This window comes from Streptomyces sp. NPDC104367, from assembly GCF_055583825.1.
This window is the reverse complement of sequence record NZ_JBVJND010000019.1, coordinates 55,618-170,960: the sequence shown is the minus strand read 5'-3', so window position 1 is coordinate 170,960 and position 115,343 is coordinate 55,618. Positions and strand designations below refer to the sequence as shown.

Genomic DNA, 115,343 nt, shown 5'->3' with positions numbered 1-115,343 from the left:
CTGGACGAACTGTTCGCGCTGTACGAGACCGGCGGCGACGCCACCGCCCTGCCCGCGCCCGGCAGCTACCGCGACTACCTCACCTGGCTGGAGCGCCAGGACGACACGGCCGCCACCGCCGCCTGGCGCACCGCCCTGAGCGGCCTGGACGAGCCCACCCTGCTCGCCCCGACCGCCGCCGACGGCCTCGAACCGGTCATCCCCGACCAGCTCGACGCACGGCTGAGCGCCGAACTCGGCGACCGGCTGCGGGAGACGGGCCGCGTGCACGGCCTCACCCTGAACACCCTCCTCAACGCCGCCTGGGGCCTCACCCTCGCCTCCGCCACCGGCCGCCCGGACGTCGTGTTCGGCACCACGGTCGCCGGCCGGCCCAGCGAGGTCCCCGACGTCGAGCACATCATCGGCCTCTTCCTCAACACCGTCCCCACCCGGATCGCCTTCGACCCCGCCGAGCCCGTCCTCGCACTGCTCCGCCGCATCCAGGGCGAACGCCTCGACCTGATGCCGTACGAGCACCTCAGCCTCGGCGTGCTCCAGGCCGAGACCGGCCACCGCAAGCTCTTCGACACCCTGTTCGTGCTGCGCAACAACGACACCGAGGACCGCCTCGCCGAGCTGCACACCCGGCACGGCGCGCGGGCCGTCGCCAACGTCGACGCCACCCACTACCCGGCCAACCTCGTGGTCACCCCCGGCCACCGGATCGCGGTCACCCTCACCCACCGCCCCGACCTGGTCCCGGCGGACCGCGCACAGGCGCTCCTGGACCGCTTCACCCTGCTCCTGGACCGCCTCACCACCGACCTCACGGCCCCCGTCGGCGCCCTGGACCCGCTGCTGCCCGCCGAGCACACGGCCCTGCGCGCGGAGTGGGCGGCGAGCCGGGTCCCAGGACCCGAGGACACCGTCGCCGACCTGCTCGCCGCGCAGGCGGGCCGCACCCCGGACGCCCGCGCCCTGGTCTTCGGCGAGCGCACGCTGACCTACGCCGAACTCGACGCGGCCGTGAACCGCACGGCCCGGCTGCTCATCGAGCGCGGCGCCGGCCCCGAGCGGGTCGTCGCCCTCGGCCTGCCGCGCTCCCTGGACATGGTGGTCGCCCTCTTCGCGGTGCTGCGCACCGGCGCCGCCTACCTCCCGCTGGAGCTGGACCACCCGGCCGACCGGCTCTCCCTGATGCTCGCCGACGCCCGCCCGCTGCTGCTGCTCACCAACGCGGCCGTCTCCGCCACCCTGGACGCCGGCACGGCCCGCGTCCTGCTCGACGACCCGGCGGTCGCCGCGGAACTGGCCGCCCTGCCGGACACCCCCGTCCGCCGCCGCTTCAGCCTCGAACACCCCGCCTACGTCATCTACACCTCCGGCTCCACCGGCCGCCCCAAGGGCGTCGTCACCCCCTACCGGGGCCTGACCAACATGCAGCTCAACCACCAGAAGGAGATCTTCGAACCGGCCATCGCCGCCGCCGGCGGACGGCGGCTGCGCATCGCGCACACCGTCTCCTTCGCCTTCGACATGTCGTGGGAAGAGCTGCTCTGGCTCGTCGAGGGCCACGAAGTGCACGTCTGCGACGAGGAGTTGCGCCGCGACGCCGAGGCCCTGGTCGCCTACTGCGAACAGCACCGCGTCGACGTCGTCAACGTCACCCCCACCTACGCCCGGCTCCTCATCGAACAGGGCCTGCTGGAGGGCCACGTCCCGCCGCTCGTGCTGCTCGGCGGCGAGGCCGTCCCCGAGACCGTCTGGACCGCCCTGCGCGACACCGACGGCACCTACGGCTACAACCTGTACGGGCCGACCGAGTACACCATCAACACCCTCGGCGGCGGCACCCTCGACTCCGCCACCCCCACCGTCGGCCGGCCCATCCGCGGCACCCGCGCCCACATCCTCGACACCTGGCTGCGCCCGGTGCCCGACGGGGTCCCCGGCGAGCTGTACATCGCGGGCATCGGACTGGCCCGCGGCTACCTCGACCGGCCCGGGCTGACCGCCGAGCGGTTCGTCGCCGACCCGTTCGGCGAACCCGGCGAGCGCATGTACCGCACCGGCGACCTGGTCCGCCGGGGCCCCGACGGGAACCTCGACTTCCTCGGCCGCACCGACGACCAGGTCAAGATCCGCGGCTACCGCATCGAACCCGGCGAGATCGAGACCGCCCTCAGCCGCCACCCGCTGGTCTCCCAGGCCGCCGTCGTCGTCCGCGAGGAACGCCTCGTCGGCTACGTCGTGCCCGCCGGCGCCGAACCCGCCGACCGCACCGCCGCCGAGGCCGCCCAGGTGGGGGAGTGGCAGGAGATCTACTCCGACGAGTACGAGGAGATCGGCACCGCCGTCTTCACCGAGCAGTACGACGGCTGGGACAGCTCCTACGACGGCCTGCCCATCCCCTTCGAGCAGATGCACGACTGGCGCGAGGCCACCCTCGACCGCATCCGCTCCCTGGAGCCGCGCCGCGTCCTGGAGATCGGCGTCGGCTCCGGCCTGCTGCTGTCCCGGCTCGCCCCGGACACCCAGGAGTACTGGGCGACCGACTTCGCCGCCCCCGTCATCCGCAAGATCGGCGCCGAACTGCGCGCCCGGGACGCGGAGCTGGCGGCCAGGGTCGAACTGCGCTGCCGTCCCGCCGACGACCTGACCGGACTGCCCGCAGGCCACTTCGACACGATCGTCGTCAACTCCGTCATCCAGTACTTCCCGAGCATCGACTACCTCACCGCCGTCATCGACGGCGCCATGGAGCTGCTCGCGCCTGGCGGCGCCCTGTTCGTGGGAGACGTGCGCAACCTGCGGCTAGCCCGCACCTTCCACACCGAGATCCAGCGCGCCCGGGGCACGGCGGAGACCGAACTGGCGGGCGCGGTCGAGCGAGGCCTGCGCCTGGAGAAGGAACTCCTCGTCGACCCGGACTACTTCACCACCCTCGGCTACGGCGTCGACCTGCGCACCAAGCGCGGCCGCCACCACAACGAGCTGACCCGGCACCGCTACGACGTCGTCCTGTACGCGGGAGATCCCGAGGTCCGCCTGGACGACGCCCCGACGGTCGCGTGGGGCACGGCCCACACCGTGGGCGAACTCGCGCGCGGCGGCCTGACGTCCGGAGCCGTCGGACAGCTCCTGCGCGACGCCGGTGAGCTGATCGCCCGCGTCGGCGAACGCCCGCACAACGGCGGGCCCGCCGCCCTGCGCGTCACCGGGATCCCCGACGGCCGCGTCCGCGAGGACGGCATCGACCCGGAGACCCTGCACGCGCTCGGCGCCGACGCCGGACACCGGGTCCTGACCACCTGGTCGCCCAAGACCGGGACGTACGACGCCGTGTTCCTGGCCGGCGAACACCGCCTCACCGGCGGCCTGTTCCGCCCCGGCGGCGGCACCGCCCCGTACGCCAACGACCCCACCGCCGCCCGCGAGACCAGCGCCCTGGTCCGGCGGCTGCGGGCGGACCTCGGCCGCGAACTGCCCGAGTACATGGTCCCGGCCGCCTTCGTCACCGTCGACGGCCTGCCCATGAACGCCAACGGCAAGCTCGACGTCCGCGCCCTGCCCGAGGCCGAACCCGCCGTCGCCCTCGGCGGCGGACGCGGCCCGCGCACCCCGCGCGAAGAGGTGCTGTGCCGGCTGTTCGCTGAGGTCCTCGGGCTGCCCGAGGCCGGCGCCGAGGACAACTTCTTCGATCTCGGCGGACACTCCCTGCTCGCCACCCGGCTGGTCAGCCGCGCCCGCACCGAACTCGGTGCCGAACTCGCCATCCGCGACCTCTTCGAGGCCCCCACCCCCGCCCGGCTCGCCGCCCGGGTCGGCGAGGCCGGTCCGGCCCGGCCGCCCGTCACCCCGGTGACCGACCGGCCCGACCGCATCCCGCTCGCCCCGGCCCAGCGCCGCCTGCTGCTCGTCGAGCAGATCACCGGCAGCGGCGTCGCCTACAACTTCCCGCTGGTCCTCCGGCTGCGCGGCGACCTCGACACCGAGGCCCTGCGGGCCGCCCTGCGGGACGTGGCGGGCCGCCACGAGGCGCTGCGCACCGTGTTCCCGTCCCACGAGGGTGAGCCGTACCAGCGGATCGTCCCGGCCGGCCAGGCGGATCCGGTCCTCACCGTCACCGAGGCCACCGAGGACGCGCTGCCCGCGCTGATCGAGGCCGCCCAGCGCCGCCCCTTCGACCTCAGCACCGAACTCCCGCTGCGCTGCGAGGTGTTCCGGCTCGCCGCCGACGACCACGTGGTGGCCGTGGTACTGCACCACATCACCACCGACGAGTGGTCCGACCGGCCCTTCCTCGCCGACCTCGACACCGCCTACGCGGCCCGCCGCACGGGCGCGGCCCCCGCCTGGGCACCGCTGCCCGTGCAGTACGCCGACTACACCCTGTGGCAGCGGGACCTGCTCGCCGCCTCGGGCGAGGCCCAGCTCGCCCACTGGAGAGAGGCCCTGCGCGGGCTGCCGGACGAACTGGCGCTGCCCGCCGACCGGCCGCGCCCGGCCGAGCCGACCGGACGCGGCGGCAAGGTCCGCCTGGAACTGCCCGCCGACACCGGCCAGGCCCTGCGCGACCTCACCGCCTCCACCGGCACCAGCATGTTCATGCTGTTCCAGGCCGCCACCGCCGCCCTGCTGCACCGGCTCGGCGCGGGCGACGACATCCCGCTGGGCGCCCCCATCGCGGGCCGCACCGACGAGGCGCTCGGCGACCTGGTGGGCTTCTTCGTCAACACCCTGGTCCTGCGCACGGACCTGTCCGGCGCCGAGCTGACCTTCCGCGAACTCCTCGCCCGGGTACGGGAGTCGTCACTGTCCGCCTTCGCGTACCAGGACCTGCCCTTCGACCGGGTGGTGGAGGCCCTCAACCCGCCCCGGGCGGCCGGCCGCAACCCGCTCTTCCAGGTCATGCTCGGCTACCACCACCGGCCCGACGGCGACCCCGACGTGCTGGGCCTGGCCACCGAGTGGTTCGACATGGACACCGGCATGGCCAAGTTCGACCTGCACTTCACCTACGTCGACGAGTCCGACCGCGTGGTCCTGCTCCTGGAGTACGCCACCGACCTCTTCGACGCCTCCACCGCCGTACGGCTGGCGGCCCGCGCGGTCCGGCTCCTGGACCGCGTCGCCGCCGAACCGGGCCTGCCGATCCGCGACCTCGACGTCCTGGACGAGGACGAGCGGGACCGCGTCCTCACCCGCTGGAACGCCACCGAGCACCCCGTCCCGCCCACCACCCTGCCCGAGCTGTTCCGCGCCCAGGCCGCCCGCACCCCCGACGCCACCGCCCTCCTCTGCGAGGAACGGCGGCTCACCTACGCCGAGCTGGACGCCCGGGTCGAGCACACCGCCCGTGTCCTGGCGGGCCTGGGCGCCGGCCCGGAGCGCACCGTCGCCGTCGCCCTGCCCCGCTCGGTGGACCTCGTCGTCGCCCTGCTCGCCGCGCACCGCGCCGGAGCCGCCTATCTGCCGCTGGACCCCGACTACCCCGCCGACCGGCTCGCCCTCATGGTCGAGGACGCCCGCCCGGTCTGCGTGATCCGCGACGCCCTGCCCACCGGCCCGGAGGCCGCCCTCCCCGCGACCTACGACCCCCGCCACCCCGCCTACGTCATCTACACCTCGGGTTCCACGGGCCGCCCGAAGGGCGTCGTCGTCCCGCACGAGGGCATCGTCAACCGCCTGCTGTGGATGCAGGACGCGTACGGGCTCACGGCCGAGGACCGGGTGCTGCAGAAGACCCCGTCCAGCTTCGACGTGTCGGTGTGGGAGTTCTTCTGGCCGCTGATCACCGGCGCCGGCCTGGTCCTCGCCCGGCCCGAGGGCCACCGCGACCCCGCCTACCTGGCCGCGCTGATCCGCGAACAGAACGTCACCACCGTCCACTTCGTACCCTCCATGCTCCAGCTCTTCCTGGAGGAGCCGGCCGCCGCCCACTGCACCGGCCTGCGCCGCGTGCTGTGCAGCGGGGAGGCGCTGCCGGCCCCGCTCACCCGCCGCTTCCACGAGGTCCTCGGCGCCGGACTGCACAACCTGTACGGCCCCACCGAGGCCTCCGTCGACGTCACCGCCACCGAGATCGGCCCCGACGCGACGGACGTGCCCATCGGCCGCCCGGTCTGGAACACCCGCCTGTACGTCCTGGACGCCGGGCTGCGCCCGGTGCCGCCCGGCGTCCCCGGCGAGCTGTACCTGGCCGGCGGCCAGCTGGCCCGCGGCTACCTGGACCGGCCCGGACTGACCGCCGAGCGGTTCGTCGCCGACCCCCACGGCCCGGCGGGCAGCCGCATGTACCGCACCGGCGACCTGGCCCGCTGGACGGCGGACGGCGAACTGGAGTACCTGGGCCGCACCGACGACCAGGTCAAGGTGCGCGGCTTCCGCGTCGAGCCCGGCGAGATCGAGGCCGTGCTCGCCGCCCACCAGGCCGTCGCCCACGCCACCGTCGCCGTCCGCGACCAGACCCTCGTGGCCTACGTCGTCCCCGCCACGGGACCGGTGGTGGACGCGACCGCACTGCGCGCCCACGCCGCCGCCGCGCTCCCCGCCCACATGGTCCCGGCCGCCTACGTCACCCTCGACGCGCTGCCGCTCACCCCCAACGGCAAGCTCGACCGCAAGGCCCTGCCCGCCCCCGAGTACACCGCCGCCACCGACGACGGCACCCCGCCCCGCGGCCCCCGCGAGGAGATCCTCGCCGCCCTGTTCGCCGACGTCCTCGGGCTCGAACGGATCGGCGCGGACGACGACTTCTTCGCCCTTGGCGGACACTCGCTGCTCGCCATGCGCCTGGCCAGCCGCGTCCGCACCGCGCTCGGCACCGACCTGACCGTCCGCGCGGTCTTCGAGGCCCCGACGGTGGCCCTGCTCGCCCCCCGCACCGGCACCGCCGCCGCGACCCGGCCCGGGCCGGCCACCCCGCGCCCGCGCCCCGGCCTGCTCCCGCTGTCCTCCGCGCAGCGCCGGCTCTGGCTGCTCGCCCAGGTCGACGGCGCGAGCACCGCCTACAACCTCCCCTCCGCCTGGCGGCTCACCGGAGCCCTCGACCGGGCCGCCCTCCAGGCCGCCCTGAACGACGTGGCCGCCCGGCACACCCCCCTGCGGACCGTCTTCCCTGCCGTCGACGGAGTCCCGCACCAGCACGTCCTGGACCCGGCGCACAGCCACGTGCCGCTGGAGACCGCCGCCGTCGAGGACCTCACCCGGCAGGCCGGTCACGTCTTCGACCTGGAACGCGAACTCCCCATCCGGGCCACCCTGTTCGAGACCGGCGCCGACGAGCACGTCCTGCTGCTCCTGCTGCACCACATCGCCACCGACGAGTGGTCCGACCGGCCCTTCCTCGCCGACCTCTCCACCGCCTACGCGGCCCGCAGCACGGGCCGGTCCCCCGACTGGGCCCCGCTGCCCACGGGTTACACCGACTACACGCTCTGGCAGCGCGACCTGCTGGCCGCGACCGAACCCGCCCTTCTCGCCCACTGGACCGAGACCCTGCGCGGCCTACCCGCCGAGCTCGACCTGCCCACCGACCGGCCGCGCCCCGCCGAGCCCACCGGCCGCGGCTCCACCACCGGCTTCGCCGTCCCGCCCGCCCTGGCCGGCGCCCTGCGGGGTCTCGCCCGCGAGCACGGCGTCAGCATGTTCATGGTGGCCCAGGCCGCCGTCGCCGCCCTGCTGCACCGGCTCGGCGCCGGCGACGACATCCCGCTCGGCGCCCCGGTCTCCGGCCGCACCGACGAATCCCTCGAAGACCTGGTCGGCTTCTTCGTCAACTCCCTGGTCCTGCGCACCGACCTGACCGGCGACCCCACCTTCGCCGAACTCCTCGCCCGGGTCCGGGACACCGACCTCGCCGCCTACGAACACCAGGACCTGCCCTTCGAGCGGCTGGTGGAGGCCCTCAACCCCGAACGCTCCCTCGCCCGGCACCCGTTGTTCCAGGTGATGGTCGTCCACCTCGCGGGACAGGGCGACGCACCCGTGCTGCCCGGCCTCGCCGTCCGCCGCGAGACCGTCGGCCAGGACAGCGCCAAGTTCGACCTCAGCTTCGACTTCGTGGAGCGCGGCGAGCACATCGACGGCTGGATCGAGTACAGCGCCGACCTCTTCGACGAGCACACCGCCGAACTCCTCGCCCGACGCCTGGAGTCACTGCTCGCGCAGGTCGCCGCCGACCCCGGCCGGCGCGTCGGCACCCTCGACGTCCTGCGCGAGGAGGAACGCGCCCTCGTCCTCGGCGCCTGGAACGACACCGCAGGGCCCGTCCCCGACCTCACCCTCCCCGAGCTGTTCCGCGCCCAGGCGGCCCGCACGCCCGGGGCCACGGCCCTCGTCTTCGAGGGAGCCGCGCTCAGCTACGCCGAACTCGACCTGCGGGTGGAGCGGCTCGCCCACACCCTGGCCGCGCACGGCGCCCGGGCCGAGACGACGGTCGCCGTGGCCCTCCCGCGCTCCGTCGCCCTCGTCGTCACCCTGCTCGCCGTGCACCGCGCGGGCGCCGCCTACCTGCCCCTCGACACCGGCCACCCCGCCGAGCGGCTCGCCTACACGCTCACGGACGCCGGACCCGTCTGCCTGGTCACCACCGACGGCGTCACCCTCCCGGACACCGCCGTACCCCGCCTCACGGTGACCGCCGACGGCACCCCCGAGCACCCCGCCGACGCCCCGCTGCCCACCTCCTACGACCCCCGCCACCCCGCCTACGTCATCTACACCTCCGGATCCACCGGCCGCCCCAAGGGGGTCACCGTCCCCCACCAGGGCATCGCCAACCGGCTGCTGTGGATGCAGGACACCTACCGGCTCACCGCCGAGGACCGGGTGCTCCAGAAGACCCCGGCGGGCTTCGACGTGTCGGTGTGGGAGTTCTTCTGGCCGCTGACCACCGGCGCCACCCTGGTCGTGGCCCGCCCGGAAGGCCACCAGGACCCCGCCTACCTGGCCGCCCTGATCCGCCGCGAGCACATCACCACCGCCCACTTCGTGCCGTCGATGCTGCGCGCCTTCCTCGACGAGCCCACCGCCGCCGACTGCACCGGCCTGCGCCAGGTGATGTGCAGCGGCGAGGCGCTGCCCGCGCCGCTCGCCGCCCGCTGCCGCCAGGTCCTGCCGGGCAGCCGCCTGCACAACCTGTACGGACCCACCGAGGCCTCCGTCGACGTCACCGCCCACGAGGTTCCCGCCGACCCGGCCGTCGTGCCGATCGGCCGCCCGGTCCGCAACACCCGCACCCATGTCCTGGACGCCGCACTGCGCCCGGTGCCGCCCGGCGTGGCCGGCGAACTCTACCTGGCCGGTGTCCAGTTGGCCCGCGGCTACCTGGGCCGCCCCGGGCTCACCGCCGAGCGGTTCGTCGCCGACCCGTACGGCCCCGCGGGCAGCCGCATGTACCGCACCGGCGACCTGGCCCGCTGGACGGCGGACGGCGAACTGGAGTACCTGGGCCGCACCGACGACCAGGTCAAGCTGCGCGGCTTCCGCATCGAACCGGGCGAGGTCGAGGCCGTCCTCACCGCCCACCCGTCCGTCGCCCACGCCACCGTCCTCGTCCGTGACGAACGGCTCGTGGCCTACGCCGTCCCGGCCCCCGGCGCGAGCGTCGACACCGCGGCCCTGCGCGCCCACGCCGCCACCGCCCTGCCCGAGCACATGGTCCCGGCCGCCGTCCTCACCCTCGACACCCTCCCGCTCACCCCCAACGGCAAGCTGGACCGCCGGGCCCTGCCCGCCCCCGACTTCGCCGCCGAGGTCACCGACACCCGGCCGCGCACCCCGCTGGAGGAGACCCTCGGCGCCCTGGTGGCCGAGGTGCTCGGCCTGGAACGGGTCGGTGCGAGCGACGACTTCTTCGCCCTCGGCGGGGACAGCATCGTCGCCATGCAACTGGTCGCCAGGGCCCGCGCCGCCGGGCTGGCGTTCAGCCCGCGCGACGTCTTCCGCCACAAGTCGGTCGCCGCACTCGCCGCCGTGACCACGGCGGCCACCACCGAGGAGCGGGGCGAGGACACGGCCCTGCTCGACCTCACCGACGCCGAGCGCGCCGAACTCGCCGCCCTGCCCGCCGGCACCGACGTCCTGCCCGTCTCCCCGCTCCAGGCCGGACTCCTCTTCCACGCGGCCCTGGACTCCGGCGACGACGGCCCGGACGTCTACACCGTCCAGGTCTCCTACGACCTGGAGGGCGCCCTGGACGCCGACCGGATGCGGGCCGCCGCCCAGGACCTGCTCGACGCCCACGAGAACCTGCGCAGCGGCTTCCGCCACCTGTCCTCGGGGCGGCCCGTGGCCGTCGTACCGCGTACCGCCGTACTGCCCTGGAGGCAGCTCGACCTGACCGGGGAACCCGGGGAGTGGACCCGGCTGCTGGAGCAGGAGCGGCGCCGCTTCGACCCCGAACACCCCCCGCTGCTCAGGGTGTTGCTGGCCAGGGTCGCCGACGGCCGCCACCGGCTGGTCCTCTCCCACCAGCACCTGCTGCTCGACGGCTGGTCGCTGCCCCTGCTCACCGCCGAGCTGTGGGCCCGCTACGAGGGCCGCACCCCGGCCCCGCTCGCCCCCTACCGCGCCCATCTGCGGCTGCTGGCCGCCCAGGACCCGGCCATCGCCCGCGCCGCCTGGACCGAGGCGCTCGCGGGTCTCGCCGAGCCCACCCGGCTCGCGCCCGCCGACCCCGACCGGGCCGCCACCGTCCCGCACACCCACACCGTGGAACTGGACGCCGAGCGCACCGCGGAACTGGAGGCGTTCGCCCGCCGCCGGGGCGTCACCGTCAACACCCTCGTACAGGCGGCCTGGGGCGTCCTGCTCGGCCGCCTCACCGGCCGCGAGGACGTGGTGTTCGGCGCCACCGTCGCCGGCCGCTCACCCGAACTGCCCGGCTCCGAGGCGATGATCGGCCTGTTCATCAACACGCTCCCGGTCCGGGTGCGCGTCCGCCCCGGGGAGAGCACGGCCGCCCTGCTGGAGCGGCTCCAGGACGAGCAGTCCCGGCTCATCGCCCACCAGCACCTCGGCCTCGCCGACATCCAGCGCGCCGCCGGACTCGGTGAACTCTTCGACACCCTCGTGGTGTTCGAGTCCTACCCGGTGGCCGAGCCCGACGAGGAGACCGGCGATGCGCCGCGCGTCACCGTCCGCGACCACGCCGACTCCACGCACTACCCGCTCGCCTGGGCCGTCGAACCCGCCGAACGGCTCCGGGTGACCGCCGAGTTCCGCCCCGACCTGTTCGAACCGGCCGCCGTACGGCGGATCACGGACGCCCTGACCGGTCTGCTCACCGGCATGGCCGCCGACCCGGACCGGCCCGTCGGCCGCCTCGACCTGCTCGGCTCCGAGGACCGGTACACCGTCCTGGAGACCTGGAACGACACCGCCCTCCCGGCCGCCGAACGCCTCGGCACGGTACCGGCGCTGTTCGCGGCCCAGGCCGCCGCCACCCCGGACGCGATCGCCGTCACCGACGGCCGCACCACCTGGACCTTCGCCGAACTCGACGCCCGAAGCACCGAGTTGGCGCGCACCCTGGCCGGGTACGGCGCCGCCCCCGAACGGCTGGTGGCCCTCGCGCTGCCCCGCACCGCCGACCACATCGCCGCGATCCTCGCCGTGATGAAGGCGGGCGCCGCCTATCTGCCCCTCGACCCCGACCTGCCCGCCGGCCGCCTCACCGCCATGCTCGCCGACGCCCGCCCGGTGCTGGTCCTCGCCACGGGCGACACCGCCACCGGCCTGCCCGCCGGCGACACCCCCGTCCTCCTCCTCGACGCCCCCGCCCACGGCCTGCCGCAGGCCGACCCCGTCGCCCCCGGCCCCGACCACCCCGCCTACGTCATCTACACCTCCGGCTCCACCGGCCGCCCCAAGGGCGTCGTCGTCACCCAGCGCGGCGTCGCCAACCTCTTCCACAGCCACCGCCACGACCTGCACGACCTCGCCAAGGACCGCACCGGCCGCCGCCACCTGCGCGTCGCCCACGCCTGGTCGTTCTCCTTCGACGCCTCCTGGCAGCCGCAGCTGTGGCTGCTCGACGGCCACGCCCTGCACATCGCCGACGACGACACCCGCCGCGACCCCGAACTCCTCGCCGCCTTCGTCCGCGACCGTGACATCGACTTCATCGAGGTCACCCCGTCCCTGCTGGCCCGCATGGCGGACAGCGGACTCGTCGGCCCCGACGGCGACTGCCCGCTCACCCTGGTCGGCTTCGGCGGCGAGGCCGTCCCCGACTCGCTGTGGCAGCGGCTCGCCGCCCTCCCCGGCACCGAGGGGGTCAACCTGTACGGCCCCACCGAGGCCACCGTCGACGCCCTCGTCGGACGGGTCCGCGACAGCGCCCGCCCGGTCGTCGGACGCCCCGTCCACCACTCCCGCGCCTACGTCCTGGACACCGCCCTGCGCCCGGTCCCGCCCGGCGTCACCGGCGAGCTGTACCTGTCCGGCCCGGGCCTGGCCCGCGGCTACCTGGACCGGCCGGACCTCACCGCCGAACGGTTCGTCGCCGACCCCTTCGGGATGCCGGGGGAGCGGATGTACCGCACCGGGGACCTGGCCCGCTGGACCGAGGACGGCCTCCTGGAGTTCGCCGGACGCACCGACGACCAGGTCAAGATCCGCGGCTACCGGGTCGAACTCGCCGAGATCGAGGCGGCGCTCGACACCCATCCGGCGGTCGCCCAGAGCGTCGTCGTGGCCCGCGAACACCGCCCGGGAATCAGGCAGTTGATCGCGTACACCGTCGCCCAGGACACCGACGGCCAGAGCGCCGACGGCCAGGAACTGCGGGCGCATGCCGCGGCCGCCCTGCCCGACTACATGGTCCCGGCCGCCGTCGTCGTCCTGGAGAGGCTGCCGCTGCTGTCCAACGGCAAGCTGGACCGGGCCGCCCTGCCCGCCCCCGACTTCACCGCCTCCGGCGGCGGCCGGGCCCCCGAGAACGACACCGAGCGGACCCTGCGCGACCTGTTCGCCGACACCCTCGGCCTGCCCGCCGAGGCGATCGGCACGGACGACGACTTCTTCGCCTTCGGCGGCGACAGCATCGTCGCCATGCAGCTCGTCGCCCGTGCCCGCTCCGGCGGCCTGCGGATCACGCCCCGACAGGTCCTCCAGCACCGCACCGTCGCCGCCCTGGCAGCCGTCGCCGTGACCCTGGGCGCGGGGGAGCGGCACACCGCCCACGACGACGGCACCGGAACCGTCCCCCTCACCCCGATCATGCGCGCCCTGCTCGACCGCGGCGGCCCGCTCGACGCCTACCACCAGGCGGCCCTCCTGCGCACCCCGGCCGACCTGACCGAACCCGGCCTGCTGGACGTGCTCGGCGCCCTCGCCGGACGGCACGACATGCTCCGCGCCCGGCTCGTGCGCGAACCGGAGCCCACCCTGTGGGTTCCGGCCGCACAGGACACCGACGTACGCGCCTGGCTCACCCGGGTCGACGTACGGGACGCCGACGATTCCGCACTGCGAGCCGCCGTCACCCGGCACGGTGCGACCGCCCTGCGCCAACTCGCCCCGGAGGAAGGGGCGATGGTACGGGCGGTCTGGTTCGACGCCGGACCCGACCACCCCGGGCGGCTGCTGCTCCTCGTCCACCACTTGGTGGTCGACGGCGTCTCCTGGCGCGTGCTGCTCCCCGACCTGGCCGGCGCCTGGGCCGCCGCCCGAGGCGGCCGAGCCCCCGAACCGGCGCCGGTGGAGCTGTCGTTCGCCCGCTGGTCGCGGCTGCTCGGCACCCGCGCCGGCGACCCGGCCACCGAGGACGAGCTGCCCTGGTGGACCGACGTCCTCGCACCCGGCGCCGAACTGCCCCTGCCCCGGCCCCTCGACCCCGCGCGGGACACGGTCGCCACCACCCGCTACCTCTCCCTCACCCTGCCCGCCGACATCACCGGCCCCCTGCTGAGCCGCGCCCCGGCCGCCTTCGGAGCGAGCGTCAACGACGTCCTGCTCACCGCGTTCGCCATGGCCGTCGGCGACTGGCGGGCCGCCCGCAGCGAGCAGGGCGCGGCGGCCGGCGGGCCCGTCCTGGTCGACCTGGAGGGCCATGGCCGCGAGGAGGACCTCGCGGGCGCCGCCGACCTGTCCCGTACGGTCGGCTGGTTCACCAGCGTCGTCCCGGTCAGGCTCGACCCGGGCACGGCCGACGCCCTCGCCGGCGGCCCCGCCCTCGACGCGGCCGTGGCCCGGATCCGCGACCACCTCACCGCCCTGCCCGCGGCCGGCATCGGCCACGGCCTGCTGCGCCACCTGAACCCCGGGACCGGCCCCCGTCTCGCCGAACTCGCCCAGCCGCAGATCGAGTTCAACTACATGGGCCGCTTCGGCCGCCCGGAGGCCGCGGACTGGTCCTACGCCCCGGAGGAGGACGCCGCCGACCTCGACGCCGACCCGGGCATGCCGATGTCCCACGCGCTCACGCTCAACGCCCTCACCGAGGACCGGCCCGCGGGCCCGGAGCTCAGCGCCCACTGGGCGTACGCGGCCGGACTTCTCACCGAGGACGCGGTCCGGGAACTGGCCGACACCTGGTTCCGGGCGCTGACCGCGCTGGTGCGCCGCGCGGACGAACTGAACTGACCCCCGGACCACAGACCCGGACCACAGACCCAGACCCCGTTCCCAGACGCGAGACCCCAGACCTCAGACCCCAGACCCCACCGCACATCCGACCGATCAACCCCGCACCGCACCGCACCGACCGGAAGGCAAGGACCCACTGACATGAGCAACCCGTTCGAGAACCCCGACGGCGTCTACACCGTCCTCGTCAACGACGAGGGCCAGCACAGCCTGTGGCCCGACTTCGTGGACGTACCGGCCGGCTGGACCGTCGTCCACGGGCCGGCCGCCCGGCAGGAGTGCCTGGACCACATCGAGACCAACTGGACGGACCTGCGCCCGAGGAGCCTCGTCGAAGGAGCCTGACACACGAAGGTGAGGGGGCCGGTCCGGGACCGGCCCCCTCACCGCCGATCCCGCCGCGGCTGAGCGGGATCAGCCCGGCAGGTGCTCTGCGCGGCGTCCGGCGGTGCAAGCCGGTGCCGGGGAGGCGAGCGCCGAGAGCCGCTGCCACGTCTCCCTGAGCGAGACCTCCTTCGCGTCGAGGCGTCGCGCCAGGGCATCCAGCTCGGCCCGAAGGCCGGGGCACATGGCGAGAGGCACACCGTGCTCGCCGGAACGCGCGCAGTCGAGGTAACGCCGGATGACCGTGGTTCCGAGGCCCGCGGCGATCATCGTCCTGATCCGGGCCACGCGCGACGTCGGAATCGGCGTAGGCCCGGTAGCCGTTGAGGCCGCGCGCGGGCACCAGCAGCCCCTACGTACCGCCGGCCCACACCGACCGCCTCGCCGCTCTCCTGAGAGCACCGCCCCAAGTCATCGTCGGATCAGGCCACTTCCGCGCGTCCGACGGCGTGACGACGCTCCCCGCGGCCCTCGCGGCGACCACGTCAAGCGGAGCGCGGAGCGCGAGTTGGGGAGAGGATCAGGGGAGAGGAACATGAGTGCTGCAGGCGGCGCCTGCTCCGGTACGATCACGGGCTCATGAAGTCGCTGTCTCATTTGGCGCGGCGAACGGCGCCTCCCTCGGCCGTCGTCGCCGGCCTGATAGCCGTGCTGGTCGGCACCGCCAGTTCCGCAGCCGTCGTCTTCACCGCTGCCAGGGCCGCGGGCGCGTCCGCCGGCGAACTGGCCTCGTGGATGCTTGCGCTGGGCGTCGGGATGAGCGCGACGAGCATCGGCCTGTCCTTGCGTTTCCGTACGCCCGTGGTCACCGCCTGGTCCACGCCGGGCGCCGCCGTGCTGGCCACCGGGCTGCTGGGCGCGACCATGGCGCAGGCGGTCGGCGCGTTCGTGGTGTCCGCGGCGCTGATCACGGTCAGCGGGCTCACGGGCTGGTTCGCGCGCGTCATGGACCGCATCCCGGTGGCGCTCACGGCGGGCCTCCTCGCCGGGATCCTCGTCAGGTTCGGCACCGGGCTGTTCAGCGCGATGCGCGACAGCTTCGGCACGGTGTTCCCCATGTTCGCGGTGTATCTGGTGTGCCGCCGGTTGCTGCCGCGGTATGCGGTCGTCGCCGCCCTGGCCACGGGCGCCGTCGCGGCCTCGGTGTCCGGCTCGGTGCACCTGGGGAACGTCGATGTGTCGCTCGCCGCACCGGTCTTCACCGCGCCCGAGTTCTCCTGGCAGGTGATCGTCGGTGCCGGACTGCCGCTGTTCGTGGTGACCATGGCGTCGCAGAACCTGGCGGGCGTCGCGGTGCTGCGCAACGACGGCTACCAGGTACCCGTCTCCCCGCTGGTCGGCTGCACCGGCGCGGTCAACCTGCTGCTCGCCCCGTTCGGCTGCTTCGGGCTCAACCTCGCGGCGATCACCGCGGCGATCTGCACCGGCCCCCAGGCGCACGAGGACCGCGACCGGCGGTTCCTGGCGGGCGTGTGGGCCGGAGTGTTCTACCTGTGCATCGCCGTGTTCGGCGGCACCGTCGCCGCCCTGCTCATCGCCCTGCCCAAGGCCCTGATCGCCGGGATCGCCGGCCTCGGGCTGCTCAACACCATCATCAACTCCCTGTCGTCGGCGCTCGCCGACGAGGACTGGCGGGAGGCGGCCGCCGTCACCTTCCTGGCGACCGCGTCCGGGGTGACGCTGCTGGGCGTCGGCTCAGCCTTCTGGGGCCTGCTGGCCGGCGTCCTCACCGCGCTCGTCATCCGGAGCACACACAGGACGGGCGTCGCCGGACAGACCCCCGAGGCCGCCACGGCCGAGGGGTAGGCGCCCAAGAGCACGCGGGCCGGTCCGAGCCCGACAGCAGGTCACGCAAGCCCGCTCGATGCCGGTGCCCTCGGGCGGCACAGGCATCGAGCGGGCGGGCCTCGGTCTCCCGCCGGCAGGGGGGGCAGGTCAGGACGCCGGCTGCGTCACCTTCGTCGAGGCCTTGCCGTCCACCGCCGCCGCCAGCTGCGGCACCAGGCGGTCCAGCACGTAGGGGATGCTCAGCACGGTCGACAGGGACACCGCGTTGCCGTAGTCGCTGGTCTCCTTGATGAAGACCTCACGCCCCTGCTTCACCACGTTCAGGTCGGCGTAGACCTTGTCCTTGTGCAGCTTGGTGACCGCCGTGGTGGTGTCCGGCACGATCCAGACGTCCACGTCCTGGTCGAGCAGGTCGAAGCGCTCCTTGCTGATGTTCGCGCCGAACTGGTCCCCGATCACCTTGTCGAGGTCCTTCGGCAGCGAGAAGCCCAGGTCGGACAGGAGCCGGGAGCGCGGGTCCTGGCTGCCGAAGACGAACGTGCCCTCGTAGGGCGTCGCCATGACCGCGCCGGCGTCGGCGAACTCGGGGTGCGCCTTCTTGGCCGCCGCGAACTTGGCCTCGACACCCGACACCAGCGTCTTGGCCTGGTCCGCCTTGCCGAGCGCCTGCCCGATCTCCTCGGTCTGCTCCTGCCACGGCACGCCGTAGTCGTTGTACTGCTTGGGCTGGGCGACGACCGGCGCGAACTTCGACAGGTTCTCGTACTGGGCCTTCGTCAGCCCCGAGTAGACGGCGAGGATCAGATCCGGCTTGAGTGCGGCGATCTTCTCCACCTGCGGTCCGGTGCCGGTGTCCTTCAGCACGGTCGGCGCGGCCGCGCTGCCCAGCTTGTCCTCGGCCCACGGGCCGATCGCGCCCTTGTAGCCGCCCAGCCATTCGGTGGTGCCGACCGGCACCTTGCCGAGGGCGAGGACGGCGTCCTGGTCGGTGAGACCGACGGTCACGATCCGCTTGGGCTCGGACTTGATCGTCGTGTTGCCGTACTTGTGGGCGATCGTCACGGGGAAGGCGCCGGCGGACGCCGACGAACCGGACCCGCCGGTCGAGGACGAGCCGGAGTCGTCGTCGGAGCCGGCGGAGCCGCAGGCGACCGCCGTCGCCGTGAGCAGGAGTACGGAGGCGAGCAGGCCGGTGAGCCTGGAGACTCTGGTGGCGCGGGGCATCGGGTGATCCTTCTGTTCTGTGGAGACGGGTCCTGCGACGGGTCCTGCGGGGGTGTCAGCGGTGGTCCTGCGGAGCCGAACGGATCTGCGGGGTCTGTCGGGGCGCGTGGAATCCCGTGCGGGCCTGCGGGCCTGCGGGGCGTCAGCCGGGGGTGTCCGCGGTGGCCGGTTCGTCGTCGGGCGCGCGGTGGTCCGCCCAGGCCCGCCACAGGGCGGCGTACCGGCCGCGGGCTGCCAGCAGCTCGTCATGGGTGCCCTCCTCCACGACCCGTCCGCCGTCCAGCAGGACCACCCGGTCCGCGGCGGCGGCCTGGCTCAGCCGGTGGGCCACGACCAGCGCCGTACGGCCCCGCAGCGCCCGCTCGGCGGCCTCGTCGAGCAGCCGGGCGCCCGAACTGCCGGCCTCCGCGGTCGCCTCGTCCAGCACGACGACCGGGGGGTCCGCCAACAGCAGCCGCGCCAGCGCCAGTTGCTGGGCGCGGTCGGCGGTCAGCCGGTGGCCGCCGTCGCCGACGACCGTGTCCAGCCCCTCCGGCAGCGCCTCGGCCCAGCCGAGGGCGCCCACCGTGGCCAGCGCCTCCCGCAGCTCCTCGTCGCCCGCCTCGGGGCGGGCCAGCCGCAGGTCGTCGGCGAGCGGCCCGGCGAAGACGTGCACCTCCTGGGTGACGAGCCCCACCAGACGGCCGGACGCGTCCGGTTCGGCGCCGCCGACGTCGACCCGTCCGGCCTCCGGCCGGTGCAGCCCGGCCACCAGCTTGGCCAGCGTCGTCTTGCCCGCCCCGGTGGTGCCGACCAGCGCGACCCGCTCCTTGGGCCCCACCACCAGGTCGACACCGTGCAGGACCGGCCGGCCGGGCACATAGGCGTGGGTGACCCCGGTGACCGTGACCGCGTGCGGACCCGACGCGGCGTCCGCACGGCCGCCCGCGCCACCGGCGCCGCCCGCACCCTCCGTGCCCCCTGTGTTCTCCGGGACCGTCGGTACGGGTTCGTCGACCACCCCGACCAGCCGGGCCAGTCCGGCCGTCGCCGACTGGGCGTCGTCGAGCAGCACGAGCGCGGTGTTGACCGGCCCGAAGAGGCTGTGGAAGTACAGCGCGGCGGCCGTCGCCGTGCCGACCGAGGCGGCACCGGACCGCACCAGCAGGAACCCGGTCACGAGCACGGCGGCGAGACCCATGTACTCCGCGATGTGCAGCCTGCTGTAGAAGCGCAGCACCAGCCGGACCCCGCGCATGGTCAGCTCCACCGCCGCCCGCGAGCACTCGTCGACCCGGCGGGCGTGGCCGTCCTGCAGCCGGTACGCCCGGACCGTCCGCGCCCCGCCGATGGTGTCCAGCAACTGCTGCTGCTGTGCCCCGGTCGCGATCCGCTCCTGTGCGTACAGGGGCACGGCGTTGCGCACGTACCAGCGGGCGGTGTGTGCCTGTACGGGCACGGCGATCAGCGCGGCCAGCAGGAACCGCCAGTCCAGCAGGGCGAGGGCGCCCAGGGTCAGTACGATCGACAGCGCCGAGCGGGCCAGTTCGGGCAGGGCGGTGCGGACCGCGTCGGCGACCCGGGAGACGTCGCGGGTGACCCGGGCGTTGAGGTCGCCCGAGCCCGCGCGCTCCAGCCGCTCCAGCGGCAGTGACAGGGCGCGTTCCACGAACAGTTCACGCAGCCGCGCGAGTGCGGTCTCGCCGAGCCGGGAGACCAGGGACATGCCCAGCGCGGTCGTGACACCCTGCACGAGGGCGACCCCGGCCAGCGCGAGCACCGGCCAGGTGAGCGCGTCGGGGGAGCGGTGCTCGGTGACCGCGTCGACGATGTGCCCGAGCAGCGGCTGGGTGAGCAGTCCGACGGCTGTGGCGATGACCATCGTGCCGAACCCGGCCGCGGCCAACGCCCGGTTCGGACGCAGCAGTTCACGGACGGCCGCCCAGGTGCGGGCGGGGGTGGCGGTGGGCAGCAGGGTGCGCTCGGCGGCGTCCGGCCCGTCGGTCCCGGTCATGCCAGCACCGCCGTACGGTAGGCCTGGTGGGTGCGGGCGAGTTCGGCGTGGGTGCCCTCGGCCCCGACCCGGCCGCCGTCCAGCAGCACCACCCGGTCGGTCACGGCGAGCAGCGCCGGGCTGTTGGTCACCACGACCGTCGTGCGTCCCTCTCTCAACTCGCGGAGCCCTTCGGCGACACGGGCTTCGGTGACCGCGTCCACGGCGGTCGTCGGATCGTGCACGACCAGCACGGGAGGCCCGGCGCGCAGGGCGCGGGCGAGCAGGACGCGCTGGCGCTGTCCGCCGGACAGGGTGCGCCCGCCCTCGCCCACCCCGGTGGCCGCGCCGTGCGGCAGGGACCGGGCGACCTCGTCGGCGTCGGCGGCGGCCATGGCGGCATCGGTGAGCGGATCCGGCTTCCCCCGCCCGCTCTCGCCCTCCGGAACGACGTTCCCGGCCAGGGAACCCTCGAACAGGGCGGCGTCGTGCGCGGCGACCAGCACCGCGGCGCGCAGTCCCGCCGGGTCCAGCCGGGTCAGCGGTACCCCGTCCAGCTCGACCGATCCGGACTCGGGGTCGGCCTCCCGGCCCAGACAGCTCAACAGGTCCTCGGCGCAGGCCGGATCGGTGACGGCGATCCCGGTCAGCCGCCCGGCGGGCACATCGAGGTCGAGCCCCGCCAGCCCGCCGAACCTGACCCCGCGCAGCCGCAACTCCCCACGCACCACGCCCGCGACCGGCTCGTCCCCGCCGACGACGGCCGGCGGGACGGCGAGCACGTCCGCGATCCGGGCGGCGGAGGCCCGCCCCTGCGCCAGTTCGGCGTTGACCCAGGCGAACGTCTCCAACGGCCCCAGCAGGAAGAGGGCGAGCCCCACCGCCGACACCAACTGGCCCAGGGTCAGGGAGCCTTCGAGCGCCAGCCGTCCGCCCACCCAGGCGATCAGCGCGATGAACCCGCCGGTGAGGGCGAGCACCAGTCCGGTCTGCCACGACTCGGCGCGCGCGGCGCGCAGGGTGGCCGCGAGGGAGACCCTGCTGGTGCGGCGGTACCGCTCGACGGCCGCCTGCTGGGCGCCGAGTCCCTTGAGCACCCGCAGCCCGGCCACCAGGTCGGCCGCGACCCCCGCCGCGCCCGCGGCCCGGTCCTGCTCGGCCTCGCTGCGCCGCTCCAACGGCTTGCTGAGCAGATGCCCGAGCCACAGCAGCACGGGCGTGCCCAGCAGCACGATCAGGCCCAGCGTCAGGGAGGTCAGCAGCAGTGCCACGGCGGCGACGGTGATGCCCGCGACGGCCCATGTCCCGCTCATCAGCGCCATGTTGACGGCGCCGACGCGTTTGGCGTCCTCGGTGGCGACATTGGCGAGTTCGCCCGAGAGCCGGTCGTCCTCGGCCCCGCCGCGCGGATCGAGCACACGGCGCACGATCGCCAGCCGCAGTTCGTGCGCGGCCTCTTCGGCACCGCGCTCACCGGCCCGTGCGCCGAGCCGGAAACTCCACGACAGGCACACGTACATGACGGCCAGTACGGCCAGCCAGAGCGCGAGCCGGCCGGCGTCCTGCCCGGCCACCGCCTGGTCGATGACGACACCGATCAGTACGGGGACCAGAGCCTCCCCGAGCTGGTGCACGCAGCCGAGCAGCGCACCGAGCGCGACGCGCCGCCCCTGCCCCCTGACCGAGCGTGTCAGGACGTCCCGCCCCGACAGTTCCCCTGATCCCACCGGCCACCCTCCGGAGACAGTCAACTTAGGCAAGGCTACTCTAAGTAGGGGTGGCGTCAATCCCCGGCACAACCGCACCGGCGGCCCCGGCGACGGTCCGCACCGAACGCGGTCCGTCCCGCCGGTGCCACGGGTGGCATCAGGCGCGTCGGTTCTTCGGCATCCGGCCCAATTCCGAAGGCGTGTCGCCCGGTTGGCCTTGGCTCTGGGGGCGTTGCGGCGTGGGGGGAGAGGCGCGGCGCGGCCGACTCCCTCGCGTCTGCCGTACGGATGCGGGGCGGTGCGGGGCGTTCAAGGGATTGCGGAGCCCGGCGCGGTGCGCGCCCCGGCGGTGTCGCCGGCCGGGAGCCCGGTCGGCTCGGCCCCGCGAGTCCGCCGCCGTGCCGCGGAGGCCCCGTCAGGCGCTCTCCCGGATGACGAGGGTGGGGTGCAGCGGGGGAGTGGCCGGTGGCGTGTCGCCTTGGATGCCGCTGACGAGGACACGGGCGAGGTGGGCGACCAGCACGGCCTGGTTGTGGTCGATGGTCGTCAGCGGAGGGTCGGCGAACGGGCCGAGCGGGATGTTGTCGGCCCCGATCACGGCGAGGTCCCCCGGTGCCGAGACGCCGAGGCGGCGCATGGCGCTGAGGAGGGCGAAGGCGTAGTCGTCGCTGTAGACGCAGACCCCGGTCACGCGATCGTCGGCGGGGACGTCCCACCAGCGCTGGAGCGCCGCCGCGGCCCCTTCCGGCGTGAGGTCCGTGTTCTCGACGTGCGGTCGGTCGAGGCCGAGGTCGAGGCAGGCCGCCTCGGCCCCCTCGATCCGCAACCGGCGGAAGAGCTGGTCGTGTTCGGCCTTCGGTGCGAGGTATCCGATGCGTCGGTGCCCCCGTGCCGCCAGGTGCTCCACCTGGAGCGCGCCCACCAGGCTGCCGCGCGCGAGCAGCGGGTTCTCGGTGTGCTCCTCGTCCCACAGGAGCCCCTGCGCGACGAAGATGCCGGTGCTCTCCATCGACGCCCGCTCGCCCCTGCCCACGTCGTCCAGGAGCAGGACGGCCGCCGGTGAGATCGCCTGCCACAGCTCGCCGACGGGCATCCCCTTCTTCAGCCGGCGGATGACCGGCTGGAGGTTCAGCTGTTCGAGCTGCTCGGTGAGGCCGTCCACGAACCCCGACATCGCGTATCCCAGAGGCCAGTCCGGGAGCACGATCAGCACGATGTCCGACCGCCCGAGGCGCAGCGCGCGGGCGGCCGCGGAAGGGGTGTAGTTCAGCTCGCGGGCGGCTTCGAGGACGCGGCGCCGGGTCTCCTCCGGGATCCGCGTCAGCGATTTGTTGTTCAGCACGTAGCTGACGGTGGCCTGCGACACCTGGGCCGCCTCTGCCACCTGCCTCGCCGTGACTCGAGCGGTTCCCATGCGGCGCCTTGTCGTCGGATGCGGTTCTCGCGTCGATCCTACCGAGCGCAGTTCACGGCGCGGGGAGTGGCGTGTGCTTGCTTATACGTATCAGCGCTGATACGTATAAGCAGGATGCGAGCCGCATCCCCGACCTACTCCCGATGACGAGAGAGTCATGAACCACCCCAACGAAAGCCCGCCGCACCTCGTTGTCCCGCCCGCCAGGAGCCCGCACCCCGACGGCGGCCGGGGCACGACCGGCGACGCACCCCCGCCCGGAGAGCCGTCGCCGGTGAGCGCGGGGTTCGTCCTCGTCTACGCCCTGGCGTCGTTCGGTGCCCTGCTGGTCCTGCTCACCCCGTCCCTGGAGAGCCTCGCGCTGCGGATCAACGCCTCCGTGCCCGCCGACGAGGCCCCGGGCGTGCTGGGGACCGTGCTGACCACCGGCCTCGTCCTCCAGGTGCTGGCGCTCCCCGTCGTCGGGCGCCTCAGCGACCGCACCCGGTCGAGGTTCGGCCGGCGCCGACCCTGGATCGTCCTCGGACTGACCGGCCTCCTGGCCGGCGCCCTGGTCATGGCGCTGGTGCCGGGCATCCCCGGCCTGACGACCGGCTACGCCGTCGTGTCGGTGGCGGGCAGCTCCTGCGTCGCGGCCCTGCTGGCCGTGATGTCCGACCGGGTGCCGGTTCGGCAACGCGGCCTGGTGTCGGCGTTCCTGGGGCTCGGCACCGTCGGGGCCCTGGTCGGCGGCTCCGTGATCGTGGCTCTCCTCCCGAGCAACTCCGACGGCATGTTCGTGGTGCCGGCCGTCGTCGGCGCCGCCCTCCTCGCCCTCTTCGCGGCACTGATGAACGACCGGCCCTCGTCCGGCGACGCCCCGTACCCGAAGCTGACCCTCGCCACGGTGGTCTCCACCTTCTGGGTGAGCCCCCGCCGCTACCCCGATTTCGGCTGGGCCTACCTCAGCCGCTTCCTGCTCCAGCTGGCCTACGCGTTCCTGACGACGTACCAGGCGTTCTACCTGATCAGTCACCTGGGGACAGCGGCCGACGACGTACCGGGCAAGGTGCTCACGGGAACCCTTCTCCTCGGAGCCGCCACGATCGTCTCCAGCGTCGTGGCCGGGCGGCTCTCCGACCGGCTGGCGCGGCGGAAGGTCTTCGTGATCGGCGCGGCGTTCATCACCGCGGCCGCCCTCCTCCTCATCGCGGGCGCGAACGACCTGACCCTGTTCTACGCCGGCCTGGTCCTCGGCGGCATCGGCTACGGCGGCTACACCGCCGTGGACCTGGCGCTGGCCACCGACGTCCTGCCGAACCCCGACGACGCAGCCAACGACCTCGCCATCTTCAACACCGCGTCGACCCTGCCCCAGGCGCTCGCTCCGGCCATCGCGCCGGGCATCCTCGCGCTCGCCGCACAGTCGTACCCCGTGCTCTACGTCGTCGCCGCTGCGGTCGCCGTCGTCGGCGGCTTCGTCGTCTTCCGTGTGCGAGCGGTGCGATGAGCCCCGACCCGACGGCCCCGCAGCCGTCCACCGAACCCCTCTTCCACCCGCCGAGCGGCCCGGTCGTCGGCCGGCGCGACGGCGCCGTCGTCCGTGCCACGGGCATCCCATACGCCACCGCGGCACGCTTCGAAGCCCCCCGCCCCCTCGACGACCGCACCGAACCGTTCCACGCGCGGGACTGGTCGCCGATGTGCCCCCAGCCCGCGGATCCCATCGCGGACACGATGTTCGGAGCCGATCCGCGCGCCCTGCGCACCGACGAGCACTGCCAGCACCTGTCGATCACGATGCCGGCCCGGCGAGGTCCGGCCCCGCTTCCGGTCATGGTCTGGATCCACGGCGGCGGCTACGTCACCGGAGCCGGCGACCTCGCGGTCCTGGACCCGGCGGCCCTGGTCGCCGAGCAGAACGTCGTGGTCGTCACGGTCACCTACCGCCTGGGACTCCTCGGGTTCGTCCAGTCGGACAACGGCCCGAAGGCGAACCTCGGCCTCCTCGACCAGAGGGAGGCGTTCCGCTGGGTACGGCGGAACATCGCCGCGTTCGGAGGCGATCCGCACAACGTCACCGCGTTCGGCCAGTCGGCCGGAGCCGCCGCCCTGGTCGATCTCATGGCGACGGAGAACGCGGACTCCCTCTTCACCCGGGCCATCGTCCAGAGCGCCCCGCTCGGCATCATGCGCGGCCGCGAGAAGCTCGGCCGCGCCCTCTCCCGGCGCGCCGACACGGTCCGGGCCACGACCCCCCTCGCCGCGGTCGCGGACGTGCAGGCCGACGTCGTCCGCGCGGGCGCGCCGTTCGGCCTCAAGGGCGCGATGCCCATCGCCCCGCAGTACGGATACCCGCCCCTCCCCGCGGAGCGCGACGCCGACGCCGCGCGGAGCGGGACGGCTCCGCGCATCGACGTGCTCATCGGCAGCACCTCCGAGGAGGCGCGGCTGTTCCTCCCGGTGCTCCCCGGCATGGCCCGCTGGTTCCGGGTACCGCTCCTCGGCCGCGTCCTCGCGAGCGGCATCTCGGCCTTGTGCACCTGGGCGGTGTACACGCGGGGAGCCCGCAGGTTCGCCCGGCGGCACCGCCGGGCGGGCGGACGGGTGAGCAGGTACGTCCTGTCCTGGTCCGCGCCCGGCAACTCCCTCGGCGCGGCCCACACCATCGATCTTCCGCTGCTCCTCGGCGACGAGGCGGCGTGGCGCAAGGCGGCGCTGATCGAGGGTTCTTCATGGACCGACGTCCACGAGGACGGCCGCCTCCTCCGCGCGGTATGGGCGGGCTTCGCCCGGGGCGAGCCCCTCGATCCCCCGGCCGGCACCCGCCGCTTCCTCCGCGTCCGCCCGTGACCCCGTGCCCCCGGGAGCCGTACGGCTCAGGCCGTCGTGATGGGGGCGGTCCAGCGCGGGTCGCGGCCGGAGGAAGCCAGGGCGCGGTCGAGGGGCGACGCGCCGTCGGGCACCGGCACCGGAGCGGCGAAGCCCCCGTACCGGCGGTAGATCTCGGCATGTTCCTCGACCACGTCGAGAACCATCCGGGCCAGGTCGTCCCGGACGTCGAGCCGCTGACCGGTGGCCCGGGCGACGTCCCAGCCGTGCACCACCATCTCCTTGATCACCATCTGGGCGACCGTGACGGCGGGCACGGCCATCCCGCCCAGATCCACCTCCCCCTCCCACGCGGCCGGTTCGGCCCATGCCGCCACCGCCCGCTCCAGCTGGTCCGCGTAGGCGTCGGCCCAGGCGGGACCGGCGGTGAAGTCCCGGGCGAGCAGTTCCTCCGGCAGCGCCTCCCGGCGCGCCCGGCGCTCAAGACCGTGGGAGGTGTAGAGGACCCAGTGGTTGACCAGGGCCCGGGTGTCGAGATCCGCGCAGGGAGTGGGCCCGTCCAGGTGTTCCGCACGGACACCGCGAGCGATGCGTGCGGCTTCCGCGGCGGCGCGGGACATGAGGGGGTGAAGTGCGTGACCGTTCATGCCGTGATCCTGGCCCGGCTGCGGGGACGGGGTCTTGAATAAACGCGACAGCCGGAGCCCCGGCCGGCCCGCCGGCCCGCCCCGCGTGACGACGCGAGGGGACCCCGGCGCCCGGCCGGGGTCCCCTCGCCGCTCGTGCGCGGTGTCAGTGGCTGCCGGCGAGTTCGCCGCTGAGCCTGCCGTGGAGGTCGGCGCTGCGGTCGTTCAGGCCGACGATCTCCACCGTCTTGCCGCGCTGCGTGTACTTGGTCTCGATCGCGTCGAGGGCGGCGACGGAGGAGGCGTCCCAGACGTGGGCGGCGGAGAGGTCGATCACGACCTTGTCCGGGTCGGTGGCGTAGCCGAACCGGCCGACGAGGTCGTTGGAGGAGGCGAAGAACATCTCACCGGTGACCCGGTAGACGACGGTCGTCCCGTCGGGGTCGAGCACGGCGGTGACCTCGGCGAGGCGGGCGACGCGCCTGGCGAAGACCACCATGGCCGTGACCGAGCCGACGACGACACCGACGGCGAGGTTGTGGGTGGCCACCACGCAGGCCACGGTGATCACCATGACGGCGATCTCGCCCGCGGGCATCCGCCTGAGGGTCCTGGGCGCGACGGAGTGCCAGTCGAAGGTCGCGAACGACACCATGACCATCACCGCGACCAGCGCGGCCATGGGGATGTCGGAGACGACCGGGCCGAAGAGGATGCACAGCACCATCAGGAACGCGCCGGCCAGGAAGGTCGACAGGCGGGTGCGGGCGCCGGACACCTTCACGTTGATCATCGTCTGGCCGATCATGGCGCAGCCGCCCATGCCCCCGAAGAAGCCGGTGACGATGTTGGCGATGCCCTGGCCCACCGACTCGCGGGTCTTGTCGGAGCGGGTGTCGGTGATGTCGTCGACGAGCTTCGCCGTCATCAGCGACTCCATCAGGCCGACCAGGGCCATGGCGAAGGCGTACGGGGCGATCGTCGTCAGCGTGTCGAGGGTGAACGGCACGTCCGGCAGGCCCGGCACCGGCAGCGCGGAGGGCAGCTCGCCCTTGTCGCCGACGGTCGGCACCGCGACCCCCGCCGCCACGGTGACGACGGTCAGGACGACGATCGAGACGAGCGGCGCGGGGACGACGGTGGTGATCCTGGGGAGGAGCACCATCAGTGCGAGACCGCCGATGAGCAGCGGGTACACGGCCCACGGGACGTCGTGCAGCTCGGGGACCTGGGCCATGAAGATCAGGACGGCCAGCGCGTTGACGAAGCCGACCATCACCGAGCGCGGGACGAACCGCATCAGCCTCGCCACCCCGAGGGCACCGAGGACGATCTGGAAGACACCGGCCAGGATGACGGCGGCGACCAGGTAGCCGAAGCCGTGCTCACGGTTGAGCGGGCCGATCACCAGGGCCACCGCGCCGGTCGCGGCGGAGATCATCGCCCGTCGGCCGCCGACGACCGAGACGGTGACGGCCATCGTGAAGGAGGCGAACAGGCCGATCGCCGGGTCGACACCGGCGATGACCGAGAACGAGATCGCCTCGGGGATCAGCGCGAGGGCCACGACCAGGCCCGCGAGGACCTCGGTGCGCCAGACCTTGGGATCGGAGATCCAGTCCGGTCTGAGTCCGCGAAGGCGCGCGGCCGGGGACACGGTGACCGGAGAGGGCGAGGGAGACGAGGCGGACGAGGAGGACGAGGGAGACAAGGGCGACGGAACCTGTCGTGTTCGGGCGCACCCCTGGCGGCGGGCCGGGGCGTGCGGGAAGGACGTGCAGGGGCCGGGCCGGCACCCCGCGGCGGCTCCGTGAGGCCGCGGAGCCGGAGGTCTGGAGAGGAACGGAGCGGGCCCGCGCGGCGGCGCGGCCGGGCTCACGCCCCGGGGCGGGGCATCACGGCGGGCAGGCTGCGGCGCCGGGTGTCCTGGGCTCGCGCACGCTTGTCTCCTGCGAGAATCGGATCCTGGCCGGAGGCGCCATAGGCTCCGACACGACAACGGAGGGGCAGCGCTGACCGCCGCCCTCACCGGCGGCAACTCTACCCTAACGTTAGAGTAGGGATCGGCGGTGCCCGGTAGGGCCGGGACCGCCGACGACGAGAAGGACCAGGGGATCACGGGCGTGGACGGCAGGCACATGCAGATCGGCGAGGTCGCCGCGCGTACGGAGCTGTCCCTGCGCACCATCCGCCACTACGAGGAGACCGGTCTGGTCGTCCCCTCCGCCCGTTCCCAGGGCGGCTTCCGGCTCTACACCGAGACCGACGTCGCCCGGCTCATGGTGATCCGCCGGATGAAGCCGCTCGGTTTCACCCTGGAGCAGATGCGCGACCTGCTGGACGCCACCGACCGTCTGGACGGCGACGACGCGCTCGACGCCGACGACCGCGAAGCCCTCCTGGAGCGGGTGGGGGCGTATCAGCGGGCGGCCGTCGAGCAGGTGGAGAAGCTGCGGATCCAGCTGGCCCGCGCCGAGGACTTCGCCGCGACCCTGGGCGCCCGCCTGGAGCGGGACACGCCAGGCGCCCGCACGTAGTTCCCCGCCGTCACGGGCCGACCGGTGCCGCCTCGCTGCGCGGACGGCCGCACCCGGCGGCGCCGGTCACCGGGTGCCCTGGGGCCCGGGCTCCTTCATGAGCTCGCCGAGGGAGCGGAACGGGGTCAGCTCGTCGCGGCCGAGGGCCTCCGGCAGGGACAGCTCCCAGTCGAGGTAGGCGCGGAAGGCGGCGAACCGCTCCGCCTCGGGCAGTTCCCAGGCACCGGTGTGCACATCCTCCGGCTCGCTCGCCTGCCGGCCGGTGCCCGTCTCCAGAGGCAGGCCCGCGGCGGCCCAGGCGTCCGTGCCGCCGGTCAGATGGAGCGCCTCGAATCCGGCGCGCGCCAGATCGTCCGCGACGAACGCGGCCAGGACGCCGTCCGGCGACGTGAGGACGGGGACACGGCCTGCGGGCAGCGCGGCGATGTGGTCCCGGAGCCGCTCGCGGTGGGCGGAGACGGCTCCCGGGATGTGGCCGTCGCGGTAGCCGTGCCGCGGCGAGGTGATCCGGTGGCGGCGGGTCGGCTGCAGATCGATCACCTCGTACGCGCCGCCGGCCGCGTCGGCGAGCCGCCGCACACCGATGCCGTCGCGGGCCGGTGGCGTCGCCCGCGGCCCGGTGGCGGGCCCGGTCTCCAGCTCCGCTCCGTCGAAGGCGTCGGTGTGCAGGAAGACCTCGGCCCAGCCGTGCTGCTGCAGCCATCCGGCCGTCACGGAACCGAGCACCCGGTCGGCGCCGTCCACCACCACGATCCGGGAGTTGCGCACGCCCACGTGGCGCTGGACCCAGGCATGGGTCTCCCAGTGCGGCGCGTTGCGGGCCCCCGGCAGGTGGCCCGCCTCGAACCGCTCCGGTGCCCGGACGTCGAGGACGAAGGTGGTACGGCCGTCGTCCGCGAGGAACCCGGCGAGCCGGCGGCGGTCGATCTCCCGCACACCGACCCGCTCGGCGTGCCGGCGCGCCCCCTCCGCGGCCCGCCTCAGGGTGTCCGGGTCCGGTTCCGGCAGCGGGGCCGAGCGGCCGTGCTCCAGCTCGTGCCCGGCCAGCCGCCAGGCCATGGTGCCGCCCGCCAGTGAGACGACCGGGTTCGGCAGGCCCGCGTTGCGCAGCGCCTGCGCGCCGAGGATGCTGCGGGTGCGCCCGGCGCAGTTGACGACGACGAGGGTCTCCTCGGAGCGCACCGCCGCCGCCACCCGGCGCACCGCCTCCGCGCCCGCCGCGTTGACCGCGCCCGGGAGGCTGTGCGCCGCGAACTCGGGCGCCGGCCGGCTGTCGACGATCAGGATGTCGTCACCGGCCGCGACGCGTCTGTGCAGTTCCTCCGCGCTGATGGCCGGGGTCTGGTCGGCGTGCTCGACGAACTCGCCGAAGGCCTGGCCGATCACCTCGGTACTGGTGTGCACGAGCCGCCCGGACGCGACCCAGGCCCGGGTGCCGCCCGCCAGCAGCCGCACCCCGGTGTAGCCGAGCTCCGCCAGCCGCCGCGCGGCCAGATCGCCGGCCTCCCCGGGGGCGCCCGCGCCGTCGATCACCAGCAGCGGGGTGCCGAGGCGCGGGACCAGCGCGAGGACACGGTCCTCCAGCACGCTCCAGGGCACCGACACGGAGGTCAGCACCACGCCGTCGGCGTGCGCCCGGGTCACCTCGCGCACGTCGATCGCCGCGTGTTCGGTCCCGCCGGTCAGCAGGTCCGCCGCCTCGTCAGGGGACAGCAGCACAACGCTCATGGGGTCTTCCTCTCTCGGCGGCCGGCCCGGGCGAACAGTGGCAGTACGCCCTCGCCGACCTCGTAGGCGGTCTCGAGCCGGGGGAAGCCCGAGAGGATGAAGTGGTCGATGCCGGCACGGTGGTACTCGTCGATCCGCTCCGCCACCTCCGCGTGGCTGCCGACCAGGGCCGTCGAGGACCCGCCGCCCGCCACCAGTCCGGTGCCGGCCCAGATCGTCGGATAGACCGACAGGGCCTCCCGGTCGACGGCACCGGTCTGGAGCGCCTGTACGCGCTGCTGCCCGACGGAGTTGCGGTCCTGGAGCTGTCGATGCCGCTGCGTCACGATCTCGCTGCCGAACTCCTCCAGCAGCAGGTCTGCGTCGCGCCACGCGTCACGGTGGTGCGGCCGGGTGATCACCTGGATCCGGATGCCGAACGACAGCTCCCTGCCCCGCTCGGCGGCCCGCTCGCGCAGCGCGCGGACGTGCTCGCGCGCCGCGTCGGGCAGTTCGCCGTAGATCAGATGGACGTCGGCGCGGCGCGCCGCGACCTCCAGACCGGCCGGTGAGGAGCCGCCGAAGAAGATCCGCGGAGCGGGGGCGAGCGGCCGCTTCTCCGGTACGCCGGTCAGCGTGAAGAACTCGCCCCGGTGCTCGAAGGCGTCCCCCGACCAGGACCTGCGCAGCACGTCGATGAACTCGCCGGTACGGCGGTAGCGGGCGTCCTTGTCCAACTGGTCGCCGTGGGCGCGCATCGCGGCCTCGTAGCCGCCGGTGACGATGTTGAGGTCGAGGCGTCCGCCGGACAGCTCCGCGAAGGTCGCCGCCATCTGGGCGAGCTGGGCCGGCGCCACGTACCCCGAGCGCACCGCGACCAGGAAGCGCAGCCGGCGGGTGTGGGAGAGCAGCGCGGAGGCGATCGTCCAGGCGTCCTCGCGCCCTGCCTCGCCGGTGGGGAGCAGGATCGACTCGAAGCCGTTGCGTTCCACGGCGCGACAGACGTCCGCCATGTAGTCGAGATCGACCCGGCGGTCGGGCCACTTCGACGGCACCAGATTGCGGTTGTCCGTCGCCGTGGGGAGATACCAGTGGAAGTGGGGGGCGCTCACGAGAGGTCTCCTTGGGCGGTCACGCCGAGTTCGGTCAGCAGACGGTGGCGCAGCTCCGCGAAACCGGCACCGGCGCGGTCGCGTGGCTGCTCCAGGGGGACCGGCAGGTCCAGCAGGACACGGCCCTCGCCGATCATCACGATGCGGTCGGCGAGCTCCAGCGCCTCGTCGACGTCATGGGTCACCAGCACCACCGCGGGGAGGTGGCGCCGGTAGATCTGCCGCAGCAGCCGCTGCATCCGGATCCGGGTCAGGGCGTCGAGCGCGCCGAACGGCTCGTCGAGCAGCAGCAGTTCGGGGCGCCGTACCAGCGCGCGGGCCAGGGCCGCGCGCTGTGCCTCACCCCCGGAGAGGGTGACCGGCCAGTCCCGCTCGTGACCGGCGAGGCCCACCTCGGCCAGGGCGCCCGCGGCGACCGTGCGCCCCTCGTGGCGGGGCAGGCCGAGACGGACGTTGTCGATCACCCGCTTCCAGGGCAGCAGCCGCGGGTTCTGGAACACCACGGCGCGCCGGCGCGGCACCTCGACGCTTCCGGCGACGTCCTCGTCGAGACCCGCCAGGGCGCGCAGCAGGGTGCTCTTGCCACTGCCGCTGCGCCCCAGCAGGACGACGAACTCGCCCGCCCGCAACGTCAGATCGACTCCGTCCAGCACGACGCGGTCGCCGAAGGAACGGCGGACGCCGGTGGCACGCACTGCGTAGGACGTCATGTCAGTTCCCCTCGAATCCGCGTCGCCAGGGCAGCAGCAGACGGCCCAGCAGACGGACCAGCGCATAGCTGAGCAGGCCGATCAGCGCGTAGATGACGACGATCAGCACCACGACGTCGGAGCGGAAGTTCGCGGCCGCCGACGACATGAGCGTGCCGAGGCCCTCGGGCGCGTTGATCGTCTCGGCGAAGATGAGACCCAGCCAGGCGTTGGCCATTGACAGCCGCAGCCCGGTGAGGAAGCCGGGCAGGCTGCCCGGCAGGATCACGTGGAACACCAGGCCGAGGCGTCCCACGCCGACCGTCCTGGCCGCCTCCACCAGCTCGGCGTCGACGTCGCGGATACCGCCGTAGACGTTGACGTACATCTGGACCGTCACCCCGAGCGTGATCAGGATGATCTTGGGGGCCTCGCCGATGCCCGCCCAGATCATCAGGAGCGGCACCCAGGCATAGGTCGGCACGGCCTTGAAGACCTGCATCGACGAGTCGACCAGGTCGCCCGCGCGCCGGGTCAGTCCGGCGAGCACCGCGATGGCCGTGCCGGCCACGACACCGATGGACAGCCCGGACGCGACCCGGCGCAGCGATGCGAGCAGATTGCCCTGCAGCGTGCCGTCGGCGACGAGTTCCCGGGCGGCCCCGGCCACCTGCCACGGTGAGGCGAACACGTCGGGACCGAGCACGCCCGTGACCGAGAGCACCGTCCACACGAGGAGCAGGAACAGCGGGCCGTACCACGGGCGCAGCGCCCGTGGCAGGGACACGCGGCGCCGGCGGCCGTGCCCGGCGCTCCCGACCGGGACGAGCACGATGTCCTCGTGCCCGTCCCCGGCCGCGTCGAGGTGATCGCTCGACAGAGAGTTGACCGTCATCGGCTCAGATCCTGAACGTCGGGTCGTCACCCTGGAGGTGATACGAGCCGAGCCCGGCGCCGACCCAGGTCAGCGGCCTCTGCAGCGAATGGGTCCGGGCGTTGCGCCAGTGCCGGTCCAGTCCGCTCTCGGTGAGCGCCGCGTGGGCTCCGCCCAGTTCGAAGACGGCCTGTCCCGCCTCCCGCGCCACCTCGGCGCCGAAGACCCGTGCCTCCAGGGCGGCGACGTGCGCCCGGTCGAAGTCGGCGCGCGGCGCGCGGTGCCCGCCGAGGCGGTCGGCGTGGTCGATGACCGGCCCGGCCGCCGCGAGGAGCGCCTCGGCGGCGGCGACCTTGGCGCCGAGCGTGCCGAACCCGCCGGCGACGAACGGGTCGGCGAAGCGGCTGCCGCCGCGCGAGCGGACGAAGCGGACCCCGTCGTCGAACGCGGCCCGCGCGAGGCCGACCTGCACCGCCGAGTGCACGGCCTGGGTGAAGGCGAAGTACCACGACGGACTCACGTCCGGGACGGCGACGTGGAAGCCGGGTTCGACCACCACGTCGTCGAAGGTCACGGTGCCCGAGCCGGTGCCGCGCTGGCCGATCGCGTCCCAGTCGTCGAGGACCTCGACGCCCGGGTGCGCGGTCGGCACCAGCAGCCGGTGCCGGCCGCCGCCGGAGGAGTCCTCCGCGGTGACGAACAGCCAGTCGGCGCCGAAGCCGCCGGTGACGAAGAACTTCGCGCCGGACAGCACCCGGCTGCCGTCGGGCCGCAGCACGGTCGACGCGTCGGGGAACCGGACGGCGCCCGCGGTCTTCGGTGCGCTCGCGGTGGCGAACTGGGCGCCCCGCAGCACCTGTTCGAAGAGCAGGGCGCGGGTGCTCTCCGGGTAGTCCCAGTGGGTCAGGACCTCGATCGGCACGTAGTGGTTCTGCACGATCTGCGCCACGCTGGAGTCGGCGACGGCGATCCGGCGGGCGGCCTCGATGATCACCGACGGCGGCACGAGCCGGCCTCCGAAGCGCTCCGGCACCCGCAGTGCCAGCAGGCCGCTCGCGGCCAGGGCCGCCACCTGCTCCTCGGCCCGGCTGCCGTCCCGGTCGCGCTCGGCCGCGGTGGCGGCGTAGACGGTCGCCAGGTCGGAGGCGCGGCCGAGGATCTCTGCCTCGTCGGGAACGACGGTGTGTGCGAGGGGAGTCGTCGACGTCGTCACCGTGGTCACTTCTCCGCCGACCGGCCGGGCAGCGCCGGCGCGGTCGCGCCGGCCTTGCTGGTCGCCTTCTCGACGACGGAGTTGAACTCGTCGTCGTACTGGATCGAGACGTCGATCCTCGACTTCAGCGAACCGACCGCGTAGAGGGCGTCCGCCCCCTCCTGCTGGAGCGCGAGCACGTCCGGGGTGATCGGCACGAACTGCGTGCCGCCGGTGTCCTTGAGCTGCTTGAGGACGTCGGCGTACTTGGCCTGGGTCCGCTCGGAGGTGATCTTCGCGGCCTGCGGCAGGTGCTTGCTCGTCCACACGTCGGCCTGCACGGCGCGGGCGAGCCAGTCGCGCAGCGCCGCCTTCTTGGCCGCGTCCTTCAGCAGCGCCGGGCGCACCGCGATGGACAGGCCGTTGGACTGCCCGACCTTCCCGGAGGAGGTCAGGATGCGCAGCTTGCCGGAGGCGACCTGCGGTGCCGCGGTGGCCGCACCGCCCACCCAGGCGTCGACGTCACCGTTGACGAGCGCGGTGAAGCCCTGGGCCTGCGGCAGCTGGACGGGGGTGATCTGCGACTTGGTGAGGCCGGCCTTCTTCAGGGTGAGGGCGAACAGCCCCTCGACCGTGCCGCCGCTGTTGTAGGCGAACTTGTGGCCCTTGAGGTCGGCGAGCGTCTTGACGCCGGAGTCGGCCCGGACCACGGTGACCAGTCCCTGCGCCTGCGCGTTGACGCTGGTGCGGTAGGCGACGTTGACCAGGGGGCGGCTGGACGTCGTCCACGCGCTGGTCGCGTTGCCCTGGGCGAAGGTCAGCGAGGTGTCGCCGAGGGTGGCGACGTCGACGGCCGCCGCGTTGAGTGCCTGGACCTGGTCGGCGGGCGTGGTGAAGTTGGCCCACTTGATCTTGTAGGGGGTGTCGGAGAAGGCACCGGAGGCGGCGAAGATGGCGTCGGTGGTCGGGGTGGTCTGGCCGACCGTCAGCGTCACCTTGCTGAGGTCGACGGCCGAGGTGCCGGCGCCGGCACCGGTGCCTGCGGAGGAGGTCGAGGAGCCGTTCCCGCAGGCGGCCAGGAGGACCGCCGCCGCGGCCACGGACAAGGACATGAGGGGGCGTCGGAAACGCATTGCTTGGTTACCTCGCAAGGTGCGTGCCGGCATGACGGAGCCGGACACAAGGGGATGGAGAACGACGGGCCGGGACATGCCCGGCCGGTCGGCGGACGAGCGCATGCGGGCGCGGCGGATCACCGGCGGGGCATGCGGGCAGGAGTGATCACGGTGGTTCCGCGTCGGCGCAAGGGGCCGACGGAACACCACCGGGGCACAGGGGGTACAGGGGCGCGGGCAGACCGCCGCCCGCGTCGGCGGGCGCCTCGGGGCGCCGGACGCCGCACGGGGGACGGAGCCGGTCCGAGGCAGGTCCCGTGGACCGGTCAGAGCTGGGTCAGGGGCGACACAGGCCGCTGCAACAGCGGCACAGGTCCACCTCGCGGCGCAGCACCGCGACGAGGACCGAGGCCCTCAGGGGCACCGGGGCGCGCTCCGGGAGCGGGCCGGACGGCGAGGGGCGGGCGGTCATCGGGACACCGCCGCCCGGCGGAAGTGCGGCAGCACGCCCTCGCCGACCGCGAGGGCCTCCTCCAGCAGAGGCGCGCCGGAGATGAGGAAGTGCGAGATGCCCGCCTCGCGGAACTCGTGGATCCGCTCGGCTACCTCGGCGTGGCTTCCCACCAGGGCGGTGCTCTGACCGCCCACGCCCATCAGGCCGAGGCCGGACCACATGGTCGGGTAGGGACGCAGCCCGGCCCGGTCGAGCGTGCCGGGGTTGAGGCTCTGCACGCGGACCTGTCCGGTCGACCGCCGCCGGCCGACCCGTTCCTGGTGACGGCGGATCTCCTCGGGCCGGTAGCTCTCCAGGATCCGCTCGGTGGCCCGCCAGGCCTCCCGGGAGGTGTCCCGCGCGATCACCTGGATCCGGATCCCGAACTCGATCGTGCGGCCCTCGCGCGCGGCCGCCTCGGAGATCCGCTCGACGTGCTCCCGGGCCATCGGCGGCGTCTCGCCGTACATCAGCTGGACGTCCGCGTGCCGTGCGGCGACCGGGGCCGCCTCGTCCGACAGGCCGCCGAAGAAGACCGCCGGCATCGGTGTGCGCGGGCCGGGACGTCCGCCGCCGCGGATCTCGTAGAACTCGCCGTCGAAGTCGAACGGCTCACCGTCGAGCTCGGCGTGCAGGATCTGCAGGAACTCGTCGGTGCGCCGGTAGCGTTCGGCCTTCGCGATCACGTCGCCGTAGGCGCGCTGCTCGTCGTCGTCGCTGCCCGTCACCACGTTGAGCATCAGCCGGCCGGGGTGGAGCGTCTGGAACGTCTGCACCTGCTGCGCGACCAGGGTCGGAAGCGAGTATCCGGCGCGGAAGGCGACGATGAACCCGACCCGCTCGCTGGCGGACGCCGCGTTCGCGGCGACCAGCCAGCTGTCGGCCGAGTGGTGGCTCGTGACCAGCAGCAGCGACTCGAATCCGCTCGCCTCGGCGGCCGCGGCCACTTTCGCCGCGTATTCGGCGGTGGGCCGGCGCTCCGGCAGATCGAATCGGTATCCGGGCCTGTCCGCGGTCGTCGGGAGAAGCCAGTGGAAATGCGGATCGAGCATCGTTGAATTCTCCTCCTCCGCATTGGAAATGGCCTCTGGCACCGGCATGGAGAAACAGTAACAACGCGTCGGTCCCGGTTACCAGCCGCCATTGATGAGAAACAGCGATCGGCGCCGCCGATCAGTGCGTCCGGGTGGCCCGCAGCGCACGGGTGGCCGCGGCGACGGCCTCCTCGGCCCACGCCGCCAGCTGTTCGGGCAGGTCGCCCACGACGGCGTCGACGACGAGCGGGCCGGCCGTCGGCAGGCCCGGCACCGGAGTCAGGTCGTGCCCCGCGTCGGAGTCGGGCAGCAGCACCACACCCAGCCCGGCGGCCGCGGCCAGGCGGGCGCCGGGCGGGTCGCTGGCCTCCACCGCGACATGGGCCGCCACCCCCGCCCCGGCCAGCGCGGTCAGCGCGTGCTGGCGCAGATGGCTGGGGTCGGACAGCGCCACCACGGGCAGCGAGTCACCCCGGTGGGCGGCCAGGAAGCCGTCCGCGCCGTACCAGTCCAGTGAGGTCTCCCCGACGGTGCCGCGACTGCTGATGCCGGGGGTCCGCAGCACGAACCCGAGATGCGCCTGCCGCTCGGCGACCAGCTCGGCGATGTGCGAGGAGCGGCCCGTCCGCACGGTCAGCGTGAAGCCGTCCAGCAGGTCCGGGAGGGTGGCCAGCACGGCCGGGAGCAGGATCGCGGCCAGGTAGTCGACACAGGCCACGACCACGCGGTTCGAACGCCGCACGATCAGCCGCTCGAACGACTCGTCGTGCACGGCGATGATGCGGTGGGCCTCAGCCAGCAGCGCCTGGCCCGCGACGGTGAAGCGGGTGGTGCGCCCCACCTTCTCGACGACCGGCTGCCCGAGGAGTTTCTCGATCGCGCGGACGTGCTGGCTCACCGTCGACTGGCTCAGGTGGAGTTCGGACGCGGCACGGTGGAATCCGCCGTATCCCTCGATCGCCAGTACGGTGCGCAGATGCATGAGATCGAACGTCCGTGCCGCCGCCATGATCCACCCCTTGCTCGCACACCGACGGCTGCGCACGTCTCACATTATGAGAGAAGTCTTCTGTGTGCTGCCCATCTTCCTTGCCACAGAATATGCGGCCGAATAGGAGGAACCAAACCGTGAATTCTTTATTACGTCGTGCGGCGGACGGGAATGGATCGCCACGGCCCTGTGAGGAGGGGCCGTGGCGTCGCGGGGTCACTTCCAGGCGGCCAGGTATTCGTCGATCTTCTTCCGCATGAACAGGGACGACTCCCTGGCCCGCTCCTCCCAGGCGAAGACACAGGCGGTGAGCGTGCCGTCGAAGCCGCTCGCCCGCAGCTCCCGGAAGAGCTCGTCGAAGTCGACCTCGCCCTCGCCCAGGTCCAGGTGCTGGTGGACGCGGGCCGCGGTGCCGGGCGGGTTGAGGATGTAGCGGTTGCCGGAGGACGCGGTGTGGTCCAGGGCGTCGGCCAGGTGGACGTGGGTCAGCAGGCCACCGGCGTGCTCGATGATGCCGGGGGCGTCGTTGCCGATGTGGAAGGTGTGCGGGGCGCAGTAGAGGAAGCTGACGTTGGGGTGGTTGATGCCGCGGATGAAGTCGACCGCTTCGTGGCCGTTCTCGATGAAGTCGTCGGGGTGCGGCTCCAGGGCGAGGCTGATGCCCTCGCGCTCGAACAACGGCAGGAGCTCGTCCATGGACCGCCAGAACTGGGCCTCGCTGCGGTCGGCCTCCTCCGGGCGGCCGTTGAACTCGGAGATCATGCTCGTGACCCCGAGGTCCGAGGCTATTCGGATGGCACGCTTCCAGTACCGTACGGCGGCCTGACGGGCGTCCTCGTCCGGGCCGGACCAGCGGAACAGCGGCAGGACGGAGGAGATGCCGACACCGGCGGCCGCCAAAGACTTGCGGAACTTCGCGACCGTCGCGTCGTCGACGCGGGGATGGCGGAAGAACGGGATGAAGTCCTCGCGCGGCGACAGCTCGATCCACTCGTAGCCCAGCTCGGCCACCACGGCGGGCAGTTCGAGCAGCGGGACATGGCGGATCATGTAGGGGTCGAGGGCGATCTTCATGGGGGTGGGTGCTCCTTCGGTGTTACAGGGGACGCGGTGTGCCGCTGGAGGCGCTGGTGCCGCCGTCGACCGGGATCACGGTTCCCGTGATGTACCCGGCGTCGGGGCTCGCGAGGAACAGCACGGCACGTGCGATGTCCTCGGGCCGGGCCACCCGGTCGAGCGCGACCCGGTCCAGGAGCCGGCTGGTGAACCCGGGGTCGTCGAGACGTTCCCGGGTGAGGCGGGAGACGGTGAAGGCCGGTGCGACGGCGTTCACCCGTACTCCGTCGGCGCCGAGGTCGAGGGCGAGGCTCTGCACGAACGCGTTGACCGCCGCCTTGGTGGCGTTGTAGGCGAACTGGGCCCAGTCGCCGCGCAGTCCGGCGATCGAGGAGACGGCCACGAAGTTGCCGCGGGTGGCGCGCAGCGACGGCACGGTCAGCCGGGCCAGCGCGAGGACGGAGTCGAGGTTCACCGATCGCAGACGCTCCCAGGCCGTGTCGTCGAAGGTGTCGATGCGGCTCGGTTCGCTGGTGCCGGCGTTGGCGACGACGACGTCGAGGCGTCCGAAGCGCTCGGTGACCGCGGCCACCGCACGCTCCAGGGCTGCGGGGTCCGTCACGTCGGCGGTCAGCACCAGCGCCTGCTCGGCGTCGAAGCAGGCCACGGCCTCGCGCAGCGGCTCCGTGCGTCGGCCGAGGACCGCGACGCTCGCGCCCTGTTCCAGGAACGCGCGCGCGGTCGCCCGGCCGATACCGCTGCCGGCCCCCGTGACCAGGACGGCCTGTCCCTGGTACGGGTATGTCGCCCAGGCGATCACGGCTGAAGGGACTTGCGCAGGGCCGCGTCGGCGGCCTTGAGCACCTCGGCGGCGACGGCGATGCCTTCGATGCGGCCGAGTTCGGTGTCCTCGTGCTCGATGTTGACGAGCATGTCGGGGTCGACCTCGTGCAGGGCGCGCAGGAACTCGGTCCAGTAGGCGACGTCGTGTCCCTTGCCGAGGGCGACGAAGGCCCAGGCGGAGTTCCGGGGCCACTCGTTGGCCCATTCGTCGCCGCCGAGGTTGGTGCGCGGCTCGTCGGGGGACAGGCGCCGGAAGCTGTTGTCGAGGACACCGTTGAGGGCGGCGTGCTCGGGGTTGACGCGGACGTCCTTGGCGGCGGCGTGGAAGACCAGCTCGCCGAGGTGGCGGACGACGGCGACCGGGTCCATCTGCTGCCAGAACAGGTGCGAGGCGTCCAGTTCGACGCCCACGTGGGTGGCGCCGGTGAGGTCGATCAGCTTGTGGACGTCGGCGGAGTTGAACACGAGGTTCTGCGGGTGCAGCTCCAGGGCGACCTTGACGTCGTGGTCACGGGCGAGGCGGTCGGTCTCGCGCCAGAAGTCGGCGGCAATCCTCCACTGGTGGTCCAGGACGTCCAGGGCGGCGGAGTTCCAGGCGTTGACGACCCAGTTGGGGCGGGTGGCGCCGGGCTCGCCGCCGGGCAGACCGGACATCGTGACCAGACGGTGCTGGCCGAGGCGTTCGGCCAGGCGGATGGAGCGGCGGACGTCCTCCGCGTGCTTCTCGCCGATGACGGGGTTCGGGTGCAGCGGGTTGCCGTTGGCGTTGAGGCCGGCGATGGCGACCCCGCTGCCCTCGAAGAGGCCGAGGAAGTCGTCCCGGGCGGTGTCGCTGACGAGGATGTCGTCGAAGGTCGGCACGTGTACGGGCGGGAGGAAGCCGCCGGTGTTGATCTCGATGCCGGTCAGGCCGAGATCGGCGACGACCTTGATCGCCTCGGGCAGCGGCCGGTCGTGCAGGATCGCGTTGTAGAGGCCCAGTCTCATGGTGTGTGTCCTCGGTCCTTCTCGGGGGTGGCGGTGCGGGTGGGTCCGGTGGTTCGGGTCATGGGACGGTGACGGCCGTGCCGTTCGCCCGCGCGGAGGCGACGACCGCGTCGATGACGCGCAGGTTGTGCAGTCCGTCGGCGAGCGTGGGGCAGGCCGGCAGCCGGTCGAGGCCCGCGATCTGCTCCAGGAACGCGCGGGACTGCCAGACGAAGAACTCGTGCTGGCCGTGGCCGACGCTCGGGAAGTCCATCGGCAGGCCGCCGGCGACGTAGGGGTGACCGGGACCGACCACCACGCGCCGGTAGCCGTCCACCGGGTCGGGGGCCGCCGGGTCGGCGATGGTGAACTCCGCGGCCCGCGACAGCTCGAAGGCGGCCGCGCCGTCCTTCGTGAAGATCTCGAAGCCCAGTGCGTTGGCGAGGCCCCGGGCGATGCGCGAGACCGAGAAGGTGCCGACGGCGCCGGAGGCGAACGTCGCGGTGAAGGTGGCGATGTCGTCGTTCTCGACCCGCTCGCGCTCCTGCCCCACCGCCACGTCGGCCGAGTGCCCGACGGCCGTGCCGAGCGGCACGGGCCGCTCGCCCACCTGGGTGGACAGCACCGCGCCCTGCACGCTCCGCACCGGACCGCAGAAGTACTCGCCCAGGTCGATGAGGTGGCTGCCGATGTCGGACAGCGCGCCGGAGCCGAGCGGCCCGCGGTAGCGCCAGCTCATGGGGGCGTCCGGGTTGTGCCCGTAGTCGCACCAGTAGTGCCCGTTGAAGTGCTGGACCGGCCCGAGCGAGCCCTCCAGCACCTGCTGCCGTACGGCGTTGACGGCGGGGGAGCGGCGGAAGGTGAAGCCGGTCGCGGCCACCAGGCCGGTGCCTTCGGCGGCCTTCACCATGGCCTCGGCGTCGGCCGTGGTCGGCGCCAGCGGCTTCTCGCACAGTACGTGCTTGCCGGCCGCCAGCAGGGCTTCGACGATCTCCCGGTGCAGATGGTTGGCGACGACGACGCTGACGGCGTGGATGTCGTCGGCCTCGACGACCGCCCGCCAGTCGGTCTCGGCGCGCTCGTAGCCGTAACGGCGGGCGGCGTCCAGGGCGAAGGGCTCGTGCGCGTCGGCGACGGCGACCAGCCGGACCTCGGGCAGTCCCGCTCCGTAGAGGGTCGCGGCCTGCCGGTAGCCGTTGAGATGGGCCCGGCCCGCCATACCGGCTCCGATGACCGCCACCCCGATCGGGCTTGTGCTCATGAGGTTCCTCTCCGGCGCGACTCTGCACCGTGACGTTCTTTAAAGCGCTTTAAGTGCTGGTACTATCTGCGGCGTCACTGGTAGATGTCAAGAGTGTTTCCGCAAGTCGACGGGAGATGGTGTGGACGAGCTCGGTTCCGCCGCCCCCACGGGCACGGGCGGCGCCTACCGCCCCCGCCTGGAGGACGTGGCCGCGCGCGTCGGTCTCTCGACGGCGTCGGTGTCACTGGTGCTGAGGGGCGTGCCGGGTCCCAGCGAGCGCACCCGGCAGCGGGTCCTGAAGGCCGCCGCCGACCTCGGTTACCGCCCGGACCGCACCGCCAGCGCCCTGGCCAGCAAGCGCAGCCGACTGCTCGGCGTCATGATCGACGTCCACAGCGCCTTCCAGGCCGAGCTGGTCGAGCACCTGCACACGGCGGCCGAGGAGGTCGGCTACGACCTCGTGCTGAGTACCCACACCCGCACCCGCGACGAGAGCACGGCCGTCGAGACGCTCCGGGCCTTCCGCTGCGAGGCGCTCATCCTCATCGGCCCGGTGGCCCCCGCCGCCACCCTCGCCGAACTCGCCCGCCAGGTGCCGGTCATCTCCCTGGGGCGCCGGGTCTCCGGGGCCGGCCTCGACGTCGTGCGCAGCGCCGACGACGACGGGGTCGGCCAGGTCGTCGACCACCTGGTGGGCCTCGGTCACCGCTCGATCGCCTACGTCGACGGCGGCAAGGGCGTCATCGCCACCGACCGGCGCCGCGGCTACCGCAGTGCCATGCGCGCCCACGGTCTCGACGCGCGGATCAGGGTCCTGCACGGGGACCTCACCGAGCAGGCCGGCGACAAGGTCGGCCGGCACCTGCTCGACAGCGGTGAGCTGCCGACCGCGGTGGTGACGTTCAACGACCGCAGCGCCATCGGCATGCTCACGGTCCTGCGGAGCGCGGGCGTGGACGTACCCGGTGACGTCTCCGTCGTCGGCTACGACGACGACACCCTGTCCCGGCTGGCCTGCTTCGACCTGACGACGGTCAGCCAGGAGGCCGAGGAGCAGGCGCGGCAGGCCGTGGTGGCCGCGGTCGAGCGCCTCGACCAGGGCCGCACCGCCTCCCGCGAGATCGTCCTCGCCCCCTCCCTCGTCGTCCGCGGGACCACCGCCCCGCCGCGCTGACCCGGCGCTCCCACGAGATCCGGTCCCACGAGATCCGGAACTGCGGGATCCGGTCCGACGAGGTCCGGTCCGGCGGGATCCGGAATCGCGTCGTGCGGCAATACCGCACGGGCCGAATGTGTGTGGTCAATGCAGCTTTCTCCGCGTGAATAACGAGCCTGTCCGCATGTGCGGGCGGAGTCTTGACACGTATCGGAAACACAAGCATGCTCTGGCCACCGCTTAAAGCGATTTAAAAGGTCACGGAATCCTCACCCACCCTTCAGTCCGGCATGGCCGCGACCGGTGCCGGGACACCCCTGCGACGAGCCGTCTCCGCTGATCAAAGCCCTCTTCGCGACCGATCCCGTGCATCACCCGGTACCGCGAACGCGTCACCCCGCCCCGGACTTCCGTGCAACCCGGGCTCACCCCTCCCGATACGCACACGCCGCCCCACTCCGAAATCTGCCCGGCTCCGCTCAAGCACCGCCCGGCACCACACGAAGGAGCACCCCAGCACATGGAACGCACGCAGATCCGGCGGCCGTCCGCCCGCCGTCTCTCCAGAAGCGGCCTGACCGCGGTGAGCCTGCTCGCCCTGGCGTCGACCGCGCTGACCGGGTGCGCCAGCGGCAAGGCCACCGGCGACGACGGGGGCAGGGCGACCGCCACGTCCGGCGGCACGACCTCCACCGCGAAGACCGGCAAGGTCTCCATCGTCGTCATCGGAGGAAAGTCCGACGACCCGTTCTTCTCCACCGTCAAGCGCGGTGTCGAGGACGCGACGAAGCTGGTCAAGGCGGGTGGCGGCACCGTCACGTACCTCGGCCCGGCCACCTACGACAACCTCGGACCGGACGTCGCCAAGCTCACCCGGACCGCCATCTCGCAGAACCCGACGGCGATCCTGGTGCCGGACTGGGTGCCCGAGAACCAGGACTCCGCGATCAAGCAGGCCATCGCGAAGGGCATCACGGTCTTCATCTACAACTCGGGCGGCATCGCCGCGGCCGACAAGGTCGGCGCCGTGAAGTACATCGGTTCCGACGACTACGAGGCCGGCAGGGCGGGCGGCGTCGAGTTCGCCGAGGAGGGTGCCAAGAACATCCTCTGCATCAACACCGTGCCCGGCGCCGCCAACCAGGAGGCCCGCTGCAAGGGCATCGAGGACGGCGCCACCGGCAAGGGCTCCTCCGCGAAGCAGCTCCCGCTGCCCTCCTCCAACTTCGGCAACCCCTCCGCCGTCACCCAGGCCATCAAGGGCGCGCTGCTGAAGGACAGCAGCATCGACGCCGTGGTCGCGGTCGACACCGGCGACGCGGACAGTGCGGCCGCCGCGATCGAGCAGGCGGGCGTCGGCGGCAGGGTGAAGCTGGGCACCTTCGACCTCTCGCAGAGCCAGCTCACCCGGATCAAGTCGGGCAAGCAGCTCTTCGCGATCGACCAGCAGCCCTACCTCCAGGGCTTCTACGTCGTGTCCATGGCCAACCAGTACCTCTCCTACGGCGTGCTCCCGCCACAGAACCCGATCCTGACCGGCCCGCTGCTGGTCACCAAGGACAACGTCGACCAGGCGATCGCGGGCACCAAGGCCGGCGTCCGCTGACCCGCACACCGGCGCCGGGTCTCTCCCCGGGCCCGGCGCCCCTCCCCCCCCGACCGGTCCCACGCACCACCCGATGCACACGAAGGTGACTCCCCGATGACAGCCTCAGTCCCTGACACGACGGCCGAGAAGGCCACGGCCGTCGCCCCGCCCAAGCAGTCCGAGAGCGTGCTGGGCCAGTTGCGGCACCGGCCCGAGGCGGGCGCGCTCATCGGGACGATCACCGTCTTCCTCTTCTTCGCCGTCTTCGGCGGTGCCAAGTTCCTGGCCCCGGCGGGTGCCGCTAGCTGGCTCAACATCGCCGCCGAGCTGGGCATCATCGCCATCCCGGTCGGCCTGCTGATGATCGCCGGTGAACTCGACGTCTCGGTCGGTTCGGTCCTGGCGGGCAGCTCGATGACCCTGGCCATCGTCTCGGGCCACTGGGGCGCGCCGATGATCGTCGGTATCCTGCTCGCCCTCGGACTCGGTCTGCTGACCGGTCTGCTCAACGGCGTCCTGGTCACCCGTACCAACGTGCCCTCCCTGGTCATCACGCTGGCGACCCTGTCGGGGATGGCGGGTCTGACGCTGGGCCTGTCCCGTGTCACGACCGGTACGACCAGCGTCCCGGTCAGCCCGGACCCGCTGTCCAAGGCGCTGTTCGGCACGCTGGTCGCCGGCCAGTTCGAGGTCGCGGTCTTCTGGTGGCTGGGCATCGCCGCCGTCGTGACGGTGGTGCTGCAGCTGATGAAGTACGGCAACTGGATCTTCGCCATCGGCGGCGACAAGGAGAGCGCCCGCGCCACCGGCATCCCGGTCGACAAGGTGAAGATCGCCCTCTACATGGCCAGCGGCTTCGGCGCCGCCCTCGTCGGCGTGATCCAGACCGTCCTCTACAACGGCGCCCAGGTCGCCAACGGCCAGTCCTTCGTCTTCAACTCGATCATCGCGGTCGTCGTCGGCGGTGTGCTGCTGACCGGCGGCTACGGCTCGGTGTTCGGCGTCGTCCTGGGCACGCTGACCTTCGCCATCGTCAACCAGGGCATCTACTACACCGGCTGGAACTCCGACTGGGCCAGCCTGATCCTCGGCATCCTCATCCTCGCCGCGGTCCTGATGAACAACACCTTCCGCCGCCTCGCCCTGTCCTACAAGCCCCGCACCGCGAAGAAGGCCTGACCATGACGACCCCGCTTCTGCGCCTCACCGACGTCAACAAGTCGTTCCTCGGCACCCACGCGCTCACGGACATCTCCCTGGAGGTCGAGGCGGGGAAGGTACTGTGCCTGCTCGGTGACAACGGCGCCGGCAAGTCCACCCTCATCAAGATCCTCTCCGGGTTCCACAAGCCGACCTCCGGCACGATCGAGGTCGACGGCAAGCCGGTGGAGTTCGACAGCCCCCGCGACGCCGGCGGCCAGGGCATCGCGACCGTCCACCAGTTCGGCGGCACGTTCCCGCTGATGGGCGTCGGCCGCTGCTTCTTCGTCGGCGCCGAACCCACCAGGGGCTTCGGGCCGTTCAGACTGTTCGACAGGAAACTCGCGGGCGAGATCGCGGTCCGGGAGATGCAGTCCCTGGGCATCACCCGGGTCACCGACGGCAACCGCCTCGTCGGCGCCCTCTCCGGCGGTGAACGCCAGGCCCTCGCCATCGCCCGCGCCGTCTACTTCGGCGCCAACGTCCTCATCCTCGACGAACCCACCGCCGCCCTCGGGGTCAAGGAGGCCGCACACGTCCTGCGGATCGTCATGCAGGCCCGCGCCAAGGGCGTCGCCGTCATCCTCGTCACCCACAACGTCCGCCACGCCATGATGGTCGGCGACCACTTCGCCGTCCTGATCCGCGGCCAGAAGGCCGACGACTTCCGCAAGGGCGAACGCACCCGCGAGGAGATCACCGACCTCATGGCCGGCGGCGAGGCCATGGCCCACCTCGAAGCCGAACTCGCCCAACTCCAGTCCGACGCCGACACGGGGGCCTGACCAGGCCTCCTCCGGACCGACGAGCGAGCTGCCCGGGGACCCCGCCCCGGGCAGCTCGCTCGTGCGCCGAAAGCCGTGCCCGGCGGACGGCGCACACCCTGTACCGCACCCCGCGCCCGGGATCCCCAGCGCCCGACGCAACGGCATCCGTCTCCTTCACAACACCCGCCCGTGCCCGCCCCTGGCACTCGGCACCGCCCAGGCATGGCGCCAGGATCAACCGTGCCCGGAGACGCCCCCGGCACCCACCCCATGCATCGAGCGGGTGCGCGAGGCGCTTCTCCAGGGCGGTTGTTCCGCGACGTGGTCGACACGGTCGACGCGGTCCGCGGCCCCAGGTGACTCTCCGGGGGCGGGAGACGGTCAGGCAAACAGGTCGGCCGTCCGCTCCCGGGAGCGGACGGCCGAAGGCGTGTTGCAGGTGTCAGATGTCAGATGTGCAGGGTGCCCGAGCAGGCGGTGGCAGTCACTCGGTGCCGCCGTAGAAGGCGGGGCGGGGCTTCATGTCCGTCGTGACGATCGCGCCCGTCTTCCGCGCCTCGACGGTCGCGTTGGAGATGATGGTGGCTGCGTAGCCGTCCCAGGCGGAGGGGCCGGTCGGTTCGTCGCCGGCGGCGATGTTCGCGATCCACTCGCGGAACTCGGTGTCGAAGGCGTCGCGGAAGCGGCCGACCCAGTCGGTGAGGACCTCGGTGCTGTGCCGGCCGGCGGTGCGGACGCCGACGGCGGCCGGGTCGGGGAGGCGGACCAGGCCCAGCTCGCCGACGGCCTCGCACTGGATGTCGTAGCCGTACTGGCAGTTGACGAAGACCTCCAGGTCGATGCGGACGCCCTTGGCGGTCTCGAAGAGCATGATCTGCGGGTCCTTGAGGTGCTCGGACCGCCTGCTCGTGGACCGCGGCAGGACCACCTGGGCCGAGACGATCTCGTCGTCGAGGAGCCAGCGCAGTACGTCGATCTCGTGGACCGCGGAGTCCAGCGCGGCCATCTGGGAGGTGTAGGACTCCGGGACGGTGGGGTTGCGGTGGGCGCAGTGCACGATGAGGGGTTCGCCGATGGTGCCCGCGTCGATGACCTGCTTGAGCTGCCGGTAGCCGGTGTCGTAGCGGCGCATGAAGCCGACCTGGACCAGGCGGCGGCCGTGGGCCTGCTCGGCCTCGACGATGCGCAGGCAGTCCTCGGCGGTGGTGGCCAGCGGCTTCTCGCAGAAGACCGGCTTGCCGGCGGCGACGGCGTTCAGGACGTGCTCGGCGTGGGTGGGGCCCCAGGAGGTGACGAGGACGGCGTCCACGTCCTGCGCGGCGACCACGGCCGCGCCGTCGGGCAGCACCCGGGCGCCGGCCGGTTCCGCGGCCTCGGCGGCGCGGGCCGGGTCGATGTCGGTGACCGCGGTGACCCGGGCGCCGGTGACGGTGTGGGTGAGGCGCTGGATGTGCTCTTTGCCGATCCAGCCGGCGCCGATCACGCCTACACGTACGGTCATGGGGGTGTTCCTCTTCCTCGGAAGTGGACGCCCCCGGCCCCGACGGGACCGAGGGCGTGCGCGGGACGGTTCAGGAGAAGCGGGCCTTGAGTTCGTGTTCGAGGTGTTCCAGCGTGCGTCCACGCGTCTCCGGCACGTACCGCCTGACGAAGGCGAGGGCGACGAAGCCCACGGCGACGAACAGGAAGAACGTGCTGGACACCCCCACCGCGTCGACCAGGACGGGGAAGACGAGGCCGATGCAGAAGTTGGTGATCCACAGCGCGAAGGCCGCGACACCGAGACCGAAGCCCCGCATCTTCAGCGGGAAGATCTCGGACAGCATCAGCCAGGTCACGGGGGAGATCGCGCCCTGCTGGAAGGCGAGGAAGGTGACCGTCATGGCGAGCACCGCGTAGGCCCGGCCGTCACCGGCGGGCAGCACCAGCGAGAACACACCGATCAGCAACTGCGCCCCGATCGTGCCCAGCTGGCCGACCATCAGCATCGGCCGCCGGTCGACACGGCCGAGCAGCCAGATGCCGACGAAGGTGGCCAGCACCGAGATCACACCGTTGGCGACGTTCGCGGTCAGCGCGCTGTCGGAGGCGAAGCCGGCGTCGGTCAGGATCTGGGTGCCGTAGTACATGATCGTGTTGACGCCGGTGATCTGCATGACGATCGCGATGCCGATGCCGACCAGGAACAGCTTCCGCACCCACGGCTCGCGCAGGTCGCTCCAGCCGCCGAGCCTGGCCTTGTCGTCCTCGACGGCCATCGCGGTGACCTCGCCGAGCTCGGCCTGCGCCCGCTGCCCGGAACGGACCTGCTTCAGTACGGCCAGCGCGTCCGCGTACCTGGCCTTGGAGGCGAGCCAGCGCGGGCTCTCCGGCATGACCAGCATGCCGAACCACAGGACGACCGCGGGCAGTGTCGCGACCACCAGCATCCAGCGCCAGATTCCGCCCGTCTCGCCGCCCACCCGGGCGATGACCGCGTTGAACGTGAACGCGGCCAGCTGACCGCTGACGATCATCAACTCGTTGCGCGTGACCAGGCGTCCGCGCCGCTCGGCCGGGGAGATCTCCGCCAGGTACACCGGCACGGTCACCGACGCACCGCCGACCGCGAGGCCGAGGACGAACCGGGCCACGACCATCAGACCGGTGCTCGGGGCCAGGGTGCAGCCGAGGGTTCCGACGAAGAACACCACCGCGAGCAGCAGGATGGTGCGGCGCCTGCCGCGCGCGTCCGAGAGCCGCCCGCCGAGCAGCGAGCCCACCGCGGCACCCAGCAACAGGGAACTGGTCACCAGCCCCTCGGTGAAGGCGGTGAGGCCGAGGTCGTCGCTCATGTAGGGCAGGGCGCCGTTGATGACGCCGGTGTCGTAACCGAAGAGCAGGCCGCCGAAGGTGGCGATGACGGTGACGAGGCGCAGCCGTTTGCGGACGGCCGCCGGTGCGTCGTCGATGAGAGCTGATGGCGCTGGGGCCTGGGTCATGTCGTCGTCCTTGACGTCCATGGCCGTCTCCTGTCGCTGGGGGAGGGCGGGATTGCGTGTGACGGTGAGGCCGGTCGTCAGCCGGAGGTGCCCCGCGGGGCGGCCTGCATCCACCGGACGGTGACGGCCGGCGTCACCTTCGTCTGGCTGCACCACGCTCTGGAGCGGATACAACCCATGGTCAGCACATCGAACGACACCGGACCGGCTTCCCTCGGCATGGATTTAGAGCGCTTTAAAAGCGGCCTCGGTCGAAAACCATGCCGTCAGGCAAATGTCATGTCAATAGGTTGTTGCTCCGAGGTTTCGCCTGCCTGGTTCGGAGCGCGGGTCGGTCCGTGGGCGGAAGGCGCCCCGGCCGGTCCGGGGCGGCGCAGGCGTCGGCCGCCCGCGGGTGAGGCGGGACCGTCAGGGGTGCCGTGCCGGGTGTACTGATCGCGAGCGTTGTCGACGCCGACCGGGCTCGATCGTGTCGGTTTCGTGTGCTGGTCGGGGCGGCATGTCGTCGGTCGTCGCACAGAGTGTGGTCGCGAGGGTGTCCACGTAGTTCGCCATGAGACGGTCCAGGGCACCCTCGTCCTCGTCTCCGCAGGCATCCTTTGGGGCACACCACCAGGAGGAACCAGTGTCATACCCGCAGCCGCCCACCCCCGAGGAGGGACTCGCCGACGCGAAGGAGCGGTTGAGCCTCCCGCGTATCGTCGTGATCTGCGGCTCCACCCGTTTCGTGACGGAGATGGCCGAGGCCGATCTGCGGGAGACCAGAGCCGGAAGGATTGTCGTCAAGCCGGGGTGGGACATGAAGGCGCCGCACGAACTCTGGTCCGATCCTGTCGGGGCCGAGGCGCTGAAGGCTCGACTCGGCGATCTGCACCGGGCGAAGATCCGGCTCGCTGACGAGGTGCTCGTAGTCGGCGACTACATCGGAGACAGCACCCGGGCCGAGATCGCCTACGCCCGGTCGCTGGGCAAGCCCGTGCGGTTCACGCACCCCGAAGTCGACCCCGACGCCTGACGACCGCCCACCCCCACACCCTCCGCAGGCACACCTTGGGATTGATCATCTAGGCGTACGATGTCCAGGCCCGGACGGTCGAGGGTGGCGCCGTCGGCCCCGGTCGCCGGGGCAGTCCCTGTGTCAGCACTCGATGATGTTCACGGCCAGGCCTCCGCGGGCGGTCTCCTTGTACTTGGTGCTCATGTCTCGTCCGGTGTCACGCATCGTCTTGATGGCCTTGTCCAGGCTCACGGTGTGACGGCCGTCCCCGCTGATGGCGAGCCGCGCGGCGTTGATCGCCTTCACCGAGGCGATGGCGTTGCGTTCGATGCACGGAATCTGCACCAGACCGCCCACGGGGTCACAGGTGAGTCCCAGGTTGTGTTCGATCCCCACTTCGGCGGCGTTCTCGACCTGCGTGGGGGTGCCGCCCAGGACTTCGGCCAGGCCTGCGGAGGCCATGGAACACGCTGAGCCGACCTCCCCCTGGCAGCCGACTTCTGCTCCCGAGATGGAAGCGTTGGTCTTGAACAGGATGCCGATCGCGGCGGCGGTGAGCAGGAAGCGGACGATGCCGTCGTCGTCGGCGCCCGGCACGAAACGAACGTAGTAGTGGAGAACGGCCGGGACGATGCCGGCGGCACCGTTGGTGGGGGCCGTCACGACGCGGCCGCCGGAGGCGTTCTCCTCGTTGATTGCGAGTGCGTAGAGGTTCACCCAGTCGACCACGTGCAGTGGATCGGCGCTGCCGCGTGCGGCGAGTCTCCGGTGCAGCCGCGGAGCCCTGCGGGGCACCTGCAACCCGCCCGGCAGCACGCCTTCGCGGTGGATGCCGCGCTCGACGCATGCCGCCATCACCGACCACAGGTGCAGCAGTCCGTCTCTGATCTCGTGCTCGGTGCGCCAGGCCGCTTCGTTGGCCAGCATCACGTCGCTGATGGACAGGCCCTCCCGGGCGCAGATGCCGAGCAGTTCCGCGCCGGTGGTGAAGGGGAACCTCAGCGGTGTGCTGTCCGGCAGTACCCGGTCGGCTTCGACGGCTGTCCCGTCCACGACGAAGCCGCCGCCGACGGAGTAGTACGTCCGGTGACGGATCTGGGCGCCCGCCGTGTCGTAGGCGGCGAAGGTCATGCCGTTCGGATGGGCCGGGAGCCGTCTGCGCCGGTGCAGCACCAGGTCCGTGTCCATGGCGAAGGCGATCGGACTCGTCCCGGCCAGCAGGAGCGAGCCCGTCTGGCGAATCTCGTCCGCCCGCTTCTCGGCTCGGTCCGTGTCGGTGGTCGCGGGGTCTTCCCCTTCGAGGCCGAGGACGACCGCTTTCGGTGATCCGTGGCCGTGGCCGGTGGTGCCGAGCGAGCCGAACAGCTCCACACGGACCTGCTGCACGCCGGCCAGCCGTCCGTCCCTGGCCAGCCCCTCGACGAACCGCTTGGCAGCACGCATCGGGCCGACCGTGTGCGACGAGGACGGCCCGATGCCGACGGAGTAGAGGTCGAAGGCCGACAGCGACATCACGCCACCTCGGTCCGGGGCCGGCAGGCGCAACGCCCGGGCAGGCGAGCCGCGTTCAGGGTGGCGCTGATGCTGCGGCCGCGGACGTCCGTGCGGTGGATCTGGGATGGGCGGACAGGGACGCGCGGGCCGCCGCAGCGGGGCGGCGGGGTGCTGCCGGGCGGCTGCCGTGGGGGAGTTCCGTGCTGGTTCCCTGCGCGGCCGGGACCGTTCCAGGCTGTGTCCATCGTTCTTCCGATCCGTAGAATTTTCTTCCTGCACAACATGAGGAAAGATACACGCGCGTAACGCTGGGTGCATGTGCCCGCAGCATTCGAGCGATCAAATCTGCATATTGGGGCGCCAACGGCCGTGATCGCCGAGGTGGCTCATCCGGAAAAGTTCACTCCGAGGTCTTGCTTCTTCTTGCTGCACAGATACAAGGTATCTGCACAGATGGAGCTGCGGCCCACGGAACGGCACAGCTGTACTGTCTGTCCACCACTCGCGGGAGCACCCATGGCTGAACGATCCTCCTTGGTTGAGGACCTCACCATCCAACCCGTGCCGGAGTCTCGTCGCACCGGCAAGGCGAAGCACCTTTTCAGTGTCTGGTTCGGCGTTCAGATCATGCCGCTGACGCTCGTGACGGGGGTTCTCGGGCCCGGCGTCTTCCACCTGGGGCTGGCCGAATCCATCCTGGCCATCGTGATCGGCAACGCCGTCGGCGCCGTGTTCATGGCCCTGCACTCGGTCCAGGGCTCAAGGGTCGGCGTCCCGCAGATGATCCAGACGCGCGGCCAGTTCGGCATGTACGGCTCGCTGCTGGTCCTTGCGGTGGTCGTGCTGATGTACGTCGGCTTCCTGGCCTCCATCCTGATCCTGGCCCGAGACACCCTGCTGCAAGTGGCCACCGGACTGAACGGCTCGGTGGCACTGGTGGGGTGCGCGGCGCTCACCCTGCTGATCGTCGTCTTCGGATACGAAGCGATCCACCGGTTCAACCGTGTGCTCGTCTACCTGTTCGGGATCGCCGTGCTCCTGATGCTCGGCTACGTTCTCGCCGGCACCGGGGACGGTGTCCCGCACGACCTCGGGTTCTCGGGCACCGGATTCGCCGGGATGGTCTCGGCCGGAGCCGTATGGCAACTCGCCTACGCCCCCTATGTCTCCGACTACTCCCGCTATCTGCCCGTCGCGACCAGCTCCCGGAGCGCCTTCTGGTACACCTTCGGCGGCTCCGTCCTCGGCGCTGTCCCGGTGATGATGGTCGGCGCGATGCTCGTCAGCGTGGCAGGAGCGGACGGCTCGATCGCCGGCCTGAGCACACTGCTCCCCGGACCCGTCGAGGTCTTCGTCCTGCTCATGCTCTTCGCCGGCGCCATCGACGCGGCGGTCATCAACCTCTACGGCCCGTCGCTGTGCACGCTCACGCTCATCCAGACCTTTCTCCCCGCCTGGGAGCCCCGCGCAGCCGCCCGCAACGTCGTCGCCGTCCTCACCGTGATCGTCACCAGCGTGGTCGCCCTGCAGTTCGCCGACAACTTCCTGGTGAACTACTCCAACTTCATCTACCTGCTGATGGGGCTCCTCATCCCCTGGAGCGTCATCAACCTGGCTGACTACTACCTCGTCAAGAAGGGCGAGTACGACCCGCAGTCCTTCGTCGACGCCACCAAGGGCTACGGCCCGTTCAACATCCCCGCCGTCGTCACCTACGTACTCGGCTTCCTCGTCCAGCTGCCCTTCATGAACGGCGCCCTGGTCCAGGGCCCCATGGCCGAGACGCTCAACGGAGTCGACCTGTCCTGGGCGGTCGGATCCGTCGTGAGCTGCGCGCTCTACCTCGCTCTGATCAAGGCGCTGCCTGCACGTACCCCCGCCGGCGTGCCCGCTCCGCTGACCACCGAAGCCTCCTGACCCGCACCGCCGCACCGCACGCACTCTGCCGAGAGAGAGATCCCCACATGGCCAGTATGGAATGGTTCGACCCCAGCGGCGACGGCACCGATCGCCAGCGCCTGATGAACAGCACCTGGACGCATCACATGCCGACTCCCTTCTCCCAGGGCTGGCGGGTGGGAAACCTCGTCTTCACCGGCGGCCAGCTCTCGGCCGACGAGCACGGCAACGTCCTCGGTGAGGGCGACATCGAGACCCAGACCCGCAACGTGTTCACGTCGCTCACCGCCGTCCTGGAGGAGGCCGGGGCGACCTGGGACGACGTGGTCAAACTGAACACCTACTACTGCTTCGACGGCGAAGGCCCGGACGTCCAGGCCAACTGGGAAGCCATGACGCGAGTCCGCATGGAGTTCCTCCCCGAGCAGGGCCCGGCCGGTACCGGAGTCCGTGTGGCCGGCCTGATGTACGAGGGCTTCCTCATCGAGGCCGAGGCGGTCGCCGTCCTGCGCGACCGCCCCTGACCTTCCCGTCCCGCACAGCACTTCGGCGGCCCGGCACGGACACCCTCGCGCGTCCTGCCCGGCCCGTGCCCAGCCAGTGCCGCCGGCGACCAGCGCCGGCACCGATCCTGCCGCATCGCGGCAACGCCCCAGCACAGGTGTCGAACCCGCGGCACTCCAGCAAGGAGATGAGCAATGACCACCACGCCCGACACGGCGACCGACTTCCAGCGACTGCGTATCGACAAGGTCACCGACCAGATACACGCCTCCGGCGGGCACCTGCTGACCGGCGAGCAGTACAAGACCTCGCTGCGCGACGGCCGGCGCATCATCGACTCGCAGGGCCAGGACATCGAGGACGTCACCGCCCACCCCGACCTGCGCGCCGTGAACAAGATCGCCGAGATCCAGGACGCCCAGTTCGACCCCGCCCTGCGAGACGCGCTGACCTACGTGGGCGAGGACGGCGGGCGCCGCGCGATCGGCTGGCAGGTGCCGCGGACCAGGGACGACCTGCTGGCCAAGCGTGAGGCCACCCGTCTCATCACCCAGCGCACCATGGGCATGTTCGGCCGGCCCAACGACTACGGCGCGATGATGGCGCTCGGCTTCCTCTCCACCATCGACCGCATCGAGGCGGAAGACCCCGAGTTCGCCCAGAACATCCGCGACTTCGTCAAGCTGTCCGGCGACTACAACCTGCTCAGCACCGACCTCATCGCCGACCCCCAGTCGGACAAGAACATCCCCCGCAACGAACGCCCCTCCCAGCTGCGGATCGTCGAGGACCGCCCCGACGGCATCGTCCTCACCGGTGCCAAGGTCGCCGGCAGCATCGGCTCGCTCGCCCACTTCTTCACCCTCTCCACCACCCTCGGCGGCGGCGTCGGTCCCGAGGCGGCGATCTGGGCGGCCATCCCGGTCAACTCTCCCGGCCTGTCGCTGATCCTGCGCGAGTCGACCGCGAGGATGAACACCCCGCGCGCCGACCACCCGCTCGACCACGCCGGCGAGGAACTCGACCAGACGATCATCTTCGACAACGTCTTCGTCCCCCGCGAATACGTCTTCAGCAAGTACAACCTGGGTCTGCTGGACCTGTACTACGAGAGCTGCGCCTACTCGCTGTGGTCGGTGATGACCCGGCTGGCCTTCCGCGCCGAGATCTTCGCCGGCGTCGCCCAGGTCATCACCGAGATGCTGGGCACCGACAAGATCCCCGGCGTCCAGGCCGCCGTCGCCGACGTGACGATGTACGCCCAGACGCTGAAGGCGTACTCCCTCGCGACGATCCACGAGTCGGTCGAGTGGTGCGGCCTCCAGGTCCCCAACCCGGATCTGACCACGGCCGGCCGCCTGTACTCCATCGAGAACTACCCGCGCATCATGCACATCCTGCGCGACCTGTGCGGACAGGCCCTCATCGCCCGCTGGCCCGAGAAGGTCTGGGACCACCCCGAGTTCGGGCCGCGCATGGAGTCCTTCTTCCCCGGCACCGGCAACACCGCCCGGGAGAAGAACACCTTCTTCAACTTCGTCTGGGACCTCACCAGCGGCGCCCACGCCGGTCGGGTGGCCCTCTTCGAGAACGTCAACGCCACGCCGCCGGCCTTCGTGCGCCACCTGGTCTACTCCAAGACCGACCGGTCCGCCGCGGCCCGCCTGGTCCGCGACTACGTCGGCGTCGAGTGATGACCGCACAGCCCACCGAGGCCCGCTCCCCGGTCCTGCGCCACGCGGGACCGGGCGACCGGCCCTGCATCGAGGTGGACGTCTTCGCCTCCTGCATGCGCCGGCTCGGAGCCGGCGTGGTCATCGTGACCTCGTTCGTGGACGGCCGGCCCTGGGGACTGACCCTCAGCTCCTGCTCCTCCTTCTCCGCCCGGCCCGCCCGGCTGTCGCTGTCCATCACCAAGACCAACGTGACGGCCCAGTACATCCGCGAGCACGAGTCGTTCGGCGTCGCGATCCCGGGATCGGACCAGGAAGCCCTGGCCTCCAGCCTGGCCCGGCCCGGGCAGTCCAAGTTCATCCACGACTCCTGGCTCGGCCGGCCCGGCGCCGCACTCGGCCTCCCCGGCATCCGCAACGCCCTGATCAACATGGAGTGCCGGGTCGTCTTCCACGTGGAAGCCGTCGACCACCTCCTGGTCGTCGCGGACATCGTCTCCGCCGACGTCACCAGCGAGGCGGAGCCCGCACCCCTCATGTACTTCGACCGCAACTTCGGGTCCTTCGCGGCCCCCATCCACGAGGAAGGCGCAGCATGAACTCCGTCAACGGCTCCACGGACCAGAAGGACAAGGTCCAGGTTCCGGTTCTGGGCGGCCACCTGCTGGAACAGCGCAAGAAGCTGGTCGACCTGACCCGCCCGCTGTACGAGGGCATGCCCATGTGGTTCGGCCACCAGAGGACCTTCACCCCGGTCAACCAGACCCACGAACAGTTCAAAGAGCAGTACGGCACCTCCGAGGGCTTCTACGCCCGGAACCTGATCATCAGCGAGCATGCCGGCACGCACGCCGACGCCACCATCGAGTACGACCCCGACGGCAGCACCATCGACAACACGCCGCTCGCCTACTACTACGGGTCGGCCGTCTGCCTGGACCTCTCCCACGTCACCTTCCGCGACCCCGACCCGGAGCGGGTCGGATACGCCGGCCCCGACGACGTGAAGGCGGCCGAGGAGAAGCTGGCCGCCGCGGGCGAGGAGATCCGGCCGGGCGACATCGTCCTGGCGTGGTTCGACTACGGCGACCGCTACTTCCCGAGCAAGCGCTACATCGAGCAGAACCCGGGATTCTCCTGGGACGGCGCCGAGTACCTGGCGCGCAAGGGCGTCGTGAACATCGGCACCGACTGCGCGGCGATCGACAACAGCCTCGACACCGGGTTCAGCGGTCACATGGTCTGCCGGAAGTACGGGCTGGTGAACACCGAGCACCTCGCGAACCTGGGCGGACTGGTCAACCAGAGGTTCGACTACTACGGGCTGCCGCTCAACATCACCGGCGGAACAGGGTCACCGATCAGGGCGGTCGCCATCCTGGACTGACGGCGGACGGCGCGGTCGTGCGGGTCAGAACGACGGAGGCGTATTGACCCACACGACCCGCGCCGTCACCGTGCCGCGGTTCTCGTAGGTGTGCGGGCGGGTGCTGGCGAACGTCATGGAATCGCCGGCGCCCAACCGGCAGGACTCGATGCCGTCGAGCGTGATGTCGATCTGGCCCTCCACGACGGTCAGGAAGTCCTCACCCTCGTGACTCATCGGCTCGCCGCTTCCGCACCCCGGTTCCACCGTGACCATCTGCGACTGCAGCACCGTCGAGGACTTGTACAGGTTCTCCACCGTCACACCCGGGGTGCCGAACGGCAGGGCGATGCGTTCGTCGCTGCGGACAACCATCTGATTGTCCGCGCTCGACACTCCCAGCAGGTCAGGGGTCGTCGTGCCCAGGGCATGCGCGATCTGCGTCAGCTTGCCGATGCTGGGCTGGCTCACACCCCGCTCGAAGGCGCTCAGCGTGGAGGCACTGATCCCGATCTTCTCGGACAAGGCACGCAGACTCATCTTCTGCCGCCTGCGCAGCGCGTTGACCCGCTGCCCCAGCGAAGGCCCCAGGACCTCGGGCACATCGTCCGCGGTCCCGTCCTCCTGCTGGAGCAGCCGCCGCAGCCCCACCATGGTCATGTTCTTGCTGTCGAGGTGGCGCCGGATCCGCTCCAGGCGCTTGACGTCCTGCATCGAGTACTGCCGCTGCCCCGATGCCGTACGCCGGGGAGTGATCAACTCCTGTTGTTCCCACAACCGCAACCGTGAGGTGGTGACGCCCACGAGCGAGGCAACATGCCCGATCTTCAAGATGGGCGCCGACGCCGCGTCGGTCCCGGGCCTGGTCTCCACATCCGGCAACACCGTGTTGATCCCTTCTGGTAAGGAAAGCGAAATCCGGAAATGCGCGAATGGCATGTCTCTGTCGATCATATAGTGATGGCGACGCCCGACTTGAAGAAAGCCGCACACTCTGTACGCTCCCGGCTCGGCCTGGAAGTCCGTCCGGGCGGCGTGCACCAGGGCGTCGGCACCGAGAACCTCATCGTGCCGCTGGGACACGGCTACCTCGAACTGGTCACTGTCGTGGACGCCGCCCTGGCCAGTGCCACACCGTTCGGCCGCCTGGTCTCCGCACGCCTCACGGAACCCACCATGCCTGCGCTCTGGTCCGCTCCGCAGGCGCCCTCGTTCGCCGTGCCCGACGGCATGTCCACTCAGCATCTGCGGCGCGGCACGGTCGCGGTAGACCTGTTCGGCGTCGACGAGGTCGTCCGGGCCGGACACCTTCCCTTCCTGCTCCACCGCGGTGCCGACCAGCCCTCGCCAGGAGCCCTGGCCGCCACGCCCGGGGACGGAGGGAGGACCCCGGTGGGCATCCAGGCGCTCACTGTGCGCACGGCGTCCTCTCCGCCACGCCCGGGCCTGGACCGCCTGCGGGAAGGAGCACTGCCCGGGGACACAGCCGTCACCTTCGAGCCGGCTGCAGCCGCGAACGACGGCGGCGGAGTGACGGGATTCCGTCTCGCCTGGTCCGACGGAACATCGACCTACGTCGAACTCGGTGAGGTGGTCTCGTGGTGACACCGCAGCTCCCGTCGATCGTCGGACACCGGCGCTGGTTCCACCGGCACCCCGAGGTGGGCCTGGACCTGCCTCGGACCCAGGCCTACCTCCTCGACGCGCTGACGGCCGCCGGCATCGAGATCCACACCGGCCGCCGCCAGACCTCCGTCGCCGCCGTCGTCCGCGGCGGGCGCGTGAACCGGGCCGCGGGGCGCGATGTGCCGACCCTGCTGGTCCGGTCCGACATGGACGCGCTGCCCCTGGCCGAGGAGACGGGCCTGGAGTGGGCCGCCACAGGCTCCGCCATGCACGCCTGCGGGCACGACTGCCACATGGCGGTCGTGCTGGAGGCGGCCCTGGAGACCCACCGCAACGCCGCCGGCCTCGGGGTGGACTGCGTCTTCTTCTTCCAGCCCGGTGAAGAAGGCCACGGAGGTGCCGAACTGGCCCTTGCCGAAGGTCTCCTTGAGGTCTCGGGAACGACCCCGGCAGCGGCCCTCGGATTCCACGTCCTCGCGCACCTGCTCGCACCCGGCCAGGTCGCCTCCCGCGCCGGCAGCGTGATGGCCGGCTCCACCCTCGTGGACGTGACCTTCCGGGGACAGGGCGGCCACGGGTCGGCACCTCATCTGGCACGCAGCGCGCTGACCGCGGCGGCCGCCTTCATCGGCGAGATGAGCGCCGCGATGCACCAGCAGACCGACATGTTCGATCCGTCCGTGCTGAGCTTCGGGTCGCTCCACGCAGGCGAGGCCCGCAACGTCCTGCCGGACAAGGCGGTGGCCGGCGGCGTCCTGAGGACCTTCTCCTCCGAGGTCGAACAGGCGGTGCGGATCCTGGTCCAGCGCGTGGCGAACGGCATCGCGTCCGCCCACGGTGCCGAAGCCCACGTCGCCTTCCGCAGGGACACCATTCCGGTGGTGAGCGATCCCCGGGAACTGGAAGTTGTCGAGGAGGTCCTGCGCCACAGCGGACGGGACCTCGTCCGGCTGGAGCGGCCGATCAGCATCTCCGAGGACTTCTCATGGGTCCTCGACCGGGTGCCGGGAGCGTTTCTCCTGATCGGCGCGGCCGTCCGGGAGGGCGGGGACCTTCCCGCCAACCACTCGCCCAGGGCGCTCTTCAGCGACGACGTCCTCGCCGGCACCACTGAACTGATCGTGTCGTGGATACGTCACCGAGGAGCAGCCCTGGAATCGGTCTGAGAACCCACCCCGCCCGCACGCCCCTGCGACGGTTCCTCGTCGACGGCGGCGACGAGGGCCGCTCGGAAGCCGGCCCGGTGCGGCGCCGCGGAGCGGTCCGGCGCCCCGGGCCTGCCCAACAGCACCTCCGGGGCCGGGAAGCGGCCCTCGGGAGGTGCGGCGGGAGCCGGCGTCAGTCTCGGTGCGCGTGGTCGGCGGCGCGGACGAGCCGGGTCTCGATCTCGGTCGTGTCGGCCGCCCAGCCCAGGAGGCGGAAGGTGGCCAGGGTCGCCTGGTGGGCCTGCTGATCGGCGGCGGCGCAGGCGTCGGAGGCGATGATCGTGCGGTAGCCCAGGTTCACGGCGTCTCGGGCGCTTCCCTCGACGGTGACGTTGGTCGCCACTCCCGTCACGATCACGTTCCGGACGCCGCGGGTGCGCAGCACCAGTTCGAGCTCGGTGCCCAGGAAGGCGGAGATCCTGGCGTGGCTGAAGACCGGTTCCCCCGGCCGTGGGGCGAACTCGGGGATGATCTCCGTGCCGGGGTTCCCCTCCTGAAGGGCCTGTGTCTTCGCGACTTCCTCGAAGAGGGCGCAGTTGTCGATCAGGTCGGGGTAGCCGGGCCGGTACGCCGCGCGGGCGTGGACGACCAGCACTCCGTGTGAGCGTGCGAGCGCGAGCAGCTCCGCGCCGTGCCGGACGACGTCCCCGCCCTCGATCTCGTCCGCGAAGGAGGCGCCGAAGGGGCCGGACCGATCGACGATGTCGTGCTGCCAGTGAACGTTGAGCAGCGCCGTCGATCGCGGATCGAGCGGGGGAAGCGTGTTGATGGCATCGGTCACCGAGGGGCTCCGTTGTGACGAATGGCTGCTGATGTCGCCCGCGATGCGGTCGCGCCGTCTCGTATGGCGGCGGAATATGAACGTAACTTTCCAGCGGCCGGGACACAAGGGGCGTGGGGGAACCGCGTACCTCCGTCTGTATGGTGTGATCACGACAACGAGTGCAGGGGTTCGCCCGGACGGCGGAACGGCCGGTATGGTGCGGCTCATGGCAGGTCTGGAGTCCACCAACGGTGTGCAGGTGATCGCGCGTGCGGCTCAGCTGCTGCGGGTCCTCGAGGTCGAACCGTTCGGGCTGAGTCTGACAGAGCTGGCCGAGCGGGTCGGCCTCCCCCGCTCGACGGTGCATCGTATCGTCAACGCCCTGATCACCGAGGAGTTCCTGGCCGCGGGCACCCTGCCCGGCCAGGTGGTGATCGGGCCGGTCTTCGCGCGGATGGCCGCGGCCGGGACGACCGAGCTGTGGCGCCCCGTCGAGCCGTACATGAGGCTCCTGTCCGAGCAGCTCGGGGAGACCGTCGACTGCGCGATCAAGGACGGCAGCCGGGTGCGCGTGCTGCACGTGATCCCGACGACCTCGCACACCCTGCGCGCGATCGCCGAGACGGGGCAGAGCTTCCCCCTGCACTGCAGCGCGAAGGGCAAGGCCATCCTGGCCGCCCACAGCGAGGAGGCCGCGCTCGCCATGCTGCCCTCGACGCTGGAACGGCTCACGCCGAGCACGCTCACGGAGCGCGCGGAGCTGGCGGCGGATCTCGCCGCCATCCGGGCGGCGGGCATCGCGTACAGCCGCGAGGAGTCGGCGATCGGGGTCAGCTGCGCCTCGATCGCGCTGTGGTCCGCCGCCGGCGTCCCGCTCGCCGTCTCCGTCGTCGTGCCGTCGCAGCGCTTCGGCCTCGTCGAGGCGAAGATCACCGAGGCCCTGCTGGCCGTGCGGCGCGATGCCGAGGGTCTCCGCCACGGCTGACGTCTCCGACTGATTTCCGACTGATTTCCGACTGACCAGCGCCCTGCGCGGACGGGTTTGTGACCCGTTCGCTCAGGGCGCCTTCGGTATGCCTGACGGGTGGTCAACCACCCTCTCCATAAGCGCCATTCAGCGCTTCAGACCCAGGAAACCGCCTCGAATGCCGTGAGCCGGTCGTAGGCGGATGACACACGCAGGTCTTGACGCTGCCCGCAATGCAGTCTAGAAATTCCGCCATGCGGGCAGCAACGTGCTCGTAACACCGCGACAACGTGAGACCGCAGCGCGTCTGCCGGTCTCGCCCGGGGAAGAGGGCCATGACTGACGTCGAGAGGAATGACGAACACGCCGTGCGTGCGGATCTGATGGGGTCCGTCGCCAAGGTGCGCGACGTCCTCATCCGTACGGCGAGCGAGTCCGAGGAGGTGAGACATCTCGTCCCCGAGGCCGTCGAAGCACTGGCCGACGTGGGGCTGCTCAGGATGAAGCCGGTCCGGGAGCTCGGTGGCACCGAGGCTTCGCCCGCGACACAGATGCTGGTCCTCGCGGCGATCGCCGAGATCGACGTGTCGACCGCCTGGAACGTCATGGTCAACAACAACAGCGCCGGCTTCATGAGCTCGTTCCTGACCGACGAGGGTGTCGAAGAGGTCTTCGCGGACGGCGTCCCCATCGCCGCCGGAGTGACACCGGCCACCGGCCGCGCCCGGAAGGTCACGGGCGGCTACGTCTTCGACGGGCGGTGGAAGACCTGCAGCGGCGTCCGCCAGTCCTCGTGGGTCCGGCTGTGCGGCACGCTCGACGAGGGGCCCGGCACGACGGTGCACGGGGTCGTCCCGCAGTCCGATGTGGAGATCCACGACACCTGGCACGTCCTCGGACTGCGCGGCACCGGCAGCTACGACGTCTCGCTCAGCGAGTACTTCGTGCCCGACCACCGGATCGTGCCGACCGAGACGCGGCTGCGGGGCGGCCCGCAGTACCGGCTGGGCGGCGTCGCGAAGGCCGCCTACGAGCACACCGGGATCGCGCTGGGCATCGGCCGGCGGTCGCTGCGCGAACTGGCGACGCTCGCGGACCGGCGCGGCCGGCCCGACCACGTCGTCTCCGACCTCGGGCGGCTGAGCATGGCCTTCGACGCCGCCGAGGCGCTCGCGGTCTCCGTGCAGGAGCACGCCTACGAGGTCCTGGCCGACGACACCGCCGACGTCACCCGGCCCGGCAGCGAAGGCCTGGCCGTCGCGACCCACGTCACCGAGGTCGCCCTGGAATGCGCGCACACGGCCTTCCGGCACGCGGGTACGTCGGGTCTGTACCTGCCGAACTCGTTCGAGCGCTTCCTGCGCGACGTCCACGCGGCCGGACAGCACATCGCCGTCTCGCCCGGCAACTACCGCCTGCTCGGCTCGTGCCTCGTCGCCCCGGAGCCGCAGCCCGCGAGCGTGGGACAGGCGTCGGCGTGACGATCGAACTCGACGACGCGGCGGCACTGGCCGCCGACCCGAGGTCGCTGCGCGGCGTCTACGGACAGTTCCCGACCGGGGTCATGGCCATGTGCGCCATGCACGACGGCGACCCCGTCGGCTTCGCCGTGAGCTCGTTCAACACGGTCTCGGTCGAGCCACCGCTGGTCTCGGTCTGCGTACAGCAGGGCTCGTCCACCTGGTCCCTCCTGGCGGCCAGCCCGCGGATCGGGCTGTCGGTCCTCGCCGCGGACCAGGAGGTGCTGTGCCGCAACCTGGCCCGGCGCGGCCGGTTCGACCGGCTCAGCGGGGCCGGCTGGTCGGCCACCCGCAACGGCGCCGTCCTCATCGCCGGCGCCGCCGCCTGGCTCGAGTGCAACATCCACGACGTCGCGACCTACGGCGACCACGAACTCGTGGTCCTGCGGGTGCGACGGCACCGCGCGAACGAGGACGTCGCGCCCCTGGTCTTCCACGCCAGCGGCTTCCGCGGCCTCGGCGCCCTGCCCCTGACTCCCGAGAAAGGCTCCGCTCGACGATGACGAACATGACTGGGAAGGTCGTCCTGATCTCCGGGGCGGGCAGCGGCATCGGGCGCGCCACGGCGGTGCGCTTCGCCGAGGCCGGCGCCCGGGTCGGCATCACCGATCTGGACAAGGACGCCCTGGACGAGACGGCGCGGCTGCTCGCCCCCGACCTGTCGGCGGCGGTGTCCGGAGACATCTCCGACGCGGCCACGATCGACGAGCTCGCGACCACCGCGGTCGAACGGTTCGGCCGCATCGACGGGCTCGTGAACAACGTCGGCATCCTGATCCCGCAGTCGCTGATGGAGACCACCGTCGCCGACTTCGACAAGATCATGCACGTCAACTGCCTCTCGCAGCTGCTCGCGATCCAGCGCGTCGTGCCCGAGATGCGGAAGTCCGGGGGAGGGGCGATCGTCAACGTCTCCTCCATCGGCGGCCTCGTCGCCCTCCCGGGCGTGGGCGTGTACGGCGCCTCGAAGTCCGCGGTGATCGGGCTGACCCGGTCGGCCGCGGCCGAGCTCGCTCCCGACATCCGGGTCAACGCGATCTGTCCGGGCGGCGTCGACACCGCCATGGCCGCCGGGCACATCGCCAGCTTCGAGGACCGCGACGAGGCGATCCGGCTGCTGACCGGCCGTCAGATGATGCCGCGCCTCGCCCGCCCGGAGGAGATCGCCCACGTGGCGCTGTTCCTGACGAGCGACCAGGCCTCCTTCATGACCGGTGCCGTGGTACCGGTCGAGGCAGGACACTCCGCATGGTGACGGCGGCGGACGCGACGACGGTCCCGAGGCTGTCGATCACGAACGCGTCGAAGACCTTCGGACGTGTCCGCGTGCTGCACGACGTCGCCCTGGACGTCCTGCCGGGCGAGATCCACGGACTCGTCGGCCAGAACGGCTCCGGCAAGTCCACCCTCATCAAAGTGCTTTCCGGCGTGCACGCGCCGGACGAGGGAGCCGACATCCGCGTCGACGGTGCCGCCGTCGCCATGCCGGTGTCGGCCCGCGAACTGCAGAAGCACGGCGTCGCCTTCGTGCACCAGGAACTCGGCCTCGACCTGGACGCCAGCGTCGTCGAGAACATCCGGGTCGGCCGCTACGCGGCCGGCCGGGTCACCCGCCGCATCAGCTGGCGCGACGAGGCGACGCACGCGGTACGGGCACTGGCCGCGCTCGGCGCGACCTCGATCAACCCGTACACGACGGTCCGCACGCTCCGCCACGCCGAGCGGGCCAGCGTCGCGATCGCCCGCGCACTGCAGGGCATCGAACCGGGCACCGGTCTCATCGTCCTCGACGAGTCCACGCAGTCCCTTCCGCGCGACATCCTGCACGAGCTGTACGCCCAGGTGCGGGCCATCGCGGCATCGGGAACCTCCGTGCTCATGGTCAGCCACCGACTGGACGAGGTCCTCGCGCTCTGCTCCAGGGTCACCGTGCTGGAGGACGGGCGGGCCACCGTCGTCGGCCAGCTGACCGAGGGCCTGGACGAGGCCGACCTCACCCGGCTCATCCTGGGCAGGTCCGCCGCGGCGTACCAGGGCACGGAGAAGCTCAAGGAAGGCGGCGCGGGACGCGGCGAGGAAGTGCTCACCGCCGTCGACCTGACCGGCTCCGGCCTCAAGGGCGCCTCGTTCCGGATGTTCGCCGGCGAGGTCGTCGGCGTCATAGGAACGAGCGACTCCGCCTACGACGCCCTGCCCTACGTGCTCACCGGCTCCAAGAGCGGATCGCAGGGGACCCTCCGGATCGACGGAGCCGAACTGGTGGTGCGCTCGCTGAGCCCCGCCACGGCGATGAGGTCCGGCCTGTGCCTGGTGCCCGGCAGCCGGCTCGGCCAGGGACTGGCCGCGGACATGACCGCGCTGGAGAACCTCACCCTCCCGCGGCTGCACACGAAGGGCGGCCGGACCCGGCTGCGACGCCAGTGGCAGCTCGCCGAGTTCGCCGACGCCGTCCGGTCACTGGGCCTCTCGCCCCCCGACCCCGACCTGCGCCTGGGCAGCTTCAGCGGCGGCAACCAGCAGAAGCTCCTGCTGGCCAAGTGGCTGGGGAACAAGCCCCGCGTCCTGGTGGTGCACGAACCGACGCAGGCCGTCGACGTCGGCGCCCGGCAGCAGATCCTGCGCGAGCTGCGCCGCCAGGCCTCGCAGGGAGTCGCGGTCCTGGTGTCCTCGCTCGAGACCACCGACCTCGCCGCCGTCTGCGACCGCGTGCTCGTCATGCGGGACGGCCGGATCGTGCGCGAGCTGACCGATGCGGAACTCGAGCCGCACACCATCATCGACGCGGTTTACACCGGTATCAGCTTGGAGATCGCCCATGCCGCAGATTGACACCGAGAGCGCCGCGGACGGCGTCGACACGTCGCAGCCGCCGGACTTCCCCCGGCCCCGGCTGATCACCCTGGGCTCGATCAGCGGCCGGTTCGCCGTCGTCGGCCTCTGGGCCCTGCTCGCCGCCTTCTACGCGGTGCTGCGGCCGGATTCCTTCCTCCAGCCGGGAATGTTCCGGGCGATCTTCGGATCGCAGCAGGGACAGGCGCTGATCTTCCTCGGACTCGCGCTGATCGCCGTCTTCGTCGTCGGCGAGTTCGACCTGTCCATCGCCTCCAACCTCGGTCTGGCGGCGACGATCGTCCCCGTCCTCGCCGTCCTCCACGGATGGCCGGTGCCCGCCGCGGTCGCGGTCGCGGTGGCGGCCTCCGTCCTCGTCGGCGTCATCAACGGGCTCGTCGTCGTCAAACTCGGGATCAACGCCATCGTCGTCACCCTCGGCATGGCCACCCTGCTCCTCGGGCTCGCGCTGCTCATCTCGCATTCGAACACCATCAGCGGAATGAGCGCCGCCACGGCGGCGGTCACGAACACGACGCTGCTCGGCCTGCCGCTCGTGTTCTACTACGCGCTCGCGACCTCGATCGCGGGGTTCTACATCCTCACGTTCACCCCGCTCGGCCGGCACATGCGGTTCGTCGGCTCCAACCCCGAGGTCGCACGCCTCGCGGGCATCCCGGTCGCCGGCGTCCGCATCGGCGCCTACGCGGTGTCGGGGCTGCTGTCCGGCGTCGGCGGCGCACTCCTCGTCGTGGGCCTCGGCAGCTACGACCCCTCCAGCTCGGGCTCGTTCCTCCTGCCGACGTTCTCGGCCGTGTTCCTCGGGACGGCCATCGTGCAGCCCGGCCGGTTCAACCCGCTGGGCATGGTCATCGCCGTCTACTTCCTGCAGACGGGCATCCTCGGGCTCCAGATCCTCGGCTTCACCGGCTGGGTCAGCGACGTCTTCTACGGCGCCGCGCTGATACTCGCCGTCACCGTTTCGACGCTCGTGCTCCGCCGGTCCCAGCAGGGCTGAAGGAGATGTCGGGCCGGCCCCGCCCGGTGCGCCGGCCAGCTACGAAAGGATCAGAAAGATGTACAGAAGGAGCGGTAGACGCGCGGCGTTCTCCGCGACGGCCGTCGCCATCGCCCTCACCGTCGCCGGCTGCGGGTCCTCGCAGGACACCACCGCCAAGAGTTCCGGTCACGACCCGGCGGGCGTCACCCACGCCGAGCAGCAGATCGCGAAGTACACCAAAGCCACCGAGGGGTACATCCCGACCGAGAAGCTCAGCGACCCCGCGGCGCTGAAGACCAAGAAGGTCATGTACATCCCCGCCGTGGCCTCGGTGCCCTTCTTCGTCACCAGCTGGAAGGCGCTCAAGTCCGCGTTCCGGGCCGCCGGTGTCCAGGTCGACATCTGTGACGCCCAGGCCAACCCGGCGACGATGTCCGCGTGTCTGGACCAGGCCGTCAACGGGGGCTACACGGGGATCATCATCGACTCGATCTCCCCGACGATCGCGCAGCAGTCCTACCAGAAGGCGCTGAACGCGAAGATACCCGTCGTCCTGGGCACCCTTCCGCTGCCGGCGAACTCCCCGTCCACCGTGGTCACGGTCGGACCCGAGCCCAACCTCCCCGTGGAGCTGGCGGCCGACGCCATCATCGCCGAGTCCAAGGGCAAGGCCAAGGTCGTCGCCACGGAGATCACGGACAGCGACTCGACCAAGTCCCGTTACGAGGCCGGCATGAAGGAGTTCTCCACCTACTGCCCGGGCTGCCAGGTCACGACCGTCGAGACGAAGTCCGCCGAGACGCAGCAGCTGCCGTCGAAGGTCAGCGCCGCGATCCTCGCCCACCCCGGCGTCGACTACCTGATGCCCGAGTTCTCGAACATCGCCGACGCCACCTCCCAGGGCGCGACGGATGCCGGCAACGGCACCGTTCCCGCGTCCACCGCCGCCACGACCCTCAGCGACCTCCAGAACCTGGCGGCGAAGAAGAGCCTGTTCACGACGGTCGGCTGGGACGTCGTGCGCACCTCCTGGAACGAGGCCGACGTACTGATGCGCCTCATGACCGGCCAGAAGGTCGACGCCACGAAGTACCTCTCGCCGGTGCGTGTCTTCAACGCCGATAACGTGAAGTCGCTCGACATCAGCCAGGCCGGCTGGGACGACAGCAACTGGTTCGGCGGAGACGGCTACCAGGCCAAGTACCGGGCCCTGTGGAAGTAGTCCGGACGGTGTGGCGCTCGCGGCGAGCGCCACACCGCGGAACCGCCCGACCAGGCGGTGCGGGAGACGGCGCGCGAAGGCGCCGGTCACCGGTCAGTACGAAGGAGACACGATGGAACGGTTCAGCGAAGAGCGCTCGGAGCACGTGGTGGCCGAGAGCTTCGCCGACACCCCGGACCCGCGCCTGCAGAAGGTGCTGACCTCGCTGGTGCGGCACCTGCACGCCTTCGTGAAGGAGGTGGACCTCACCACGGAGGAGTGGGAGGCGGGCATCGACTTCCTCACCCGCACCGGGCAGAAGTGCGACGACGTGCGGCAGGAGTTCGTCCTGCTCTCCGACGTCCTGGGCGTCTCCATGCTGGTGGAGACGGTCAACCACCGGACGGGGGGCGCCTCGACCGAGTCGACGGTCCTCGGCCCGTTCCACATGGTGGAGTCCCCGCCCCGCGAACTCGGCGCGGACATCGCCCTGGACGGCAAGGGAGAACCCTGCCTGGTCACCGGCCGGGTGACGGGACCCGGCGGCCGGCCGCTGGCCGGCGCCCTGGTCGACGTCTGGCAGGCCAACGCCGACGGCTTCTACGACGTGCAGCAGCCCGGCCTCCAGCCCGAGCTGAACCTGCGCGGCCTGTTCACCACCGACGAGGACGGACGCTTCTGGTTCCGGTCGGTCCTGCCCCGCTACTACCCGATCCCCGTCGACGGCCCGGTCGGTGAACTGCTCACGGCGACCGCACGGCACCCCAACCGGCCGGCACACGTGCACTTCATCGTCGCCGCCGACGGCCATCTCCCGGTCACCACGCACCTCTTCGTCGACGAGAGCCCCTACCTGGACTCCGACGCGGTCTTCGGCGTCAAGGACAGCCTCGTCCGCGGCTTCCCCCTCGTCGACGACCCGGAGCGCGCCGGCGAGGCCGGTGTCGCCAACCCGTTCCGCACGGTCCACTTCGATGTCGCCCTGCTGCGCGACGACCGGGCCCCGCACTCCACCGGGCCGGCGGTCCGGACCGGGGCCGGCACACCATGACGGCGCGGCGAGACGCCCCGCCGAGCACGCACGCACAGATTGGGATCCCGCCGACATGATCGGTTCCTTCACCTACCAGGCGCTCCCGATGCGCGTGACCTTCGGCGCCGGCGTCCTCGGCCGTCTCCCCGAGGAGGTCTCCGCCCTCGGACTCACCCGTGTCGTCGTGCTCTGCTCCCCGGAGCAGGAAGCCACGGGAAAGCTCGTGGCGGACGTCCTCGGCGAGAGCGCCGCCGACGTGCTCCCGGAGGCCCGGATGCACGTGCCCGTCGAGGTCGCGCACCGCGCCCGGGCCAGGGCCGCCGAACTGGGCGCGGACGGCTGCGTCGTGGTGGGCGGGGGATCGGCCGTCGGCCTGGGCAAGGCCGTGGCCCTGGAGCACGGCCTGCCGGTCATCGCCGTCCCCACCACCTACGCGGGATCGGAGATGACCCCCGTCTGGGGCCTGACCGAGAAGGGCGCCAAGCGGACCGGCCGCGACCCGCGCGTACTGCCCGCGAGCGTCCTGTACGACCCCGAGCTCACCCTCTCCCTGCCCACCGGCATGACGGTGACCAGCGGCATGAACGCCCTCGCGCACGCCGTGGAAGGGCTCTACGCCCCGGACGCCACGCCGGTCGTCTCGCTCATGGCCGAGGAGGGCGTCAGAGCGCTGGGCGCGGCGCTGCCCCGGCTGGCCGTCCGCGGCAGCGATCTCGACGCCCGCACCGAGGCCCTGTACGGCTCCTGGCTGTGCGGCGCGGTGCTCGGCGCCACCACCATGTCGCTGCACCACAAGCTCTGCCACGTGCTGGGAGGCACCCTGGACCTTCCCCACTCCCCGGTGCACACCGTGGTCCTCCCGCACGCCCTCGCCTACAACGCTCCGGCCGCCCCCGGCGCGGTCGCGGCTCTCTCGCGCGCCCTGGGCGGAACCCCGGACCCGGCACGCGGCCTCTGGGACCTGGCCGGCCGGCTCGGCGCGCCCCGCTCGCTCGCCGACCTCGGGATGGCCGAGTCGGACGTCCCGCGCATCGCCGAGCTGGCCCTCGCGAGCCCGTACGCGAACCCGCGCCCGCTGACCCGGGAGGGCATCGAGGCGCTGCTGCACGCGGCCTGGGCGGGCGAGCCGCCCGCCGGCGCCGCCGCCGGCGGGTGACGACGGCGCCGCGCGGTGCCCCCGGCCGCGTCCGGGGGTGTCAGGCCACCCGGTCCAGCCCGAGCCGGGCGGACAGGTCCTCGGGCGTGGTGCCGTAGGTCTCCAGGATCTTCACCTCGCCCGAGGTGAGGTCGAAGACCGCGTGATCGGTGTAGACCCGGCTCACACAGGCCCGCCCGGTGAGCGGGTAGGTGCAGGACGGCACCAGTTTGGGGGAGCCGTCCTTGGCGAACAGCGTCATCATCACGTAGACGTCCTTGGCGCCGATGGCCAGGTCCATGGCGCCGCCGACCGCCGGGATGGCGTCGGGACGCCCGGTGTGCCAGTTGGCCAGGTCTCCGTTGAAGCCGACCTGGTAGGCACCGAGCACACAGACGTCGAGGTGGCCGCCGCGCATCATCGCGAAGGAGTCGGCGTGGTGGAAGTACGACGCGCCCGGCAGCTCGGTCACCGGCACCTTGCCCGCGTTGGTCAGGTCCGGGTCGATCTCGTCGCCCACGGCCGCCCGGCCCATGTGGAGCATGCCGTTCTCGGTGTGCAGGACGATGCCGGAGTCGGCCGGCAGGTGGTCGGCGACCTTGGTCGGGTGACCGATGCCCAGGTTGACGAAGGCACCGGCGGGGATGTCGCGGGCGACCGCCGCGGCGAGCTCGTCGGGGGTGAGTGCCATCAGCGGGCTCCTTGGGACAGGTACTGGCGCGGCTGGACCGTGACGACCCGGTCCACGTAGATGCCCGGCGTCACGACGGCTTCGGGGTCGAGCGCGCCGACCGGCACGACCTCCGCGACCTGGACGACCGTCAGGGTGGCGGCGGTGGCCATGACCGGACCGAAGTTGCGGGCGGTCTTGCGGTAGACCAGGTTGCCCATCCGGTCGGCGCGGTGGGCGCCGACGAGGGCGACGTCTCCCTTGATCGGGTACTCCAGCACGTGGTCGCGCCCGTCGATGGTGCGCAGCTCCTTGCCCTCGGCCAGGGGCGTGCCCACCGCCGTCGGGCAGTAGAACGCGCCGATGCCGGCACCGGCCGCGCGCAGCCGCTCCGCGAGGTTGCCCTGCGGGACGACCTCCAGCTCGATCCTGCCGGCGCGGTAGAGCTCGTCGAAGACGTAGGAGTCGGCCTGCCGGGGGAAGGAGCAGATCACCTTCCGCACCCGCCCCGCCTTGAGCAGCGCCGCCAGGCCGACCTCGCCGTTGCCGGCGTTGTTGCTGACGATCGTGAGGTCCTTCGCGCCCTGCCGGATCAGCCCGTCGACGAGGTCGAAGGGCATACCGGCCAGCCCGAAGCCACCCACCAGGACGGTGCTGCCGTCCTCGACGCCGGCCACCGCCTCGTCGACGCTCTCGAGTATCTCGGCCCGGCTCATCGGCCCACCGCCGAGGTCCCGACGTTCTCCAGCACCACGGCCAGCGCCTGCCCGACACCGATGCAGATCGCCGCCACGCCGTACCGCTCCCCGCGCTCGGACAGCACCTTCGCGAGCGTGCCGAGGATACGGCCGCCGGAGGCGCCCAGCGGGTGCCCGATCGCGATGGCGCCGCCCTTGACGTTGACGATCCCGGGGTCGGTCCCCCAGGCGTCCACGCAGGCCAGGGACTGCACCGCGAACGCCTCGTTCAGCTCCACGGCGCCGACCTGGTCCCACTTGACGCCGGCCCGTGCGAGCGCGCGCTCGGCGGCCTCGACCGGGGCGAACCCGAACGCCTGGGGCTCCAGCGCGGAGGCACCGCGGCCGGCGATCCTCGCCAGCGGGGCCAGCCCGATGACGTCCGCCGCCGCCTCGGAGCCGAGGAGCACGGCGGACGCGCCGTCGTTGAGCGGTGACGCGTTGCCCGCGGTGATCGTGCCGTCCTTGCGGAACGACGGCTTCAGCGCGGCCAGCTTCTCCGTCGTGGAGCCCGGCCGGATGCCCTCGTCGCGGACGAGGTCGGCGCCCTCGACGGGGACGACCAGATCGTCGTAGAACCCCTCGTCCCAGGCCTCGGCGGCCAGCCGGTGCGAACGGGCGGCGAACTCGTCCTGGCGCTCGCGCGAGATGCCGAACCGGTCCCGCAGCTGCTCGTTGCACTCGCCCAGCGAGACCGTCCACTCCGCAGGCATCCGGGGATTCACCAGCCGCCAGCCCAGCGTGGTCGAGACGGCGGTGACGTTGCCGGCGGGGAACGCGCGGTCGGGCTTGGGCAGCACCCAGGGCGCCCGGGTCATCGACTCCACACCGCCGACCAGGACGACGTCGGCGTCGCCCACGTCGATGGTCCGCGAGCCGATGATAGCGGCGTCGAGCGACGAGCCGCACAGCCGGTTGACGGTGGTGGCGGGCACGGAGACCGGGAGCCCGGCCAGCAGACCGGCCATCCGGCCGACGTTGCGGTTGTCCTCTCCCGCCTGGTTGGCGTTGCCCCACACGATCTCGTCGACCGAGGCGGGGTCGAGACCGGGGGTCTTGGCGAGCAGGCCGGTGATCGCGGCCGCCGCGAGGTCGTCGGGACGGACGTCCGAGAGGGCGCCGTTGAAACGCCCGAAGGGCGTGCGGGCGGCGGCATAGACGAAAGCTGTCATGCAGTCCACGCTAAGCGCGCGACTTGATACGGTGAAGGACGAATATCCGACCCAATTGAGCTGCTGCGAGTCTCAGTGGTGAATCTCCGCCACCTCACGTACTTCATCGCCGTCGCCGAGGAACGCCACTTCGGCCGCGCGGCCGACCGGCTGCACATGGCCCAGTCGCCGCTCTCCCAGGCGATCCGCCAGCTGGAGGCGGAGCTGGGCGTCGAGCTGCTGCACCGCACCACGCGCCGCGTCGACCTGACCGAGGCGGGCCGCTCCTACCTGGCCCGGGCACGCGCGATCCTCTCCGACCTCGACGACGCCGCCCACGAGGCCCGCCGGGTCGAGGCCGGCGCGGTCGGACACCTCGCGATCGGCTGCGTCGGCTCGGCGACCTACAGCCTGCTGCCGACGCTCTCCCGCCGTCTGGCGACCGAACTGCCCGGTGTGGACTTCGCCTTCCGCGGCGAGATGCTCGCCCCCGACCAGGTCGAGGCACTGAGGACCAGCGAGATCGACCTCGCGCTGCTCCGGCCGCCCGTCGCCGACCTCTCGCTGACGGTCACGCCGCTGCGGCACGACAGGCTGGTGGTCGCGCTGCCCGCCGACCACCCGCTGGCCCGCCGCGAACAGGTCCGGGTGGCGGAGCTGGGCTCCACCGACCTCATCGTCCACTCCGCCGACCGGCGCTCCGTGATGTACGACGTGGTGCTCGGACTGCTGCGGGACGCCGGCGTCGATCCGCGCATCCGGCACGAGGTGGGCGAGACCTCCACCCTCATCACCCTCGTCGCGGGCGGGCTCGGTGCCGCGGTCGTCCCCGAGCCGGTGACCGCGCTCGCCCTCGCGGGCGTCACCTACCGGCCGCTGGTCCGCCCGGCGGCCACGGTCGCCCTCGCCGTCGCCCACCGCTCCGACCGCGTCGAGCCGCACCTGAGCCGGACGATCGACGTCATCCGGCGGATGTTCTGACGCAGCCGCGAGCCTTCGGCCGTACCGCCGGTTCGAGCAGCGACAGCGTCCGCTCCGTCGCGTCGAGGGCGGCACGGACACCGACCGGCATCGGCAGATTCGGGCCCGCGTGCCCGATCTCGACGTTGCCCAGGACCGGGATGTCACGGTCACCGAGGACGTCGAGGACGATCTCGGCCAGGGACGGCGAGCCGAGCCCGTCGACCGCCTGCGGAACACCCACGACCATGCCGGAGATCCGGTCGAGGATCCCGCTGTGCCGCAGGATGTGCAGATAGCTCCACACGTACGACGCCTGCCCGCCGAGTTCCTCCCAGAACAGCACCGCGCCGTCGAACCGTTCGGGCGGCAGCGCGAACGGCGTCGCCTGCACCAGCACGATGCGGTTGACGACCCCGCCGATCAGCGGACCCTCGGCCCGCCCGGCCCGCCAGCACTCCCACGACGGACCGGTGGGCAGCGCGCCGATCGGCTCCGTGCCGGTCAGCAGCGCCGAGTACAGCGAGCGCAGCTCCTCCCGGCGCGCCGCTGACGCCCTCTGCCAGTGCCCGCCGAGACCGGGTGTGGCCAGGTCGGCGTGGAACCCGACCAGGCCCGTGCGGGCGTGGAGCACCAGGTGCAGCAGCGAGATGTCGCTGTAGCCGAGGAGCGGCTTGGGATCGGCCCTGACCGCGTCGAAGTCGATCAGGTCGAGGTATCCGAACACCGTCTGGCCGCCGTCGTGCGCGACGATCGCACGCACCTCGGGATCGCGCAGCAGACCGTTGAACTCCTCGGCGATCTCGTCCGGCCGCGCCGCGCTCCACCAGCGGTGCCGCCCGGCCTCGAGGAGCGGCGCGAGACGCACCCGGAACCCCAGCCGCCGGATCTCGGCCACCGCCCGTTCGAGATCGGGCGCGTATCGGGCATCGAGCGGCCCGGACAGCGCCGCGACGACGACGAGGTCCCCGGGCTCCAGAGCACGAGGGCGCAGCAGGGGAGAGAGCGCGGCAGAAGTCACCGGGGCAGTCTCGCGACGCCCGTCAGGCCACGCCACCTATTTACCGACCGGCCCCGTGCGGCGCCGCTCACGGCGGCGAAGCCCGCTGCAGACGGCGGAAGTCGCCGGGCGTGGTGCCGGTGTGGCGGGTGAAGAACTTGCCGAAGTTGGTGGGTTGCGAGAAGCCGAGGCGGCGTGCGACGAGGGCGACGGGCCGGTCCGTGTGGGCGAGCAGCCGCTGGGCCTCCAGGGCGACGCGGGCGTCGATGACCTGCTTGACGCTCTGTCCCGTGGCGGCCAGGCAGGCGCGGGTGAGGGTCTTGACGGTGTACCCGAGGCGGCTCGCGTAGTCCTCGGCGCGTCGGCTGGTGGCGTAGGAGCGTTCCAGTTCGGTGCGGAAACGGGCGTAGATCCCGCCGCCGGCCCGCGGCTCGGCCCGCGCGTCGTGCCCCGGGAGCCGGTCGATGTGCAGCAGGAGCGTGCTGAGTTCGAGTCGGAGGATGTCGGGGGAGACGGGGCCGGGGCGCCGGGTGGACTCGGTGCGCAGCAGGCTCAGCAGCGTGGCGACGGTGGCGTGGTCGGGGGTGGTGCCGAGCTGCCGGCAGACAGGGCCGTACCACTCGTCGAGAAGGTGCGTGCCGCTGCCGAGGTGAGCGGGGAAGGCGGGGGTGAACAGCAGGTGTGTGCCGTTGATCGCGCCGGGGCGGCCGAAGCGCTGGACCTGGCCGGGGCGGATCCACAGCAGGGTGCCGGGGCGGCAGGGATGGGTGACGAAGTCGACGGTGTGCTCCCCGCTGCCTTCGGTGATCAGGGTGATGGTGTGGAAGCCGACACGGTGGACGCGCTCCAGGCCGCCGTCGGTCATGCGGGTGTGCAGGGTGACGATGTCGGTGATCTCGAACCCGGGGACGGGGGCGCTGGGGAGAGGGGTGCCGGGGACAGGTGAGGTCGGCGGGTTGAAGCCGAACCCGGGGATCGCAGTGTCGCCCGCCCGCGTGCTGCCGGAGACATGTCGCATGGGCACGATGACCCCCGTACTGTCCGTTTCTGACCATCGACGGTCTTCAGCGTATCTCGCCCTTCTCCTGCGCCCGGGGCGAGAGTGGAAGGGCACGGGCGGCCTGACCGAGGCCGCCCCGTCCACGGCCGCACGGCCCCGGACGGCTGCGCCGACGAGGTCGTGGCACACGCCAGGCGCAAGGCGCCTGAACCCGTACCCAAGGAGCGAGAACATGAGCAGGATCGTCGTCTTCGGAGCCGCCGGGAAGGCCGGCTCCCGCGTCGTCGCCGAGGCGGCCGCCCGCGGTCACCAGGTCACCGCCGTCGCCCGCGACACGGCACGGCTCGGTCCGCTCCCGGAAGGCGTGCGCCCGGTGGCGGGGGACGTGACCGACGCCGGGACGGTCGCCACGCTGGCCGGGGACGCCGACGCGCTGGTGCTGACCGTCGGCGGTCCCGAGGCACGCCTGTACACCGAGGCGGTGACCACCGTCGCCGAGGCCGTCCGCGCGCTCGGGCCGAAGGGCCCCCGCATCCTCCACATGGGCGGCGGTGCCAGCCTGCTGAACGACGACGGCGTGCGCTTCTTCGACGCCCCCGACTTCCCCGCGCAGTTCAGGCCCTACGCCGTCGGCCAGATCCGGGCCCTCGACGCCTACCGCGCGCTCGGCGACGACGTGACCTGGACGTACCTCTCCCCGCCCCCGGTCCACTTCGCCCCCGGCGAGCGCACCGGCCACTACCGCACAGGCCTCGACCACCCGGTCGTCGGCGAGGACGGACAGGCCCGCCTCTCCTACGAGGACTACGCCCTCGCCCTCGTCGACGAGATCGAGAACCCGCAACACCTCGGCCACCGCTTCACGGTCGGCTACTGACCCGGGCGGCGTCAGCTGCTGTGCCGTGCGACCGTCCTTGAGCCGAGGGCCGTGAGCCCGCGGAAATCCGGATAGCCTGCGCGGGTGAGGCGGGCTGAGCGGGTTGCCGGTGTGGTCGTGGGGTCGGCCGTGGGCGACGCTCTGGGCGGGCCTTTCGAGTTCGGGTCCGGGGGGGTGTTCTCCGCGAGGTTTCCCTCGCCTGGTGGCGGTGGTGAGATGTGCGGGGGCGGCGGCTGGGACCCAGGTGAGGCCACCGACGACACGCAGATGGCCGTCCTGGTCGCGGAGTCGCTGCTGGAGCGGGACGGGCTGGATCTGCCGGACATGTTCGGCCGCTTCCAGCGGTGGGCGGCCTCGGAGCCGAAGGACATCGGCCTCCAGACCGAGGACGTCCTGACCAACGGCATGCCCTGGAACCTGGCCGCCGGGGCCCATTTCCGGGTCAACCGGCGAGCAGCGGGAAACGGCTCCCTGATGCGGGCGTCGACCTCGGCGGTCTTCTTCGCCTCCGCGGGCCGGGAAGCCACCATGGACGCGGCTCGCCGTATCGCCGCACTCACCCATGGCGACCGGGCCGCCTGGGAAGGCACCGCGATCTTCCACGAACTCGTCCGCGTCACCCTTGGGAACACCGACCCCCTCGCCGCGCTCCCGGAGATCCTGGCCCGGGTCCACCCCGAACAGCGAGACCGCTTCGCCACCGTTCTCGCGCCCGGCTGGCATCCCGACCGGGCGACCGAGTTCAACGGCGCCGTCTGGCCCTGCCTGGGCTCGGCCGTCTGGGCCTTGCGCACCACCGCGAGCTTCGAGGACGCGATACGCGCGGCGATCGACCTCGGCGGTGACACGGACACCGTCGCCGCGGTGACCGGAGGGCTCGCGGGGGCCTACTACGGACTCGACGCCATTCCCGTCCGCTGGACCCAGCCGCTCCACGTTCCCCTTCCGGGCTTCGGCGGACGGGTGCTGCATCTGGTGGATCTGCTCCGCCTCGCGTACAGCCTTGCCGTATGAGTCCGGGGCCGTCAGCGGCAGGACCGGACGCTCCGGGAGAGCTGGACACCGTACGGCGTGGTGCACCCGAGCGGCTCTCTGAATGCTGTCGGGCGACACCGTTGTTCCGTCGTGGACCCCTGCTGACGGCGGCTCAATCTGCGGCAGCAGCAGGCGCCGGGACTTCCCAGCCGTTGCGCGGGTGACTGCTGTCTCTCCTCAAGGAGATGCCATGGCGACGGGTTCCCGTACGGTCGGGGTGCCGGCTCTGGTTGTCCTGGCGTCGGGCGCGTTCGTCCTGGGCACGAGCGAACTCGCGGTCGCCGGTCTGCTGCCCGCCATCAGCGCCGACTTCGAGGTCTCCACGGGCGCCGCAGGCACCCTCGTCTCGGTGTACGCCGTGGCCGTCGCGCTGCTCGGCCCCGTGCTCACCACGGTGACGAGTCGGCTGTCCCGTCGGCGGGTCCTGGTGGGGTCCTTGGTCGCGCTTGCTGTCGGGAACGGCCTCACCGCCCTGGTCACCCGCTTCCCGGTGTCCTGGCGGCCAGGGCGCTCACCGGCACCGCCGCGGCGATGTACGCGGTGACGGCCCTGTCCCTGGCCCATCACGCTGACCGGCCCTGAGCGACGAGGACGAGCCGTCGCCGTCGTCTTCGGAGGGATCACCGTTTCCGCCGTCGTCGGGGTTCCCGCCAGTACCCTGCTGGGCGGCGTGTTCGGCTGGCGGACCGTCTACGGCGCGCTGGCCGCCCTGACCGTGGGGGTCCTGTCGGCAGCGGTCCGCATGGTGCCGGAACCCGTGCCGGACCCCTCGCCCGGCCTGCGGACCCAGCTCAAGGCGTTGGCCAGGGCGCGTGTGCTGGTCACGTTCGCCGTGAACGCCACTGTCACGGCGGGCCACTGCACGGCATCCACCTACCTCGTCGCGCTCCTGACCCAGCAGACCGGCCTCGGCGCCACCGCGGTCGGCGCGGTTCTCCTGACCACGGGTGTTTTCGGCACCGTCGGCACCGTCCTCGGTGGCGCAGTCGCCGACCGGCATGCCCGGCAGACCCTGTCGGCGACCGCGGCTCTGCTGGCCACCAGCCTGGGCCTCGTCCCGCTGGTCATGAACAGCGCGATCCTGACCTGGCTCGTCGCCTCGATCTGGACGGCAGCCTTCAGTGCCTTCAGCACCGCCGCCCAGGTCAGCGTGTCCCTCCAGGCCCGCCCCGCCACCGACATCGCCGCGGCGGCCGACATCTCCGTGTTCAACACGGGGATCGCGGGCGGGTCGGCCGCGGGCGGACTCGTCCTTCACCTCGCCGGATTCACCGGCGTCGCCCTCACCGGCGCCGCTCTGGTCGTCGCAGGACTCACCGCCGCGCTCTGTCTCCACTGGTGGCGGAGAACACCGAGCGCCCGGCGCGGTGTCCGCCGGATCAGCCGGACACACTGCCCGAGTTCGCCGGGACCGGTGGTTGCGTCGGTGTCACGGGCGCAATGGCGTCGGGGACGGGGAAGAGGCCGGGGCCGGGAGGCAGGAGGTCGGTGGTCGGGGGGAGGGAGAGGCGCCGGCGGAGAGTGGCGGGGGCGGCGGCGGTACCGTCGGTGAGCCGGGTCGCGAGACGGATCGCGTTCGTGGGGTCGGCCGCCGTGGGGCGGAGGATCACGCCGTCCGCACCCGCGGCCGAGAGGGCGGCGATCGCGGTGCGCGCCGTGTCCTCGGTGCTGTCGGACCGCAGGTCGAGGAGGCCGAAGACCAGGGGGCGCCGCGCGGGGTCCGTGAAGTGGCCGCGGGGAGCGGCGTCGGCCGCGCCGCGGGCGTCGGCCGTGGACGAAGCGCCGGGCAGCGCCACGATGATGTCGGCGACCTCGGCGGCCGTGGTGAGTTCCTCCTCGGCGTTGGTCCACCAGGCCAGGACGGATGAGCCCTCGGGGGTGCCCGGCAGTGTCAACGGCCCGGCCGTCGGCAGGAGACCGTCGTGGTGGGCGGGCCGGATGAGGTCACCGCGGGCGAAGATCCGCTGCTCCCGGTCGGCGACGATCGCCTCGTAGGGCCAGGTCTGTTCGAGCTTCTGCACGGCGAGCGCGAGATCGCGTACGGCGGCTGTGGTGAACGGCGCCGTCAGCACGGGGGCGTCACCGCGGGCCCGCCCGGCACCGTCGGCCACGTAGGTGTCCCGGCCGCCGACGGCGATCCCCGTGCGCTGCCGGGACAGGTGGCCGGTGGAGGCGATGCGGCGGGCCAGGTTGTAGGGGTGTTCGCGGGTGGGGGAGGCGGCCGTCAGGAAGGCCGCGTGTGCGGTGCGTCCCGTCAGGACGGCGACCGCGGTGGCCGTGTCCACGGTGGGCCCGTCGGCGCCCGCGTCGGCGGAGACGCGTTCCGCGCCGACGACGGTGAACACGAGCCCTGAGGCGTCGAGTTCCGCCAGCAGGGCCGTGTCGGAGAGAAGGGCGAGGGTCTGCTCGCCCGAGAGGGCGAGTGCGAGAGGGACGCGCACGGCGTCATTGAATGTCATGAAATCTCCATAAAGTAGCATGGTTTACGAGGTTTTGAGATGGTTTAGTGGCCGGTGTCGAAAGGAATCCCCATGTCTTCTCAGCGAACCGGCCATGTTCTGCTCGGTGTCAACGTGCTGGTCCTCGGCTACCTCCCGGCCGCGTGGCAGTCGCCGCGCCTGGCCGACGACGCCTTCGTGAGCCCCGACTACTGGAGCCGGATAGGCCGGCTGGCCGAGCGCGGGACGCTCGACGCGCTGTTCCTCGCCGACGGACCGGCCCTGGGAGATCCCTCCCACGACGCGAACGCGGGCCGCCTCGAACCCACCGTGGCCTGGGCGCACGTCGCGGCGGCCACCGAGCGCGTCGGCCTGGTCGCCACCGCGTCCACGACGTTCAACGACCCGTTCGAACTGGCCGAGCGGCTGCTCTCCCTCGACCTGCTGTCCGAGGGCCGCGCGGGGTGGAACTTCGTGACGACCCGGGGAGCCGCCGCGGCCCGCAACTTCGGCCTGCCCGACGTACCGGGCCGCGACGACCGCTACGACCGCGCCGAGGAGTTCGTCGGCCTGGTCCTGGATCTGTGGCGGTCGGCGGGCGACGGACCCGCGGTCGCCCATCACGGCCCGTTCTTCGACCTCGTGGGGCGGCTGCGGGTGCCGCCGTCGCCGCAGGGGCACCCGGTGGTGCTCCAGGCCGGCGGTTCGCCCAAGGGCAGGCAGCTGGCCGGGCGGTTCGCCGAGGGCGTCTTCTCGGCCGAGCTGACCAAGCAGGGCGCGATCGACCACTACCGGCAGGTCAAGCAGCACGCGGTGGACGCGGGCCGCCGCCCCGACGACGTGAAGATCCTGCCGGGACTGCTGCTGAGCCTCGGCAGCACGGAGGAGGAGGCCCGGCGGCGCAGCGACGAACTGCACGACGCCGGCCCGGCCGCCTACTCCACGCAGTGGCTGTCCCAGGCCATCGGATTCGACGCCTCGACCCTGCCGCTGGACGAGCCGTTCCCCGACGAGGTCCTGTCGGCGCCGGTGGACAGCCGGACGTTCACCGGCAGCATCGGCTTCCGTGAGTCGATCGTGCGGCAGATCAGGCGCACGAACCCGACGGTCCGCGAGTACCTGCGGCAGACCCGCTACACCGGGTCCGGGCACTCCGGATTCGTCGGCACGCCCGAGCAGCTGGCCGACCGGATCGAGGACTGGTTCCGCGCCGGAGCGATCGACGGCTTCAACCTCCAGCCGGACCGGCTGGAGGACGGCCTCGAAGTGATCGTCGACGAGGTGGTCCCGATCCTGCGCCGCCGGGGCCTGTACCGGCACGAGTACGAGACCCGCACCCTGCGCGAGCACTTCGCGGCGTCCTCCGCCACCCCCGCCGCGGCCCGGATCGCCTGACCGGGGCGCCGTCGGCCGGAGCGGCCCCGCACTCACCGGGGTGCTCCGGCCGGCCGCCAGCCGAGCGCCGGGCCGATCTCGGTGGCGAGGGTGTCGAGACGCGCCTTGGCGTGCTCGGCGTCGAACTCGTCGCGGTACGAGAAGTTCGCCACGAAGTCGGTGGCCCCGGCGGCGATCGCCGGATCGGCGGCGGCGCTCTCGGCGATGTCGGCGGCGGAGCCGTAGAACGGCACCGCGTCCAGGTACTCCCGTACGCCCAGCCCGCGCAGTGCGGTGTTGCCGCTGAGCGCGGCGCGTTCGGCGAGGGCGCCCAGCCGGGGACCGAGCACCGGCTCCACCTCCCGCAGGACGCTCTCCTTGTCACGTCCCGGGTAGACGAACCGGAACACCGCCACCCGCGGGGGCACTCCGGGGCGGGCGGCCTCGTACGCCTCCAGATGGGCCCGTACCTTGGGCGCCTGCCCGGTCCCGGCCGGATCGAAGAAGGCACCCTGCTGCAGGCCGTCGCCCGCGTCGCCCGCGGCGACGGCCGAGCCGATGTCGGTGGCCGCCTGCCACAGCCGCCTGCGTACCCGGCCGCCCGGCGGGTACAGCCGCGGCGGATCCTCGCCGTCCGTCAGCGGACGGCCGTCGAGGGCCGCGTGCAGCCGGGAGATCTTCTCGGCGTAGAGCGCGTGCCGGTCCGCGGCCGCCAGCCCGAACGCCGCGAACCCGTCCAGGTTGGCGCCGCCGGTACCGAGCCCGAGGTGCAGCCGTCCGCCGGTGAGGGCGTCCACCACGGCCGCGTCCTCGGCGAGCCGCAGCGGATCCTCGAAGGGCAGCGTGGTGATGCCGGTGCCCAGGACGATCCGCGAGGTCCGGCCGGCGGCGGCCACCAGGAACGGCAGGGGAGAGGCGAAGGGACCGTCGGTGTTGTCGAAGTGATGCTGTCCCACCCACACACTGTCCAGACCGAGCCGTTCGGCGTGCACGATGGTGTCGATCACGCCCTCGTAGACGCGCGCGACCTCCTCGATGTCCCGGGACGAGGTACGGAAGTTGAGGGCGAAGCCGATGCGGAGCGGTTGCGCTGACACGGTGGTTCTCCTTGAGCCGTCGGGTCGAGCCGTCGGATGCGTCAGTCGCCCTGGCCGCCGCGGCCGATGGCGGAGAGGTCCGGGACCGGGTCCGTGCCGTTGACGAGCCAGTCGCCCAGGATGCGCGCCTTGTACACACGGGGGTTGTGGGAGGCGAGGGTGCGCGCGTTGCGCCAGTGCCGGTCCAGCAGACGGGACCGCGAGACCCCGGAGGCACCCAGGGCGTCGAAGACCGTCGTGGTGGCCCGCAGCGCCGCGTCGATGATGGTCAGCTGCGCCTGCGTCACGGCGACCTCTCCCTCCAGCACCCGCTGCTCGCGCAGCTCCCGCGCACCGGACGCCTGCGCCTCGGCGATGGCGTCCAGGGTGCGGGTCGCCGCGTGCAGTGCCGCGTCGGCCGCGAAGGCGTCCGCCGACACCTGCCCGACGACCTGGAGGAGCTGCGCGTCGGAGGCGGGAACCGGGTTCAGCGCCTGCGGGTAGTTGCGGCCGCGGGCCTTGAGCGCCTCGACGCCGTCGCGCAGCACGGCGCGGGTGATGCCGGCCAGCACCGCCAGCATCGCGGTCTGGTAGAAGTGCCCCTGGTACACGAAGCGTTCGGCCGCGGGGAAGACATCGCCGGGCTCGGCCGGCACATCGGTGTAGAGGGCGCTGCCGCTGGCCGTGGTGCGCTGCCCGAAGCCGTCCCAGTCGTCCTCCAGCCGCACCCCGGGGTGCTCACGCCGGACGAGCGCGGTCAGGACGGAGTCGCCGTCCCCCTTGCCGAGGACGTCGAGCCAGTCGGCGTAGAGGCTTCCGGTGGCGTAGAACTTGGCGCCGCTGACGAGGTATCCGTCGCCGCTCCGGCGGACGGTGGTCTTCAGGTCGGCGAAGGTGCCGTTGTTCGCCTCGGTCCAGCCGCCGCCGACGAAGTCCCCGTCGAGGAAGCGCTGTATCCAGCGGTCGTTGCCGGGGGAGGGCGCGGCGTTCAGCCGGTCCTCCACGAAGGCGAGGTGGTTGCGCCAGATGTGGGCGACATTGGCGTCGGCGGTGGCGAGAGCGGCGAGCAGGGCGAACGTCTGCTGCAAGGACGCGCCCGAACCGCCGAGTTCGACGGGAACGCGTACGGTGCCCAGACCGGCGTCCTTGAGCCACCGTACCTGCTCGTGGGGGAAGACACGGTCGCGCTCCCGGTCCGTGCCGCCGACGGCGATCCGGTCGAAGACGGGCTGGAAACGTGCCGTCAGGTCGGCGTCGGACGCCGTGGGACGGCGCAGGTACGTGAGCGCGGTGCGCTTGGTGTCGGGTGCGGTGGTGCTCATGGCGGGACCTTTCGTGCGGGGCGGTGCGGGGTGTTCGGGGACGGGGTTGGGCTGATATCGGAGTCGGGGACGAGGGCCGGGGTGCGGCGGTGGTGCGCGGGGCGGGCCGTGCCGCCTCGGGGGCGGTGGGGTCATGTGGCGGCCGGCAGGGCATGGTCGTCGCCGTGCGGTGCGCGGTGCGGGCCGATCGGGAGGATCGACCCGATGAGCGCGCGGGTCGCCGGGTGGCGGTCGCCGGCGGACAGGTCGGCGGCGGGGAACGTCTCCAGCAGGGCGCCTTGCCGCATGACCCCGATGCGGTCGCACACGAACTCGATGACGGCGAGGTCGTGCCCGATGAACAGGTAGGTGAGGTCGAGCTCGTCGCGCAGGTCCAGCAGGAGGTCGAGCGTGGTCGCCTGGGTGGAGACGTCGAGGGCGGAGGTGGGTTCGTCGAGGATCAGCAGCTCGGGTTCGAGGGCGAGCGCGCGGGCGATCTGCAGGCGCTGGCGCTGACCGCCTGAGAACTCCCGGGGGTAGCGGTCCGCGTGCTCGGGGCGGAGACCAACCAGACCCAGGGCGCGGGCGGTGCGGGCGCGGGCGTCGGCACGGTCCGCGGCGCGGCCCAGGCGGAGCAGGGGGCGCGCGATCTGGTCGCCGGCCCTGACCCGGGGGTTGAGGGCGGTGACGGCGTCCTGGAACACGTACTGGAAGCGGCGGCGCAGGCTCCGCAGGGCGTGACGGTCCGCCTCGGCCAGGTCCAGACCGTCGAAGGTGACGGTTCCGGAGGAGGGGGAGAGCAGACCGCCGGCGAGGCGGGCGAGGGTGGACTTGCCGGAGCCGGACTCCCCGATGAGGCCGAAGACCTCACCGCGCCGCAGGGTGAGCGACACGTCGTGGACGGCGCGGACCGCCGTGCGGTGCCGGCCCGTTCCCGCGCCGCCGACGGCGAACTCCTTGGAAATGCGATCGAGTTGGAGCAAGGGGATGCCCGGATCGGCGTGTTCCGCCGCCGACGGGGAGTCGCCGGAGGAGGGGCGCGGCCGCGCGGTGTCCCGCGCGACCGGAGCCGGAGCCGCAGCCGCAGCGGGAGCGGGCCGTAGGCGGCGGGGGCCGCCGTCGAGCGCTCGGCGGCGGCCCGGACGCGGCACGGAGTCGATCAGGGCCCGGGTGTACGGGTGCTGAGGCGCGCTCAGCACCTCGGCGGTCGCCCCGGTCTCGACGACGGTGCCGTCGCGCATCACCGCGACACGTGAGCTCGTGTGGGAGACCACGCCGAAGTCGTGCGTGATCAGGAGCACGGCGGTCCGGCTCCGCTCCGACAGCTCCAGCAGCAGATCCAGGATCTGCTTCCGGACGGTGGCGTCCAAGGCGGTGGTCGGCTCGTCCGCGATCAGCACGGCCGGACCGGACAGACCGGCGAGCGCGATCATCACCCGCTGCCGCATGCCACCGCTCAGCTCGTGCGGGTAGGCGCCGAGGACCCGTTCGGGATCGCGGATGTGGACCCGTTCGAGCCAGTCACGCGCGACGCCGCGGGCCTCGTCCCGGCCGACACGCAGATGCAGCCGTGCCGTGTCGCGCAGCTGGCTGCCGACGGTGAACGACGGGTCGAGGGAGGTGACCGGGTTCTGGAAGATCATCCCGATGCCGGAACCCCGGTGGACGTTGAGCCGGTGCTCGGGCAGACCGGTGAGCTCGGTGCCGGCGAAGCGGACGCCGCCGCGGGTGACGCGGGCACCCCGGGGCAGCAGACCGAGCACGGCGGAGGCCGTCACGCTCTTGCCGGAGCCCGACTCCCCGACCAGCGCGAGCACTTCGCCCGGCGCCAGTTCCAGGTCCACACCGCGCACGGCGTGGACGGGCCCGCCGGGCAGGTCGAAGTCGACGTGCAGATCCTGCACGCTCAGTACGGCTGTCATCGGATCACCTCGGGGGGCGGGGACGGCGGGGTCACGGGTCGAGTACGTCGCGCAGGCCGTCGCCGAGCCAGTTGAACGCGAGGGAGACGAGCAGGACGGCCATCGCGGGGAACGTCGCCACGCCCGGGCTGCCGTTCACCAGCACCTTGGCGCCCTCGGAGATCATGCGGCCCCAGTCGGCGTCGGGCGGCTGCACGCCCAGGCCCAGGGCGCTCAGACTGGCGGTGAACACGATGTTCACGCCGACCAGGCTGGTGCCGTAGACGATCACGGGGGAGAGCAGGTTGGGCAGCACCTCGCGCCACAGGATCCCGGCGCGCGTGGCGCCCAGCGAGCGGGCGGCCTCCACGTAGTCCTTCCGTCGTTCCACCTTCGCCTCGGCGAAGACGATCCGGGTCACGTAGGGGACGGCCGCGAAGACGACGGTGCCGATCAGGACACCGGCTCCCGGCTGGAGCACGGCGGCGAGGGACAGCGCGACCAGGATGACCGGGAAGGCGAACACCAGGTCGACGGCCCGCATCAGCAGGGCCGACGTGCGCCGCCCGGCGAACGCGCCGAGCAGACCGAGGGCGGTGCCGACGACCAGGGCCACGGCCACCGACGAGACCGAGACGGCCAGCGCGTGCCGCCGCCGGAGAGCAGGCGGCTGAGGACGTCCCGGCCCTGTTCGTCGGTGCCGAGCAGGTGCCCCGGCGAGCCGACGGCGGCGAGCACGTCGTTCGCGTCGCCCGTGTCGGGATCGTACGGGGTGATCCACGGGGCGAGCACGGAGAGCGCCACCACCACGGCGAGGACGGCCAGGCCGGTCACCGCCTCCGCGTTGCGTACCAGCCGGGCCGCCACCCCGCGCCGGCGCGGCGGTCCGCCGGTCGTCGCGTGGGCGGCCGGAACGGCGGTCGTGTCCGTCGTCATGCGCCACCTCCGTGCCGCAGCCGGGGGTTGAGAAGGTCGAGGAGGATGTCGGTGATCAGGTTGACGGCCACGAAGGCGACGGCGACCAGCAGTACGCCGGTCTGGATCACCGGGTAGTCCGCGCCGGCGACGGCGTTCAGGAGCACGCTGCCCAGGCCGGGCCAGGAGAAGATGGTCTCCACGAAGACGACCCCGGTGATCACCGAACCGACCGTGAGACCGGCCGTGTTGACGATCGGCGGGAGGACGTTGCGGCCGATGTGCTTGCCCAGGACCGCGCCCCGGCCGAACCCCTGGGAGCGGTAGGTGCGGATGTAGTCCGACTGGTCGGCCTCGATGACCGCCGCGCGGACGAACCGCGCCACGATCAGGGTCGAGACCAGGGAGGCGGCGAACGCGGGCGCGACCAGGTGCAGCAGCAGATCGCCGGGGCCGCCGTCGCCGCGCAGGTCGTGCATGCCGCCGGCGGGCAGCCACTGCCGGCGTACGGCGGTGACCCAGATGACCAGGAGCCCGAACCAGTAGACCGGCAGGTTGCTGCCGACCTGGACCAGCAGCATCGTCACGCGGTCCGTCAGCCGGCCGTGCCGGATCCCGGAGACGAACCCGATCGCGACGCCCACCACGACGGTCAGCACGCTGGCCGCAGCGCCCAGCAGCAGCGTGTTGCGCAGCGCGGGGAACACGATCCCGGAGACCGGGGTGCGCAGGCTCAGGGAGATGCCGCCGCCGTCGGTGAACAGGCTCTTCAGCCAGCTGAGGTACTGCTGCCAGGCGGGCCGGTCCAGCCCGTAGGCGCTGCGGATCTGCTCGATCTGCGCCGGAGTCATCTTCTGGCTGAGGGCGTCGCGCACGGGGTCGGCGGGGCCCGCCTGGGAGATGAAGAACACCAGCAGGCTGATCACGAGGAGCAGCGGGACGGCGGCGGCCAGCCGCCTGAGGACCAGGCGTGTCGTCGTCATCCGGCGACCCAGACCCGGGACAGGTCGTAGTGGTTCTGCCGGGGCCAGACGAAGCCGCCGACGGTGGGCGCGACGGCGTAGTACCGGTTGAAGGACAGCAGCGGGAAGATCGTCGCGTCCTGCGCCCAGTGCTGCGCGGCCGCCTGCCACAGCTCGGTCGAACGCTCGGGGTCGGCGTTGCGGGCGGCGGTCTCGATGGCCTTGAGGGTGGCCTTGGAGGTGTCGGAGTACCGGTCGCCGTTCTGCGCGCCCACGTACTGGTTGTGCGCGATCTGGACCCAGTTCGCGGCGACGTAGCCCCATTCCCCGAGGACCAGGCCGTCGGTGGCCTTGAGGTTGGCCGCCCGGGTTCCGTAGGTGATCCACTCGAAGGACTCCACCGACGCGTCGATCCCCACGGCCTTCAGCTGCTGCTGGATGAACTCGGCGGTGGGCTGCCCGGTGGTGTCGCTGATGATGGTGAACTTCAGGCTGCCGTCGCCGTAACCGGCCTCCTCCAGCAGCTTCTTGGCCGCCTGGGGGTCGTGGGTGTAGTCGACGGCGGACGCCTCGAACGCCTCGTTGCCCTGGTTGACGATGGAGGTGGCGGGGTCGGCGTACCCCTTGTAGATCTTCTCCGCCAGCAGGTCGCGGTCGACGGCCCTGATGATCGCCTGGCGGACCCGCTTGTCCTGGAGTGCCTTGTTGGCCAGGTTGAACTTGTAGAAGATGATCTGCGGGACGTTCCTGTTCTCGGGGACCGAGTGGCCGGCCTTGGACAGCGAGACCACCGAGTCCGCGGGGACGCGGCTGATGAGGTCGACGGCGCCGCTGCGCAGCGCGGCCACGCGGCTCTGGTCGTCGGTGATCGGCTTGAAGACCACCTTGTCCAGATGCGGCCGCCTGCCCCAGTAGCGGGTGTTGCGCACGAGCGTCGTGTGGTCGCCGCGGACCCGCTCCCGGAACGTGAACGGGCCGGTGCCCACCGGATGGTCGGCGAGCCCGTCCGGCCCGTACCGCTTGAGGGCGGCGGGGCTGAAGAAGCCCGACGCTGCGTTGCCGCTGTTGGGTATCTGGCGCAGGAAGTCCAGGAAGGGGTGGTGGAAGGTGTACCGCACGGTGTGGTCGTCGAGCACCTCGAAGGACTTCAGGTCCGCGTAGACCAGCGACATGGTGGCGGCCGCGGTCCTGTCGTAGTACTCGAAGTCCTCGTCGGTGAAGCGGCGGACGTTGAAGCGCACCGCCTCGGCGTCGAAGGCCGTGCCGTCGGTGAACCTCACACCGCGCCGCAGGGTGAAGGTGTAGGTGGTGGCGTCGTCGCTGACCTGCCACGAGGTCGCCAGCTTCGGGACGATCCGGGGGATGCCCGTGGAGGTCGAGAGGTCCTCGTCGACCAACGTCTCGTAGATGTTCCGGTCGATGCGCCAGGTCTCCCACGAGTACTGCCGGTTGGGGTCGAACTGGGTGACCTCCTGGTACTGGCCGACGATCAGTGTGCCGCCGTCGCGGGCCTTGGAGCCGGCCGCGGTCCTGCCGGTCGCGGTGGAGCCGCAGGCGGCGAGGAGGCCGGTGGCGGCGGTGGCGAGAGCGCCCTTGAGCACGGCACGTCTGGTACGGGTCATGGCGGTGTCCCTTTGGCTGGAGAGAGGTCTGGCCGCGGTGGCCCGGCTCGTGGCGGGGCCGGGCCCGTCCGGGGTCAGAAGAGGGTTCCGGAGTACGGCTGGACGCCGGTGGCGAACAGCGCGTCGGCGCGGTGGACGGCGTCGGGGCGGTGGGCGCGGACCCGGCCGGTCGCGGCGAGCTGCCGCCAGCGGGTGCCGCCGAGGTAGACCGCCGCCAGCGCGGACACGTCGAGGTCGAGGTCCGGGTCGGCCGCCGTGCGGCCCACCGCGCCGGGGCCGATCGCGTAGGTGCCGCTGTTCTTGGGCAGCAGCGGGTCCTCGACGCGGATCACGACCGGTTCCCCCGCGGTGTAGGCGCGCTGTCGCAGGGCCTCCTCGACGTCGACCAGGCGCAGCCACGTCTCGTCGTGGGCGCCGCCGTCCGCCACCGCCCGCCTGTCCCGCGGGGCCAGGGGCAACGGGTCGTCGAGGGCCAGGGAGCCGAACGCGACGACGTCCACGAGGTCGAGGGAGAACAGGTGACGCCACAGGCCCGCCCGGGCCGTGTCGTCGTGTGCGACGAAGTCCGTGACGGTCACGGTGCGTCCGGTGCCGCCGAACCAGGATTCGGTGTCCTCGGGCCGGTAGATCGCGTAGCCGGTGTCCGTGCCGTCCTCGTCGCGGTGGACGACCACGTAGCGCGGCACGGTGCTCCTGGCCTGGCGCAGCTCGTTCAGCCGCCACCAGCCGTCGGGGCGGTGGACGGCACCCGTCCACGCGGCCCGCCGGTAGATCCGGTCGAGGAGTTCGGGGCCGGCGGCGTCGTCCACCAGGCGCACGGTGCCGCCGGCCGGGACCGAGTCCCGCAGGGCGGAGCGGCGCAGGTCGACGCGGGCGGAGGTCTGCGAGGTCGCGACGCCGTAGCCGAACCGTTCGTAGATGACGGCCTCGGAGGCGCGCAGCGAGGCGACGGTCTCGCCGCGTTCGGCGGCGTCGCGCAGCTGCCGGGTGAGGAGGTCGCTGACGATGCCGCGACGCCGGTGGGTGGGCAGCACGCCGACGTGGGTGACGGCGGCGTGCGCGAGACGGGCACCGCCCGGGGCCACCAGCCAGCCGGCGTAGGAGTCCACGCCGGCCACCACGTCGTCGCCGTCGAAGGCGCCGAGGTACCGGCCGGGCTCGGTGATGGCGGCGGCGTCGATGTCGCCGAACGGCAGTCCCACCATGGCCCGCAGGAAGACGCGGAAGGCGGCATTGACCTCGTCGGGCGCGGTGAGCGTCCTGATCTCGATACTCATACGGGTGCTTTCGTCGGTGTGCGGAGCGGACGGGCGACGCGGTGTCAGCGGCGTTCGGTGTCAGCGGCGAGCGGTGCCGGCGTCGTCCGGCGCGGTGACCAGGCCGAGGCCGCGCAGTTCGGCGGCCGCGCCCTCGGCGAAGTGGTAGGCCTCTTCGAGGTGCGGCTGGCCGGAGAGGATGAAGTGGTCGATGCCGAGCGCGTGGTACTCCGCGATGCGGTCGGCGACCTCGCGGTGGCTGCCCACCAGCGCGGTCCCGGCGCCGCCGCGCACGAGTCCGTAACCGGCCCAGATGTTCGGGTAGACCTCCAGGTTGCCGCGGTCACCGCCGTGCAGCGCGTTCATCCGCCGCTGCCCGACCGACTCGCCCGCGGCGAGCACCCGCTGTGTCTCACGGACGCGGGTGTCGTCGATGCGGTCGAGGAGCCGGCCGGCCTCCGCCCACGCGGCGGCCGAGGTGTCCCGGCTCAGTACGTGGAACCTGATGCCGAACGACAGGGTGCGGCCCGCCTCGGCGGCCAGCACCCGCATCCGCCCGATCCGTTCGGCGATCTGCGGTGGTGTCTCGCCCCAGGCGAGGTAGGTGTCGACGGTGCGGGCGGCCACCCGCTCGGCAGCCGGGCTGGCCCCGCCGAAGAACACCGCCGGCGGCTCGTACGGGGCGAACGGGATCGCGGCCCGGCGGATGTCGTAGTGCTCGCCCCGGAAGTCGAACGGCTCGCGGGCCGCGCCGACTCCGCGCAGTACGGTCAGGAACTCCTCGGTGCGGGCGTAGCGCTGGTCGTGGTCCAGATGGTCCCCGAACCGGCGCTGCTCCACGGAGTCCCCGCCGGTGACGACGTTGAGCAGCAGCCTTCCGCCGGACATCCGCTGGAAGGTGGCGGCCTGGTGGGCGGCGAGCGTCGGCGAGACCAGACCCGGCCGGAACGCCACCAGGAACTTCAGCCGGTTGGTGACGGCCGCGAGCGCGGCCGTGGTGATCCAGGCGTCCTCGCACCAGGTGCCGGTGGGCGTCAGCACGGCCTCGAAGCCCAGCTGTTCGGCGGCCCGGGCCACCGTGCCGAGGTACTCGGCGGTGGGCGGCCTGAAGCCCGCGCGGACCGCGGCCAGGCCCTTCTGCGAGCCGTCGCCGGAGCCGACGATGTCGCGGTTGTCGCCGTTGGTGGGCAGGTACCAGTGCAGGTGGACGTTCATCGGGTCAGGTCCCTTGTGCCGGAGATCAGTGCCAGGTGGCCTGGTGGTCGCGGTGGGTGGCCAGGTAGGCGCCCGCGCCGAAGTGGTGGTCGTAGAAGTCGGTGTCGAGATGCTGGGCCTGGAGGTAGTTGAGGATGTGCACGCTCGGCACGGTGCCGGGGATCTTGCCGAAGGTCTCGTCGACGTAGCGGACGGCGTCGGTGAGCAGCCCGCGCAGCCGCGCGTCGAACGGCGCCGCCGAGCCCCGGACCCCTGGGGTGTCGCGCCAGGGTCCCGGCGTGGCCGGGTTCAGCGGGCCGCCGGCACCGGACTTGCGCTGCGTGAAGCGTTCGACGGCGTCGGCGGCGTCGCGCACATGCGGCCGGGTGAGCGTCTCGAAGACGCCGGGCAGCCCGGTGGGGTTCGGCAGCGACCAGCGCTCGTCGGTCTCGACGTGGAAGCCGAGACCGGGCACGTCGGGGTCGCCCGAGGCGCCCAGGAGGGAGAGCCGGTCGATGCCGTCGAACGTCCAGCCGCCCAGACCGAGACCGCCGAGCAGCAGGTGCCCGGCGTAGACACCGGTGATCAGCTCGGCGCTGGCCTCGGCGAGCGTGTACTGCTCGACGAACGACAGCGGGAACGGCTCACCGGCATGGCGCAGCGAGGCATCGTCGGCGCCGGGCACGGGACGGCCGTTGATGTCGTCGTACAGCCCGTAGCCGTTCTGGAGGAAGAACGCGACGTTGGCGATGAAGTGCTGGGCCAGGTCGGCGACCGGGATCACCAGCAGGGAGCCGGGGTGGTTGGCGATCCAGGTGTTGTGGCCCTCCAGGTACGGCTCCTCGCGCGGCAGGTGGATGCGGCGGTCGGACAGCTTGCGGTACCGGGAGACGGTGGCCGTCAGCCAGCGGTCGGCGTCGGTGACCCCGTCGGTGACCTCGCCGTCGGGTGCGGCGTCCCGGCTGGAGAGGAAGTAGGTGCCGGAGTCGTCCGTGAAGAAGAAGTCGGTCGTGTGGAAGCCCGCGGCGGACGGGAAGGTCCGGCCGCCCGCGGATCCGGGGTAGTTGGGCAGCGCGGGCGCGTAACCGGGATGGTGGGTGATCCCGAAGTTCCAGCCGGTCACACCGGTGACGGTGGCCAGGACCAGGGCGCGCTCCACCTCGCTCAGCGGCTGCGGTTCCCTGCCGCTGCGGAAGGCGAGTTCACCGGCCGGTATCTCGCCGCCGACCGGGAAGCGGCGCGAGCGGCGGCCGTTGATGGCGGAGACGAGCGGGAAGCGCAGCAGCGCTTCGACGGCGTCCCGTTCCCGGTCGGTGAGCGTGAGCGTCATGCCGTCACCCCGGCAGTGGCGTCGGCGTGCTCCAGCACGAACGCGGCGACGGCGGCGGCGACCTGACGGTGCGCCGACTCGTTGAGGACGTCGTGTCCGGCGTCGTCGACGATCTCGGTGCGCAGTCCGGGCAGCCGGTCCTGCCAGGAAGTCACCCCCGCGAGCGGTGCGATCGGGTCGCGGGACCCGTGGACGGCCAGCAACGGCAATGCGAGCGAGGGCAGTTCGCGCTCCAGACGCGCCCACACCGGAGGGAACGCCTCGGCGAGCAGGCCGCCGATGTCGGCGGAGGTGAACGCCAGCGGGTCGTTCTCCAGCTGGTCGAGGTAGAAGGGGTCCGAGGACAGGTCGGACGGGTCGAGCTCGAACGCGTCGTCCGTGCCGTCCGCGGGCCCGGTGAGCCACGGCAGCGGCGACAGCGGGGAACCGCTGATGACGGCGGCGGAGTAGAGGGACGGGGTGTCGAGCGCGGTGAGCAGGGCGACGAGGCTGCCGAGCGAGTGTCCGCCGATCACCACCGGAACGCCGGGGGAGGCCTTGTGGGCGAGCGCGGTGAGGGTGGTGGCATTGGCCACGAGGTCGTCGAACCGGCCGAACCGGCCCCGCTCGCCGTCCGTCAGACCGTGGCCGATCTCGTCCAGGGCCCAGACGTCGACGCCGCGGGCGCCGAGGGCCGCGGCGTAGCGGTGGTAGAGGCCGCTGTGCTCGCCGAAGCCGTGCAGGAAGACCAGGGAGGCACGGGGGGATCCGGTGGACCAGTGGCGGTAGTAGACGCGCCCGGTGGCGCCGTCGAAGTGAGGCATGGGAGTACTTCCGGTCGTGAGGGTGGCGATGGCGGGTGTTGACCGGCGGTGGGACCCCCACGGCTGCGGGAGCCCCACCGCCGGAGAGTCAGTCGGACCGGCCGACGAGTCCGTCGACGGCGTCGTCCGCGCGGTGGCTGCCGCGGACCGCGTCGAGGATGCCCAGTTCGGCGAGCCGCGCCTGCTCCGCCTCGGACAGCGTCTGGATGGAGCCGATCCGGGCCGCGACGTCGGGCCGGGTCGACCGCAGCCACAGGTAGCGGCCGAGGCCGGTCAGGAGCAGCGCGACGAAGACGTACGGCAGGTAGCGGTAGGCCCCGCTCGGCACCGGGACGAGGTTCTTGTAGATGACGTAGACGATGCCCACGGTGGCCAGCGCCGACAGCGCGATGCCGGCGGGTGTGAGCGCCTTGATCCGGCGCAGCCACAGCGGGGTGGCGACCGCCACCACCAGGTAGGCGAACAGGTAGCCGTAGCTGGAGACGATGCCGATGTAGACGTCCCACTGGAACCGGCCGACGTCGCTGACGGTGCCCACCAGGCCGAGGACGAAGCCGATGAGGGTGACGACGCCGATGGCGATGTGCGGGGTGTGGTGGGTGGCGTGGACCCGCCCGAGCGGTGCGGGCAGCGCGCGTTCCCGGGCCAGCGTGAACAGGCTGCGGGCGCCGGAGTTGATGACGGCGGAGGAGAAGACGATCATCGCGGTGCCGAGCAGCAGGTTGACGGGGTACGTCACCCAGCTGACGCCGGAGTTCTGCGCGACGACGGGCAGGGGGGTGCTGTCCGCGTCGAGGGTGTGGGGGCCCTGGAAGCCGAGCACCTCGGGGTAGGTCGCGAACAGGTAGAGCAGGGACAGCACGACCACCAGGCGCAGGATGGCACGCGGCACGTTGCGGTGGGCGTCGCGTGCCTCGTGGCCGAGCGAGGCGGCGCTCTCGAAGCCGGCGTACGAGCCGACCGCGGAGACGGCCGCGATCAGCGTGGTGCTGTTGCCCAGATGGCTCAGGCTGAACTGGGCCGTGTCGAGATGCGCGCCGTAGTGGACGTAGGAGGCGACGAGGATCACGGCGATGGCGGCCGCGGAGGCGACCTCGAAGATCAGGCCGGCCTTCGCGGAGATGCTGACGCCCCGGAACGGGATGTAGAGGGCGACGGCGGTGACGACGACCAGCAGCAGCACCTTGAACACCACGTGGTCGGTGTGCAGCCCGATCTGCTGGAGGAAGCCGTTGAAGTAGAGGACCGCGCCGAGCACGCCGCCCGCCGCGAAGCCCACGTATCCGATGATGAGGGCCCAGCCGGTCATGAACGCGGCGACCGGCCCGAGGCCGTTGCCGGCGTAGGTGCCGAGCGAGCCGGAGGAAACGGTCCTGCGGGCTTGCAGCGCGATCACCGCGGCGATCAGGTAGACGATGATGCCGCCGGTGATCGCCGCCCAGAACGTGCCCTTGCCGGCGACGAGGAACAGGGAGCCGGGCACGCTGGCGAGGGCGACGCTCGGGGCCGCCGCGGCGAGCCCCTGGGCGAAGACGCCGAGGCCGGAGACGGCGTCGCGGGGCAGGTCCGCGCCGTCCTGGCCGTCGGCGGACGGCGGTGGCGCGGCCGTGCCGCTGTCGATGACGGTTTCTTCAGTGGTCATGGTGGTGGGAGAGCCTTTCGAGACCGCCCGGGCAGGGCGAACCGGCCCCGGTGGGAAGCGTCTTGGCGCGGGGGAACGCGACGCGGCACGGCGCGCGGGCGGGGACCCGGGCGGGGGGAGTGCCGCGTTGGCGCGCCGCAACGGTGGGTACGGGGTGTGCCGCAGGGCGAACCGCGGCCCCGGCCGTGTCACGAGCGGTGACGAGGACCGGTGGCCGTGGCGGAGGAAGGGGAGCAAGGGGGGGGACGAAGGCGCGCAGGCGGAGCCGGCGGACGCGGGGTTCAGCGGCCGCAACGGCCGTGTACCGCGTCGCTCACGAGGCCGGCGGAGCCGGACCCGGCCGCGGCACGCACCGCGAGACCGCTCGCGGGCGACGCCGTGCCAACAGGCCCGGAAAGAAGGGGAGAAGAGTGCCCTGCGTGGTGCGGGGACAGTGTACGGACCGTCGCCGGCACCATGTGCGCCTGGGTCAGCGGCGACAGAAAGCGCTGGAGACGTGCGCCAGGTCGATGTGGCGCCGACGGACGAGAGCGGGGCGGGCGTGCATGAAAGGCACCTCACCAGACGGACGACGCGCAGGTCAAGGCAGCCGGGACACTGTTCACGTTGCGGATACAAGGGGGCGTTCCTCACATGTTCCCGCGGAGCGCGGGGCGAGCGGATGTCCTCGCGCGGGCGAGCCGGTCGGGCGGTGCGTCAGGGGACCGGACCGGTCGGCTAACACCGCGCCGATCGGAGGGAGTTGCGCCCGGGACGGCCTCCCGGCCGCCGCGGCGGACCGGGCCGCGAGGCTGTGACCGGTGGATGGACGAGGCTGAACCAGGGCGCATTCGTCACGTATGGTGCCTCTCCCCGGGACCGAGGGAACCGCTCGGCGGGACTCGGCCGCCGCACGGCGCGTGCGAGCAGCCCCGGCGGCCCGCCAGGAGCACCCGAACACCGGGTCGTGGTGGACGCGGAGCCGTGGTGCGCAGGGAGCCGTGGTGCACCCGGAGCCGTGGTGGACGCGGAAGAGACCTAGCTCTTGCGCCGTCCCGCCGATCCACCCTCCGCAGGAAATGGAGCACGATGCCCGGAGAACTGTCCGCCCCCGCCGACGGCACCCGCGGCCGGCGTGGCACGGGCCCTGGCGGGACCGCGCGGCACCGGCCCGAGCGGGGCGGCGCCGCGGGGGCGGTGCTCAGAGCGGTGGCCCGGCAGGGACCGACCCCGCGACGCACCATCGCACGCCTGACCGGCCTGTCCGGAGCCTCCCTCAGCGGCCGTGTCGCCGACCTGCTGGCTGCCGGACTCCTGCGCGAACGGGGCGATCTGGTGCGCCGGCACACGGCCGGCCGCCCGCACGTCCTGCTGGACCTGGGCACCGGCTGGTTCGTCGCGGGGCTGCACATCGGAGTGGACTACGCCACCGCGGCCCTGGCCGATCTGAACGGGCGGATCATCGCCCAGCGCGAGCTGCCGCACCTCGACGGGACCCAGGAAGACGTCCTGGGCGCGGCCGCCGACGCGGTGCTGGACCTCATCTCCCGGCACGGGCAGGACCGGCGGCTGCTGGCCGCCGGCGTGGCCACGGGAGGCTGGGTCAACCGCGCGGACGGGATCCTCGTCGAGCACGGCGCGCTGGGCTGGACGGACCTGCCCGTCGCCGACCACCTCAGGGCCCGGCTCGACGTACCGGTCTACGCCGACTCCCACGCACGTACGCTGCACAGCGCCGAGTACCTGTTCGGCGCGATGGCGGGAGCGGAGAACGCCCTGACGCTGTTCGTCGGCACCGTGGTCGACGCGGCCTTCGGCATCGGCCCCGTGGTCCACCACGGGGCCGCCTTCCGCGCCGGGGCCGTCGCGCATCTGCCCCTTCCGGGCAGCACCCGTCCCTGCTCGTGCGGCCGCACCGGCTGCTTCGGCGCCACCGTCTCCCAGCACACCCTGATGGCCGCGGCCCGGGAACGGGGGCTGCCCGCCGACGACTACCGGGCCCTGAGCGCACTCGCCGCCACCGGGCACCGCGAGGCACTCGGGCTCTTCCTGGACCGGGCCCGGTCCATCGGGCACGCCGTCGCCCTGTTCGCGGCCTTCCTCGATCCCGAGGTGGTCGTGGTCACCGAACCCGGCGCGGGCGCGCTTCCCGGCACGCTGGAGGAGATGCGCGCGGAGGTGGCGCGGCAGAGCCGCAGCGCGGGCGGACTGCCGGTCTCCGTGATGCGGGGCTCCTTCCCCGACGGCGACGTCCTGGCCCGGGCGGCGTGCACGGCCGCCCTCGACGCCGTCTTCCACGACCCCTTCACCCTGGTCGGCCACGGCTGACCTGCGCGGGGGCGCCTGACGGGACCTCGGACGGATCATGCGGGCGAGGGATGTGGCGTACGTCTCCGTTCTGGTGATTAGTTCAGCTTGTCGCAAACTTGTACGGGCACATCACGGACAGCAGACTTGAGCCATGAACACCGGACGGAACAGCCGCAACGCCAGCTCGCAGAGCTGTCGCGCCGGCCTGTCCGCTCCCGGAGTGCGCCTGACGCGCCGGCTCACGGTCGACCAGGTCCGCCTGTTCCTGCCCTGTCGCCCCATCTGAACAGGGCGCGGCACACGCCGCGTCGTCAGCCCGCCTCGCCCGAGCGGCCGTGATCTGTCCCGGCTGCCGTTCCACCGCCGTCGAGGCCTCTGACTCCCCGCATCCCCAGTCTCCTTCACCTCCCGCGTCACGATCCGTGCGGGGGTCCCGCCGACGTGCGCCCGTCCGCCGGCCGACTCGATTGGTCCCTTCATGCCTGCCAGCACCGCCATGCCCGCAGAGGCGGAGTCATGACCGTCCACCTGCACTGGTACCTGCCCACTTCCGGGGACGGCCACGGAATAGCCGGCGTGGGACCGGCCGCCGGGCTCCGGCGCCCGCCGTCGCTGGCCTATCTCACCCAGATAGCGAGAGCAGCCGACGACCTCGGCTTCACCTCGCTCCTGACCCCCACGGGCACCTGGTGCGAGGACGCCTGGATCACCACCGCGGCGCTCATCGCCGCGACCGAACGGCTGAAGTTCCTGGTCGCCTTCCGGCCCGGCCTCATCTCCCCGACACTGGCCGCACACCAGGCGGCCACCTTCCAACGCCTCTCCGGCGGACGGCTGTTGCTCAATGTGGTCACCGGCGGCGACACGGCGGAACAGCGCCGCTTCGGAGACCACCTGGACCACGACCACCGCTACGAGCGCACCGACGAGTTCCTCGACGTGATGGCCGGAGTCGGCGACCCGAACCTGCCCGCCACCGGATACGACCACAGCGGCCGGTACTTCACCGTGGAGGGCGCCGCCGTCCGCACCGCACCGTGGGGCCCGCCTCCCGTGTTCCTCGGCGGGTCCAGCCCGGCGGCCGAACGGGTGGCCGCACGGCGCGCGGACACCTACCTGACCTGGACCGAGCCCCCGCAGGCCGTGGCACGGCGCGTCGAGCGGGTCCGCGCGCAGGCCGAGCAGCGCGGCCGACAACTGGAGTTCGGCCTGCGGATCCACCTCATCACCCGGGACACCGCCAAAGAGGCGTGGGCCGAGGCCGACCGGCTGCTCGACACGCTGACCGAAACTCAGATCGCCGCCGCCCAGCGGCACTTGGGGAGCCTGGACTCGGCGGGGCAGCAGGCGATGAACGCCTTGCACCGAGGCAGCCGCGACCACCTGGAGGTCGCCCCCAACCTCTGGGCCGGGTTCGGACTCGTGCGGCCCGGAGCGGGCACGGCCCTGGTCGGCAGCCACGACGAGGTCGCCGAACGGCTCGCCGAGTACCACGCCCTCGGCGTACGCCACTTCATCGTCTCCGGCCAGCCGCACCTCGAAGAGGCCTACCGGGTCGGCGAGAACCTCCTCCCCCTGCTCCGGCGCCGTACCGGCGTCGCGCCGCAGCCGACGAAAGCACCGTGATGAACCGTCAGATCAAGCTGGTCGCCGGCCTGCCCACCGGCCCTGTCGCCCACCACCACGGCGGCTGGCGCCACCCGGAGGCCGACAACGGCTTCCTGAGCGCAGCCTTCCACGCCCGCACCGCCCGGCTCCTCGAACGCGGCCGTTTCGACCTGGTGTTCCTCGCCGACAGCCTGGCGCTGTCCGACACCCACGGCGCGACACCGGCCACCACACTGAGCACCGGGGGACAGGGCGCGGTCTGGCTCGACCCGATCGCCGTGCTCGGAGTGATGGCCGCCGTCACCGAACGGATCGGCCTGGGCGCCACCATCTCCACGACCTACTACCCGCCGGCCCACATCGCCCGCGTCACGGCGACCCTGGACCACCTCTCCGGCGGCCGCGCGGCCTGGAACGTCGTCACCTCCGCCACCGACTCCGAGGCCCGCAACCACGGCCTCGGCCACCACCTGCCGCACGACCTGCGCTACGACAGGGCCGACGAACTGGTCGGCGCCGTCCGCGCCCTCTGGGACAGCTGGGAACCGGACGCGCTGCTTCTGGACCGCGGCGCGGGCAGGTTCGCCGACCCCCGCAAGGTGCACTACACCCACCACAGCGGTGAGCACTTCGCGGTCCGCGGGCCACTGCCGGTACCGCGCCCGCCCCAGGGACACCCGGTGCTCCTCCAGGCCGGCAGCTCCCCACGCGGACGCCACTTCGCCGCCCGGTGGGCCGACGCCGTCTTCACCATCGCCACCGACCGCGCCGCGGCCCGCGCCTTCTACGACGACCTCGGACAACGGGCCGTCGCCGCGGACCGCCCCGCCGGCCGGCCGCTGGTCCTGCCCGGCGTGATCCCGGTCGTCGGCGCCGACGCAGCCGAGGCCCGCGAGCGGGCCCGGTTCCTCGACTCCCTCGTGGACCCGCTGTCCGGGCTCGCCACCCTCTCCAACCACCTCGGCATCGACCTGTCCGCCCACGACCCCGACACCCCCGTACGGCACGTCCTGGACGGGCTGCGCGGGACCGGCAGCCAGGGCATCCTCCGCAACCTCGCGGAGCGCACCCGCACCACCGACCACTCCCTGGCCGACGTGGGCGCCGCCTACGGACGCCACGTGATGCTGCCCCGCTTCGTGGGCACCGCCCGTGAGGTGGCCGACGAACTCGAACTCTGGTTCACCGACCGGGCCGCCGACGGGTTCGTGATCTCGCCGACCCACAGCCCCGGCGCCCTGGAGGACTTCGTCGACCACGTCGTCCCCGTCCTCCAGGAACGAGGACTCGTCCGCACCGACTACACCGGCACCACCCTGCGCGACCACCTCGGCCTCGCCGTGCCGCCGTACCCGCCCCGCCCCGACACGGAGGACAACAGCCGATGACCGAGACCCTGCTGGGACTGACACCCGGCGAACTGGACGAGCGCACCACACGGCTCCTGCACGAGGCACGCACCGTGCGCGACACGCTGAGCGCCGACGCGGTGGAACGCGAACGCGACAACGAACCCCCGCACCGCGAAGTGGACCTGCTGCGCCGGGCCGGACTGCTCACCGCCTGGGGCACCGGCGACACCGCCCACGACGTGACCTGGCCCGCCGCCCTGGAACTGGTGGCCGTCGTCGCGGCCGGCGACACCAGCATCGGCGCCCTCCTCGGCTACCACTACGCCAGCAGCCAGTTCGCCCCCCTGCTGGGCACCCCCGAACAGGCGGCGCGCATCTGCGCGCGGGCGGCGGACGAAGCCTGGCTGTGGGGCGGCGTGGTCAACCCCGTACCGCCCGCCCTGGTGGCCGAGGCCGACGGCGACGGCTTCCGCATCTCGGGCCGCAAGAACTTCAGCACCGGTGCCTCCGTGGCCGACGCCGTGGTGGTCCGCGCCGAGATCGACGGCACCGAACGCTACTTCGTGCTGCCGCGCGACCGGGACGGCATCCACAGCGACCGCTCCGGCTGGGACCACCTGGGCCTGCGGCTCAGCGAGAGCGGACCGACGGAACTGAGGAACGTGCGCGCGGAACCGGCCGAACTCCTCGGCGGACCCGCCGAACCCGAACCGCCCACACCCCGCCACACCCTGGTGACCCCGCTCATCCAGTCCGTGTTCGCGGCGTTCTACCTCGGCGCGGCCCGCGGGGCCCTGACCGACGCGGCCCGCTACGTCAGGGAGGAGACCCGGCCCTTCGGCGCGTCCGGAGTCGCCCGCGCGGCCGACGACCCCTACATCGTCGAGACCTTCGGCGAGCTGGAGGTCTCCCTGCGCGCTGCCGCCGCCCTCCTCGGCAGGTCGGCCCGGCGCCTGCACACCCTCTACACGGGCGGCGCACCCGTCGGCGCCGACGACCGCGGCGAGGCCGCCGTCGAGGTGTACGCGGCCAAGGCCGCCGCCACCCGGGCGGCCCTGCACATCACCGCCACGGTGTTCGAGGTGCAGGGCGCCCGCTCCGCGGCCCGCCGGTTCGGCTTCGACCGCCGCTGGCGCGACGTGCGCACACACACCCTCCACGACCCCGTCGTCCACAAGTTCCGGGAAGTGGGCGACCGACTGCTCAACGACCGCTTCCCCCAGCCGGACAAGGAAGGTTTCCGCTGACATGCCCGCCCACCTCCCGGTGACCGACGCCGGTCGCCTCGACGCCACCGAGGCGCTCGCCCGCGCCCGCCACCTGTCCGCCGCGCTCGCGGCCCGCGCCGCCGAACGGGACCGGTCCGGCGAAGTGCCGCAGGCGGAACTGGCCCGTCTCGCCGCCTCCGGACTGCTGGCCGTCACGGTGCCCCGCAGCCACGGCGGCCCCGAACTCGGCCTGCGCGTGCTCGGCGAGATCGTGCGGCTCCTGGCCGTGGGTGACCCCTCCCTCGCCCAGGTCACCCAGAACCACTTCCAGACCGTCGACCTGCTCACCCGGCCCGGCACCCCGGACCTCATCCGCGACACCTACCTCCCGGCCGTCGCCGGCGGAGCCCGCTTCGGCAACGGCGTCTCCGAACGGGGCGGCCGCACCCCGCTGGACTTCACCACCACCCTCACCCGCGACGACAGCGGACAGCTGGTCCTCAACGGCACCAAGTACTACGCCACGGGCGCCCTGACCGCCGACCTGGTGACCATCGCCGCGCTGAGCGAGGGGAGCCCGGTGATCGCCGTCGTCGCCCGGGACGCGCCCGGACTCGACGTGCACCAGGACTGGAACGCCTTCGGACAGCGCGCCACCATCAGCGGCACGCTCACCCTGCGGGACGTCCCCGTCGCCGAAGGACACGTCCTGACACCGTTCGGCGCGCAGGACGCCCCGCCCACCACCCATGCCGCGGTCGGCCAGTACGTTCACGCCGCCATCGACACGGGGATCGCCGCGGCCGCCCTGCGGGAAGCCGCCGACTTCCTGCGGGACCAGGCGCGTCCCTACCACGACTCGCCGTGGGAGGCCGCCGAGGAACCCCACGCGCTGCTCGCCCTCGGCCGCCTGGACACCGTGGTCTACGCGGCCGAGGCGGTCCTCGCCCGCGCCGGCGACCTGCTGGACGCCGCCGCGGCCGATCCGACACCGCGCGCCGTCGAACAGGCCCGCTTCGCCGTCGCCCGCGCCCGTGCCGTCAGCGCCGAGGCGGCCGTCAGCGTGTCGAGCGAGGCGCTCGACGTCGCGGGCACCTCCGCCACCGACATCCGCTGGGGCCTGGACCGCCACTGGCGCAACGCCCGCACCCACACCCTGCACGACCCGACCCGCTGGAAGTACCACTACCTCGGCGACCACCTTGTCAACGGAAACGTCCCCGCCGCCGGGGCCATCGGATTCTGACCATGACCACTGACCCGAGCACCCACGCGCCGCACACCGACGCCCCGCACCCCACCCGACGCCCCCTGTCGCTCAGCCTGTTCACCATGGCGACGCCCGCCCACATCTACCCCGGCCTGTGGCGCCACCCCGAGGACCGGCAGGCCGACCACGGCTCGCTGCGACGCTGGACCGAACTGGCCCGGCTCGCCGAGAGCGGCGGCTTCGACGCCCTGTTCCTCGCCGACATCCTGGGCCTGTACGCCGACTACCGGGGCGGCTGGGACGCCTACGTCGAGAAGGGCTTCCAGATCCCCACCCTCGACCCGGCCGCCCTCGCCGCCTCCCTGCTCGCCGCCACCGAACGCCTGGGCCTGGTGTTCACCTCGTCCACCCTCCAGCAGGAACCGTTCGCCTTCGCCCGCACCATGTCCACCCTCGACCAGCTCTCCGGCGGCCGGGTGGGCTGGAACATCGTCACCAGCGCCGTGGAGAACGCCGCCCACAACCTCGGCCTCGACCGCCTCCCCGAACACGACCGTCGCTACGCCCTGGCGGAGGAGTACATCGAGGTCCTCTACAAGCTGTGGGAGGGATCATGGCGTGACGGCGCGGTCACCGCGGACCGGACCACCGGCCGCTACGCCGACCCGGCCGCCGTACGCAAGATCCACCACCACGGGTCCCGGCACCGGGTGACCGGGCCGCACCTGGTCGCGCCCACACCCCAGCGCACACCCGTGCTGTTCCAGGCCGGCGCCTCCCCGGCCGGCCGCGCCTTCGCCGCCCGCCACGCCGAGTTCCAGTTCCTGGTGGCGCCGCACCCGCGGGCCGCCGCCGAGGTCACGGCCGACGTCCGGGCCCGGGCGGTGGCGGCCGGCCGCCGGGCCGAGGACATCGGCTTCTTCCAGGCCCTCGGCGTCGTCGTCGCCGCGACCGAGGAGGAGGCGAGGCGACGCGAGGCCGAACTCGACGCACACCTGGACACCGACGGACTGCTCGCCCACATGAGCGGCATGCTCGGCGTCGACCTCGGCGGCCACACACCCGACGAACCCGTCACCGAACTGCTCAGACACGGCGAGGGAACCCGCTCCATCGTGGACTGGGCGCTGGCGGCCGTGCCCCCGGGCCGTGCGGCGACCGTCGCCGACCTCGTCCTGCTCAACAGCCGCGCCACCCGTGTGGTGGGCACCCCGGAACGGATCGCGGACGAGTTCGCGCGCTGGCGGGAGGCCGGCGTCGACGGCATCAACCTGTTCACCCTCCTCAGCCCCTCCTCGGTGCGGGACTTCATCGACCACGCCGTCCCCGAACTGCGCCGGCGCGGCCTCGTACGGCGCGTCGACCTCCCGCCGGGGACGACCCTGCGCGAGGCGCTGGGCCGCCCGGCCCGCCTCCCGCGACGCCACCCCGCCGCGGCCCACCGGGAGTCCCCCGCGTACGAGCCGGCCCGGCCCTCCGGCACCCGCTGAACGCCCTCCCAGGACCCGAACCGACCGAACGACGCGCGCCGAACCGGCGCGCGCACGAAAGGAACACCATGACCGGCACCCGCCCCCGCACGATCGACGGCGTCCTCGAGCGCCTGGACACCCACGGCGTCAGCCGTCGCAACTTCCTCAGACTCGCCTCGGCCTCCGCCGCGGCGATCGGCGCCGGCGGCCTCCTGGCGGCCTGCGACGACACCGCCACCGGTGCCTCGGGCAACAGCGCCACCTTCGTCAAGGACGGAAAGCTCGCCGTCCTGCTCTACAGCTCGGCCAACACCTACAACGCCGACTTCGGCAAGGCGTTCGTCGCCGCCGCCGAACAGCTCGGCCACAAGGCGGTGGCCCTCGACGGCAAGGGCGACGCCCAGACCCAGTTCGGGCAGCTCACCCAGGTCCTGAACCAGGGCTACTCCGGCTTCATGATCAACACCATCGAGACGATCAACGCGTCCACCCTCTACGCGTCCGCCAAGCGGGCCAACGCCCCCTACGTGGACATCTACTCGACCACCGCCTGGCAGACCCCCTGGGAGCTGGGCGACCTGTACTCGACCTACATCCAGCCCGACTACCCCGGCATCTCCGCCCAGTTGCTCGACGTGCTCGCCGAGAAGGCCGGCGAGGACGCCACCTTCGTACGGACCGGGGGAGTGCAGGGCGGCACCAGCGACGCCCTGTTCTCAGCGGGCACCAAGACCGGACTGGCCCGCAACCCCGGCCTGCGCCAACTGGGCTTCGCCAACAGCAACTACGTGCCCGAGGACCAGCAGAAGAAGATCGCCGCCCTTCTCTCCCGCTACCCGCAGGCCCAGGCCGTGGTCACCGGCGAGGCGGTCTCCGCCGCCGCGGCCGTGGCGGCGATCCGCGCCGCAGGCAAGACCCCCGGCAAGGACATCCACGTCCTGACCACCGACGCGGCCGACCCCGTCTCCCAGCTGGTCCAGGAGGGTTCCGTGCTCGCCGCCGGAGCACAGCCCTCCGCGCTGCTCGCCTTCGCCTCCGTGGCCCGGCTCCACGACCGCCTGAACGGCTGGACCCCCGACCCGGCCGAGCGGATGCTCTGGGTGGAGAACGCCCTCGTCGACAGCTCCAACGTCGCCGCCTACCGCAAGCGCTACGTCGACGCCGACTTCACCGACCAGTTCAACGCCAAGCTGCTGTCCCGCGTGGAGAGCCCCGACACCTGGGACGCCCAGGCCCGCTACTACCCGGTGGAGGACCTCTCCGCCCTGTGGCCCAACACCAAGCGGCCCTCCGGCTACAAGGAGCCCAAGGAGTTCACCGCCGGCACCAAGGGCGGCTTCGCGGACGTCAAGAAGCTCTACCAGAAGCACTACGCCACCGACGTGCTCGCCGACGCCGCCCCGAAGGCCTGAACCGTGACCGGCACCGAACCCGCCCCGCCCGCCCGGCTCTCGGCCGACACGATCACCAAGCGCTTCGGCAGACGCCCCGTGCTCCGGGACGTCTCCCTCCAGCTGCGCACCGGCGAGGTGCTCGGCCTCGTGGGAGAGAACGGCGCGGGCAAGAGCACCCTGCTCAACCTGCTCAGCGGCACGCTGCGCCCGGACGCGGGCACCCTCAGCACCCACGGCACGCCCTACCGTCCGGCCTCCTACCGCGACGCGGTCGACGCGGGCGTGTTCCGGGTGTTCCAGGACTCCGCCCTCCTGCCCAACCTCTCCGTCCGCGACAACCTGCTCTTCGGCTGGGAGACCCGGCTGCCCGGCGGCACCCGCGCCCGTGCCGCCTGGGTGGAGGAGACGCTGGGCCGCTTCGCACTCGACGGCGTCGACCCCCGTACGACCGTCGACCGGCTGAGCCCCGGACTGCGCCAGGCCGTCGAGATCGCCCGGGCGCTCGGGCTCGCCGAACTCCTGGACGTACCCGACCCGGTCGTCCTCCTCGACGAACCCACCACCGCGCTCGACGCCCGCCACGAGGAGAACCTGCTGCACCTCCTCGACGACCTCCGCGCCCGCGGCAGCGTCGTCCTGGTCACCCACCGCCTCCAGGAGATCCTCACCACCTGCGACCGCGTCGCGGTCCTCAAGGACGGCGCGCTCACCGGGATCGTCGACACGGACGCCACCGACGAACACCAGCTGCACCGCATGATGGTGGGCAGGACCCGGGAGACGGACTACTACCTCGAATCCCGCCAGCGCCCCCACCGGACCCCGGCCGCCCCCGCCGACCCCGACACCACGGCCACCCCGCGGCTGACCGTGTCGGTCCCGGACCGCGGGATCGACTTCGAAGTCCACGCGGGCGAGGTCTACGCCCTGGTCGGTGTCGAAGGCAGCGGCAAGAGCGAGATCGGACTCGCCGTGGCCGGCGACCGCGACCGCTCCGTCTCCGTGGCCGTCGACGGCACACCGGTCCCACCGGGACTGCCCGAGGCCGTCCGGCAGGGCATCGCCTACGTGCCCTCCGACCGCACGGAACGCGGACTCGTCATGAGCGCCTCGATCCGGGACAACCTCCAGCTGCCCTCCCTGCGGGACCGGCTCGCCGGCCCCGCGGGCTGGTGGCGCAGACGCGACGCCGACCGCCTCGCCACCGACCTCGTCGCGGAACTGGGCGTGGTGTGCCGCTCGGTGCACCAGCCCGTCAGCGAACTGTCCGGCGGCAACCAGCAGAAGATCCTGCTGGGCAAGTGGCTGGTCCGCCGGCCCCCCGTCGTCGTCCTCGACTCGCCCACCCAGGGAGTGGACACCGGATCCCGCGAGGCCATCTACCGGCTCGTCCGCGAGGCGACCGACCGGGGCACCGCCGTGCTGCTCATCGGCGAGGACCTCACCGAATGCGTGGGGCTGGCGGACCGGGTCGGCGTCGTCCGCCAGGGACGCCTCGTCACCGAGGTCCCCGCACCCCCCGGAGCCAAACCCGCGCAGTCGGACCTCGTACGCCACATGCTGCCCGGCGCCGAGGCAACCGCCCCTCCCGCACCCCCGCTTCCGGCCGAACCACTGGAGCCCCAGCCGTGACCACCCCGTCCGCCGACGTCAACAAGGCCGACAGCGCCCGGACCACACCCGACGCACCGCCCCCGGAACCCGCCAGGGCTCCGCTCACGGCGGCCGGCATCAGAGCCCGTCGGTTCGTCCCCCTCACCGCGCCCGCCGTACTGATCGTCGTCTTCAGCCTGTCGTCATCCGTCTTCCTCTCCACCCCCAACCTGCTCCTGATGGGCAGCCAGATCGGCATGCTCCTGCTGCCCGCGGCGGGGCTCACCTTCATCGTGCTCACCGGAAGCTTCGACCTGTCGGTGGGAGCCGTCTTCCTGCTGTCCGGAGCGGTCCTCGCCACACTCTGCGCGGGCGGCACGAACCCCTGGACCGCGGCCCTCCTCGCGCTGGGCATCGGACTCCTGGCAGGACTCGTCAACGGACTGCTGTTCGTCTACGGCCGGGTCCCCTCGTTCGTCGTGACGCTCGGCACGCTCTCCGTGTGGACCGGCCTCGCGCTGATCGTGATCGGCAACGGCGCCGTCGGCTTCAACGCGCCCGCGCTCCTCGACCTCGTCAACGCCCAGTCGATCCCCGGCCTCCCGAACCCCCTGCTCATCGCGCTCCTCGTCTGGGGAGTCCTCGTCGCGGTGCTGCGCCGCACCCGGTTCGGCCTGTACGTCTACGCCATCGGCGGGAACGAGCAGGTGGCACGGCTGTCCGGCATCCGCGCCAACCGGATCAAGATCACGGTCTTCGCCGTCGCCGGCGTCGCCACCGGCCTCGGGGGCGTACTGACCGGCACACAGCTCCAGGGCGCGGGCTCCACCCTGGGGGCCTCGGTCATGCTCGACGCCGTGGCCGCGCTCGCCGTCGGCGGCACCGCGCTGTCCGGAGGCCGCGGCGGAGTCGAACGCACCCTGCTCGGCGTGGTCACCCTCATCGTCCTGTCCAACGGACTCAACCTCCTGGGCGTGACCGACTACACCCAGACCCTGGTCAAGGGCGTCGTCGTCATCGTCGCCACCGTGTTCACCATGACCCGCAACCGGACAGCCGTCATCAAGTAGACCCACGGATCTCACGAACCGGCCCGCCCCACCACCCGCTAAGGATGCCAGCACCGCCATGACCGACCTCAGCACCGGCCCGGCCGCCGAACTGCTGCGCCGCACCATGCGCCGCCACCCCTCCGGGGTCACGGTGGTTACCGTCCCCGGCCCCGCCGGGTTCACGGCGACCTCCTTCACCTCGGTCTCCCTCGAACCGGCCCTCGTCTCCTTCTACCTCGCCGACACCGCCTCGACCGCCGGACCGGTCCGCACCGCCGAGGCGTTCGCCGTCCATCTGCTCGGCGCGCACCAGGAACACCTCGCGCGGGGATTCGCCCGCAGCGGCGCGGACCGCTTCGCGGGTGTCGACTGGGAGCCGGGGGCCCACGGTGTGCCGCTGCTGACCGCCGCACCCGCCTGGCTCACCGCCCGCCCGGTCGAGCGGCACACGATAGGCGACCACCTGCTGGTCGTCGGCGAGGTACTGGACGCCGGCGGCCTGGCGACCGACGCGCCACTCGTCTACCACGACGGAGGCTTCGGCACCTTCAACCGCCACTGAGGATGCCGTCACGCACCCGGCGGGCACACGTGTCCGCACACCGTGTTCCCCCGGCGGGGCACACCGGTGATCAGTTCGTCGCAGGCCGGACGGCCTGCCGGTCCGCCGCCCGGTGGGTCGGGAGACCGACGACGAGACGACCGGGTCGGCTCCCGGCGCCGGCCGCCGGGGTGTCGGCGTGTCCGGCGGAGCCCAGGACGACGTTCTCCGGGTAGAGCCGGCCGAGCAGCGCCAGCACGACGAGGTCGTCCTGACCGCCGGCGTCCACCACGGCTTCGCCGTTCGGCGCCCACACGAGACCGGACGCGCGCAGGGCGGACCACAGGTCGGCGCTCGGGGCCCCTGTGGCGGTCCCGGCGTCCGCGGTGGGGGACTGGCGGTGCGCGAATCGGTGCCCGCGCAGGGCCTGGCCGAGGTCGACCTGGACGGTGGTGCCGTCCTGGGTCACGGCGATGCGGGCCGTACGCACCCCGCCGACGGCCGCCGAGGCGACGACACGGCCGACGGGCCGGCCCCGCGCCGCGGTGGCGGAGGGCAGTTCCCCGACGGGCGTGCGAGGGGCGGCGTAGTAGTCGCTCACCTCGCTGACGTAGGTGGCGGCTTGGCGGACGGCGGGGTCGGCGCGCCAGGCCAGCAGGTGGCGGGGCGCGGTGAGGGGCGAGGCGTCGACGACGGCGGGCAGGGCGGTGCCGCCGTCCGCGTCGAAGCCGTATCCGTCGAAGCCGTATCCGTCCGGGCCGTGCCCGTCGGAGTCCTGCCCGTCGGGGTTGCGTCCGTCGGGGCCGGAGGCGCCCGTGACCACGTGGCGGGCGAAGCCGACGATGCTGGTGTGCCGTATCCGGCGGATGAGGAGCTCGGTGAGGAAGCGGTCACGGGCGGACTCGGTGTGCCGCAGCCCCTCGGGGGTGACCAGGAGCGGTACGTCCTGCCAGTTGGTGAAGGGCAGGAGGGCGTCGCGGAGCAGGACCATCTGGTGCAGCCACTCGTTGTAGAGCTGCATCGTGACGGGTCCGCCGCGTCGGCGCAGGAGCAGGTCGGCCGCGGCGGGGGTGAGCAGATGGCCGTAGCAGTGGCTGCGGACGATCAGCGGGCCGGCGGGGAACGGGACCGGTTCGCTCAGCATCCGGTCCAGGGCCGCGGTCGCCCAGGAGGCCAGCCGCGCCCCGATGCTCTCAGCCTGTGCCCCCAGTTCGCGGGCTGCCGTGGCGCTGTCGGGACCGAGTGCCAGCGGGAGCGAGGTCTCCCGTGTGCCGAGGCCGAGCGTCGCGTGGATCTGTTCCCGGAGCACCTGGCTGTCCGCGCTCGTCAGGGTGTTGTCGTCGATGACGCCCTGGAGCAGGGGCAGTGTGCCGGTGAAGAACTCCCGGGCGGTCATGGTGCCCGCCTCGGGGAAGGCGTTCCACCGGCTGCCGCCGAGGGCCGGCGCGGTCTGGGGGTGGGCGTGGGACACGGGTCCTCCTACTTTCTGGATCGTGCGTTACAGATTCCGGGCATGAAAAAATCAGTCGAGCGCGGTCAGGGCGACCTCCACGAGGGGTTCGAGGGCGCGGGCGTCCGGGGTGATCTTCGAGGTGACGAGGAGCCCGTTGAGGAAGGTGACGAGGAAGGCGGCCAGGGTGCGCGGGTCGTGCCGTGCGGAGATCTCGCCGCGGTCCGCCGCCGCGCGCAGCAGGTCGGTGAGCGCGTCCTGGTTGGCGCCGAGGACGTCCCGTACGGTGCGGCGGGTCGGCTGGTCCTCCGGCAGCCGCTCGACGGCGGCGTTCACCAGCAGGCAGCCCCGGCCGCCCTGTGCGACGGCGATCCGAATCCGTTCGACCAGCAGCGCCCGGACCGCGGTACGGATGTCCGCGCCCTCTTCGGGGGTGCGCAGCGCGGCGGCCGCGAAGGTCGAGCGGTAGTGCTCCAGCGCGGCCCGGTACAGGCCGTCCTTGTCGCCGAACGCGGCGTACAGGGACCCCTGTCCGATCCCGAGATGCCGGGTCAGGTCCCGCACCGAGGTCGCCTCGTACCCGCGCGCCCAGAACAACTCCATCGCACGGCTCACGGCCGCGTCCGTGTCGAACTCCCGGGTTCTTGCCATGGATGCACCCTAACCTTTCTGGATCGTCCGTTCAAGAAAGGGGAGGTGTGTCGGGCCGGACATCCTGCGCAGGCGCCGGATCACGGCACGGCCCGCGCGTACGGCGACGAAGATGCGACGAAGATGCGACGAAGATGCGACGACGAGGTGTCGGCGAGGCGACGGCGAGGAGGCGATGGCGAAGAGGCGACGGCGAGCCGATGACCGGGCGGCTCCGGGGCACCGGAACCTGACCGGGACCCCGCCCCCGCCGGTTCGGGACCCCGCCTTCATCCGGGACCTTGCCCTCGCCCGGGATGCAGCAGTCCTGTTCGCGGCAACTCGGCGGCGGGGCGATGCCGTTCGCGGGCGGTCGGGTGTGCTCGGGTTTGCTGCCGGACGGGGTCTGCGGTTCCGTCGCCGGTCGCCCGGAGGCCATGTCGCGGCCGAGCTCGGACGCCGCCCAACCGGTGCCCCCGCCGGGCGACGCGCGTGACCTCGGGACCGATCCGCGGCGTCTTCGTCGCGGCGTGCCGGGCATCCGGCCGAACCGAGGCTTGCCCCTGACCCAAGGGGCAGGGTCTAGCGTCCGGTCATGACCGCGACTCATCGTCTTGTCCGTCTGGTCCGCCGTCCCGCCGGACTGCCCGCCCCGGACGACTTCGCCCTGGTGACGGCCCCCGTCCCCCGTCCCGAGGCCGGCCAGGTGCTCGTCCGCAACACGCACTTCCTCGTCTTCCCCGGCCTGCGCACCCTCATGGGGGGCGAGGCCCGCGATGTACCACTGCCGCCGCTGCACCCCGGCGACACCCTGTTCGGCCCCGCGATCGGTGAGGTGGTCGACGGGCCGCTGGAGAAGGGCCGGCCGGTGCTGCACCTTCAGGGCTGGCGGGACTACGCGACACCCGCAGCCGACGAGTGCAGACCGCTCGACGGCACCCTGCCCGACCCGGTGGCCCACCTCTGCCAGGGGTCCGCGGCCTACGGCGCGTTGACCCGGGCGGCCGAGGTGCGAAAGGGCGACACCGTGTTCGTGACCGGTGCCGCCGGTGCCGTGGGCACGATGGCGGGGCAGATCGCCCGGCTGCTGGGCGCCGCCCGGGTGATCGGCAGCACCGGCTCGCCGGACAAGGCCCGGCGGCTGGAGCGGGAACTCGGCTACGACGCCGTCGTACTGCGCGGAGCGGCCCCCTTCGGCGGGCACCTCGCCGCGGTGGCGCCGGACGGGGTCGACGTCGTCCTGGACACCGTGGGCGGTGAACAGCTGACGGCCGCCGTCCAGACGGCGAACCGGGGCGCCCGGCTGGCCCTGGTGGGCGCGTTGGACGGTCAGCTCTCCCCGGACCGGGCGGGCGGCAGCGCGCCGACCGTGATCGACACCTATCGTCTGTTGACCAGGGGCGTCACGATCTCCGGCTACACCGGCGTGGACCACCCGGAGGTCGAGGCGGAATGGGAGACCCGCTTCGGCACGTGGCTGCGCGCGGGCGACATCCGTTTCCCGTACACCCCCGTCCGTGGAATGGAGCACGCCCCGGAGGCGTTGCCCGCACTGATCGCCGGCCGCTCCTTCGGGGCGTCGATCGTGGAGCTGTAGCACCGGACGGGACTGGACGGGACCGGATGGGATCGGATGAGATCGGACGGGACCGGACGAGGCAGGACGGGACGGAGCGGACATGCGGATCGGCGAGGCAGCGGCGGCGGCCGGAACCACACCGCGCGCCCTGCGCCTGTACGAGTCGCGCGGCCTGCTGCGACCTCTGCCGCGCACCCCGTCCGGTCAACGGGAGTACGGCTCCGCCGACGTGGCCCGGGTCCGCGTCATCCGCGGCCTCCTGGCTCTGGGCCTCACGCTGGAGGACATCCGTCGCCGCGCCCACCGCCTGGACCTCCTGGCCCAGGAGGGGCCGCCGGCACCCTGTGGCACCGGTCCCGGTGGGTTCAGCGAGGTCGTGGCCGATCGCCTGGCGGCCCTGGACGCCGAGATCGCGCGCCTCACCCGGCTGCGGCAGAACCTCGCCGCCGCCGCGGGCGGCCCGCAGTGCGACCGGGGCGGCACGCCGTCACCCGCCGCCGGCGGCTCCGGACCCGGGCTCGAGCACACACGGACGGTGGAACCGATGCCCGCCCGCCTGCTGGAAGACTGACCCGTGCCGCCCGGTCGGGGCCACCTGCTGCTCAGCCGGCCGGGCCGCCGACCAGGACCGACCAGCCGCCGTCGGTGACGCGTTCGGTCACCGGCCCGGGCCGCGGCGCGGCGGCGGTCCTGGACCCGCTGCGGCGCTGGATCCACGCCAACTCCCAGGAGATCGCGGCGCGTTCGGAGAGGTGAGCGGGCCGAAACGGCACGCGGCCGGTTGACTCCTGGGCGTCCCGTGCCGGTTCGGCCCGGCCGGGACGCGGGGGCCCGGTCATGCCGGCCCGTGGAACGCGCTCACCGTAGATCGCCCGTTCTTCCGGCGTCAAGGCGGTCCCGGAAGCGGGGAAGCGGGCCGAACCGCCTGGCAGTTGACGGAACGCGGGGGCACGACGAGTCGGCGCGACGCTCCCGTCTCGCCCGCTGGGACGCATGGTGGACGCAACGAACCCGGGTGTGCTTACATCCGGCCATGGAGACCACTGGCCCGGCACACACGGTGCTGCTCGACCCCTTCTGGGTGAGCCGCCGCGCCGACCAGTTCGACCAGGTCTGTTGCTGACCGCCGTCCGACGGCTCACGACCTCGCTCGCCCTCTTCCCGCCCGTCTTCTCTCCCCGCCTGCCCTCGTCCGGCTAGCCCCTGTCCAGGGCGGGTGGTGAGCACACCCGACCAGGACTCCGTGACGCCGCGGGCACGCACCCGACGCGTCCCGGAGCGGCGGACCCCAGCCGGAGCCACGCCGGTCCGGTGCGGTTGTCGGCCCGCATCGAAGGCACCCACGTCCTGATCACCGCCCTCGGCCCCGTCCCGAGAGCAGCCGCCGTACGTAATCCACCGCACGCGCCCGAGGAGCCCGATCCGCCATGCGCCGCAGCACCGCACTCAGACTCGCCGCA

91 protein-coding genes and 1 pseudogene (2 of these 92 only partly in view) are annotated in these 115,343 nt (G+C 72.5%); 46 read left to right on the top strand and 46 right to left on the bottom strand.

Annotated elements, in window-relative coordinates; translation table 11 throughout:
- Both ACZ619_RS27345 and ACZ619_RS27340 read left to right on the top strand, forming a co-directional pair.
- Positions 1-14,574, top strand: partial view of a non-ribosomal peptide synthase/polyketide synthase gene (locus ACZ619_RS27345; protein ID WP_469604084.1) — the 3' portion only. The gene continues 7,398 nt to the left of window position 1, outside the view; the window shows 14,574 of its 21,972 coding nt (coding positions 7,399-21,972); the start codon falls outside the window, past its left edge; it ends in the stop codon at positions 14,572-14,574.
- Between the two features lie 144 nt (positions 14,575-14,718).
- Positions 14,719-14,922, top strand: a complete 204-nt coding sequence (locus ACZ619_RS27340; protein ID WP_469604082.1) for an MbtH family protein — start codon at positions 14,719-14,721, stop codon at positions 14,920-14,922.
- 69 nt (positions 14,923-14,991) lie between these two features.
- On the opposite strand, the gene ACZ619_RS27335 is transcribed toward ACZ619_RS27340, so the two are convergent.
- Positions 14,992-15,249 carry a MerR family transcriptional regulator gene (locus tag ACZ619_RS27335; protein WP_469604079.1) on the bottom strand — a complete coding sequence of 86 codons (258 nt, stop codon included), beginning with the start codon at positions 15,247-15,249 and terminating at the stop codon, positions 14,992-14,994.
- 291 nt (positions 15,250-15,540) lie between these two features.
- On the opposite strand from ACZ619_RS27335, the gene ACZ619_RS27330 reads away from it, so the two are divergent.
- Positions 15,541-16,767 (top strand): benzoate/H(+) symporter BenE family transporter, encoded by a 1,227-nt coding sequence (locus ACZ619_RS27330; RefSeq protein WP_469604076.1) that lies wholly within the window; start codon positions 15,541-15,543, stop codon positions 16,765-16,767.
- Positions 16,768-16,896: 129 nt separating this feature from the next.
- Here ACZ619_RS27330 and ACZ619_RS27325 read toward each other — a convergent pair whose 3' ends face one another.
- From ACZ619_RS27325 to ACZ619_RS27310, 4 genes are all read right to left on the bottom strand, one after another.
- Positions 16,897-17,973 (bottom strand): iron-siderophore ABC transporter substrate-binding protein, encoded by a 1,077-nt coding sequence (locus tag ACZ619_RS27325; RefSeq protein WP_469604074.1) that lies wholly within the window; start codon positions 17,971-17,973, stop codon positions 16,897-16,899.
- Between the two features lie 142 nt (positions 17,974-18,115).
- On the bottom strand, positions 18,116-19,966 hold the full coding sequence (locus tag ACZ619_RS27320; protein WP_469604071.1) for an ABC transporter ATP-binding protein: 1,851 nt from the start codon (positions 19,964-19,966) through the stop codon (positions 18,116-18,118).
- Positions 19,963-21,672, bottom strand: coding sequence for an ABC transporter ATP-binding protein (locus ACZ619_RS27315; protein WP_469604068.1), 1,710 nt, complete (start codon positions 21,670-21,672; stop codon positions 19,963-19,965). The genes ACZ619_RS27320 and ACZ619_RS27315 overlap by 4 nt, the downstream gene beginning before the upstream one ends.
- Positions 21,673-22,069: 397 nt before the next feature.
- Complete coding sequence (locus ACZ619_RS27310; RefSeq protein ID WP_469604065.1) at positions 22,070-23,068, bottom strand: LacI family DNA-binding transcriptional regulator; 999 nt, start codon at positions 23,066-23,068, stop codon at positions 22,070-22,072.
- 157 nt (positions 23,069-23,225) lie between these two features.
- Between ACZ619_RS27310 and ACZ619_RS27305 the strand changes: the two genes are divergently transcribed.
- Together ACZ619_RS27305 and ACZ619_RS27300 are read left to right on the top strand one after the other, a co-directional pair.
- Entirely contained in the window at positions 23,226-24,557 is a 1,332-nt protein-coding gene (locus tag ACZ619_RS27305; protein ID WP_469604063.1) for an MFS transporter, read from the top strand.
- Positions 24,554-25,900 carry a carboxylesterase family protein gene (locus ACZ619_RS27300; protein ID WP_469604060.1) on the top strand — a complete coding sequence of 449 codons (1,347 nt, stop codon included), beginning with the start codon at positions 24,554-24,556 and terminating at the stop codon, positions 25,898-25,900. The genes ACZ619_RS27305 and ACZ619_RS27300 overlap by 4 nt, the downstream gene beginning before the upstream one ends.
- Before the next feature lie 26 nt (positions 25,901-25,926).
- On the opposite strand, the gene ACZ619_RS27295 is transcribed toward ACZ619_RS27300, so the two are convergent.
- Both ACZ619_RS27295 and ACZ619_RS27290 read right to left on the bottom strand, forming a co-directional pair.
- Positions 25,927-26,526 (bottom strand): TIGR03086 family metal-binding protein, encoded by a 600-nt coding sequence (locus ACZ619_RS27295; RefSeq protein WP_469604057.1) that lies wholly within the window; start codon positions 26,524-26,526, stop codon positions 25,927-25,929.
- A gap of 145 nt (positions 26,527-26,671) precedes the next feature.
- The gene (locus tag ACZ619_RS27290; protein ID WP_469604055.1) at positions 26,672-28,162 is read right to left on the bottom strand and encodes a SulP family inorganic anion transporter; all 1,491 of its coding nucleotides are present in this window, start codon (positions 28,160-28,162) and stop codon (positions 26,672-26,674) included.
- A 466-nt stretch (positions 28,163-28,628) separates the two neighbouring features.
- Between ACZ619_RS27290 and ACZ619_RS27285 the strand changes: the two genes are divergently transcribed.
- Positions 28,629-29,042, top strand: a complete 414-nt coding sequence (locus ACZ619_RS27285; RefSeq protein WP_469604158.1) for a MerR family transcriptional regulator — start codon at positions 28,629-28,631, stop codon at positions 29,040-29,042.
- Positions 29,043-29,108: 66 nt separating this feature from the next.
- Here ACZ619_RS27285 and ACZ619_RS27280 read toward each other — a convergent pair whose 3' ends face one another.
- The 13 genes from ACZ619_RS27280 to ACZ619_RS27220 all read right to left on the bottom strand — a co-directional run bounded on the left by ACZ619_RS27280 (position 29,109) and on the right by ACZ619_RS27220 (position 42,375).
- Positions 29,109-30,770, bottom strand: a complete 1,662-nt coding sequence (locus ACZ619_RS27280) for a rhodanese-like domain-containing protein (protein ID WP_469604052.1) — start codon at positions 30,768-30,770, stop codon at positions 29,109-29,111.
- Positions 30,767-31,861, bottom strand: a complete 1,095-nt coding sequence (locus tag ACZ619_RS27275; RefSeq protein WP_469604050.1) for an LLM class flavin-dependent oxidoreductase — start codon at positions 31,859-31,861, stop codon at positions 30,767-30,769. Before ACZ619_RS27275 ends, ACZ619_RS27280 begins: the two co-directional genes overlap by 4 nt.
- Positions 31,858-32,571: an ABC transporter ATP-binding protein gene (locus ACZ619_RS27270; RefSeq protein WP_469604047.1), complete on the bottom strand. Its 714-nt coding sequence runs from the start codon at positions 32,569-32,571 to the stop codon at positions 31,858-31,860. The genes ACZ619_RS27275 and ACZ619_RS27270 overlap by 4 nt, the downstream gene beginning before the upstream one ends.
- A 1-nt stretch (position 32,572) precedes the next feature.
- Entirely contained in the window at positions 32,573-33,445 is an 873-nt protein-coding gene (locus ACZ619_RS27265) for an ABC transporter permease (protein WP_469604044.1), read from the bottom strand.
- A 4-nt stretch (positions 33,446-33,449) separates the two neighbouring features.
- Positions 33,450-34,637, bottom strand: a complete 1,188-nt coding sequence (locus ACZ619_RS27260; RefSeq protein ID WP_469604043.1) for an acyl-CoA dehydrogenase family protein — start codon at positions 34,635-34,637, stop codon at positions 33,450-33,452.
- Positions 34,638-34,642: 5 nt separating this feature from the next.
- On the bottom strand, positions 34,643-35,728 hold the full coding sequence (locus tag ACZ619_RS27255; RefSeq protein WP_469604040.1) for an ABC transporter substrate-binding protein: 1,086 nt from the start codon (positions 35,726-35,728) through the stop codon (positions 34,643-34,645).
- A 340-nt stretch (positions 35,729-36,068) separates the two neighbouring features.
- On the bottom strand, positions 36,069-36,203 hold the full coding sequence (locus tag ACZ619_RS27250; protein ID WP_469604038.1) for a hypothetical protein: 135 nt from the start codon (positions 36,201-36,203) through the stop codon (positions 36,069-36,071).
- Positions 36,200-37,276, bottom strand: a complete 1,077-nt coding sequence (locus tag ACZ619_RS27245) for an LLM class flavin-dependent oxidoreductase (RefSeq protein ID WP_469604035.1) — start codon at positions 37,274-37,276, stop codon at positions 36,200-36,202. Before ACZ619_RS27245 ends, ACZ619_RS27250 begins: the two co-directional genes overlap by 4 nt.
- Before the next feature lie 121 nt (positions 37,277-37,397).
- The gene (locus ACZ619_RS27240; protein ID WP_469604034.1) at positions 37,398-38,240 is read right to left on the bottom strand and encodes a LysR family transcriptional regulator; all 843 of its coding nucleotides are present in this window, start codon (positions 38,238-38,240) and stop codon (positions 37,398-37,400) included.
- 225 nt (positions 38,241-38,465) lie between these two features.
- Positions 38,466-39,323, bottom strand: coding sequence for a sugar phosphate isomerase/epimerase family protein (locus ACZ619_RS27235; protein ID WP_469604031.1), 858 nt, complete (start codon positions 39,321-39,323; stop codon positions 38,466-38,468).
- Positions 39,324-39,345: 22 nt separating this feature from the next.
- On the bottom strand, positions 39,346-40,125 hold the full coding sequence (budC, locus tag ACZ619_RS27230) for a meso-2,3-butanediol dehydrogenase (RefSeq protein ID WP_469604028.1): 780 nt from the start codon (positions 40,123-40,125) through the stop codon (positions 39,346-39,348).
- Positions 40,122-41,135, bottom strand: coding sequence for a sugar phosphate isomerase/epimerase family protein (locus tag ACZ619_RS27225; RefSeq protein ID WP_469604026.1), 1,014 nt, complete (start codon positions 41,133-41,135; stop codon positions 40,122-40,124). The genes budC and ACZ619_RS27225 overlap by 4 nt, the downstream gene beginning before the upstream one ends.
- Before the next feature lie 58 nt (positions 41,136-41,193).
- Positions 41,194-42,375, bottom strand: a complete 1,182-nt coding sequence (locus tag ACZ619_RS27220; RefSeq protein ID WP_469604025.1) for a Gfo/Idh/MocA family protein — start codon at positions 42,373-42,375, stop codon at positions 41,194-41,196.
- Between the two features lie 121 nt (positions 42,376-42,496).
- Between ACZ619_RS27220 and ACZ619_RS27215 the strand changes: the two genes are divergently transcribed.
- The 4 genes from ACZ619_RS27215 (at position 42,497) to ACZ619_RS27200 (ending at position 47,086) form a co-directional block, all read left to right on the top strand.
- Entirely contained in the window at positions 42,497-43,531 is a 1,035-nt protein-coding gene (locus ACZ619_RS27215) for a LacI family DNA-binding transcriptional regulator (protein WP_469604022.1), read from the top strand.
- 502 nt (positions 43,532-44,033) lie between these two features.
- Positions 44,034-45,119: a sugar ABC transporter substrate-binding protein gene (locus tag ACZ619_RS27210; RefSeq protein WP_469604019.1), complete on the top strand. Its 1,086-nt coding sequence runs from the start codon at positions 44,034-44,036 to the stop codon at positions 45,117-45,119.
- Between the two features lie 96 nt (positions 45,120-45,215).
- A complete protein-coding gene (locus tag ACZ619_RS27205; RefSeq protein WP_469604016.1) occupies positions 45,216-46,280 on the top strand; it encodes an ABC transporter permease in 1,065 nt (354 codons plus the stop codon).
- 2 nt (positions 46,281-46,282) lie between these two features.
- Positions 46,283-47,086, top strand: a complete 804-nt coding sequence (locus tag ACZ619_RS27200; protein WP_469604013.1) for an ATP-binding cassette domain-containing protein — start codon at positions 46,283-46,285, stop codon at positions 47,084-47,086.
- A gap of 466 nt (positions 47,087-47,552) precedes the next feature.
- On the opposite strand, the gene ACZ619_RS27195 is transcribed toward ACZ619_RS27200, so the two are convergent.
- Positions 47,553-48,569, bottom strand: a complete 1,017-nt coding sequence (locus ACZ619_RS27195) for a Gfo/Idh/MocA family oxidoreductase (protein WP_469604010.1) — start codon at positions 48,567-48,569, stop codon at positions 47,553-47,555.
- Positions 48,570-48,639: 70 nt separating this feature from the next.
- The gene (locus tag ACZ619_RS27190) at positions 48,640-50,070 is read right to left on the bottom strand and encodes a sugar porter family MFS transporter (protein ID WP_469604008.1); all 1,431 of its coding nucleotides are present in this window, start codon (positions 50,068-50,070) and stop codon (positions 48,640-48,642) included.
- 604 nt (positions 50,071-50,674) lie between these two features.
- On the opposite strand from ACZ619_RS27190, the gene ACZ619_RS27185 reads away from it, so the two are divergent.
- Positions 50,675-51,064, top strand: coding sequence for a hypothetical protein (locus ACZ619_RS27185; protein ID WP_469604006.1), 390 nt, complete (start codon positions 50,675-50,677; stop codon positions 51,062-51,064).
- A gap of 123 nt (positions 51,065-51,187) precedes the next feature.
- Here ACZ619_RS27185 and ACZ619_RS27180 read toward each other — a convergent pair whose 3' ends face one another.
- Positions 51,188-52,558: an L-serine ammonia-lyase gene (locus tag ACZ619_RS27180; RefSeq protein WP_469604003.1), complete on the bottom strand. Its 1,371-nt coding sequence runs from the start codon at positions 52,556-52,558 to the stop codon at positions 51,188-51,190.
- 543 nt (positions 52,559-53,101) lie between these two features.
- Here ACZ619_RS27180 and ACZ619_RS27175 point away from each other — a divergent pair.
- The 5 genes from ACZ619_RS27175 (at position 53,102) to ACZ619_RS27155 (ending at position 58,003) form a co-directional block, all read left to right on the top strand.
- Positions 53,102-54,457 (top strand): purine-cytosine permease family protein, encoded by a 1,356-nt coding sequence (locus ACZ619_RS27175; RefSeq protein ID WP_469604000.1) that lies wholly within the window; start codon positions 53,102-53,104, stop codon positions 54,455-54,457.
- Positions 54,458-54,504: 47 nt separating this feature from the next.
- Positions 54,505-54,963 carry a RidA family protein gene (locus ACZ619_RS27170; protein ID WP_469603997.1) on the top strand — a complete coding sequence of 153 codons (459 nt, stop codon included), beginning with the start codon at positions 54,505-54,507 and terminating at the stop codon, positions 54,961-54,963.
- Positions 54,964-55,137: 174 nt separating this feature from the next.
- Positions 55,138-56,637, top strand: coding sequence for a 4-hydroxyphenylacetate 3-hydroxylase N-terminal domain-containing protein (locus tag ACZ619_RS27165; protein ID WP_469603994.1), 1,500 nt, complete (start codon positions 55,138-55,140; stop codon positions 56,635-56,637).
- Entirely contained in the window at positions 56,637-57,215 is a 579-nt protein-coding gene (locus ACZ619_RS27160; protein WP_469603992.1) for a flavin reductase family protein, read from the top strand. The genes ACZ619_RS27165 and ACZ619_RS27160 overlap by 1 nt, the downstream gene beginning before the upstream one ends.
- Positions 57,212-58,003, top strand: a complete 792-nt coding sequence (locus ACZ619_RS27155; RefSeq protein ID WP_469603989.1) for a cyclase family protein — start codon at positions 57,212-57,214, stop codon at positions 58,001-58,003. The genes ACZ619_RS27160 and ACZ619_RS27155 overlap by 4 nt, the downstream gene beginning before the upstream one ends.
- Before the next feature lie 24 nt (positions 58,004-58,027).
- On the opposite strand, the gene ACZ619_RS27150 is transcribed toward ACZ619_RS27155, so the two are convergent.
- Positions 58,028-58,936: a MerR family transcriptional regulator gene (locus ACZ619_RS27150; protein ID WP_469603987.1), complete on the bottom strand. Its 909-nt coding sequence runs from the start codon at positions 58,934-58,936 to the stop codon at positions 58,028-58,030.
- A 6-nt stretch (positions 58,937-58,942) separates the two neighbouring features.
- On the opposite strand from ACZ619_RS27150, the gene ACZ619_RS27145 reads away from it, so the two are divergent.
- Complete coding sequence (locus ACZ619_RS27145; protein WP_469603985.1) at positions 58,943-59,587, top strand: VOC family protein; 645 nt, start codon at positions 58,943-58,945, stop codon at positions 59,585-59,587.
- Positions 59,581-60,774 (top strand): M20 metallopeptidase family protein, encoded by a 1,194-nt coding sequence (locus tag ACZ619_RS27140; protein ID WP_469603982.1) that lies wholly within the window; start codon positions 59,581-59,583, stop codon positions 60,772-60,774. The genes ACZ619_RS27145 and ACZ619_RS27140 overlap by 7 nt, the downstream gene beginning before the upstream one ends.
- 172 nt (positions 60,775-60,946) lie before the next feature.
- On the opposite strand, the gene ACZ619_RS27135 is transcribed toward ACZ619_RS27140, so the two are convergent.
- Complete coding sequence (locus tag ACZ619_RS27135; RefSeq protein WP_469603980.1) at positions 60,947-61,594, bottom strand: cysteine hydrolase family protein; 648 nt, start codon at positions 61,592-61,594, stop codon at positions 60,947-60,949.
- Positions 61,595-61,802: 208 nt separating this feature from the next.
- On the opposite strand from ACZ619_RS27135, the gene ACZ619_RS27130 reads away from it, so the two are divergent.
- From ACZ619_RS27130 to ACZ619_RS27090, 9 genes are all read left to right on the top strand, one after another.
- Entirely contained in the window at positions 61,803-62,561 is a 759-nt protein-coding gene (locus tag ACZ619_RS27130; protein WP_469603977.1) for an IclR family transcriptional regulator, read from the top strand.
- A gap of 317 nt (positions 62,562-62,878) precedes the next feature.
- Entirely contained in the window at positions 62,879-64,024 is a 1,146-nt protein-coding gene (locus ACZ619_RS27125; RefSeq protein ID WP_469603974.1) for an acyl-CoA dehydrogenase family protein, read from the top strand.
- The gene (locus tag ACZ619_RS27120; protein WP_469603972.1) at positions 64,021-64,566 is read left to right on the top strand and encodes a flavin reductase family protein; all 546 of its coding nucleotides are present in this window, start codon (positions 64,021-64,023) and stop codon (positions 64,564-64,566) included. The genes ACZ619_RS27125 and ACZ619_RS27120 overlap by 4 nt, the downstream gene beginning before the upstream one ends.
- 5 nt (positions 64,567-64,571) lie before the next feature.
- On the top strand, positions 64,572-65,318 hold the full coding sequence (locus ACZ619_RS27115; protein ID WP_469603970.1) for an SDR family NAD(P)-dependent oxidoreductase: 747 nt from the start codon (positions 64,572-64,574) through the stop codon (positions 65,316-65,318).
- Entirely contained in the window at positions 65,312-66,892 is a 1,581-nt protein-coding gene (locus ACZ619_RS27110; protein WP_469603968.1) for a sugar ABC transporter ATP-binding protein, read from the top strand. The genes ACZ619_RS27115 and ACZ619_RS27110 overlap by 7 nt, the downstream gene beginning before the upstream one ends.
- Positions 66,879-67,910, top strand: a complete 1,032-nt coding sequence (locus ACZ619_RS27105; protein ID WP_469603967.1) for an ABC transporter permease — start codon at positions 66,879-66,881, stop codon at positions 67,908-67,910. Before ACZ619_RS27110 ends, ACZ619_RS27105 begins: the two co-directional genes overlap by 14 nt.
- Before the next feature lie 58 nt (positions 67,911-67,968).
- Positions 67,969-69,114, top strand: coding sequence for a sugar ABC transporter substrate-binding protein (locus tag ACZ619_RS27100; RefSeq protein ID WP_469603964.1), 1,146 nt, complete (start codon positions 67,969-67,971; stop codon positions 69,112-69,114).
- Between the two features lie 112 nt (positions 69,115-69,226).
- Positions 69,227-70,144, top strand: coding sequence for an intradiol ring-cleavage dioxygenase (locus ACZ619_RS27095; protein ID WP_469603962.1), 918 nt, complete (start codon positions 69,227-69,229; stop codon positions 70,142-70,144).
- A gap of 55 nt (positions 70,145-70,199) precedes the next feature.
- Positions 70,200-71,282 (top strand): maleylacetate reductase, encoded by a 1,083-nt coding sequence (locus tag ACZ619_RS27090; RefSeq protein ID WP_469603960.1) that lies wholly within the window; start codon positions 70,200-70,202, stop codon positions 71,280-71,282.
- A 40-nt stretch (positions 71,283-71,322) separates the two neighbouring features.
- Here the strand turns inward: ACZ619_RS27090 and ACZ619_RS27085 are convergent, their stop codons facing one another.
- From ACZ619_RS27085 to ACZ619_RS27075, 3 genes are read right to left on the bottom strand one after another with little or no spacing between them, the layout of a single operon-like run.
- Entirely contained in the window at positions 71,323-71,952 is a 630-nt protein-coding gene (locus tag ACZ619_RS27085; protein WP_469603957.1) for a 3-oxoacid CoA-transferase subunit B, read from the bottom strand.
- Complete coding sequence (locus ACZ619_RS27080) at positions 71,952-72,647, bottom strand: 3-oxoacid CoA-transferase subunit A (protein ID WP_469603955.1); 696 nt, start codon at positions 72,645-72,647, stop codon at positions 71,952-71,954. Before ACZ619_RS27080 ends, ACZ619_RS27085 begins: the two co-directional genes overlap by 1 nt.
- Positions 72,644-73,840 (bottom strand): thiolase family protein, encoded by a 1,197-nt coding sequence (locus tag ACZ619_RS27075; RefSeq protein ID WP_469603952.1) that lies wholly within the window; start codon positions 73,838-73,840, stop codon positions 72,644-72,646. The genes ACZ619_RS27080 and ACZ619_RS27075 overlap by 4 nt, the downstream gene beginning before the upstream one ends.
- Before the next feature lie 78 nt (positions 73,841-73,918).
- Between ACZ619_RS27075 and ACZ619_RS27070 the strand changes: the two genes are divergently transcribed.
- Entirely contained in the window at positions 73,919-74,800 is an 882-nt protein-coding gene (locus tag ACZ619_RS27070) for a LysR substrate-binding domain-containing protein (protein WP_469603949.1), read from the top strand.
- Here the strand turns inward: ACZ619_RS27070 and ACZ619_RS27065 are convergent.
- Positions 74,781-75,800, bottom strand: coding sequence for a S66 peptidase family protein (locus ACZ619_RS27065; RefSeq protein ID WP_469603947.1), 1,020 nt, complete (start codon positions 75,798-75,800; stop codon positions 74,781-74,783). The genes ACZ619_RS27070 and ACZ619_RS27065 overlap by 20 nt on opposite strands.
- 67 nt (positions 75,801-75,867) lie before the next feature.
- Positions 75,868-76,797, bottom strand: coding sequence for a helix-turn-helix domain-containing protein (locus ACZ619_RS27060; protein ID WP_469604155.1), 930 nt, complete (start codon positions 76,795-76,797; stop codon positions 75,868-75,870).
- 214 nt (positions 76,798-77,011) lie between these two features.
- Here ACZ619_RS27060 and ACZ619_RS27055 point away from each other — a divergent pair, with 214 nt between their 5' ends.
- The 3 genes and pseudogenes from ACZ619_RS27055 to ACZ619_RS27045 form a co-directional block, all read left to right on the top strand.
- Complete coding sequence (locus tag ACZ619_RS27055; RefSeq protein ID WP_469603946.1) at positions 77,012-77,656, top strand: NAD(P)-dependent oxidoreductase; 645 nt, start codon at positions 77,012-77,014, stop codon at positions 77,654-77,656.
- 84 nt (positions 77,657-77,740) lie between these two features.
- On the top strand, positions 77,741-78,670 hold the full coding sequence (locus tag ACZ619_RS27050) for an ADP-ribosylglycohydrolase family protein (protein ID WP_469603943.1): 930 nt from the start codon (positions 77,741-77,743) through the stop codon (positions 78,668-78,670).
- A gap of 82 nt (positions 78,671-78,752) precedes the next feature.
- Positions 78,753-79,847, top strand: a pseudogene (locus tag ACZ619_RS27045) (MFS transporter); the annotation flags it as partial.
- Between the two features lie 223 nt (positions 79,848-80,070).
- Here the strand turns inward: ACZ619_RS27045 and ACZ619_RS27040 are convergent.
- Positions 80,071-81,150: a hypothetical protein gene (locus ACZ619_RS27040; RefSeq protein ID WP_469603941.1), complete on the bottom strand. Its 1,080-nt coding sequence runs from the start codon at positions 81,148-81,150 to the stop codon at positions 80,071-80,073.
- 72 nt (positions 81,151-81,222) lie between these two features.
- Between ACZ619_RS27040 and ACZ619_RS27035 the strand changes: the two genes are divergently transcribed.
- Positions 81,223-82,524, top strand: coding sequence for an LLM class flavin-dependent oxidoreductase (locus ACZ619_RS27035; RefSeq protein ID WP_469603938.1), 1,302 nt, complete (start codon positions 81,223-81,225; stop codon positions 82,522-82,524).
- 32 nt (positions 82,525-82,556) lie between these two features.
- Here ACZ619_RS27035 and ACZ619_RS27030 read toward each other — a convergent pair whose 3' ends face one another.
- The 12 genes from ACZ619_RS27030 to ACZ619_RS26975 form a co-directional block, all read right to left on the bottom strand.
- On the bottom strand, positions 82,557-83,600 hold the full coding sequence (locus ACZ619_RS27030; protein ID WP_469603935.1) for an LLM class flavin-dependent oxidoreductase: 1,044 nt from the start codon (positions 83,598-83,600) through the stop codon (positions 82,557-82,559).
- A 41-nt stretch (positions 83,601-83,641) separates the two neighbouring features.
- Positions 83,642-84,901 carry an acyl-CoA dehydrogenase family protein gene (locus tag ACZ619_RS27025; RefSeq protein ID WP_469603933.1) on the bottom strand — a complete coding sequence of 420 codons (1,260 nt, stop codon included), beginning with the start codon at positions 84,899-84,901 and terminating at the stop codon, positions 83,642-83,644.
- 131 nt (positions 84,902-85,032) lie between these two features.
- A complete protein-coding gene (locus tag ACZ619_RS27020; RefSeq protein ID WP_469603932.1) occupies positions 85,033-86,802 on the bottom strand; it encodes a dipeptide ABC transporter ATP-binding protein in 1,770 nt (589 codons plus the stop codon).
- A gap of 31 nt (positions 86,803-86,833) precedes the next feature.
- Positions 86,834-87,397 (bottom strand): ABC transporter permease, encoded by a 564-nt coding sequence (locus ACZ619_RS27015; RefSeq protein WP_469603929.1) that lies wholly within the window; start codon positions 87,395-87,397, stop codon positions 86,834-86,836.
- Complete coding sequence (locus ACZ619_RS27010) at positions 87,325-87,717, bottom strand: hypothetical protein (protein WP_469603926.1); 393 nt, start codon at positions 87,715-87,717, stop codon at positions 87,325-87,327. Before ACZ619_RS27010 ends, ACZ619_RS27015 begins: the two co-directional genes overlap by 73 nt.
- Entirely contained in the window at positions 87,714-88,679 is a 966-nt protein-coding gene (locus ACZ619_RS27005) for an ABC transporter permease (protein ID WP_469603923.1), read from the bottom strand. The genes ACZ619_RS27010 and ACZ619_RS27005 overlap by 4 nt, the downstream gene beginning before the upstream one ends.
- Positions 88,676-90,280: an ABC transporter substrate-binding protein gene (locus tag ACZ619_RS27000; protein WP_469603920.1), complete on the bottom strand. Its 1,605-nt coding sequence runs from the start codon at positions 90,278-90,280 to the stop codon at positions 88,676-88,678. Before ACZ619_RS27000 ends, ACZ619_RS27005 begins: the two co-directional genes overlap by 4 nt.
- Before the next feature lie 74 nt (positions 90,281-90,354).
- Complete coding sequence (locus ACZ619_RS26995; protein WP_469603917.1) at positions 90,355-91,557, bottom strand: GNAT family N-acetyltransferase; 1,203 nt, start codon at positions 91,555-91,557, stop codon at positions 90,355-90,357.
- Positions 91,558-91,617: 60 nt separating this feature from the next.
- Complete coding sequence (locus tag ACZ619_RS26990; protein ID WP_469603915.1) at positions 91,618-92,751, bottom strand: LLM class flavin-dependent oxidoreductase; 1,134 nt, start codon at positions 92,749-92,751, stop codon at positions 91,618-91,620.
- A gap of 25 nt (positions 92,752-92,776) precedes the next feature.
- Positions 92,777-94,060: a hypothetical protein gene (locus ACZ619_RS26985; protein ID WP_469603912.1), complete on the bottom strand. Its 1,284-nt coding sequence runs from the start codon at positions 94,058-94,060 to the stop codon at positions 92,777-92,779.
- Positions 94,057-94,863, bottom strand: a complete 807-nt coding sequence (locus ACZ619_RS26980; protein WP_469603910.1) for an alpha/beta fold hydrolase — start codon at positions 94,861-94,863, stop codon at positions 94,057-94,059. The genes ACZ619_RS26985 and ACZ619_RS26980 overlap by 4 nt, the downstream gene beginning before the upstream one ends.
- Positions 94,864-94,951: 88 nt before the next feature.
- Positions 94,952-96,505, bottom strand: coding sequence for an APC family permease (locus tag ACZ619_RS26975; protein WP_469603907.1), 1,554 nt, complete (start codon positions 96,503-96,505; stop codon positions 94,952-94,954).
- 1,068 nt (positions 96,506-97,573) lie between these two features.
- On the opposite strand from ACZ619_RS26975, the gene ACZ619_RS26970 reads away from it, so the two are divergent.
- The 11 genes from ACZ619_RS26970 to ACZ619_RS26920 all read left to right on the top strand — a co-directional run bounded on the left by ACZ619_RS26970 (position 97,574) and on the right by ACZ619_RS26920 (position 110,245).
- A complete protein-coding gene (locus ACZ619_RS26970; protein WP_469603905.1) occupies positions 97,574-98,812 on the top strand; it encodes an ROK family transcriptional regulator in 1,239 nt (412 codons plus the stop codon).
- Between the two features lie 133 nt (positions 98,813-98,945).
- Positions 98,946-99,080, top strand: a complete 135-nt coding sequence (locus ACZ619_RS26965; protein WP_469603902.1) for a hypothetical protein — start codon at positions 98,946-98,948, stop codon at positions 99,078-99,080.
- Positions 99,081-99,310: 230 nt separating this feature from the next.
- Entirely contained in the window at positions 99,311-100,420 is a 1,110-nt protein-coding gene (locus ACZ619_RS26960; RefSeq protein ID WP_469603899.1) for an LLM class flavin-dependent oxidoreductase, read from the top strand.
- Positions 100,420-101,790: an LLM class flavin-dependent oxidoreductase gene (locus tag ACZ619_RS26955; protein WP_469603896.1), complete on the top strand. Its 1,371-nt coding sequence runs from the start codon at positions 100,420-100,422 to the stop codon at positions 101,788-101,790. The genes ACZ619_RS26960 and ACZ619_RS26955 overlap by 1 nt, the downstream gene beginning before the upstream one ends.
- Complete coding sequence (locus tag ACZ619_RS26950; RefSeq protein ID WP_469603893.1) at positions 101,787-103,001, top strand: acyl-CoA dehydrogenase family protein; 1,215 nt, start codon at positions 101,787-101,789, stop codon at positions 102,999-103,001. Before ACZ619_RS26955 ends, ACZ619_RS26950 begins: the two co-directional genes overlap by 4 nt.
- Position 103,002: 1 nt before the next feature.
- Entirely contained in the window at positions 103,003-104,208 is a 1,206-nt protein-coding gene (locus ACZ619_RS26945; protein WP_469603890.1) for an acyl-CoA dehydrogenase family protein, read from the top strand.
- Positions 104,209-104,210: 2 nt separating this feature from the next.
- Entirely contained in the window at positions 104,211-105,662 is a 1,452-nt protein-coding gene (locus ACZ619_RS26940) for an NtaA/DmoA family FMN-dependent monooxygenase (protein WP_469603887.1), read from the top strand.
- Between the two features lie 68 nt (positions 105,663-105,730).
- Positions 105,731-107,056 carry a sugar ABC transporter substrate-binding protein gene (locus ACZ619_RS26935; protein ID WP_469603883.1) on the top strand — a complete coding sequence of 442 codons (1,326 nt, stop codon included), beginning with the start codon at positions 105,731-105,733 and terminating at the stop codon, positions 107,054-107,056.
- Positions 107,057-107,059: 3 nt separating this feature from the next.
- The gene (locus ACZ619_RS26930; protein ID WP_469603880.1) at positions 107,060-108,670 is read left to right on the top strand and encodes a sugar ABC transporter ATP-binding protein; all 1,611 of its coding nucleotides are present in this window, start codon (positions 107,060-107,062) and stop codon (positions 108,668-108,670) included.
- Positions 108,667-109,701 carry an ABC transporter permease gene (locus ACZ619_RS26925; RefSeq protein WP_469603877.1) on the top strand — a complete coding sequence of 345 codons (1,035 nt, stop codon included), beginning with the start codon at positions 108,667-108,669 and terminating at the stop codon, positions 109,699-109,701. Before ACZ619_RS26930 ends, ACZ619_RS26925 begins: the two co-directional genes overlap by 4 nt.
- 58 nt (positions 109,702-109,759) lie before the next feature.
- On the top strand, positions 109,760-110,245 hold the full coding sequence (locus ACZ619_RS26920; protein ID WP_469603874.1) for a flavin reductase family protein: 486 nt from the start codon (positions 109,760-109,762) through the stop codon (positions 110,243-110,245).
- Between the two features lie 70 nt (positions 110,246-110,315).
- Here the strand turns inward: ACZ619_RS26920 and ACZ619_RS26915 are convergent, their stop codons facing one another.
- The gene (locus ACZ619_RS26915) at positions 110,316-111,695 is read right to left on the bottom strand and encodes a hypothetical protein (RefSeq protein WP_469603871.1); all 1,380 of its coding nucleotides are present in this window, start codon (positions 111,693-111,695) and stop codon (positions 110,316-110,318) included.
- A gap of 51 nt (positions 111,696-111,746) precedes the next feature.
- Positions 111,747-112,325, bottom strand: coding sequence for a TetR/AcrR family transcriptional regulator (locus ACZ619_RS26910; protein WP_469603869.1), 579 nt, complete (start codon positions 112,323-112,325; stop codon positions 111,747-111,749).
- A gap of 574 nt (positions 112,326-112,899) precedes the next feature.
- On the opposite strand from ACZ619_RS26910, the gene ACZ619_RS26905 reads away from it, so the two are divergent.
- The gene (locus tag ACZ619_RS26905) at positions 112,900-113,901 is read left to right on the top strand and encodes an MDR family NADP-dependent oxidoreductase (protein WP_469603867.1); all 1,002 of its coding nucleotides are present in this window, start codon (positions 112,900-112,902) and stop codon (positions 113,899-113,901) included.
- 82 nt (positions 113,902-113,983) lie between these two features.
- Positions 113,984-114,454: a MerR family transcriptional regulator gene (locus ACZ619_RS26900; RefSeq protein WP_469603864.1), complete on the top strand. Its 471-nt coding sequence runs from the start codon at positions 113,984-113,986 to the stop codon at positions 114,452-114,454.
- A 31-nt stretch (positions 114,455-114,485) separates the two neighbouring features.
- Here ACZ619_RS26900 and ACZ619_RS26895 read toward each other — a convergent pair whose 3' ends face one another.
- Positions 114,486-114,656: a hypothetical protein gene (locus ACZ619_RS26895; protein WP_469603862.1), complete on the bottom strand. Its 171-nt coding sequence runs from the start codon at positions 114,654-114,656 to the stop codon at positions 114,486-114,488.
- Positions 114,657-115,310: 654 nt separating this feature from the next.
- On the opposite strand from ACZ619_RS26895, the gene ACZ619_RS26890 reads away from it, so the two are divergent.
- Positions 115,311-115,343 carry the start of an ABC transporter substrate-binding protein gene (locus tag ACZ619_RS26890; RefSeq protein WP_469603860.1) on the top strand. The gene runs 1,518 nt beyond the window's last position, so the window shows 33 of its 1,551 coding nt (coding positions 1-33); its start codon is at positions 115,311-115,313; its stop codon lies beyond the right edge, outside the window.

Bases quoted from the DNA above. Each gene is read 5' to 3' on its own strand.
- ACZ619_RS27340 (WP_469604082.1), top strand. From the start codon at position 14,719: ATGAGCAACCCGTTCGAGAACCCCGACGGCGTCTACACCGTCCTCGTC.
- ACZ619_RS27330 (WP_469604076.1), top strand. From the start codon at position 15,541: ATGAAGTCGCTGTCTCATTTGGCGCGGCGAACGGCGCCTCCCTCGGCC.
- ACZ619_RS27325 (WP_469604074.1), bottom strand. From the start codon at position 17,973: ATGCCCCGCGCCACCAGAGTCTCCAGGCTCACCGGCCTGCTCGCCTCC.
- ACZ619_RS27320 (WP_469604071.1), bottom strand. From the start codon at position 19,966: ATGACCGGGACCGACGGGCCGGACGCCGCCGAGCGCACCCTGCTGCCC.
- ACZ619_RS27310 (WP_469604065.1), bottom strand. From the start codon at position 23,068: ATGGGAACCGCTCGAGTCACGGCGAGGCAGGTGGCAGAGGCGGCCCAG.
- ACZ619_RS27305 (WP_469604063.1), top strand. From the start codon at position 23,226: ATGAACCACCCCAACGAAAGCCCGCCGCACCTCGTTGTCCCGCCCGCC.
- ACZ619_RS27300 (WP_469604060.1), top strand. From the start codon at position 24,554: ATGAGCCCCGACCCGACGGCCCCGCAGCCGTCCACCGAACCCCTCTTC.
- ACZ619_RS27295 (WP_469604057.1), bottom strand. From the start codon at position 26,526: ATGAACGGTCACGCACTTCACCCCCTCATGTCCCGCGCCGCCGCGGAA.
- ACZ619_RS27280 (WP_469604052.1), bottom strand. From the start codon at position 30,770: ATGAGCGTTGTGCTGCTGTCCCCTGACGAGGCGGCGGACCTGCTGACC.
- ACZ619_RS27270 (WP_469604047.1), bottom strand. From the start codon at position 32,571: ATGACGTCCTACGCAGTGCGTGCCACCGGCGTCCGCCGTTCCTTCGGC.
- ACZ619_RS27265 (WP_469604044.1), bottom strand. From the start codon at position 33,445: ATGACGGTCAACTCTCTGTCGAGCGATCACCTCGACGCGGCCGGGGAC.
- ACZ619_RS27255 (WP_469604040.1), bottom strand. From the start codon at position 35,728: ATGTCCTTGTCCGTGGCCGCGGCGGCGGTCCTCCTGGCCGCCTGCGGG.
- ACZ619_RS27250 (WP_469604038.1), bottom strand. From the start codon at position 36,203: ATGACCGCCCGCCCCTCGCCGTCCGGCCCGCTCCCGGAGCGCGCCCCG.
- ACZ619_RS27245 (WP_469604035.1), bottom strand. From the start codon at position 37,276: ATGCTCGATCCGCATTTCCACTGGCTTCTCCCGACGACCGCGGACAGG.
- ACZ619_RS27240 (WP_469604034.1), bottom strand. From the start codon at position 38,240: ATGCATCTGCGCACCGTACTGGCGATCGAGGGATACGGCGGATTCCAC.
- ACZ619_RS27235 (WP_469604031.1), bottom strand. From the start codon at position 39,323: ATGAAGATCGCCCTCGACCCCTACATGATCCGCCATGTCCCGCTGCTC.
- ACZ619_RS27225 (WP_469604026.1), bottom strand. From the start codon at position 41,135: ATGAGACTGGGCCTCTACAACGCGATCCTGCACGACCGGCCGCTGCCC.
- ACZ619_RS27220 (WP_469604025.1), bottom strand. From the start codon at position 42,375: ATGAGCACAAGCCCGATCGGGGTGGCGGTCATCGGAGCCGGTATGGCG.
- ACZ619_RS27210 (WP_469604019.1), top strand. From the start codon at position 44,034: ATGGAACGCACGCAGATCCGGCGGCCGTCCGCCCGCCGTCTCTCCAGA.
- ACZ619_RS27205 (WP_469604016.1), top strand. From the start codon at position 45,216: ATGACAGCCTCAGTCCCTGACACGACGGCCGAGAAGGCCACGGCCGTC.
- ACZ619_RS27200 (WP_469604013.1), top strand. From the start codon at position 46,283: ATGACGACCCCGCTTCTGCGCCTCACCGACGTCAACAAGTCGTTCCTC.
- ACZ619_RS27195 (WP_469604010.1), bottom strand. From the start codon at position 48,569: ATGACCGTACGTGTAGGCGTGATCGGCGCCGGCTGGATCGGCAAAGAG.
- ACZ619_RS27190 (WP_469604008.1), bottom strand. From the start codon at position 50,070: ATGGACGTCAAGGACGACGACATGACCCAGGCCCCAGCGCCATCAGCT.
- ACZ619_RS27180 (WP_469604003.1), bottom strand. From the start codon at position 52,558: ATGTCGCTGTCGGCCTTCGACCTCTACTCCGTCGGCATCGGGCCGTCC.
- ACZ619_RS27170 (WP_469603997.1), top strand. From the start codon at position 54,505: ATGGCCAGTATGGAATGGTTCGACCCCAGCGGCGACGGCACCGATCGC.
- ACZ619_RS27165 (WP_469603994.1), top strand. From the start codon at position 55,138: ATGACCACCACGCCCGACACGGCGACCGACTTCCAGCGACTGCGTATC.
- ACZ619_RS27160 (WP_469603992.1), top strand. From the start codon at position 56,637: ATGACCGCACAGCCCACCGAGGCCCGCTCCCCGGTCCTGCGCCACGCG.
- ACZ619_RS27155 (WP_469603989.1), top strand. From the start codon at position 57,212: ATGAACTCCGTCAACGGCTCCACGGACCAGAAGGACAAGGTCCAGGTT.
- ACZ619_RS27150 (WP_469603987.1), bottom strand. From the start codon at position 58,936: ATGATCGACAGAGACATGCCATTCGCGCATTTCCGGATTTCGCTTTCC.
- ACZ619_RS27145 (WP_469603985.1), top strand. From the start codon at position 58,943: ATGGCGACGCCCGACTTGAAGAAAGCCGCACACTCTGTACGCTCCCGG.
- ACZ619_RS27130 (WP_469603977.1), top strand. From the start codon at position 61,803: ATGGCAGGTCTGGAGTCCACCAACGGTGTGCAGGTGATCGCGCGTGCG.
- ACZ619_RS27125 (WP_469603974.1), top strand. From the start codon at position 62,879: ATGACTGACGTCGAGAGGAATGACGAACACGCCGTGCGTGCGGATCTG.
- ACZ619_RS27115 (WP_469603970.1), top strand. From the start codon at position 64,572: ATGACTGGGAAGGTCGTCCTGATCTCCGGGGCGGGCAGCGGCATCGGG.
- ACZ619_RS27110 (WP_469603968.1), top strand. From the start codon at position 65,312: ATGGTGACGGCGGCGGACGCGACGACGGTCCCGAGGCTGTCGATCACG.
- ACZ619_RS27105 (WP_469603967.1), top strand. From the start codon at position 66,879: ATGCCGCAGATTGACACCGAGAGCGCCGCGGACGGCGTCGACACGTCG.
- ACZ619_RS27100 (WP_469603964.1), top strand. From the start codon at position 67,969: ATGTACAGAAGGAGCGGTAGACGCGCGGCGTTCTCCGCGACGGCCGTC.
- ACZ619_RS27095 (WP_469603962.1), top strand. From the start codon at position 69,227: ATGGAACGGTTCAGCGAAGAGCGCTCGGAGCACGTGGTGGCCGAGAGC.
- ACZ619_RS27090 (WP_469603960.1), top strand. From the start codon at position 70,200: ATGATCGGTTCCTTCACCTACCAGGCGCTCCCGATGCGCGTGACCTTC.
- ACZ619_RS27085 (WP_469603957.1), bottom strand. From the start codon at position 71,952: ATGGCACTCACCCCCGACGAGCTCGCCGCGGCGGTCGCCCGCGACATC.
- ACZ619_RS27080 (WP_469603955.1), bottom strand. From the start codon at position 72,647: ATGAGCCGGGCCGAGATACTCGAGAGCGTCGACGAGGCGGTGGCCGGC.
- ACZ619_RS27075 (WP_469603952.1), bottom strand. From the start codon at position 73,840: ATGACAGCTTTCGTCTATGCCGCCGCCCGCACGCCCTTCGGGCGTTTC.
- ACZ619_RS27060 (WP_469604155.1), bottom strand. From the start codon at position 76,797: ATGCGACATGTCTCCGGCAGCACGCGGGCGGGCGACACTGCGATCCCC.
- ACZ619_RS27055 (WP_469603946.1), top strand. From the start codon at position 77,012: ATGAGCAGGATCGTCGTCTTCGGAGCCGCCGGGAAGGCCGGCTCCCGC.
- ACZ619_RS27040 (WP_469603941.1), bottom strand. From the start codon at position 81,150: ATGACATTCAATGACGCCGTGCGCGTCCCTCTCGCACTCGCCCTCTCG.
- ACZ619_RS27035 (WP_469603938.1), top strand. From the start codon at position 81,223: ATGTCTTCTCAGCGAACCGGCCATGTTCTGCTCGGTGTCAACGTGCTG.
- ACZ619_RS27025 (WP_469603933.1), bottom strand. From the start codon at position 84,901: ATGAGCACCACCGCACCCGACACCAAGCGCACCGCGCTCACGTACCTG.
- ACZ619_RS27020 (WP_469603932.1), bottom strand. From the start codon at position 86,802: ATGACAGCCGTACTGAGCGTGCAGGATCTGCACGTCGACTTCGACCTG.
- ACZ619_RS27010 (WP_469603926.1), bottom strand. From the start codon at position 87,717: ATGACGACGGACACGACCGCCGTTCCGGCCGCCCACGCGACGACCGGC.
- ACZ619_RS27005 (WP_469603923.1), bottom strand. From the start codon at position 88,679: ATGACGACGACACGCCTGGTCCTCAGGCGGCTGGCCGCCGCCGTCCCG.
- ACZ619_RS27000 (WP_469603920.1), bottom strand. From the start codon at position 90,280: ATGACCCGTACCAGACGTGCCGTGCTCAAGGGCGCTCTCGCCACCGCC.
- ACZ619_RS26995 (WP_469603917.1), bottom strand. From the start codon at position 91,557: ATGAGTATCGAGATCAGGACGCTCACCGCGCCCGACGAGGTCAATGCC.
- ACZ619_RS26990 (WP_469603915.1), bottom strand. From the start codon at position 92,751: ATGAACGTCCACCTGCACTGGTACCTGCCCACCAACGGCGACAACCGC.
- ACZ619_RS26985 (WP_469603912.1), bottom strand. From the start codon at position 94,060: ATGACGCTCACGCTCACCGACCGGGAACGGGACGCCGTCGAAGCGCTG.
- ACZ619_RS26980 (WP_469603910.1), bottom strand. From the start codon at position 94,863: ATGCCTCACTTCGACGGCGCCACCGGGCGCGTCTACTACCGCCACTGG.
- ACZ619_RS26975 (WP_469603907.1), bottom strand. From the start codon at position 96,505: ATGACCACTGAAGAAACCGTCATCGACAGCGGCACGGCCGCGCCACCG.
- ACZ619_RS26970 (WP_469603905.1), top strand. From the start codon at position 97,574: ATGCCCGGAGAACTGTCCGCCCCCGCCGACGGCACCCGCGGCCGGCGT.
- ACZ619_RS26965 (WP_469603902.1), top strand. From the start codon at position 98,946: ATGAACACCGGACGGAACAGCCGCAACGCCAGCTCGCAGAGCTGTCGC.
- ACZ619_RS26960 (WP_469603899.1), top strand. From the start codon at position 99,311: ATGACCGTCCACCTGCACTGGTACCTGCCCACTTCCGGGGACGGCCAC.
- ACZ619_RS26955 (WP_469603896.1), top strand. From the start codon at position 100,420: ATGAACCGTCAGATCAAGCTGGTCGCCGGCCTGCCCACCGGCCCTGTC.
- ACZ619_RS26950 (WP_469603893.1), top strand. From the start codon at position 101,787: ATGACCGAGACCCTGCTGGGACTGACACCCGGCGAACTGGACGAGCGC.
- ACZ619_RS26945 (WP_469603890.1), top strand. From the start codon at position 103,003: ATGCCCGCCCACCTCCCGGTGACCGACGCCGGTCGCCTCGACGCCACC.
- ACZ619_RS26940 (WP_469603887.1), top strand. From the start codon at position 104,211: ATGACCACTGACCCGAGCACCCACGCGCCGCACACCGACGCCCCGCAC.
- ACZ619_RS26935 (WP_469603883.1), top strand. From the start codon at position 105,731: ATGACCGGCACCCGCCCCCGCACGATCGACGGCGTCCTCGAGCGCCTG.
- ACZ619_RS26920 (WP_469603874.1), top strand. From the start codon at position 109,760: ATGACCGACCTCAGCACCGGCCCGGCCGCCGAACTGCTGCGCCGCACC.
- ACZ619_RS26910 (WP_469603869.1), bottom strand. From the start codon at position 112,325: ATGGCAAGAACCCGGGAGTTCGACACGGACGCGGCCGTGAGCCGTGCG.
- ACZ619_RS26905 (WP_469603867.1), top strand. From the start codon at position 112,900: ATGACCGCGACTCATCGTCTTGTCCGTCTGGTCCGCCGTCCCGCCGGA.
- ACZ619_RS26900 (WP_469603864.1), top strand. From the start codon at position 113,984: ATGCGGATCGGCGAGGCAGCGGCGGCGGCCGGAACCACACCGCGCGCC.